83 protein-coding genes (1 of these 83 running past the window's edge) are annotated in these 115,343 nt (G+C 44.6%); 74 read left to right on the top strand and 9 right to left on the bottom strand.

Going from position 1 to position 115,343, the window contains the following annotated elements; genetic code table 11:
* The 7 genes from ACH59B_RS23065 to metK form a co-directional block, all read left to right on the top strand.
* Nucleotides 1-1,788 carry the 3' portion of an efflux RND transporter permease subunit gene (locus tag ACH59B_RS23065; protein WP_123797728.1) on the top strand. Its footprint begins 1,350 nt before the window's first position, so the window shows 1,788 of its 3,138 coding nt (coding positions 1,351-3,138); its start codon lies beyond the left edge, outside the window; it ends in the stop codon at nucleotides 1,786-1,788.
* A gap of 19 nt (nucleotides 1,789-1,807) precedes the next feature.
* Entirely contained in the window at nucleotides 1,808-3,154 is a 1,347-nt protein-coding gene (locus tag ACH59B_RS23060) for an efflux RND transporter periplasmic adaptor subunit (RefSeq protein ID WP_123797727.1), read from the top strand.
* A 538-nt stretch (nucleotides 3,155-3,692) separates the two neighbouring features.
* On the top strand, nucleotides 3,693-6,059 hold the full coding sequence (locus ACH59B_RS23055; protein WP_123797726.1) for a copper amine oxidase N-terminal domain-containing protein: 2,367 nt from the start codon (nucleotides 3,693-3,695) through the stop codon (nucleotides 6,057-6,059).
* Nucleotides 6,060-6,158: 99 nt separating this feature from the next.
* Entirely contained in the window at nucleotides 6,159-7,691 is a 1,533-nt protein-coding gene (locus ACH59B_RS23050; protein WP_404302765.1) for a stalk domain-containing protein, read from the top strand.
* A 44-nt stretch (nucleotides 7,692-7,735) separates the two neighbouring features.
* Nucleotides 7,736-8,317 carry a hypothetical protein gene (locus tag ACH59B_RS23045; protein ID WP_044786141.1) on the top strand — a complete coding sequence of 194 codons (582 nt, stop codon included), beginning with the start codon at nucleotides 7,736-7,738 and terminating at the stop codon, nucleotides 8,315-8,317.
* Nucleotides 8,318-8,453: 136 nt separating this feature from the next.
* Nucleotides 8,454-8,744, top strand: a complete 291-nt coding sequence (locus ACH59B_RS23040; RefSeq protein ID WP_016822907.1) for an alpha/beta-type small acid-soluble spore protein — start codon at nucleotides 8,454-8,456, stop codon at nucleotides 8,742-8,744.
* A 329-nt stretch (nucleotides 8,745-9,073) separates the two neighbouring features.
* Nucleotides 9,074-10,276 carry a methionine adenosyltransferase gene (metK, locus tag ACH59B_RS23035; RefSeq protein WP_013373407.1) on the top strand — a complete coding sequence of 401 codons (1,203 nt, stop codon included), beginning with the start codon at nucleotides 9,074-9,076 and terminating at the stop codon, nucleotides 10,274-10,276.
* Between the two features lie 127 nt (nucleotides 10,277-10,403).
* Here metK and ACH59B_RS23030 read toward each other — a convergent pair whose 3' ends face one another.
* Genes ACH59B_RS23030 through ACH59B_RS23020 form a run of 3 tightly spaced genes read right to left on the bottom strand, consistent with a single transcriptional unit; the run spans nucleotide 10,404 to nucleotide 15,884 of the window.
* Nucleotides 10,404-11,306 carry a TetR/AcrR family transcriptional regulator gene (locus ACH59B_RS23030; RefSeq protein WP_016822908.1) on the bottom strand — a complete coding sequence of 301 codons (903 nt, stop codon included), beginning with the start codon at nucleotides 11,304-11,306 and terminating at the stop codon, nucleotides 10,404-10,406.
* 55 nt (nucleotides 11,307-11,361) lie between these two features.
* Entirely contained in the window at nucleotides 11,362-14,478 is a 3,117-nt protein-coding gene (locus ACH59B_RS23025) for an efflux RND transporter permease subunit (protein WP_285693294.1), read from the bottom strand.
* Entirely contained in the window at nucleotides 14,475-15,884 is a 1,410-nt protein-coding gene (locus ACH59B_RS23020) for an efflux RND transporter periplasmic adaptor subunit (RefSeq protein WP_102997543.1), read from the bottom strand. The genes ACH59B_RS23025 and ACH59B_RS23020 overlap by 4 nt, the downstream gene beginning before the upstream one ends.
* Before the next feature lie 264 nt (nucleotides 15,885-16,148).
* Here ACH59B_RS23020 and ACH59B_RS23015 point away from each other — a divergent pair, with 264 nt between their 5' ends.
* The 36 genes from ACH59B_RS23015 (at nucleotide 16,149) to ACH59B_RS22840 (ending at nucleotide 52,843) form a co-directional block, all read left to right on the top strand.
* On the top strand, nucleotides 16,149-18,866 hold the full coding sequence (locus ACH59B_RS23015; RefSeq protein WP_102997553.1) for a stalk domain-containing protein: 2,718 nt from the start codon (nucleotides 16,149-16,151) through the stop codon (nucleotides 18,864-18,866).
* A 47-nt stretch (nucleotides 18,867-18,913) separates the two neighbouring features.
* Entirely contained in the window at nucleotides 18,914-20,074 is a 1,161-nt protein-coding gene (locus tag ACH59B_RS23010) for a sensor histidine kinase (protein WP_013373402.1), read from the top strand.
* Between the two features lie 4 nt (nucleotides 20,075-20,078).
* Nucleotides 20,079-20,801: a response regulator transcription factor gene (locus ACH59B_RS23005; RefSeq protein ID WP_013373401.1), complete on the top strand. Its 723-nt coding sequence runs from the start codon at nucleotides 20,079-20,081 to the stop codon at nucleotides 20,799-20,801.
* A gap of 167 nt (nucleotides 20,802-20,968) precedes the next feature.
* Complete coding sequence (locus ACH59B_RS23000; protein ID WP_017427118.1) at nucleotides 20,969-21,409, top strand: hypothetical protein; 441 nt, start codon at nucleotides 20,969-20,971, stop codon at nucleotides 21,407-21,409.
* A gap of 201 nt (nucleotides 21,410-21,610) precedes the next feature.
* Complete coding sequence (locus ACH59B_RS22995) at nucleotides 21,611-23,731, top strand: DEAD/DEAH box helicase (protein WP_404302760.1); 2,121 nt, start codon at nucleotides 21,611-21,613, stop codon at nucleotides 23,729-23,731.
* Between the two features lie 347 nt (nucleotides 23,732-24,078).
* A complete protein-coding gene (locus tag ACH59B_RS22990) occupies nucleotides 24,079-24,648 on the top strand; it encodes a ComF family protein (protein WP_090888717.1) in 570 nt (189 codons plus the stop codon).
* Between the two features lie 383 nt (nucleotides 24,649-25,031).
* The gene (locus ACH59B_RS22985; protein ID WP_263560875.1) at nucleotides 25,032-25,502 is read left to right on the top strand and encodes a LysM domain-containing protein; all 471 of its coding nucleotides are present in this window, start codon (nucleotides 25,032-25,034) and stop codon (nucleotides 25,500-25,502) included.
* A gap of 738 nt (nucleotides 25,503-26,240) precedes the next feature.
* Nucleotides 26,241-26,651 carry a TIGR03826 family flagellar region protein gene (locus ACH59B_RS22980; RefSeq protein ID WP_017427114.1) on the top strand — a complete coding sequence of 137 codons (411 nt, stop codon included), beginning with the start codon at nucleotides 26,241-26,243 and terminating at the stop codon, nucleotides 26,649-26,651.
* 195 nt (nucleotides 26,652-26,846) lie between these two features.
* Nucleotides 26,847-27,122, top strand: coding sequence for a flagellar biosynthesis anti-sigma factor FlgM (gene flgM, locus ACH59B_RS22975; protein ID WP_016822917.1), 276 nt, complete (start codon nucleotides 26,847-26,849; stop codon nucleotides 27,120-27,122).
* Nucleotides 27,123-27,132: 10 nt separating this feature from the next.
* On the top strand, nucleotides 27,133-27,633 hold the full coding sequence (locus ACH59B_RS22970) for a flagellar protein FlgN (RefSeq protein WP_017427113.1): 501 nt from the start codon (nucleotides 27,133-27,135) through the stop codon (nucleotides 27,631-27,633).
* 15 nt (nucleotides 27,634-27,648) lie between these two features.
* On the top strand, nucleotides 27,649-29,229 hold the full coding sequence (gene flgK, locus ACH59B_RS22965; protein ID WP_017427112.1) for a flagellar hook-associated protein FlgK: 1,581 nt from the start codon (nucleotides 27,649-27,651) through the stop codon (nucleotides 29,227-29,229).
* A gap of 24 nt (nucleotides 29,230-29,253) precedes the next feature.
* The gene (gene flgL / locus ACH59B_RS22960; protein ID WP_017427111.1) at nucleotides 29,254-30,162 is read left to right on the top strand and encodes a flagellar hook-associated protein FlgL; all 909 of its coding nucleotides are present in this window, start codon (nucleotides 29,254-29,256) and stop codon (nucleotides 30,160-30,162) included.
* A gap of 83 nt (nucleotides 30,163-30,245) precedes the next feature.
* Entirely contained in the window at nucleotides 30,246-30,692 is a 447-nt protein-coding gene (locus ACH59B_RS22955) for a flagellar assembly protein FliW (protein WP_017427110.1), read from the top strand.
* A complete protein-coding gene (gene csrA / locus ACH59B_RS22950; RefSeq protein ID WP_017427109.1) occupies nucleotides 30,692-30,925 on the top strand; it encodes a carbon storage regulator CsrA in 234 nt (77 codons plus the stop codon). The genes ACH59B_RS22955 and csrA overlap by 1 nt, the downstream gene beginning before the upstream one ends.
* 310 nt (nucleotides 30,926-31,235) lie before the next feature.
* Complete coding sequence (locus ACH59B_RS22945; RefSeq protein ID WP_017427108.1) at nucleotides 31,236-32,009, top strand: flagellin; 774 nt, start codon at nucleotides 31,236-31,238, stop codon at nucleotides 32,007-32,009.
* A 168-nt stretch (nucleotides 32,010-32,177) separates the two neighbouring features.
* Nucleotides 32,178-32,555, top strand: coding sequence for a flagellar protein FlaG (locus tag ACH59B_RS22940; protein WP_017427107.1), 378 nt, complete (start codon nucleotides 32,178-32,180; stop codon nucleotides 32,553-32,555).
* A 13-nt stretch (nucleotides 32,556-32,568) separates the two neighbouring features.
* Nucleotides 32,569-34,041 carry a flagellar filament capping protein FliD gene (fliD, locus tag ACH59B_RS22935; protein ID WP_318300738.1) on the top strand — a complete coding sequence of 491 codons (1,473 nt, stop codon included), beginning with the start codon at nucleotides 32,569-32,571 and terminating at the stop codon, nucleotides 34,039-34,041.
* A 14-nt stretch (nucleotides 34,042-34,055) separates the two neighbouring features.
* Entirely contained in the window at nucleotides 34,056-34,439 is a 384-nt protein-coding gene (fliS, locus tag ACH59B_RS22930; protein ID WP_017427105.1) for a flagellar export chaperone FliS, read from the top strand.
* A complete protein-coding gene (locus ACH59B_RS22925; RefSeq protein ID WP_017427104.1) occupies nucleotides 34,439-34,783 on the top strand; it encodes a hypothetical protein in 345 nt (114 codons plus the stop codon). Before fliS ends, ACH59B_RS22925 begins: the two co-directional genes overlap by 1 nt.
* A 135-nt stretch (nucleotides 34,784-34,918) precedes the next feature.
* Nucleotides 34,919-36,727 carry a motility associated factor glycosyltransferase family protein gene (locus tag ACH59B_RS22920; protein WP_052237010.1) on the top strand — a complete coding sequence of 603 codons (1,809 nt, stop codon included), beginning with the start codon at nucleotides 34,919-34,921 and terminating at the stop codon, nucleotides 36,725-36,727.
* Nucleotides 36,728-36,757: 30 nt separating this feature from the next.
* Nucleotides 36,758-37,777: a UDP-N-acetylglucosamine 4,6-dehydratase family protein gene (locus ACH59B_RS22915; protein WP_017427103.1), complete on the top strand. Its 1,020-nt coding sequence runs from the start codon at nucleotides 36,758-36,760 to the stop codon at nucleotides 37,775-37,777.
* A complete protein-coding gene (locus ACH59B_RS22910) occupies nucleotides 37,774-38,493 on the top strand; it encodes a cytidylyltransferase domain-containing protein (protein ID WP_026065432.1) in 720 nt (239 codons plus the stop codon). The genes ACH59B_RS22915 and ACH59B_RS22910 overlap by 4 nt, the downstream gene beginning before the upstream one ends.
* Before the next feature lie 16 nt (nucleotides 38,494-38,509).
* Nucleotides 38,510-39,538 carry an N-acetylneuraminate synthase gene (neuB, locus tag ACH59B_RS22905; protein WP_017427101.1) on the top strand — a complete coding sequence of 343 codons (1,029 nt, stop codon included), beginning with the start codon at nucleotides 38,510-38,512 and terminating at the stop codon, nucleotides 39,536-39,538.
* The gene (neuC, locus tag ACH59B_RS22900) at nucleotides 39,535-40,674 is read left to right on the top strand and encodes a UDP-N-acetylglucosamine 2-epimerase (protein WP_017427100.1); all 1,140 of its coding nucleotides are present in this window, start codon (nucleotides 39,535-39,537) and stop codon (nucleotides 40,672-40,674) included. The genes neuB and neuC overlap by 4 nt, the downstream gene beginning before the upstream one ends.
* Nucleotides 40,675-40,686: 12 nt before the next feature.
* Nucleotides 40,687-41,325 (top strand): acetyltransferase, encoded by a 639-nt coding sequence (locus tag ACH59B_RS22895; RefSeq protein ID WP_017427099.1) that lies wholly within the window; start codon nucleotides 40,687-40,689, stop codon nucleotides 41,323-41,325.
* Between the two features lie 6 nt (nucleotides 41,326-41,331).
* Nucleotides 41,332-42,477 carry an aminotransferase class I/II-fold pyridoxal phosphate-dependent enzyme gene (locus ACH59B_RS22890; RefSeq protein ID WP_017427098.1) on the top strand — a complete coding sequence of 382 codons (1,146 nt, stop codon included), beginning with the start codon at nucleotides 41,332-41,334 and terminating at the stop codon, nucleotides 42,475-42,477.
* Nucleotides 42,478-42,578: 101 nt separating this feature from the next.
* Nucleotides 42,579-43,424: a TylF/MycF/NovP-related O-methyltransferase gene (locus tag ACH59B_RS22885; RefSeq protein WP_017427097.1), complete on the top strand. Its 846-nt coding sequence runs from the start codon at nucleotides 42,579-42,581 to the stop codon at nucleotides 43,422-43,424.
* Nucleotides 43,425-43,457: 33 nt separating this feature from the next.
* Nucleotides 43,458-45,125, top strand: coding sequence for an HAD family hydrolase (locus tag ACH59B_RS22880; RefSeq protein WP_017427096.1), 1,668 nt, complete (start codon nucleotides 43,458-43,460; stop codon nucleotides 45,123-45,125).
* Nucleotides 45,122-45,355: an acyl carrier protein gene (locus tag ACH59B_RS22875; protein WP_017427095.1), complete on the top strand. Its 234-nt coding sequence runs from the start codon at nucleotides 45,122-45,124 to the stop codon at nucleotides 45,353-45,355. The genes ACH59B_RS22880 and ACH59B_RS22875 overlap by 4 nt, the downstream gene beginning before the upstream one ends.
* Before the next feature lie 58 nt (nucleotides 45,356-45,413).
* Complete coding sequence (locus ACH59B_RS22870) at nucleotides 45,414-46,565, top strand: GNAT family N-acetyltransferase (RefSeq protein ID WP_017427094.1); 1,152 nt, start codon at nucleotides 45,414-45,416, stop codon at nucleotides 46,563-46,565.
* Nucleotides 46,558-47,457, top strand: a complete 900-nt coding sequence (locus tag ACH59B_RS22865; protein WP_017427093.1) for a polysaccharide deacetylase family protein — start codon at nucleotides 46,558-46,560, stop codon at nucleotides 47,455-47,457. The genes ACH59B_RS22870 and ACH59B_RS22865 overlap by 8 nt, the downstream gene beginning before the upstream one ends.
* 172 nt (nucleotides 47,458-47,629) lie before the next feature.
* Nucleotides 47,630-49,180 (top strand): multimeric flavodoxin domain-containing protein, encoded by a 1,551-nt coding sequence (locus tag ACH59B_RS22860; protein WP_318300736.1) that lies wholly within the window; start codon nucleotides 47,630-47,632, stop codon nucleotides 49,178-49,180.
* A 45-nt stretch (nucleotides 49,181-49,225) separates the two neighbouring features.
* Nucleotides 49,226-50,380: a dTDP-4-amino-4,6-dideoxygalactose transaminase gene (rffA, locus tag ACH59B_RS22855; RefSeq protein ID WP_404302750.1), complete on the top strand. Its 1,155-nt coding sequence runs from the start codon at nucleotides 49,226-49,228 to the stop codon at nucleotides 50,378-50,380.
* A complete protein-coding gene (locus ACH59B_RS22850; protein WP_318300734.1) occupies nucleotides 50,374-51,099 on the top strand; it encodes a GNAT family N-acetyltransferase in 726 nt (241 codons plus the stop codon). Before rffA ends, ACH59B_RS22850 begins: the two co-directional genes overlap by 7 nt.
* Before the next feature lie 206 nt (nucleotides 51,100-51,305).
* Nucleotides 51,306-52,391, top strand: coding sequence for a hypothetical protein (locus tag ACH59B_RS22845; protein ID WP_404302748.1), 1,086 nt, complete (start codon nucleotides 51,306-51,308; stop codon nucleotides 52,389-52,391).
* A 254-nt stretch (nucleotides 52,392-52,645) separates the two neighbouring features.
* A complete protein-coding gene (locus ACH59B_RS22840; RefSeq protein WP_013373372.1) occupies nucleotides 52,646-52,843 on the top strand; it encodes a cold shock domain-containing protein in 198 nt (65 codons plus the stop codon).
* Nucleotides 52,844-53,002: 159 nt separating this feature from the next.
* On the opposite strand, the gene ACH59B_RS22835 is transcribed toward ACH59B_RS22840, so the two are convergent.
* Complete coding sequence (locus ACH59B_RS22835; protein WP_404302746.1) at nucleotides 53,003-64,078, bottom strand: adhesin; 11,076 nt, start codon at nucleotides 64,076-64,078, stop codon at nucleotides 53,003-53,005.
* Between the two features lie 436 nt (nucleotides 64,079-64,514).
* Between ACH59B_RS22835 and hpf the strand changes: the two genes are divergently transcribed.
* The 4 genes from hpf to ACH59B_RS22815 all read left to right on the top strand — a co-directional run bounded on the left by hpf (nucleotide 64,515) and on the right by ACH59B_RS22815 (nucleotide 70,489).
* Nucleotides 64,515-65,075, top strand: coding sequence for a ribosome hibernation-promoting factor, HPF/YfiA family (hpf, locus tag ACH59B_RS22830; RefSeq protein WP_016822933.1), 561 nt, complete (start codon nucleotides 64,515-64,517; stop codon nucleotides 65,073-65,075).
* Between the two features lie 412 nt (nucleotides 65,076-65,487).
* The gene (gene secA / locus ACH59B_RS22825; protein WP_016822935.1) at nucleotides 65,488-67,938 is read left to right on the top strand and encodes a preprotein translocase subunit SecA; all 2,451 of its coding nucleotides are present in this window, start codon (nucleotides 65,488-65,490) and stop codon (nucleotides 67,936-67,938) included.
* A 441-nt stretch (nucleotides 67,939-68,379) separates the two neighbouring features.
* Nucleotides 68,380-69,493, top strand: a protein-coding gene (gene prfB / locus ACH59B_RS22820) for a peptide chain release factor 2 (RefSeq protein WP_100212693.1) whose coding sequence is annotated in 2 segments (ribosomal slippage) — nucleotides 68,380-68,451 and nucleotides 68,453-69,493 — 1,113 coding nt in all. Because the reading frame shifts where the segments join, the coding sequence is not laid out codon by codon here.
* 96 nt (nucleotides 69,494-69,589) lie between these two features.
* Nucleotides 69,590-70,489 (top strand): YitT family protein, encoded by a 900-nt coding sequence (locus tag ACH59B_RS22815; RefSeq protein ID WP_277508296.1) that lies wholly within the window; start codon nucleotides 69,590-69,592, stop codon nucleotides 70,487-70,489.
* 93 nt (nucleotides 70,490-70,582) lie between these two features.
* On the opposite strand, the gene ACH59B_RS22810 is transcribed toward ACH59B_RS22815, so the two are convergent.
* Nucleotides 70,583-71,470, bottom strand: coding sequence for an SMP-30/gluconolactonase/LRE family protein (locus ACH59B_RS22810; RefSeq protein ID WP_016822937.1), 888 nt, complete (start codon nucleotides 71,468-71,470; stop codon nucleotides 70,583-70,585).
* 378 nt (nucleotides 71,471-71,848) lie between these two features.
* Between ACH59B_RS22810 and argC the strand changes: the two genes are divergently transcribed.
* The 13 genes from argC to ACH59B_RS22745 all read left to right on the top strand — a co-directional run bounded on the left by argC (nucleotide 71,849) and on the right by ACH59B_RS22745 (nucleotide 88,266).
* Nucleotides 71,849-72,898: an N-acetyl-gamma-glutamyl-phosphate reductase gene (argC, locus tag ACH59B_RS22805; protein WP_016822938.1), complete on the top strand. Its 1,050-nt coding sequence runs from the start codon at nucleotides 71,849-71,851 to the stop codon at nucleotides 72,896-72,898.
* A gap of 107 nt (nucleotides 72,899-73,005) precedes the next feature.
* Nucleotides 73,006-74,232, top strand: coding sequence for a bifunctional glutamate N-acetyltransferase/amino-acid acetyltransferase ArgJ (gene argJ, locus ACH59B_RS22800; RefSeq protein WP_016822939.1), 1,227 nt, complete (start codon nucleotides 73,006-73,008; stop codon nucleotides 74,230-74,232).
* 118 nt (nucleotides 74,233-74,350) lie between these two features.
* A complete protein-coding gene (gene argB, locus ACH59B_RS22795) occupies nucleotides 74,351-75,190 on the top strand; it encodes an acetylglutamate kinase (protein WP_016822940.1) in 840 nt (279 codons plus the stop codon).
* Nucleotides 75,191-75,242: 52 nt separating this feature from the next.
* Nucleotides 75,243-76,505, top strand: coding sequence for an acetylornithine transaminase (locus ACH59B_RS22790; protein WP_016822941.1), 1,263 nt, complete (start codon nucleotides 75,243-75,245; stop codon nucleotides 76,503-76,505).
* Nucleotides 76,506-76,553: 48 nt separating this feature from the next.
* A complete protein-coding gene (gene argF, locus ACH59B_RS22785) occupies nucleotides 76,554-77,516 on the top strand; it encodes an ornithine carbamoyltransferase (RefSeq protein WP_038978181.1) in 963 nt (320 codons plus the stop codon).
* Nucleotides 77,517-77,561: 45 nt separating this feature from the next.
* On the top strand, nucleotides 77,562-78,797 hold the full coding sequence (locus tag ACH59B_RS22780) for an argininosuccinate synthase (RefSeq protein ID WP_013373358.1): 1,236 nt from the start codon (nucleotides 77,562-77,564) through the stop codon (nucleotides 78,795-78,797).
* A gap of 86 nt (nucleotides 78,798-78,883) precedes the next feature.
* Complete coding sequence (gene argH / locus ACH59B_RS22775; protein WP_016822943.1) at nucleotides 78,884-80,296, top strand: argininosuccinate lyase; 1,413 nt, start codon at nucleotides 78,884-78,886, stop codon at nucleotides 80,294-80,296.
* A 515-nt stretch (nucleotides 80,297-80,811) separates the two neighbouring features.
* Entirely contained in the window at nucleotides 80,812-81,063 is a 252-nt protein-coding gene (locus ACH59B_RS22770; RefSeq protein ID WP_016822944.1) for a hypothetical protein, read from the top strand.
* On the top strand, nucleotides 81,056-83,515 hold the full coding sequence (locus tag ACH59B_RS22765) for a glycosyltransferase family 2 protein (protein WP_126666396.1): 2,460 nt from the start codon (nucleotides 81,056-81,058) through the stop codon (nucleotides 83,513-83,515). The genes ACH59B_RS22770 and ACH59B_RS22765 overlap by 8 nt, the downstream gene beginning before the upstream one ends.
* A gap of 23 nt (nucleotides 83,516-83,538) precedes the next feature.
* Nucleotides 83,539-84,546 (top strand): glycosyltransferase family 2 protein, encoded by a 1,008-nt coding sequence (locus ACH59B_RS22760; RefSeq protein ID WP_017427078.1) that lies wholly within the window; start codon nucleotides 83,539-83,541, stop codon nucleotides 84,544-84,546.
* Nucleotides 84,509-84,928: a GtrA family protein gene (locus ACH59B_RS22755; protein ID WP_013373353.1), complete on the top strand. Its 420-nt coding sequence runs from the start codon at nucleotides 84,509-84,511 to the stop codon at nucleotides 84,926-84,928. Before ACH59B_RS22760 ends, ACH59B_RS22755 begins: the two co-directional genes overlap by 38 nt.
* A complete protein-coding gene (locus ACH59B_RS22750; protein WP_257126357.1) occupies nucleotides 84,925-86,526 on the top strand; it encodes a glycosyltransferase family 39 protein in 1,602 nt (533 codons plus the stop codon). The genes ACH59B_RS22755 and ACH59B_RS22750 overlap by 4 nt, the downstream gene beginning before the upstream one ends.
* 105 nt (nucleotides 86,527-86,631) lie before the next feature.
* Nucleotides 86,632-88,266: a glycosyltransferase family 39 protein gene (locus tag ACH59B_RS22745; protein WP_126666394.1), complete on the top strand. Its 1,635-nt coding sequence runs from the start codon at nucleotides 86,632-86,634 to the stop codon at nucleotides 88,264-88,266.
* 87 nt (nucleotides 88,267-88,353) lie between these two features.
* Here ACH59B_RS22745 and ACH59B_RS22740 read toward each other — a convergent pair whose 3' ends face one another.
* On the bottom strand, nucleotides 88,354-89,136 hold the full coding sequence (locus ACH59B_RS22740; protein WP_126666393.1) for an alpha/beta hydrolase family protein: 783 nt from the start codon (nucleotides 89,134-89,136) through the stop codon (nucleotides 88,354-88,356).
* A 264-nt stretch (nucleotides 89,137-89,400) separates the two neighbouring features.
* Here ACH59B_RS22740 and ACH59B_RS22735 point away from each other — a divergent pair, with 264 nt between their 5' ends.
* Nucleotides 89,401-90,555, top strand: coding sequence for an S-layer homology domain-containing protein (locus tag ACH59B_RS22735; RefSeq protein ID WP_039276371.1), 1,155 nt, complete (start codon nucleotides 89,401-89,403; stop codon nucleotides 90,553-90,555).
* A gap of 73 nt (nucleotides 90,556-90,628) precedes the next feature.
* On the opposite strand, the gene ACH59B_RS22730 is transcribed toward ACH59B_RS22735, so the two are convergent.
* Entirely contained in the window at nucleotides 90,629-92,047 is a 1,419-nt protein-coding gene (locus ACH59B_RS22730; RefSeq protein WP_126666392.1) for a VanW family protein, read from the bottom strand.
* Nucleotides 92,048-92,270: 223 nt separating this feature from the next.
* On the opposite strand from ACH59B_RS22730, the gene ftsE reads away from it, so the two are divergent.
* From ftsE to ACH59B_RS22675, 11 genes are all read left to right on the top strand, one after another.
* Nucleotides 92,271-92,957, top strand: coding sequence for a cell division ATP-binding protein FtsE (gene ftsE, locus ACH59B_RS22725; RefSeq protein ID WP_007432660.1), 687 nt, complete (start codon nucleotides 92,271-92,273; stop codon nucleotides 92,955-92,957).
* Nucleotides 92,947-93,864, top strand: a complete 918-nt coding sequence (ftsX, locus tag ACH59B_RS22720; RefSeq protein WP_016822951.1) for a permease-like cell division protein FtsX — start codon at nucleotides 92,947-92,949, stop codon at nucleotides 93,862-93,864. Before ftsE ends, ftsX begins: the two co-directional genes overlap by 11 nt.
* A gap of 83 nt (nucleotides 93,865-93,947) precedes the next feature.
* On the top strand, nucleotides 93,948-95,231 hold the full coding sequence (locus ACH59B_RS22715) for a murein hydrolase activator EnvC (protein ID WP_016822952.1): 1,284 nt from the start codon (nucleotides 93,948-93,950) through the stop codon (nucleotides 95,229-95,231).
* Between the two features lie 205 nt (nucleotides 95,232-95,436).
* On the top strand, nucleotides 95,437-96,903 hold the full coding sequence (locus ACH59B_RS22710) for a S41 family peptidase (protein WP_016822953.1): 1,467 nt from the start codon (nucleotides 95,437-95,439) through the stop codon (nucleotides 96,901-96,903).
* Between the two features lie 164 nt (nucleotides 96,904-97,067).
* Nucleotides 97,068-98,384, top strand: a complete 1,317-nt coding sequence (locus tag ACH59B_RS22705) for a PDZ domain-containing protein (RefSeq protein ID WP_017427073.1) — start codon at nucleotides 97,068-97,070, stop codon at nucleotides 98,382-98,384.
* A gap of 179 nt (nucleotides 98,385-98,563) precedes the next feature.
* The gene (locus ACH59B_RS22700; protein WP_016822955.1) at nucleotides 98,564-99,121 is read left to right on the top strand and encodes a class I SAM-dependent methyltransferase; all 558 of its coding nucleotides are present in this window, start codon (nucleotides 98,564-98,566) and stop codon (nucleotides 99,119-99,121) included.
* 273 nt (nucleotides 99,122-99,394) lie between these two features.
* On the top strand, nucleotides 99,395-99,778 hold the full coding sequence (locus ACH59B_RS22695; protein WP_016822956.1) for a hypothetical protein: 384 nt from the start codon (nucleotides 99,395-99,397) through the stop codon (nucleotides 99,776-99,778).
* Nucleotides 99,779-100,160: 382 nt separating this feature from the next.
* Nucleotides 100,161-104,219 carry a glycosyl hydrolase gene (locus ACH59B_RS22690; RefSeq protein ID WP_126666391.1) on the top strand — a complete coding sequence of 1,353 codons (4,059 nt, stop codon included), beginning with the start codon at nucleotides 100,161-100,163 and terminating at the stop codon, nucleotides 104,217-104,219.
* 215 nt (nucleotides 104,220-104,434) lie between these two features.
* Entirely contained in the window at nucleotides 104,435-105,832 is a 1,398-nt protein-coding gene (locus ACH59B_RS22685; protein ID WP_016822959.1) for a helix-turn-helix transcriptional regulator, read from the top strand.
* 566 nt (nucleotides 105,833-106,398) lie between these two features.
* Nucleotides 106,399-107,808, top strand: coding sequence for a DNA-binding protein (locus tag ACH59B_RS22680; RefSeq protein ID WP_226888618.1), 1,410 nt, complete (start codon nucleotides 106,399-106,401; stop codon nucleotides 107,806-107,808).
* 205 nt (nucleotides 107,809-108,013) lie between these two features.
* Nucleotides 108,014-108,241 carry an aspartyl-phosphate phosphatase Spo0E family protein gene (locus ACH59B_RS22675; RefSeq protein ID WP_016822961.1) on the top strand — a complete coding sequence of 76 codons (228 nt, stop codon included), beginning with the start codon at nucleotides 108,014-108,016 and terminating at the stop codon, nucleotides 108,239-108,241.
* A 232-nt stretch (nucleotides 108,242-108,473) separates the two neighbouring features.
* Here ACH59B_RS22675 and ACH59B_RS22670 read toward each other — a convergent pair whose 3' ends face one another.
* Both ACH59B_RS22670 and ACH59B_RS22665 read right to left on the bottom strand, forming a co-directional pair.
* Nucleotides 108,474-109,289: a flagellar motor protein MotB gene (locus ACH59B_RS22670; protein ID WP_013373324.1), complete on the bottom strand. Its 816-nt coding sequence runs from the start codon at nucleotides 109,287-109,289 to the stop codon at nucleotides 108,474-108,476.
* The gene (locus tag ACH59B_RS22665; protein ID WP_016324776.1) at nucleotides 109,273-110,100 is read right to left on the bottom strand and encodes a flagellar motor protein; all 828 of its coding nucleotides are present in this window, start codon (nucleotides 110,098-110,100) and stop codon (nucleotides 109,273-109,275) included. Before ACH59B_RS22665 ends, ACH59B_RS22670 begins: the two co-directional genes overlap by 17 nt.
* Before the next feature lie 208 nt (nucleotides 110,101-110,308).
* On the opposite strand from ACH59B_RS22665, the gene uvrB reads away from it, so the two are divergent.
* Nucleotides 110,309-112,300, top strand: a complete 1,992-nt coding sequence (gene uvrB, locus ACH59B_RS22660) for an excinuclease ABC subunit UvrB (protein ID WP_013373322.1) — start codon at nucleotides 110,309-110,311, stop codon at nucleotides 112,298-112,300.
* 170 nt (nucleotides 112,301-112,470) lie between these two features.
* Complete coding sequence (uvrA, locus tag ACH59B_RS22655) at nucleotides 112,471-115,332, top strand: excinuclease ABC subunit UvrA (RefSeq protein WP_126666390.1); 2,862 nt, start codon at nucleotides 112,471-112,473, stop codon at nucleotides 115,330-115,332.
* Nucleotides 115,333-115,343: the final 11 nt, after the last annotated feature.

The following is a 115,343-nucleotide window of genomic DNA, read 5'->3' as shown; positions in this document are numbered from 1 at the left end:
GCAGGAGTTATGTTTAAACCGTTGGCATTAACTGTTATCTTTTCTCATATAGCAGCCTTGCTGGTATCCCTTATGATTGTGCCAATGCTCGGCTCGCGTTGGATGCCTACCGTACCGGATGAGTCCATATATTCTTCAGGTACTTATAAAGGTATTAACCCTATTGTGTGGTTTAATATCGGATTTGAGAAATTTAAGGGTGGCTATCGACGTATACTGAAATGGGGAATTAATCATAGAAAATCTGTTCTAATCATTACGTTATTAATGTTTGTGGCAGCTGGGGCTCTGATTCCTATGGTTAAGGCTGAATTTATTCCAGAATCCGATACTGGGGAATTCTCAGTTACAGTGAAACTTCCTAACGGAACAATTCTGGAGGAAACTGAAAGTGTTGTTCAAGGTATAGAAAAAGAAATTCTGAAAGTACCTGATCTGGACAAAATGACAGTGACTGTTGGTTCTGGTGGTCTTTCTGGTTATTCAGGGGCTGCTCCATCCAATTCGGCACAACTAAGTGTAACGCTGAAGGATGGGCATCAGCCAACAGATACTGTAGTTGAGGGCCTTCGTAAGAAATTCGATAGTATTCCGGATGCAGAGATTACACTGGCGTCTGCAACGGGTCTTTCGAGTGGATCGGCTGTGAACATTAATCTGAAAGGTGACGATATGGACGTCCTGAGGGAACTCTCAGACAATCTCGTTGCTGACGTAAAGAATATACCGGGAACGGTCAATGTAAAAAGTTCTTTGAATGCGGTTCGCGAAGAATATGAGATTACCGTTAATCGAGAACTTGCTAGTCAGTATGGTTTATCTGCAACCCAAATTCTATCTGCTGTGAACACTTCCTTTAATGGATCTGTTGCAACAAGCTATCGCACAGGTGATGACCAAATTGATGTGAAAATATCTTTGCCAGAGCAGGATCGCCATGACTGGTCCTATTTGAATGCATTACGTATCACCACTTCACAAGGGATTGATGTACCTTTATCTTCGGTAGCAAGTATTGATAAACGTGCTGTACCGGATAGTGTCACCCGTGAAGATCAGACGCGTCAAGTACAGATTACAGCTGACATTGATGGATCAGGGGATATTTTAACTGTCAATCAAAAAATTGATGCTCTTTTGAAGAGCACCCACTTCCCAGAAGGCTATAGTGCAGATACAGGGGGCGGGCAAAATGAACAAATGATGGAGTCCTTTATAAACTTGGCCATAGCTATTCTGCTATCTGTAGTTCTGATTTATATGGTTATGGCAGGACAGTTTGAATCGTTGCTCACACCGTTTGTTATTATGTTTTCGATTCCGCCTACGTTAATTGGTGTACTTATCGGTCTAGTTGTAACGGGAGCAAGCCTCAGTGTTTCGGCTTTTACAGGTTATATCATGCTCGTCGGTTTGGTCGTCAACAATGCTATTGTTATGATTGATTTCATTATTCAGCTTCGAAAAGAAGGCGAAGATCGAGATGAAGCTATTATTCATGGAGCATCTGAGCGGTTGCGTCCGATTTTGATGACAACACTCGCTACCGTACTTGCTTTGATTCCTATGGCATTTGCTACAGGTGATGGTAATGAGACACAAGCCCCAATGGCAGTTGTTGTTGTGTTCGGGTTGTCTTTCGCAGCATTGATTACACTGATTCTTATTCCGGTTGTTTACGTAATACTGGATAATATTATCCAGAAACGCAAAGATCGTAAACTGAAAAGACAAGCAAAGAGACAACTGAAAAAAGAAGCGAAACTACAAAAAAGTGTTCATATATAAGGTGAGGTGGAGAAACATAATGAATAAAAAAAGTGCTCTGGTTGTCACAACTTTGCTTTTATCAGTTGCATTAGCAGGCTGCGGTGGGGGGGAGGCCCCTGCTGCGCCAGCTTCAGTGCAGAAGGCAATCCCAGTCCAAGTGGCAAAAGTGACGAAAGGTAGTATTAAGGATTCAACAGGTATTATTGGAAGCTTTGCTCCCAAAGAGACGGCTCAAGTATCTCCAAAAATTAGTGGTAAGATTCAAAGTATTAACCTTACAGTGGGGCAAAAGGTAAGCAAAGGCGACACATTGTTTACTATAGATCAAAAGGATATACGGGACTCGATTAAGCAATCCCAGGAATCATATCAGGTTGCCTTGGCCAATTTAAAACAGGCTGAGTCAGGCGCAGAGCAATCTGTGCAACAGTCAGAGTCCAGTGTGGATCAAGCCAAAAGTGCGCTTGTACAGCAAGACAATTCCATTACTCAAGCTCAGACCAGCTTGGTTGATGCTCAAAATTCCGTACGTGATGCACAAAATACGCTTAATCGCAACCAACAGTTGTTTAGTGCGGGCGCTCTATCTCAATCCGAGTTAGAGCAGTCCCAAATAACGTATCGAAAGGCTCAAACTGCAGTGGAGAATGCACAGATCGCGCTGCACAATGCTCAAACATCCAAGGAAAGTGCGCAAACAACATATAATAATGCTCAGAAGTCATTACGTCTTGCTCAACAGAAAACGGGCATAGACGTAGCGCGTGCTTCTGTTAATCAAGCCAAAGCGAATTTAGACACAGCGCGTAGTCAACTGGTGGATGCTGTAGTCAAAGCCCCGATTTCCGGCACTATATCGGTAGTAACAGGAGTCCAAGGGCAAATGGTTAGTGCGCAATCTGCAGTTGTTACAATTGCGAATACCAATCCTATTATTGCTAAGGTCAACGTTTCTGAATCGGAGCTTCTGAAGATGCAGGTGGGTTCATCTGTAACTGTAGGTGTGGACTCGTTGGGTAAGCGCATTGAAGCTAGAGTATCGGCCGTCAATCCGGTAATGGATAATGATCTCAAGGCATATCCCGTCGAGATTTCGGTTCCAAATGGTTCTGGTGAATTAAAATCAGGGATGGTTGTAACTGTATATATGAAGTCAGAAGCTCCTAAAAACATTTTAGTATCGCAGGACGCCATTACAGAACAGGCAGGGAAGAAGTATGCATTTGTAGTGGAAGGAACTGCTGCAAAGCGGGTTGAAGTGCAAACAGGCCAAGAAAGTGCCAAACAGGTTGAGATAACCAAGGGGCTTACCGAGGGACAAAATGTCGTCGTTAAGGGCGTAAGTTTGCTTTCAGATGGCGCGAAGATTAATGTAGTAAAATAATTTGTTTTTTTATATTTACATTATATTCCTATCCTCCGTCATTTCTACTATTTAAAGTGTATTAGAGTATTAGATTTCTAAGGAATCATATTCTTTATGTACTTTATGTATTCTATGGATTATTCGTTAAGAATATACTCCATTAGAGACCTGATTAATGTACAGAAAATACCCTTGTACATTTAAGGTTGAGAAGGTAAAAGTTGTAGGATGACGGAGGAACAGGTTCAATAGTATAATTATGACTGTGGGAAGCGGAATACATAATCAAAAAAAATAATTTTTTTTTTTGAAACAGACGCAACTTTTTGGACCCATGCTACGTCTAATTGGGTGAGTATGAAACAAAGGGGTACAAAAGCGTAAAGACAAAATTCGCTAAAAAAAATCTTTACTGCATTGTTATCACATTGTATAATACTGGAGTACGTCATAAATGGACGCTTTCTTTCAACTAGATTCCAAGCTTCTGTGATATTGTCACAGATATCATTTTATAAGGGTTCTCATAAAGCTCGGAAAGGAGGTGTAACGACTGATGAGTGACAAGATCCGACAAAAAGACAAAAATAATATTTCTGTTTATATTCAAGGAGGAGAAAAAAAGGTTATGACAAAGTTTAACAAAAAAATGATCAACGTGCTGGCAACAGCAACATTGGTTGCTGGTGTTGCAGCTCCAATCGCAGCTTTGACTGCACCAACTGCAATTCATGCAGCTTCTAGCTTTACAACCCTGAATAATCCTAATATTGGTTCTGGTGCACAACCTAATGCTGAATTGGGTAGAGCAAAAATTAACATTAGCCAAGCTTCCATCAGACCTGGTGCATCGTTCACAGTAACATTGCCAAAAGGTTTTGAATTTTCTGGTGCTGGGAACGGTGTTAGTCGCGTAAAGACTGCTACTGACGCTACTTATGGTTTGGGCGTATATCTTGATCCAAAAGATAACGACGACGCTGAAAACCTTGAATCTACTGGTTATAAAGATGCAGATGCAGTTGTAGTTACTAAGTTGACTAACAAATCTGCAAAAGTTGAGTTGAATTTCAGTAACTCTGCTGATGCTGCTGATCTTTATCTGAACTTTGGTAAAGTTAATGTAACTGGACCAAGCAATGGACCAATCAAAGTTGCTATTGATGCTGCTTCCGCAAGCGGTTTGACTAGTGGTGAAGTAGTGATCGGTAACGTGGTTTCTTCTGGTCAAATTTCTTTGTCCGCTGCTGACACTGTTTCCAGTGAAGAAAACTTCACTGCAACTTTGAAAGTTAAAGAAGAGACAGCTGGCTCTTTGGGTAACAACAACATTAAGTTGAAATTGCCTAGTGGTTTCAAATGGGATTCTGCTCCTAAATCCGCTGCTACTATTCTGTTTGGATCTGATATCAAACCAGAAAACGTAAAATACTCTGCAGATGGCGACACATTGACTTTGTCTTTGGATAAAGTAAGTGGTCAACAAACATCTTTCCAATTGCCTGTTGGTTTCTACGTAGATGACGAAACTAACGTTAAAGAAGGCGACGTAACAGTTAGCATTTCTGGTAATGCAACAACTGACGTTAGCTCCTTGGTAGTAGGTAGCTATGGTCAAATCGGTGGTGGCGTATCCGTAGCTACTCCAACAACTATTCTTGCTGGTCATGACGAGCAAAAAATTGGCGATATCGTAATCAAAGAAACTGTTGCTAAATCTTTTGTTAATGGACGTACTGTAACATTGCGTCTGCCTGAAGGTGCTCGTTGGCAGGAAACTTTCAAGAGTAACAACCCAGGAAGCAGCTTTGCTGGTTCTATGGAAAACACTAACGGATTGGGTGGAGCAGATGTTTCCTACACTGACTCTGACAAACGTACTTTGAAACTGACTTTCAAAAACGTTAACAGCACAACTGACGCTGGTACTTTGAAACTGAAAAACGTTGAAGTTGCTACGCAACCAGGTTTCTCTGGCGATCTGAACGTTGAAGTTGCTGGTAGCCAAGGTCTGAGCGGTAATGTTAAGGTTGCAACTGTGAAACAAGCAGTTACTCTGGCTGCTGCTTCCAAACCAACCCTGACAATCGGTCTGGGCGATCAACAAGTTGGCGATATCACAATCACTGAAGCTGCTAAAGAAGCTTTCGTTAAGAAAGACGGTAGCCGTGAAGTAATCTTGGAATTGCCAACAGGCGTACGTTTTGCTTCTACTCCAGAAGTAAAAGTTACAGCTGGTGACGTTAAAGTGAAGAGCGTATCTACTGATACTTACGGCGAAAGTAACAAAGGCCGTCTGAGCTTCTACATCGACAGCGAATCTGCTACTCCAAGTACAATCACAATCTCTGCTCCTAAGCTGACTGTTGACCGTACTGTAGCTCAAGGCGACATCGTTGCTAAGCTGAAAGGTAGCGCAGTTTCTTACACTGCATACAAAGGTGCAACTGACAACACTCAAAACTGGAAAGACAACAACACTGCAGCTGCTGAAGTAGCAATCGCAACTGTTGGAACTCCAGCTCCAGGTGCTACTAAAACTAAAGCTGTCTTCACACTGGGAAGCACTTCCTACACTGTGAACGGCGAAACTAAAACAGCTGATGTAGCTGCTTATGCTGAAAACGGACGCACTTACTTGCCAGTACGTTATGCAGCTGAAGCTTTGGGTGTATCCCCACAAAACATCCTGTTTGACAAAGCAACTTCCACAGTTACCCTGATTAAAGGTGACCGCGTTGCTCAAATCAAACTGAACACTAACCTGTTGACTGTTAACGGTTCTGTGATTCGTATGGACGTTAAAGCTGTAACTAACAAAAACCGTACTGTACTGCCTATCTTCTGGGTGAGCAGAGCGCTGGATGCATCCATCAACTATGATGCAACTGCTAAAACAGTAACTGTTGAAAACAACAACTAATTTAAGAGCAACTCTTTTGAGTTAACTGAATTAGATGAGAAGAGGGTTCCTTTTGGAGCCCTTTTCTTTTATTAGTCTTATTGACAAAGGAGAGAAATTATGAAACGTTTTGGAGCGGCATTACTATCCACATTGGTTCTTACTTCTGCGTTTGCTAATCTTGCAGGAGCTCAGTCAGGTGATATAAAGGTTATTATTAACGGTGTAACTCAGCAATATACACAGTCTCCGATAGTCAGTCAAAATACAACCTTGGTGCCTCTTCGTGGTGTTTTTGAAAGCTTGGGAGCGCAAGTGGAGTGGGACAGCAAAGCCAAAAAAGTAACAGCATCTAAAAATGACGATACATTAACTTTAAATATTGGTTCTAAACTTGCTTATAAAAACAGCAATCCGGTACAGCTTGATGCAGCAACTCAAATTCAAAAGGGGCAAGTACTCGTTCCTTTACGTTTTGTGAGCCAATCATTAGGCGCCAAAGTAAATTGGGATCAGAGGACACGAACAGTTACTATTTCCAATCAAGCTAATGGTAGCACTACTGACGCCAATAGCTTGTCTAGTAAGCCACTCGCAGCTCCTGTGACCAAAGTTACTTATGATACCTACTATAATGACTCCTTGACCTATGTTGATGCAGTTAAACTGGCGATAGCCGATAGTACCTCAGTTAAAACAGCAGAAACGACTATTGACCAAACAGGTAAAATTATGAAAGAAGCTGGCAAGAATATTGACTTTGTTCCAGCTGAAGCAGGTGATGAAGGTCAAGATAAAGCTTTTAAAGGCTATGCTCAAACCAATCTAAATTATGAGGCTGCTAAGAAAAACTTAGATATGACCAAAGAGGGTATTGAATATAATGTGAAAGATCTTTATAACAAGCTCCTTCAAAAGCAAAATGCCGTCAAACTGGCAGCATTAAATATTGAAGATGCTGAGCGCAAGCTTAAAGTTGCACAAATCAAGAGAGATAATCAAATGTCGAGTGATTATGAGGTTACCCAAGCAACTAATCAGGTGACCCAAAATCAAGCTGCTTTGGATAAAGCTAAAAAAGATTTGGATAGTGCATATGTATCTTTGAATCAATTGATTGGCTACAAACCAGAGCAACGTTATGAATTGAAGGATAAGCCTGTCTATTCTGAATTTAAAGATAATGTAGAGACAAAAGTAAGCCAAGTACTCACTAGCAGTACTGCCATTTGGTTGAGTGAGCAAAAAGTGGATTTGGCTGAATTGAGCTTGAAGCTTTATAACTTTAGTACTCCTGGAAATACCCCATATGAAGCTGAACAACTTAATGTTGAAAAAGCTCAGTATGCTACAGAAGGTACAAAGAGACAGTTGGAAGAAGCTGTGAGAACAATTTATAACAATATCAAGGCATTGGAAAGCCAATACTCACAGATCCAAGCTGGTTTGGTGAGTGCAAGAAGTGCGGCTGATATGGCTAAAAAGCAATTTGATGTTGGACTGGCTACTGAGCTTCAGGTTTACGAGGCTAATTTGAAAGTGACTACTGCTGAACAACAAGCGGAAGATATTGTGTCAAGTATTGATACTTTGAAGCTGGCTTTCAATAAGCCATGGGCTATGCAAGGTTCCGCTGGAGCAAGTGCGCAATAATTTAAGCTTACCTATACTTGTTATAACTGCAGTAGGAGGTTTTCATGAAATCACGCTATAAAGTATCGTTGGCTGCTGTTTTACTTGGAGGAGGAATTGTGGCTGGCTCTTTGATGAACAATTCAGTTAATGGAGCCTCCAGTTCTGGACAACCTGGAACAGCTGATGATCCAGTCGTAACCAAAAGCTATGTTGACCAAAAAATTGCTCAGGCCATCAAAGGTGGGGGAACTGCAAGCAGCACTAGTAGTAAAACAACTAACTCGACTGCTCCAGCAACAAACACCACTGCTTCTAATACAACGTCTTCAGGAACCTCTAATGCCGCTAAAAGTTCAACGGTGGAGCAGACAGAGGCTTTGAAGGTTGTTGATGTAAAGCCTGGTCAGAAACTGATTGCCAAAGCTGGGGCAGAATTTATTTTACGTAATGGAAATGCTGTTGTGTACAGCATGGATGCCAGTGGTGCTATTGATATTACTTCTGGAACTGAAATTGTTCATAACCAGGCTGTCGAAAAAAATCATTTATTATCGTTTCCAAGAGAAGGAAGAGGTATTCAAGTAAAAGAAGGACAGAAGTTTGGCCTAGTCGTTATGGTACGAGGCGGTTATACTGTTCAATAACTGGTGTCTATCTCTGTTTAAGGTACTCTTTTTCTTAAATACTGCTTGGGATAGCAAATTGTTCTTGGCTAAGTTGACTTTAAACACTGCACACTAACTTCATGAAAAATAATTCATTGAGTGGAGGGTGCATACGATGGCGTCAAGAAGTCAAAGACGATTAATTCCCGAAAGCCGTGCGAGGTTAGATGATTTGAAGTATGAAATTGCTGCCGAGTTTGGGTTACCTGTTTATAATCCTCAATATGCACATATACATCCGAATGCTGACAGTGAATTTGCTGCAGAATTAGGGGATTTTACAAGGAATCAAAATGTAGAGTGGCGCGATTTAACTTCAAGACAAAATGGTTCCGTTGGTGGAGAAATTACTAAACGATTGATACAATCCGCTGAACGTAGCCTGTCTGAATTTGGTACATTATAAATTGTAATTATTGATATAGATTTTAAACAAATAGTAGGTATAAACTGGAGCTATTTACATGTGGATCATAATGGTTCGCATGTAAACTCACTTCATTTTCGAATTTTGTTATTTGGATGACATGAATTGACACCTTGTTTTAAATAGGATATCATGGCATTTGAGGCTTGTACGCAACCTTTTCCTACCGGAAAAGGTTCATTTTTTGTTAATCAGGTGTAAAAGATATCTTCCGTCATTTGTTGAGTTGAAGGTAACTGAATAATGCCATGCCATGTTAGGATTTATTAAAAATCCTCATGTATTTTAATTGTGGGAGGTTGAAATTCATGTCTGTAAAAGGTCGTCATTTGTTCACGTCCGAGTCTGTAACAGAAGGCCATCCGGATAAAATTTGTGATCAGATATCCGATGCTGTATTGGACGCCTTTTTGGCTAATGACCCTAATGCACGGGTAGCATGTGAAGTATCGGTAGCTACCGGTCTCGTTCTCGTCATTGGTGAAATCAGCTCCAAATCGGAATACGTGGATATTCCATCCATTGTTCGTAATACGATTAAGGAAATTGGTTATACACGTGCAAAATACGGTTTTGACTATAATACTTGCGCTGTATTGACTTCTTTGAATGAACAGTCGCCAGACATTGCTCAAGGGGTTAACGCCGCCCTGGAAAGCCGTGATCCTGCTGAAGTAGATAAGGAAACAGAAAACATTGGGGCTGGTGACCAAGGATTAATGTTCGGTTTTGCTACGAACGAAACACCTGAGCTAATGCCTCTTCCTATCGCTATGTCTCACCGTATTGCACGACGCTTGTCTGAAGTGCGTAAGGATGGAACGCTGAATTACCTTCGTCCAGATGGTAAAACTCAAGTAACGGTAGAATATGAAAATGGAAAACCTGTTCGTATTGATGCTATTGTGGTTTCTACGCAGCATGCAGAAGATACAACTTTGGAACAGATTCAAGCAGACATCAAGGAAAAGGTTATTTTGCCAGTTGTTCCTGCCGAATTGCTGGATGAGCAAACCAAGTACTACATTAATCCAACAGGGCGTTTCGTTATCGGTGGTCCTCAAGGGGATGCAGGTCTGACAGGCCGTAAAATTATTGTGGATACGTACGGTGGTTATGCACGTCATGGCGGGGGAGCATTTTCGGGTAAAGATCCAACCAAAGTGGACCGTTCTGCTGCTTATGCTGCTCGTTATGTAGCGAAAAACCTCGTGGCAGCTGGATTGGCTGACAAGGTGGAAATTCAGCTTGCTTATGCCATCGGTGTAGCTACGCCTGTTTCGATTAACGTCGATACATACGGCACAGGGAAAGTTAGTGATGAAAAACTCGTTGAACTGATCCGAAATAACTTCGATCTTCGCCCAGCAGGCATCATTCGCATGTTGGATCTGCGTCGTCCAATTTACAAGCAAACAGCTGCTTACGGCCACTTTGGACGTACAGATCTGGATGTACCGTGGGAGAGTGTAGATAAAGCGGAAATTCTGAGAGAGCAAGCGGGGTTATAATTCTCGTAAGTTATCAGAATAACGCATTAACCTAAAAAGACTGTTCATGCTATGCATGAGACAGTCTTTTTATGATATGCTCTGCTATTAATTATGAACTTGCCATAGTGTACTTAATTTCACACCACTATTCGGATATCGGTGCGAGACCCAATAAATTTCTGAGTAAATGACACACCTTTTGTACTTCCTTATATTGCTCCAAATACGCAAAAAGAGCTTTTAAGAGACCTTTTTGAGGGTTCGATTTCAGAGCCTCTTCCTTTAATTGAGCGTAAATTTGCTGACACTCCTGTTTCTCCTCTGTGCTCCACGAAGAAAGCAGTATACTGTCTTCCAGGGAGTGGAGCAGGCCGTTAATTTGACGACCTTGGTCAAAGGGATTACTTAGTGCGCTCTCGGGTAACCAGCCTTTTTTGCTCCAGAACAAATGTGGAGCGGAATCAGCACTGCTCAGGCTGGTTGCCAAGGAACTGGATAAGAAGATGATAAACTGTGTTAGATGCTCAATCGTTTCATCATTCATCCGATCGGCAAAGAAGCGAATATATTCGAACACAATGCTTTTCAGTACAAAGGTTATATCCCATGCATGATCTTCAATGCCTGGTCCAAAAATATCAATTAGGCAGTCGTGAACCCATTTGTACAATTTGTATTCGTGCTGTTCAAACGCACCATTGAGTTGTTCATTCTGAAAAATAAGCATGGAAGGCTCAGGAAGATCCATCATGAGATACACTTTGTTTTCAACGAGATTTTTCAAATAAAGTACAATAAAACCGTGCAGTTTATCGTGCTTAGAAAGATCAGGTTTACTGTAGAGAGCCCGGATGTCTTGTTCAATGTTATTCTCCAGAATGATGCACATTTCCAAAGGCAGTTCTTCTTTCCCTTGAAAGTATTTATAGAAGGATGCCTTTGCCATTCCACTTTCTTTGGCGATTTCCTCAACAGATGTTGAATAATAGCCTTTTCTGGAGAACAGCCGAATGGCCGCCTGTAAAATATCATTTTTTTTACTTTCCATACATACTTCCCTCCAGGAACCAACTCGACAGCATGCGGATTTACCACTTCATACATTACAAAGGTTGGTCACGTGTAATAACTGTGTGCTGCTGTTTTTTGAGTTGTCGGTGCATCTTGTACTTGGCCATGATCATATACAAGGACGGCACCACAAACAAAGTTAACAAGGTCGAAAATAACAAACCGAAAATAACGGTGAACGCTAGTGGCTTAAAGAGCAGGCTTCCCAATAGTGCTAAGGGAATCATACCTACAATGGCAGCCAGGGAAGTCAATAAAATCGGTCTGAAACGAGCAGCGGCCGCTTGTATTACGGCTTCCTTTAATTCCATTCCTTCATGTCTTGCATCCTCGATAAATTCAATTAAGACAATCCCATTCCTCACAACAATGCCCGCAAGTGCGATAATTCCCATGATGCTCATAAAACCGATGGGCATACCAGTCAGAAAAATACCAATTATCCCGCCGGCTGCTGCTAGGTACACGGTTGTCATAATAATAATAGGAATGGAGAGTGAATAAAACTGCATCGTGATCAAGAGTAGAATGAGTAAGACTACAACGATCGCCAGCTTCCCTAAATCCGCGAATATGGTAGACTGATCGGATGTTTCACCGCCTACCTCCCATTTATAGCCTTCAGGGAACTTCATTTGTGCCAGTTTGCCTTCCACATCTACCATGGCTTCGCTTGCAGTTCGTCCGTTCAAGTCGGCTTCGACTGTAATCGTCCGCTCCATATTGTAATGCTTGATTTGCTGAATAGCAAATGACGGCTTAATCTGTACTAGCTGGTTTAATGGAATTTGCTTTCCGGCTGCATTCACTACACTTAGTTGTTGGAAAAGCTTACTTGGCTCCTCGTTACTGTGATTCAAATACATTTTGATATCTACCAGACTGCTTCCAGTATCGAATTGACTGACTTGAGCTCCTTCTTTTAACAGAAGAAGGGTACGAGTCAAATCTGTGTAGCTTACTAAATATTGATCCATGGCTTGTTTGTTGACCTCAAGCTCGAGGGCATATCGTTCAATTCCTATGTCATCTACGATGCCCGTTGTGCCCTCTACTGTCGCGATCTGCTCCTTTGCTTTTTGGGCAAGGGTTTGCAGTTCATTTAAATCCTGACCTGAGATACGAATAGAAACGGGTTTACCTACTGGAATCCCAAGACGGGGAACATACATGGTAACCGTGACGCCAGGGTAGGATTTCTTAACATGTTGTTCCCAGGCATCAACTGTCGAATTGAGATCGAAAACATTCTCTTTTCCGACGACAGCAATCTGACCTACGGTTTCGTTATAAGTAATAGTTCCACCCATGCTATTAATGTCAGTAAACAGTTGGGGAGCAGTCCCTCCTGCGCTGTAAACGACCTTGGAAGTTTCAGGTTGCTTCTTGATCCAGCCTGCAAGATCTTTAACGACCTGGTCGGTTTCCGCAATGGAAGTGCCTACAGGCATTTTTACATTTAGTGCAACATGAGGGTCTTCCGATTCAGGGAAAAGCTCAACGGATGTAAAGGGAACTAATCCATAAGCAGCTGTTCCAAGCATGAGTCCAACCATAGCCGTCAGCAAGGGACGCTGAATGACTTTAGGCATCAGCTTTTGTGAATAAAGCTTGTTTAAAGAGTGAATCTGCTGACCGAGCAAGCCTACTGGTTTTGATTTCCCCTGAGGATGACGAGTCTGTCTGCGCTTCTCATACCATTCTCGAAAAATAGGGATGATCGTGAGGGACATGATCATAGAGGCTAACATGGTCAGAGAAACAATGGCGGGAATGGGTCTAATAAAGGCACCTACATTTCCGGGAAGAAACAACAGTGGAGCGAAAGCTGAGATGGTGGCCAATGTTGCAACCAAAATAGACAGCATGACCTCTTTGGTACCTTTTATAGCTGCAACGGAGGGTGATTCTCCTAATTCCGTAAGTCTGCGCTCAATATTATCGTTTACCACTACAGCATCATCCACGAGTATGCCGAGTACAATGATCAGACCGACAACGGAAATCTGATTTAAAGTAATGCCGAACATAGGTAGAAAGATAATGGCAATCGAAACCGAAATAGGGATTGCCAGCGCGACAAAAGCAGAGGTGAGCAAATTCAAGCCCAACATACAAACGAGAATAACAGCCGCAATTGCCAGAATCGTTTCACGCTTTAAGTCGTCAAAGATATGGTTTACCTGATCCTTTTGTGCAAAGAGAGTCTGTAAGTGAACACCTACGGGGAGTGTTTTCTCCAGCTCTTTGAGCTTGGTATTGACCTTTTCGCTCATAGAGGGGATGTCTGTGCCTGTTTCCGCTCCAATACTTAGCGTAATGGCCGGTTTACCCTCTACATAAGCGAAATATTCTGCCTCAGGATGTGCCAGCTCAGTTGTTCCAATATCTCTTAAATAAACAGGATTACCTTCCTTTGTACGTGTCAAAATGACCTGATTTAATTCGTCAGCTTTTTCGGTCTCACGAACAATGAGTTGATAGGTACGTCCGTTGTATTCAATATTACCGGTAGGAACTCGATCGATCTGAGATTGGATCGCTTGTGCCACTTGTCCCCACGACAACTGATATTGCTGGAGCTTCTGATTGTCGATATGGACACGTACTTCTTGGTCAGGAAGACCATTGAATTTGACACTGGATACGCCGGAAATCGTATTAAGTTGATCTTTCCAGGTGGTGGTCAAATCATTTAGTTTATACAGTGGTGCAGATGAGTCGGCGGTCAGAGCATAAGAGCCGATAAACGAGCTGGTCAGCTTGTCATTTACAACAGGCACCTCAGCACCTTGAGGAAGATCGGCTTGTGCATCTTGCACCTTTTTACGCATATTATCCCAAACTGTCTGAGGATCCACTCCATTTTTGGATTCGATTAGAATAGAGGAGAATCCGTTGCCAGAAGTCGAATTAATCGTTTTAACACCTTCAACCTCCTTGATGCGTTTCTCCAGCTCTTTAGTTACGGTTTGTTCTACCTTTTGTGGCGAAGCACCGGGGTAAACGGTTGTGACCATAGCATTCTGTATGGTCACGTCTGGCATTTCCTGCTGTGGTAACTGGAAAAAACCGAAAGCTCCAACTACAATCAGCATGACAAAAAACAGCAATGTTATTTTTCGCTTTTTTACGATGTACTCAATCATGGACGTCCGCCTTCCTCCGACTGAATCGCATTTCCATCAAACAGGGATTCTGCCCCTTTAATGACAATACGTTCTCCTTCACGAAGCCCGGATACAATTTGCAATTGATTATCTACAACCTGATTGCCAAGCTCCACAGGAGTTCTAACCGCTTTTCCTTGAATATCTTTGAAAATAAAAGGCTTGCTTCCCGTATTGATGACTGCTTCAGCAGGCACAAGAATACCATTCTTGTCTGTCACCTGATGCGCAGCTTTAATGACCTGGCCGGGTAACCAGTCTCGCTGTGGATTGGCAATGATAATCTCTACGTTAACCCGCCCCGTATCGGTGCTGGTTGAAGGATAGATGTTGGACACCATACCATGACGAGTCTCATCATAGAGTGCCACCTTCACCTGTTGTCCCTTTTTCCAATTCTTAATTTCACTGTCTGGTACGGGAAGGAGTACTTTAAGACGGTCGGTGGAGCCTATGCGATAGACGGCTTGGCCCGACGCGACCAAATCACCTGTATTCACGATTTTGTCTAAGATTACGCCGTTCACGGGAGAAGTTAAACGGGTGCGTGACAATGCCAGCTCCGCCTGGTCCTTGGCGACAAGGGCCTTTTCGTAGTTGGCACGTGCTTGTTTCTGGGAAGCCTCTGCTTGTTCGCTGGCTGCAAGAGCTTTAGTTTTACCTGCAATCGCATCCTGAAAGGAAGCTTGGACAGATTGATGCTCTTCGGCTGTGGCCCCTTCCAGCAAAAGAGATAAGGAAGCTTTTGCTTGCTCCAGATTTTGAAGAGCAGCAGTTGCATTCAGGCGGGCGTTCTCGTTATCCGACGCGGTAGCTGCACCTGCCTCAAACAGCTTTTGCGTCCGCTCGCTATCCGTCCTGGCCTTGTTATAGGCGCTTTGTGCCTTATCGACAGTGATCTGTGCTTGCTGTTTTTCCTGAGCGCGCGCACCCTTGCTGGCCTTGCTGACATTTGCACGAGCACTCGTAATACCTGCATCGGCGGATTGAATGGCAGAGGCAGCTGCCTGTAGGTTAGCCTGTGCGTTATCTATACCGGCTAAAGCTTCTTGGATAGAGGCCGTTGCCTGTGCAACCTGTAGCCTGTAGTCAGCATCATCTAGACGGGCAATGATTGCCCCTTTTTGGACTAGAGTGCCAGTAGTGACCTCTGCGCTGGCGACGATACCTCCATTTTGAAAGGCCAGTGTACGTTCTTCATAAGCCTGAAGGGTGCCTGACAAGTCATAGGCGGTATGGAGTCGTGTATTTTTGACGATTGTAGTGCGCACAACGGTCGGCTGTGCGGATGAACCTGAAGCAGCATCTTTTTTTCCGGTAGAACATCCGGCAATTGCGAGGCTCATTGATAAGGTGAGTATGATGATGGCCCGTTGTTTATTCATGATTATCCTTCCTTCCGATAGGGTCATAAAATCGACTTTAAACTAATTGGTTTAAAATGAACTCATTAGTTCATGTGTATTATAGTGCGCCTATATTGCATTCGTCAATTCACTGTTTTGGATTTTATGAATTAGTTGGCGGAATTTCGGAACTTTTGCCTTTATAATAAGTCTATTAACATAAGAGGATTTTTTTGTTTATTGGTAGAGTACATGCGCGGATTAATCCGTTTGAATACAAAGAAGATGGGAGCTATTATCCAAATGTTTTTAAGTAATAGAAAACAGAGCAAAGTGAAAGTAGATGGCAAAGGAATTGCTAAAAGATGGGCTGTTTTAACGCTGGCAGGAGTATTATGGGTCGGTCCGGTTGCCGGAACTGGGGTTCTAGTCCCGTTAAACAATTGGATATCTGCGCCAATCGCGAGTGCTGCCTCCGGTTCAACGGTAAAATTGGGTGAGGAGATCATTACTTCGGGCGCAACATTATTGAAATATCGTTTTAAAGGGTCCAAGGGAACAGCGCTGGCTGATATCGTTCGAATAGACCTGCAAAATCCGTACGTAAAGCTGGATGTCATGACTGGGAAGAACGGACAGTTTACGACCCGTCAGAGTACAGGCGGTATGGCAAAAGAGACCGGTGCGGTTGCTGGCGTGAACGGGGATTATTTTAATACCTCTAGCGAGGGAGCACCGATCGGTGGACAGGTGTCCAAAGGGGTGTTGATGTCTACTCCCTCTGATTTAACAGGGATGTATGCCTTTGCTGTAACGAAGGATGGCTCACCGATGGTTGAGCAATTTACTTTTGAAGGTACAGTAAAAGCTGGTGATGGGTCTTCCTTCTCTTTGGCAGGGATGAATAAGGCTTCGTACTCGCCTGAGACGAGTGGGAGCAGCTATAGTCACTCCAATGCTATGTATATTTATACATCTGCTTGGAAAGCAATTGAACGACCTAAAAACAGTTCGACAACGCCTACTGAAATATTGGTACAAAATGGCGTGGTTACGCAAGTCTCCGAAAATGCTACATTGAATATGACTGTTCCGCAGGATGGCTATATTTTGCGTACACACGGTAAAGCAGCGGATTATGCCAAAGCGCATCTGACTGTGGGACAGACTGTAGAAACGAACTATCACCTTCGCGTCAAATCGACAGGGAGTGAAGTAGATCCTTCCAACCTACAAATGATGATCGGTGGACATACCATATTAGTAAATGACGGACAGAAGACTTCGTTCTCCCGAAGTACGACAAGTATAGGCGGGACGCGTGCGCGTACGGCTTTGGGATATTCCCGTGACAAGCGATATGCCTATGTCATCGCCGTTGAGAAGAATGGGAACAGCGTTGGTGTATCCTTGAGCGAGCTGCAAACACTGATGAAAGATATTGGTGTCTGGAAGGGGATGAACCTCGATGGTGGCGGCTCTACCACCATGGTAACTCGTGATTTGGGAGATACGACAGCGGGGCTTACATTCAATACAGAATATGGTACAGAGCAACGTAGCATCGTAAATGGAGTGGGAGTATATACCACTGCTCCTAAAGGAACGCTCAAAGGCTTTACCATCAAGGGCAATAAAACGCTGCTGATTGGTCAGAGCGGAAGTTACTCCTTCAAAGGCTACGACAACTACTACAATCCATTTGATACCTCGAAAGTACAAGTGACGTGGAAGTCCAGCAACCCAGCTGTTGTGTCCGTGAGCGGCGGTGTTGTGAAGGGGGCCAAACCGGGAACTGCTACTTTAACTGCATCCAGTGGCTCAGCCAGTGCAACAACCAAGGTCACCGTGCTTGGAGCAGATGAAATTTCATCACTTACTGCAGGAAGTGGGACAGGCTCGCTTACTGCAGGAGCTAAAATCGCAGTACCGATAACGGCCAAGACGAAAGATGGACAGAGTGTCAGCATTACATCAGATGCGCTCAAATGGGAGTTCATCGGCTTTAAGGGAAACGTTAAGGATAATCAGCTTACGGTAAATACAGTGGATGCGGGTGTGAAAACAGGCTATGCCATTGGTCGCTACGATGGTTTCAGTGCGGTTGTCTTCCTGTCCGCTGGCGGGGCAAGTACAAATAACTGGGAAAACTTCGAAAATGTTTCGTATCCGGTTGATTTCACTTCAAATGTGGAAGGTGTTACCGGTACAGCGGCTGTTGTACAAGGGGATGGAGACCATGCCAATTCCAAAGTGCTGGAGCTAAGCTACGACATGACGAACGGCAGTGGCAAAATGTATGCTTACGCTCAATTAAATGGCACATCCGGGAAGACGTTGGAGCAGGCAGCTACATCCATCTCGATTGATGTCAAAGGGGATAAGAGTCTGAACTGGCTGCGTGCGGAGCTGGAGGATGCTCAAGGCAAAACGGCATACATTGATCTCGCCAAAGTGATTGACTGGAACGGCTGGAAAACGATTAACGCAGATATGAGCAGTTTAAATATTTCCTATCCGGCGAAGCTGAAACGTCTCTATGTGGTCAATGTAGCCGAGGGTCAGGATGAGCGCGCTAAGACAGGTAAGGTCGCTTTTGATAATATCTCTTTTAATACACCGGGGACGGTCGGCACAGAAGGACTTAAAAAGGGAACAGCTCAGATGACGATCGGTCAAAAATCAATGACGGTAAATGGAACGCCAACAACGATTGATGCAGCTCCGATGACTCGCAATGGTTCGACATATGTTCCAATTAAGTATGTGCTGGACGCATTTGGCGGACAAGCCAAATGGAATGCGGGCGATCAGCGGATCACCATTATGCGCGGTGGTGTGCTGATGGATTTGACTGTAGGAAAAAAAGAAGTGATTCTAAACGGAAAGCGTCAGAGCACTGAAGTTGCACCTATTGTACTGGGAGGCAGGACTTTAGTCCCATTAAGACTGGTGTCTGAACAGTTAGGAATGACTGTAAAATGGGAACAAGAAACGAAGACCATCACCCTCCAGTCATGATATGGTATGATATATACTTGAAATGCTAGGATTGGAGTAGAACATTTGTGGACTTTCAAGCCGATATCATAGACCGAGTCATTAAAAATGCCATCCAGGTGATGGAGAACAGCAAATATCAGATGTTCGAAATATTGGACACGGCCCGGACCGAACTGGTTACGTTAAATCAAGAGCTTCAGAGCGTATTGAAGGAAACGGCAGAAACGATCGAAAAAGTGGACCAGCTGGAAATGAACTATCGGCGGTCCCGAATTCGGTTGACTGAGGTCAGCCGTGATTTCGTCCGTTACTCGGAAGAGGATATCAAACAGGCTTATGAGAAGGCGACACAGCTTCAACTCGATGTGATGATTTTTCGCGAGAAGGAAATGTATCTCAAAGCCAGAAGAGATGATCTTCAAAAGCGGGCCAAAAGTGTCGAGGCTTCTGTCGAGCGGGCCGAAACTATCGGTTCGCAGATGGGGGTCGTGCTGGAATATTTATCGGGTGAGTTGGGACAAGTGACGCGGATCATTGAATCGGCCAAAAATCGGCAGTTTATTGGTCTGAAAATTATTTTGGCTCAGGAAGAGGAGCGTAAGCGCATATCCCGTGAAATTCACGATGGACCTGCGCAACTCCTTGCGCATCTAGTGCTTAGGACGGAAATTGTGGAAAGAATGATCGCCAAGCAGGAATTTAAGATGGTTCAGGACGAAATAGTAGACTTGAAGAAACAAGTTCGCTCCAGTCTTGAAGAAATGCGAAAGGTCATTTTCAACTTGCGTCCCATGGCCCTGGATGACCTGGGGCTTATTCCGACGCTCCGGAAATATGTGCAGGATTTTGAAGAAAAAACGAAGATTAGAGCGCTTTTTGAAACAAGGGGCAAGGAACACCGTCTCTCTTCCGCGATGGAAGCAGCCATTTACCGTCTGATCCAGGAAGCTTTGACTAACGCTGCCAAGCATGCTTACCCTACCTATGTGCTTGTGGAGATTACCTACCAGGCACAGCTTGTAAAAATTGTTGTGCAGGATAATGGTCTGGGCTTTAAGCCAGAGCTTTTTCAGCAAAAAAGCAAAGACCATGGGCATTTTGGTCTGATTGGTATGCGGGAAAGGGTTGAACTGCTCGAGGGGAGAATGGAGATCGAATCAGCTGAGAATCAAGGCACCAAGATAGTGATTCATATCCCAACCAACGTGGAAAAGGGAAAGGAGTAACAACATGGAAAATCAGGAAATGAGTAATGCACCCATTAAAGTTCTCTTAGCGGACGACCATCAGTTGTTTCGTGAAGGACTTAAACGTATTTTGAATATGGAGGACGACATTGAGGTCATCGGAGAATGTGGCGATGGCATTCAAGTGCTGGAATTCTGCAACGTAGAGAAACCGGATATTGTTCTGATGGACATTAATATGCCAATTGAAAATGGTGTAGAAGCAACTGAAAAACTACGGGAGATGTTCCCGGATGTCAAAGTGATCATTTTATCCATTCATGATGATGAAAGCTATGTATTCGAGACGTTGCGCAAGGGAGCCAATGGCTATCTGTTAAAAGATATGGAAGCCGAGTCCCTCATTAATGCTATTCGTTCAGTACATGAAGGATATGCATTTATTCATCCGAAGGTAACGGGCAAGCTTATTCAGCAGCTTCGTCGGATGACTTACCTGAATGAAACAGGGGCTATGGCGGAAGGTCATACTAAGGAAGCAGGCGTGAAGTTTGTTGCAGGTGAAAATAATCCGCTGACTCGTCGTGAAGCAGAAGTGTTACGTCTGATGGCCGAAGGCAAGAGCAATAAGATGATTGGTGAATATTTATTCATTAGCGAGAAAACGGTCAAAAACCATGTCAGCAGTATTCTGCAAAAAATGGAAGTGGATGACCGTACACAAGCAGTTATTAACTCCATCAAATATGGATGGGTTACGCTGTAAAGTGTAGTCTTTTCATGTATTAGACGATGCAGCTGCCTAGATATGAATGCTGTACCGCCTCTCTTTTAGAGCGAGATATCCGCTCGTATGGAAGTCCAGTACATAACCGTGACACCTCTTCCTGTTATACGGCATATATTGTCGCTATAGGAGGAGGTGGAACCCTCGTGACGGCTCACTTGGTTTGGATATTGCTTATATACGGTGTGGGAGCTGCAGTTGTGCATCTCATGTATATACGACAGGCGGTTCAGGCTTATCACAATGGCGAAGATGCACACACGACATCGCTGAATCGTCGTGCGACTCGCTACATTGTGATTACATCCAATGATGGAGATCGTGTGGAATGGGTGATGCGTTCATTGAGTATCCTTGCCTGGCTACACCGGAGGCCGCTACATGTAACGGTACTGGATGATGAATCTATAGACGATACGCTACCGATTCTGACCCGGCTGGTGCGCTATAGTCATATGGATGTTTCAGTCATCTCATGTCGTTTTTCACCGGGGAACCCGGTTTTGCCGAAGTCAGGCGGTGAAAAACAGGTTGTTATTGATCTTAGAACAGCAAACCCGTTGGCGGGCGTCCCACTTGTTCCTTAGTGACAGGGATCTGTGGACATCGTGGTTAAAATCAGATATAAATATTTATAGACAGTTGCATATGCAAGACAATAGGGATTTCGTTGAAATCTGTTTGATGTGAAGCACACTTCAGGCTAATAGCCATGGAAGTGTGCTTTTTTGCTGTTCTCTAGGGTGATAAGAACTAGGAACAATGATGAATGAGAGGAGAGAACAAAGATGAAAATTGCAGTATATGCAGTCAGATATAAAGGGAATTGGAATCTTCGATTATCTGTGGATATTCGAGTAGATATGACATGGTGGTGGTGTCAAGATAAGCACCAGGAGAATGCTGTCGAAAGGTGGGTGTTATTAGGAGACGAGCTTCCCTTGTCTTGGGGAGTAAGCCTGTGTGGAGGATTTAGGGAGTTAGCAGAGATGGAGCGGTGGGGGGATCGACAATGGTGGGCCTATACTCTTGCACAGCTAAAGAATGAGTTGGTTCTTGAATCTTCTAATGGAGAACGGATCTTATCTGGAGGAGTAGACAATATATACATTTGGGACCGGCACCAAGGATGGGTTTCACGCACTCAACATGGGAATGAGGGACAAGAAACAATAGGAACTGTACGTTCTATTCAAAACCGGAAGCTCGCCACGGGAGTAAATGGATTGGATATGGAATGTTTAACACGACAAGCGAACGAGCTGACTCATTTGTTGGCAGGACGCCAGTTGCTTGTTCCTGAAGCTGAAGCATTGCTAGCAGAGGCAGCCCCGGATTTGGAGCATACTTGGCGTTCAGCTGCGCAACTTGCATATCTGCAAGGCCGACTCAGCTTTGCTGCTGGTCTGGCTCCAGCACCACGTGCGCGCTGGTCTGCCGCGCGTAGACAGGAACTCCGCTGCAACCGTTGTGGCAGCGAAAAAGTGCACCGCACAAGCTGCGCATCGTGCGGTCGTAAGGCGTGCGCCTACTGCGAGACATGTCTGACGCTTGGACGCAGTCGTGAGTGCTCGTTGCTGCTGCGCGGTACAGCGAAACCTACCATACCGCGCACGGCAGAGGCAACCCCGGCGACGAATCTCGACCGCTGGGGGCTGAGCCCTGCGCAACGTGCCGCCGCCGAAGCAGCGCTGTGCTTTTTGGCCGCACCACCCGGAGGGGTGCGAAAATGCTCTCGCCCGGTAGGCCAATGGCAACGAGCGCGCGAATTATTCCGGCGCAGCATGCGTGCGCGCCAGGAATTAGGTGCTGCCGCTGCACATGGCAGCACTCTTGCCCTCAACGAGCAGTCATCGCCCAAATCTGGCGAGCGTGCTTGGGAGATTGCTGGCCGGCAAGTACCCGATTCTGCGGCCGAACGATTTCTGCTCTGGGCCGTGACTGGCGCGGGCAAGACGGAAATGATGTTTCCGCTTTTACAGCATGTGTTGGAGCGCGGAGGGACAGCGCTCGTAGCAACACCGCGCCGTGATGTGGTATTGGAGTTGGCACCTCGCTTGGCAGTTGCGTTTCCCCAGGTTAGCATGGTGACGCTTTATGGAGGGAGTGCAGAACGGTGGCAAAGGGGACAACTGACACTGGCAACAACACATCAGCTGTTGCGTTATCGCCAGGCTTTTGATTTGGTTGTAATTGACGAGATTGATGCATTTCCTTATCACAATGATCCAATGCTTGCCTTTGCTGCCCAAGCAGTATGTAAGCGGGAAGGAAAGTTTATTTATTTGTCTGCTACGCCACCGCGCCCCTTGCAGAAAGAGGCTGCACGTGGTCAACTGCCACATGCCAAGGTTCCCGTTCGTTTTCATCGTCATCCCCTACCTGTCCCAATTCGTTTGGGGACTCCTCCAGTGCATCAGTGGCTGCAAAAAGGTCAGCTTCCTGCTTCATTTGTTCAGCGCCTAAACGTATCCATTCAACGAGGGGCGCAGGTCTTTCTATTTGTGACACGAATCTCACATATTCAAGGCCTTGTGGAACTGCTGATTAGACAATTGCCTGATATACCTATCGCCGGCACCTCATCGCAGGATGAAGAACGAACCACTAAGGTGCGTTTATTTCGGGCTACTGAAATACGTGTGCTGGTTACAACCACTATTTTGGAGCGGGGAGTGACTGTTCCGCGGAGTGATGTGTATGTACTAGACGCGGACAGCAGTCTTTTTGATGAAGCATCCCTTGTCCAAATGGCTGGCCGCGCGGGAAGATCTAAGGATGACCCATGTGGTAGTGTTATTTTTATATCCCCTCAATGGACTAGCGGTCAAAAGAGAGCGATTAAACAGATTAAACGTATGAATGCACTGGCTCGGAAAAAAGGATATCTGAAATTGGTGAAGCACTAAATGCATTAAATAAAAAAAGTTTTTTTGGAAATGTGAAACCTGAAACAATGTCGGTACGTAAACTACCAAGAAAGGTGCATTTTGGTATGGGGATGATTCCAAGAACCCGTTTGTTTTTGAATTGGTTATTCCATCGTCAGTCGCAAACATGTGTTGCTTGCGGCACTCTCACAGGTCATTTTTCCGAATTTACTGGGCTTTGTACTCATTGTTCGACCCAAATTCCTTGGGTTTACAACATTCGTTGTGCACATTGTGGACGTCCGACGTCTTGTCCAGATTGCGTCAGGCCCGACCGATTAGTGCGTTATTATGTATGTAATCGGAGTGCAACTAGTTATACGCCGATGATGAAAGAATGGATTGGACAGTTTAAATACCGCGGCAATGAAAAGTTTGGCCCCCTGCTGGGCGAAATCATGAACCGTGCCTATCAGGCGATGAGACATGAATTTGCAGGTCATAAATGTAATCGTTTCAAGCAATCTTTGTGGGATGTAGATATAGTGACCTGTGTCCCGGTAAGTGAAAAGAGGCTGACAGAGCGTGGCTTTAATCAGGCTGAAATTTTGGCAGAAGAGATTGCAAAGCGAAATAAGCTCCCCTTTCTACCGTTACTTGTTCGCCCGCAAGATACAGGCAAGCAAAGCTTTAAATCAAAAAATGAACGCATGAATACAATGAATAATGCATTTTCTGTTCATCCCAATATGATGAATTTGATGAAATCTTTTATTTTAAAAGTTGAATCTCGACGTGCTACGGAGGAGTGCACGCACTCCGTTACAATTTTGCTTGTAGATGATATTTATACAACGGGGAGTACATTGCAGGCGTGTGCACGTGTTTTGAGAGAAAAGGCATTAGAACGAGGAGTACATTTGGCTATCTTTTGCCTGACTCTAGCGAGATCATGAGTCTGAATTTCTATTATATTCCATAATTTTATGCTTGAAACTATGAAAAAAAGGTTATAATTCTTTTGAAAGAAGGATTAAATGATAGAGTATAAGCCTTTTAATCCGTACAATCAGCAGAATTTGACAACAAGCTAGAGAGAGGTATATAATAAAAATATAGAGACGAACAAAAAGTTAGGAAGTGAGGGATGAAATCAGAATATTTCAATTTAGAGGTTGATTTTTTTGGAAAAGAGGAGTACAATTTCTATCTGTTGATAGCTAACATGATTGGTAATAAGTGATCAGCTAACGACAAAAGAGCGGACATTGGGAGTGTCTCGCTCAGTAGTAAAGCAGTTAATTAAAATTTAAAGCTAAAAAGAGGAGAGAACAAAATCATGAAAAACGTAATGAAAAAAGTAGCAGTTTCTAGCATGTTGGCAGTTAGCTTAGGTGCAGTATCTTTGTTGAGTCCACTTGCAACAGGTCAAGTAATGGCGAAATCCAGCTCCGATGACGAAGTACAGCAATTGGAAGACCAAATCATGAGAGAACAACAAGAAGCAGCGCAAAAAGCATTTGAAGCTAAGTACTTCAAAACTGAAACTACTGAAAGTGCAGCAACTACAACACCTGCTCAATCGACAACAGAGAACAACAACCAAACAACAACTACAAAACCAGCAGCAACTACAACTGAAACACCAGCAACAACTGTAAAAACAATCACAGTAAATGTTCAAGATGGCGACACACTGGCTTCTATTGCTGAAAAATACGGTGTAACTGTCGAAGAACTGGTTAAAATCAACAACCTGGTTAAAGCTGGCCAAGAACTGCAAGTGCCACAAACAAACACAAATAAATAATTAACATTATAAACTGTTTTATAAAATGTATTTATTAAACCAAGCGTTTGACTATAGTATACGGGAAGGCCTCTATTAAAACAATGCTTTTTTTGAATAATTATTTGTAAAATTGCTTGTTTTTTTGGGCTGCAAATTTCCAATGGTACATCTATCTTAATTTCAGATAGCTTATAAGTTGAAATGATGTTAGGTGTATGAGATTTATGAATACCCACACTCCATGTGCGGAGCATTCGTATGGACGCCGATCCCCCGGATTTATAGCATTTTCTTGATTGTGTTCGGGGCACAGGTGAACATGAATTCTTCTGAGGATTGTTTCGCCCGGTTTTTCCCTCATTTTATTTCTACATTTTAACCATATTCATATATAGCTGTTTAATGATAATGAAGCGCTATTCCCGAGAATAACTGGAATGGCGCTTATTTTATTTTTTCCTCTAAAGTTGGGAGTAATGTTTGACGATAAATACTCACATGTAATAGGCTGGATTATGAGGACTTATTTGCCTCTGCATTTTATGTTGTTGCATATTAATGTACATATAATGGGGGGATTTTTGTCCGTTGAATCTTCCCCTCTTATACTTTTACTATGATAACGAACAAAATGTGGAATTGTGTTAAAACTAAGAAAGAGTTTTGAAATATTTGCTAGACGAGGCTCTTCACTATAAGTTAATGTAAGGATAATAGTAATTAAAGACCGGAAATTGGAAAGGGGCGCTACAGAGGATGAACTTGGATAACTGTCCTCGCTGTGGGAAACTGTTTATTATGAATGTTAGGGGAATCTGTCAAAACTGTATTAAAGAAATTGAGGTTGAATACGAGCATTGTGTCAAACATATACGTGAAAATAAAGGTATTCATATGCACGAGCTTTCGGAAGCTACAGGTGTCTCTGTTAAACAAATTACGACATTTATACGTGAGGGACGTATTTCCATTGCTAATGCGCCCAATATGACGTATCCTTGCGAGGTATGCGGGATACCGATTCGTGATGGGCATATGTGCGATTCTTGTCGAACACGTCTGACTAAAGACCTGAATCAGGCCATACGCGAAAGTAGTAATCAGGATCAAAGTAATAATATGGGCTCAGGTACCTACAGCGCGATGGATAAACTTCGCGGAAACTAGTACAGGGGAATTAAATACGCATTCAGCTATTCAAAAAGTTTCAAATACCGCCGATAATCTTTATAGAGCTTATCGGTTTTTTTATTTTAGCAACCATGCCCAAAATAAAGAAGTAAGGCATAATACGAACCATGTTCGACGCTATGTCGTCTGATACATTCTGACCATATCAAATTACTAAGGAAGGTGGAAGTTATGAAAATTAACGAGACCAACCGCATCGGAGCTATTAATCCATATCAGCGAAATATTGAAACAGGACGCCAGGAGGAGCTTAAGAAGTCCCGCCGTAAGGACGAGGTTTCCATTTCTCCAGAAGCAATGGAAATGCTGAACCGCAGCAGTGATGCAGACCGCGTTAAGAAAATTCAGGAGCTTAAGCAGCAAGTAGCTTCTGGAACCTATCGTGTGGATGCCGATAAAATTGCAGAGAAGCTATTACCTTTCTTTAAGCAGTCTTCCGAAAGTTAGGTGAAGGAATATGCCTTTAGAGCGTTTGATGGATGTGCTGGAGCAGCTTAGAGAGGCGCACGAGCAGTTGATTGCATTAGGAACTCAGAAAAAAGAAGCACTGATATCAAATAAGGTTGAGCAACTCATACAAGTCATGAATCAGGAATCGAAGATGTCCAGACACATTGAACAGCTGGATGAACAACGCCTGCAGGCAGCGTATGAATTTTTGCAGGAACGTGGTATTAAATCCAAGTTGAATCTTAATATTACGGAGTTGTCTCGTCTTGTGTTCGATATAGAAGATAAGCAGCGCCTCCTTCAAATTCAAAAAAATCTTGCAGATACGCTTGGAGAATTGAAAAAATTAAATGAGTTGAATCAACAGCTCATAAAACAGGCGCTTTCCTATATTGATTTTTCCATTGAGAGTATGTCATATTATGCGGAATCTGAAGCGGTTTATCAGCGTCCAGCTGACAAAAGCACATCAGCTGTACGGGCGGGACTATTTGATACACGCGCCTAATTGAAGGAGGAAAATATGGTCTCAACATTTCATGGTATAGAAACAGCAAAAAGAAGCTTGAATACACAAACGGCGGCATTAAATACAACTGGACACAATATCTCAAATGCCAACACAGCGGGTTACTCCAGACAAGTGGTTAGTATGAAGGCCTCGGAATCCATGGAAGCCTATGGTTTAAACCGTTCCGTTGTACGAGGTCAAATGGGTACAGGGGTTGAATTTACTGCTATTGAACGTGTTCGTCAGACGTTTCTGGACGATCAGTATCGTAGTGAAAGTTCCTCTCAAGGTGGATGGGACATTCGTTATGACACGTTGAACAAGCTCGAGACCATTATGAATGAGCCCTCAGATACAGGTATCCGTAAGGTCATGGATAACTTTTGGGATGCATGGTCCGATCTGAGCCAAGATCCTCAGGATGTCACAAATCGCAAAATTGTAAAAGAGACTACACTTGCTCTGACAGATGCAATGAACCAGGCCAGCAAGCAACTAGATGCACTCAGTTCTGATTTGACTAATAACGTTACATTAAAAACATCCGAGATGAATTCGTTACTGCAGTCTGTAGCGGACTTGAATGGTAATATTTATAAATTAGAACAGCTTGGGGATAATCCAAATGACTTGCGTGATCAGCGGGATTATGCAGTTGATAAGCTGTCCAAGCTTGCGAATGTGCAGGTGACTCAACTGGATAACGGTTATCAGGTAACTGTGGCAGGACAGATAGCTGTAGCGGGTACAGAGGTAACTGCTATTACGGCGGCTGGTCTTGAGGCTGCATATCAAGGTGGAGCTTTAACTGGTGGCGAAGTGTACGGTATGATTTTATCCAGAGATAAATATGTAGCAGATTACAAAACCCAGATGGACCAGTTAGCTAATACATTGGCAAATGGTAACATTGAAATTACTTTACCCGCAGGTACAGTTCTACCTGAGGGAACGGTACTAAATTCAGGTGTCAACAACGCAGCAGTGACCTACTCAAATGCGAATAACAACAGAACCTTGACCACGGATTTGAAAGTAACTGTTCAAGGAATTAATGGACTTCATCAATTAGGTTACACACTCAGTGGTACGACACCACAAAAAGGTGGGGCGTTCTTTACTTCCAAAGATGGAGCTGCTATAACAGCAGGTAACATTACGCTGAATAAGGATATTCAAGATGATCCCAATAAAATTGCCAGCTCTTTGCGTGTAGATGGAACGGGGACGGCCAATGAGAAGGTAACCGTGGGTAACAATGCTTTGGCATTGTCTATGGCGAGCCTGAAAAATGTAAAGTTTGGCTTTAATACGACTCAAGCGCAAACTACCACTGTAGATGACTTTTTCAGTGCAATTGTTGGGCAATTAGGTGTCCAAACTCAGGAAGCAGAGCGTCAATCACAAAATGCACAGCTGTTAACTGAGCAAGTGGACTTAAACCGCCAATCCGTCAGCGGAGTGTCACTGGATGAAGAAATGTCAAACATGATTAAGTTCCAACATGCTTACAGTGCGGCTTCCCGGTTCATGACAACTTTTGATCAACTATTGGAAAAGCTGATTAATGGTACAGGCCGCGTAGGTCTCTAGTATAATGAGAAGGTGGAGTAAGCCATGCCAATTCGAGTGACTTCAGGGATGACTAATATGCAACTGCTCAGTAACCTGAATCGAAACAATAATAATATGGGTAAAATGGAGAATCAGATTTCGACTGGTCGAAAGTTGAATAAGCCTTCAGATGATCCAGTAGGGGTAACTTATGCGCTACGTTACAGAGCCGAGTTAGCTTCTAATGAACAATACAAGACAAACTCAGATGCAGCTGTTAGCTGGTTAGATTTCACTGATACAACCATGCAACAAGCCAGTGATGTGATGAAGCGTCTTAAAGAGCTGACAGTTCAGGCTTCAAGTGAAACACTTCCTCAATCCGGCTTGGATTCGATTAAACTGGAAGTTGATCAGTTAAAAGAACAAATGATGAATATTGGTAATAGCCAGCTTCGTGGGAAGTATGTTTTCAATGGACAAAATTATGATCAGATGCCGTATCAGCTATCTGCTACGGTAACAAGTTATGATCAGATTAATCCGGATCAAGGCGCGGTCAGCTATGCAGTTGGAGACCAAGATGCATTTCGGGTAAATACGTCCGGTAGCGATTTTTTTGGGAAATCGACAGATCCTGATAATGTTTTTAAGGTTATGGATGCTATATCTTCTGCACTAAGTAGCGGAAATAGTACGGCAATATCGAGCCAACTTTCAGGTATTGAGTCCCGCTTTACTAAAATGCAGACAAGTTTGTCTGAAGTGGGTGCACGTACGAATCGGGTTGAACTGATACAATCCCGTTTGGAAGAGCGGAATTTGAATTTGACGACACTTCAAGCTAAAACGGAAGATGCGGATGTTGCTAGTCTGATGATTCAAGCTACATCTGCCCAAACCATTTATGAAGCCGCCCTGAAATCATCAGCTAAAATCATGCAGCCATCCCTGATGGACTTTATGAGCTGATTTTTATCTTTGACCTTTATAATTTGAAGCTATGGACGAGTGGTCCGTAGCTTTTTTGTTACTATATATAGGAGGAGTTACTTATGACCCCAGAACAGAAATTAGATGAAGAGAACCAAGAGAAAAATACTAGTCTTTATGTGTTTCCAAAAGGAATACCAGGATTTGAACAACTTCGGGAATTTCAGCTACAGGAGCATAATGAATTATTTAGTCTTTTCAGTGCAGTAGAGCAGCCTGCAACTATTTTTATCACCGTAAATCCATTTGATTTCTTTAAAGATTATGAGTTTGAGCTATCTGATGATACTCTGGATGACATAGGAATTACCAGTCAAGAACAGATAGCAGTACGATGTATCTGTACATGGAGTAGTGACCAGTCCAAAACAACGGTTAACTTGCTTGCGCCTTTAATCTTTAACATTGAACAGCGTATGGGGAAGCAAATTGTTTTGCAGAATACTGACTATAAAATTAAGCATCCATTATGGAATGGAACAGAGTCCAGCAAAGGTGGTGAGTCCTGATGCTGGTATTAACGCGTAAAAAGGGCGAGTCCATTGTAATTCAGAATGATATTGTCATTACAGTTCTTTCTGTTGAAGGAGATACTGTGAAAATTGGTATTTCTGCCCCTAAGGATATTGATATTTACCGAAAAGAAGTCTTTGATGCTATTCAGCAAAATAATCAAATTGCTGTTATGGATTCGAATGCTATTCAAAATGCAATGTTGGAAATGGATAAGAGAAAGTCCTGATTAAACAATAATAGTAGTGCGCATTCATTGATAAAGGCCGACGTGAGTAAAGTGTCGGCCTTTGTTTAGCTCATAATAAGCTGTCAGGTTTGCCTTGGATAAGTCGCCATTATGTGAAAGTGTAAACCGATATAACCGAGTACGTAAACTTCTAAGAAAATATTCAAAAAAAATCTGGAATGCTATAAACAATTCTAACTTAAGGGTCGATATATAGTTTAGAGCGGTAATTCTTCAGGGCGGCCGACCTGTGAAGACGCTTATACCACAAGGACGTGGGAATCAAACCATTTCAGGGAGGAAATTTAAAATGATTATTAATCACAACTTACCTGCAGTAAATACACACCGTAACATGCAATTGAACAACACGGCAGCAAGCAAAAACATGGAAAAATTGTCTTCAGGTCTGCGCATCAACCGTGCAGCTGACGATGCTGCTGGTCTCTCCATTTCCGAAAAAATGCGCGGTCAAATCCGTGGTTTGGAACAAGCACAACGTAACGTTCAAGATGGTATCTCTTTCGCACAAACAGCTGAAGGTGCAATGAACGAAGTTTCCTCCATGCTGACTCGTATGAAAGAACTGAGTGTTCAACAATCCAATGATACTTACAGTGCTGGCGATAAATCCAACATCAAAGCAGAACTTGGTCAATTGGGTCAACAAATTGATGCAATTCTTTCCAACACTAAATTCAATGGTATCGCTATTTCTGGCGGAACAGGTGTGAAAATTCAAGCTGATGATAGCCTGTTTACCATTACTATTAAAGGTATCAGTTCCGCTGGTTTCCGTGGCCTCAAATCTGATGTAAAACTTTCTGCTACAACAGCTGCAATTGAAGCGGTTGCTAAGCAACGTGCGAACCTTGGTGCTATGCAAAACCGTCTGGAATACACTTCCAACAACTTGGGCACAACTGTAGAAAACCTGACAGCTTCCGAGTCCCGTATTCGTGATACTGACATGGCAAAAGAAATGGTTGCTCTGTCCAAAAACAACATCTTGCTGCAAGCTTCGCAATCCATGTTGTCACAAGCAAACTCCGCTCCACAAGGCGTATTGTCGTTGCTGCGTTAATTTTAAACGACAGCCGTTACAAAAGAAGATCCTGCTTTTGCAGGATCTTTTTTTGTTTTATTTTAGTTTTTTCGTAAATAATTGCACCTATTTACCGATATATAATGTATTGGCTTTCAAATATAGAGCGGTTTTATTGTGTGAAAAACTACTAATGGAGGTTATTCTATGGACTCGATGATCCCCCCTAGCACCGGGAACCTGTTGCCGGTTCAGTCATCAGCAGGAATAAAACGTGAAGCCCCTTCAGATATCAAAACAAATTACGCTGCTACACAAGATGCTGTCCTCAATAAAGGTGGTGCTGGTCAGAAACAACCGACACATGAAGAAGCAGTGTTGGAGTTACAGAAAGTAATTGATGCTATACAAGGTCCACAGAAGATGTTTGAGATCTCTGTGCATGAAAAGACACATGCAATCATGATAAAAGTGATGAATAAGGAAACCGGCGATCTGATTCGTGAGGTACCTCCCGAAAAAATTCTGGATATAGCAGCTAGAATGATGGAGATTGCAGGAATTATTATAGATAAAAAAGTATAGGGGGATATAAAATATGGTAACCAGAATAAGTGGTCTTGCCTCAGGCATGGACATTGATGCAGCAGTCAAAAAGCTGATGACTGCTGAGCGTGTACCACTCGATAAGATGAATCAACAAAAGCAGCTGATGGAATGGAAACGAGAAAATTATCGTGAGACTAGTACTAAAGTTGTTTCATTTCTACAAGATAAACTGACGATATTAAGCCGTACTGCTTCAATGAATCCGCAGAAAGTAACCGTAACGGGAAATAGTGACGCGTTGACTGCATCGGCTTCATCGTCTGCCAGTGGAGTATTGGATATCTCGGTAACCAATCTCGCTACTGCCGCAAGATCTGTCTCAGACAGCTCATGGTCTGAAAAGGCAAGTACTGAGCTTGCCTTTGCCGATGGGGTAGCTCGTACGGTTCAGGTTGGTGGGGCCACTATTGATGTAGATGCAAACGAAACGATTGAGTCGTTTGTCAAAAAAATTAATGATAACAGCAAGACAGGAGTAACTGCCCTATACGATCCCAAATCTGGTTTGTCATTAACTAGTAAGACTACGGGTTCCCAAGCATTCAATATTGATTCTCAAATTAGTAGTGAGTTTAAACTGTCTTCAACGAACGGTACCGATGCTTTGCTAAAAGTAAATGGACTTGAAGTCAAAAAGTCATCAAATAATTTTACCATTAATGGCATTGATATTACGCTGAAGGCAGCCGGTGGTGCTGCGACAAGGATCGAAGCTACCAAAGATACGGATAAGATCGTCGAAAATATTCAAAGCTTTGTCGATGCATATAATGATGTTCTCGCTACACTCAATGGCAAGGTTGGTGAGGAGAGATATAAAAAATACGCTCCGCTTACGACAGAACAAAGAGCCGCTATGAGTGATGATGAAGCCAAGCTCTGGACAACCAAGGCCAAGAGTGGCATGCTTAGAAATGATCCTATCCTGCAGGATACATTATCCGAGATGCGTAATGCCATGATCCAAGGTGTAGATATCGGCAGAGTTGATGAAAATGGTAAGAATAAGCCCTTAATGATGTCTGAGCTTGGGATCACTACGGGTACGTATGATACCAAAGGTAAGCTTATTTTGGATGCAGACAAATTGCGTGCAGCGGTTGAAAAAGATCCAGATGTTGTCTCGAATTTTTTTGGGAAACAGGACCCAGGCACCTTATTAACTAATAAATATACACAACAAGATGGTGTTCTTGCTAAACTTAAAAAGATTTCGAATGCCTCACTTCAAAGAATGGCCGATACAGCTGGTACTTCAAAAGTGAGTAAGGATCTAACATCCTCATTTCTTACTACGAGCACAATGGGAGAGCAATTATCGAGTCTGGATCGTCGAATTAGTGACATGACTAGCCGTCTAACAATGATTGAAACTAACTATTACAAAAAATTCACCGCGATGGAAACGGCAATCAGCAAGTATAATAGTACATCTTCGAATCTTACAGGCATGTCGTCATAAAGGAGGTTTAATAATTGATCAATACACCCTATCAGAAATACCGGCAGACTCAAGCGCAAACTGCTTCCAAGCCTAAACTGCTAATTATGTTGTACGATGGGGCTATTCGTTTCCTTCGTGCGGGAATTGAGGGGATAGAGAATAAGGATAATGAGAAGGCAAATAATAATTTGTGTAAGGCGCAAGCTATTGTACACGAGTTGATATCTGCGTTGAATTTTGAGTATCCAATATCCCATGATTTATTGCGATTGTATGAATATATGCTGCATGAACTGATCGAGGCGAATGTCCACAAAATAGCCGCTCCGGCACAAGAGGTGCTGGAACATTTGACTGACCTACGGGAAGCTTGGTTGGAAGCCATGAAAATGCCTGGTGTAGTTGGTAGTGTGTGATGGCAGATTCTAATATGCAAGCACTCCTTGAAGAACTGCAACATAGGACAGAAGCAGTATTGTCTAACCTTCTGAATTTAAGTGAAGAAGAATTCGAACAGTTTGCTGATCAAAGACAACGTATTGTAGAGCAGATGCAGCCCTATCAACTATCGTTAACGGAACATGATAAACAGAAAATTCGTAACATACTAAGCCACGATTCTGTAATTCTGCAGCGTATGCGAGCACTTAAGGATGAAGCAGGCCACTGGATGGAGAAACGTGGAGCCATTCGTATACAGCAGCATGCATACCAGCAAGCTTATTCCGTAGATAGTTTGTTTATCGATCATCGAAAATAAAAGGTACTTGATGGAACGTCAGTCCTGCCCCCCATTGATTTAGAATGGGGGGATTTTTTGTGAAAAGGTTCATTCCATTAAGAGTAAATCCGATATACTAATTAACAAATCTTAATGCGAAACGGTGGTATTACCTTGTCTCAACTACAAATAAACCATACAATTCTAGAGCAAAGGTTTCCTCATGTTGCAACCCATTTAAATAGTTTGCCGAATAATGATTTATCTATACCTCTGTTTACTGAGTCTTTTGAAAGGGATATCGCTTGGCTCAATGCTGTTGATGGATCTATTGGGAATGGAAAGATCATTTTTGTATATGGGTTTGAAAGGGGGCTTAGTATAGCTGATCTCCTCGAATTGTACCCCAACCACTGGTTGTTTGTATACGAGCCGGATGAGCAGCTGTTTAGGAAGGCTGTAACGGACTATGACCTCAGTCTTTTATTGGGACATCCCAATTTGTACTGGCTAGCCGTTGGTGATTCTCAGCTCGATATGATGTTTCATATGCTGAGCAGTTACATGATGGAAGATTTAGTGTTTATTGCACTGCGTAAGTATCTAACCGATGATATGAGTATGCTACGTGAAGTAAAGGGAAAATTTCAGGAGTACCGTCAGAACTTTATGATAGATAAACATACAGAGCATCGTTTTCGAGAAGAATGGACGAGGAATTTTCTATATCATCTATCTGATGTATTATACACCCCCTCCATTGAACGGCTTTTTCATGCTTTTGAGGGTGCAACGGTGATTGTTGTATCATCAGGCCCATCATTACAGGAGGATATCGAATGCCTGAAAAAATTACGTCCGCATGTACTGATTATTTCAGCAGGCTCCAGCATTCAGGCATTGATAAAGCATGGAATACAGCCTCACCTGGCTGTCATTATGGATGGACATCCAGTCAATAAAAAGATATTTGCTTCTTCTGCAACGAGGGAACAGCCCTTGCTGTTTACCTCCTCATCTTATTATGAGATTTCGGATCAGAATTCCACAGAAAAAATTCATAGTATTATGAAAAGCGATGCTGTATCCCAGTATTTCCTAGAACTCAGTAAAGAGGAGCTTTTTATATCGCCTACAGAAACAGTCGCAGGAACAACTATTCAAGTAGCAGCCTGTCTAGGGGCTAAACGGATTATACTTGCAGGCCAGGATTTGTCTTACCCTGATAACAAATTCTACGCAGATGGAATTGAACATTTTGCAGCCGAAACTACAAATAAGAAAGTGCAGGAAGCACTTAAAAAAGTGCTAAATGTAAAGGGGACATATAATACTACAGACGAAAGCTTCTCCCTGATGAAGGATGGACTCGAAAACCTCATTAAGGCCCTTCCGAAAATCGAATTCGTCAATTCAAGCTGTAATGGTGCAGTGATTGAGGGTGCTCCTTTCAAGCCTATGGAAGAGATGCATAAATTGTTAGCATCAGAATCTGTTGATCCTGATGCAATAGCCGATTTGATAAATGAGAAAAATATTGCTGCTGATATGAATAAGGTGCAGGATGTCAGAGATAAGTTGTTAGCGACACGTGAGGACCTTTCCAATGTACGTTCTGAGATTGCAGCCATTCACAAGCTTATGAATAAATTACGCGAGTTTAGCCGGACTAAACCAGCAAAGGCTCAAAACATGATGGAATCCATAGAGCAAATGTGGGGATTGATTGCCAACAGGGAATGGTTCTCACCTATATTTGAGTCCATTATGCCTATCGAAATTGCGCGTTTTGATCAGGTGCTCCCTGTGATTGTGACAGAACATCAGTTGACTCGTAAGTCTGATCTAATCTATGAGCATCTAGGTAAGCTATTACAGGATATCACAATCCAAATCCCAATACTTGAAGAAATGTTTTCCGAATCTATTCGCCGTTTAGATAAGAAAATAAATAGCGATGCAGTGATCCATAAAGATATATAAATTAATTCGTTTTACACTCCGGAGGTCATTATGTTTACCAACAAGATTGTACTGGTTACGGGCGGCACAGGTTCGATTGGAAGCGAAATTGTACGTAATATTTTATCGTATAACCCTAAAGCCCTACGGATTTTTAGCAGGGATGAGAGCAAGCAATTTGATCTGCAGCAGGAGTTAAAAGAATATACGAATATCCGTTATCTAATCGGTGATATCAGGGACAAGCAAAGACTGAGTTATGCTATGGAGGATGTGGATTATATTTTTCATGCTGCTGCTCTCAAACATGTGCCTGCATGCGAATATAACCCTATGGAGGCAGTGAAAACCAATGTTATTGGTGTACAGAATTTAATTGAGACGGCTATTGAGCATAATGTAGAAAAAGTAGTAGCCATCAGCACAGATAAAGTGGTAAACCCAACGAATACGATGGGAGCTACGAAGCTGCTATCCGAACGTTTGATTTCTGCCGCCAACTTGTACAAAGGGAGCAAACGTACCATCTTCTCCTGTGTCCGCTTTGGAAATGTTATGGGGTCCAGAGGCTCTGTAATTCCTTTATTCCGGGATCAGATTGCTAAAGGGATACCCGTGACGGTCACACATGCAGAGATGACTCGGTTTATGATGTCTATTCCTCAGGCCGCTCAATTGGTCATAGATGCAGCGCATTATTCGCAAGGTGGAGAGGTATTTGTACTGAAAATGCCGATTCTTAAAATTACGGATTTGGCCCAATGCTTGATCGATTCGTATGAAGAGGCGGTTAATAAACCCTATGGTGGAGAAATCATTGAGACCGGAATCCGGCCGGGAGAAAAGCTATATGAGGAACTCATGACGCTTGAGGAATCGGAAAGAGCGTTGGAGAATGGACAAATGTATATCATTCCTTCGTTATTTCATACCGCAGAGCAAGATTATGAAGGATTTCAAAGGGCAATTCGTCAAGAATATTCTTCGATGACTGCACCACAGATTTTCCCGAAAGCCATTCGGGAGCTTATTGAACAGAACGGATTGGGCTTCACAAAAGGTATTGTATGATGAGCAATCACAAATGTCTGGCGATTATTCCTGCGCGGGGGGGATCAAAAGGTTTACCTGATAAAAACATAAGATTGTTACATGATAAACCGCTCATTCAATATAGCATTGAAGCCGCGCTGAACAGTGGTTGTGTAGACGAAGTTATAGTTTCAACGGATAGTAAAAAGATTGCTCATGTGTCAGGTCAAGCCGGAGCGGCTGTTCCGTTTATAAGGCCCGATGAACTGGCTACCGATGAGGCTAAAAGCATTGATGTATTGAAGCATGCAGTTGAATTTTATGAGCAGACGCAAAATCAATTTTTTGATGTTATTATGCTGCTGCAGCCCACATCTCCACTGCGAAATGCTATGGACATTAAAGAAGCATATAAAATATTTTTAGATCATCAGGCTGATTCACTTCAAAGTGTCACTTTGTCTGAAGTGCAACCCTATCTACTAAGGGAAATGGATAACGGTCGGCTTACGCCCTACCTGAAAGGTGAACGGGAGCATTTGAGGAGACAAGATCTCAAAGAACTATATGCTCTAAACGGAGCCATCTATATCGTAAAAAGAGATCTGTTGATGAATAGTGACACTCTGGTTGGTCCCAATAATTGTGGTTACATTATGCCTAAAGAACGATCTGTTGACATAGATGACGAGTTTGATTTAAAAATGGCAGAGTTTTTTTGGAAAGAATCCAATCACAAAGAATCCTTGCAGTAGGAGGGAGGAATATAACATGAAAAACCTCTTATCAAATCATGAAAACTACCCCATCTATATTATCGCGGAGGTAGGAGTCAATCATAACGGATCATTGGAGCTTGCATTCGAATGTATTGATCAAGCGATTTTATGCGGTGCCGATGCAGTAAAATTCCAAACCTTTAAAAGCGAAAAGCTGGTAACCAAGTACGCCCAGAAGGCTAATTATCAGACAGAAAATACCAATTCGGCTGAAAGTCAACTAGATATGTTAAAACAGCTGGAATTGAGCTTTGAGGATTTTGTCCTTTTGAAAAAGTACTGTGAGGATAAAGGGATAGATTTCCTTTCCACACCCTTTGACGAAGAAAGTGCTGAGTTTCTGGATTCAATTCAGATTGACGCATTCAAGGTTGGATCAGGCGATATGAACAATATCCCCTTTCTCCGGAAGCTTGATAGCTATGGGCGTCCAATTATTCTATCCACCGGGATGTCCAATCTGGATGAAATTAGAGAATCGTTAGAAGTAATCAAAAAAAGTGATGTTCTATTGCTGCATTGTACTTCCGACTATCCCGCACCATTGGAAGATGTGAACCTACTGGCCATGAAGACTATTTCTACAACTTTTGAAAAGGTCACAGGATATTCGGATCATACGGCGGGTATCGAGATCGCTGTCGCGGCTTCAGCACTGGGAGCGAGAATTATTGAAAAGCATTTTACATTGGATCGAAATCTTCCAGGTCCTGACCATAAGGCTTCACTGGAGCCTGCTGACTTTTCAAAGATGGTTCTTGCGATTCGAAATGTGGAGCAGGCTTTAGGGGATGGTGTTAAAAGGTGTATGCCTTCCGAGGAAAGTACCAGAGCGGTTGCAAGAAAAAGTATTGTGATGGCAACATCCAAAAAGGCAGGCCAGCAATTAACTCAAGAAGATCTGGTCATCAAGCGCCCAGGCAGTGGAATAGAGCCTAAATATTTTGGTGACTTGGTTGGTAAGCAGCTTTTAAAGGATGTACATGAAGATAGTTTGTTATCATGGGATGATGTGCAATGAAAAAAGTATTGGTGATTACCGGAACGCGAGCAGATTATGGGATATATTACCCGGTTCTGCGGGCTATTGAGGAAGAACATACTCTGGAGCTCCACCTGTTGGTCACAGGAATGCATTTATCTCCACAGCATGGTTATACATTAGACGCTATCCAAAAGGACGGTTTTCGTGTTTCTGCTAAAGTAGATTGCCTGTTACAAGGAACCACTCATGCCAATATGTCTCGTTCTATTGGAATAGCAATCATGGGCATGACGCAAGCGATAGAAGCTTTGGAGCCAGATTTCGTCGTTGTGCTAGGAGATCGGGGAGAAATGCTTGCTGCTGCGATTGTATCCTCTCATATGAACATTCCGCTTGTTCATTTGCATGGTGGCGAGGTATCCGGCACGATAGATGAGTCTGTTCGACATGCAATTAGTAAGCTGGCTCATATTCACTTTGTGGCTACACATGGAAGTGGAGAGCGCCTGATCAGGCTTGGCGAACAACCGTGGAGAATTCATGTAGTCGGTGCTCCAAGAATTGAAACGATGATGAATACACCCCTGCCTGAGCTAGAAAAGACGAAACGTAAATACGATCTGAATATAGATAACGACTATGTGTTGTTTGCCTATCATCCTGTCACCACGGAAGAAGCGGATATGCACATCCTTGGTAAGATGATGGAAGTTCTCTTGGCTGGGGAGAATGAGGTAATTTGTGTGATGCCTAATTCGGATGCTGGAGCTGATGCGATTGTTGATGTATATCATCGGTTTGCTGCAAGAAAAGGGATGCACCTTGTAACTAGTTTTGAACAACTTGATTATCTGACGATGTTGAAAAATGCAAAAATTTTAATTGGAAATTCTTCATCGGGGATTATTGAGGCAGCCTCCTTTCATGTTCCAGTCATTAATATCGGAACTCGTCAGACAGGCAGAGAGCGTTCTGCGAATACCATAGACATCGCGGCTGACGAGGCTGAACTGATATCTGCCTTGGAATATGCAAAGTCTGAACCTTTCCAACAAATCGTTAAAGCAGCTGACAATATTTATGGCAGAGATAACACAAGTTCTCGCATCGTGGATATATTGAAACGAACCTCCAAGTCAGAGCAGCTTATCCAAAAGACTATTACCTATTAAGGGGGAGCGGCCTTGAGCTATATTGTTTTTGGAGCAGGAGGACATGCCAAGGTCATCGTGGATATTTTACGGACTAGTGGTGAAGAAATTATTGGAGTTCTGGATGATCACTGCAAAGAAGAAACATGGAACGGATTGCCGCTCTTGGGGGGATGTAATCAGATTGATCAACTAGCATCTCTGCATCCAGAGGCGCGGTTCCTTGTAGCGATCGGAGATAATACAACCAGATGGAAAATGGTAAGCCAATTTAAAGCCGCAGGAGTCAAATTTGGAACTGCTATTCACCCAAGCGCCGTAGTCTCACCTAGCTCTTTTATTGGCGAGGGTTCGGTAATTATGCCAAATTCAGTGATTAACGCTGACGCGTATGTCGGCGAGCATGTCATTGTGAATACGGCAGCTACTGTAGATCATGATTGCAGAATAGAAGACTTTGCACATATTTCCCCAGGTGTACATATGGCTGGTGGCGTCCAGATTGAGCGCGGTGCTCATATCGGAATAGGTGCAAATCTTATCCCAGGTATCCGTGTAGGGTGTAATACTCTTGTCGGTGCCGGCTCATGTGTCATCCGTCATTTGCCAGACAACGTCACAGCTGTAGGTTGTCCGGCCAAAGTAATCAAATCTGATAACGATAAGGGATGAAACGAAATGTCCAACCGAGACAGAATTTATTTATCTTCCCCACATATGGGCGGATTAGAACAACAATATATCGCAGAGGCTTTTGAGACCAACTGGATTGCTCCACTGGGCAAAAATGTAGACGCATTTGAATCAGAGATGGCAAGTTATTTGGGATGTGGAGGCGCAGTTGCCCTAAGTTCTGGGACAGCAGCTATTCACTTATCTTTGATACTGCTTGGTGTGGAGAAGGATGATATTGTTTTTTGTTCTTCGCTTACCTTTGTTGCCAGTGCTAATCCGATCTTGTATCAAGGTGCAGTTCCTGTCTTTATTGATTCAGAACCAGACAGCTGGAACATGTCCCCTGAAGCGCTTGAAAGAGCATTCAAGACTTATGCAGAAAAGGGAAAGAAGCCTAAAGCGGTAGTGATAGTCAATTTGTACGGACAGAGTGCAGATTACGATCGGTTGAGAAAAATATGTGATTATTACGAGGTGCCGATTGTAGAAGATGCTGCAGAGTCGCTGGGAGCGACTTACGGTAAGCATATGAGTGGAACACTTGGGAAATTCGGTGTCCTTTCTTTTAATGGAAATAAGATTATTACTACTTCAGGCGGGGGCATGCTGGTTTCAGATGATTTAGAGGCTTTAAGCAGAGCGAGACATTACGCAACTCAGGCGAGGGAAAAGGCGATACATTACCAGCATGAGGATGTAGGCTTCAATTATCGTCTCAGCAATGTCCTGGCTGGTATAGGAAGAGGGCAGCTTCGTGTGTTGGATGAGCGCATTCAACAGAAACGAGAAATTTTTGAAAAGTACAGCTATGAGCTATCAGGAATTAATGGAATACAATTTATGCCGGAAAAGAGTTTGGGTAAGTCTACTCGATGGTTGACAACAATGATAATAGACTCTGAGGTTATTGGTAAAAGCGTTAGTGATTTAATAGGGTATTTAGGAAAAGATAATATTGAATCTCGACCAGTATGGAAGCCGCTTCATCTTCAACCACTCTTTAAAGATGCCGTGTATTTTGCTCATGAAAGTGGCATGGATATTAGCAAAATATTATTTGAAAGAGGAGTTTGTTTACCCTCTGGAACAAATATGTCGGTGGATGAGCAGAGCTTTGTTATTAATCAAATAAAGGCTTTTTTTCGATGAATTATAATATTGAACTCAATTAACACAGCTATGTTTTGCATAAAAAGAGTACTTACTCAGACATTATCTTTATGATGCTTATTTCGGAAGAGGTGTAGAATTTGATTGGTAAAGCAAAGGTAGTTATTTTTGGTGCAGGTGACGGAGGACTTCGTGTTCATTATCTATTAAGTGATGAATTCGAGGTTATTGCATTTGCAGACAATGATGTATCTAAACAAGGCTCCAAATTTTTGTCCAAACTGGTTGTTTCTCCTAATGAAATCTGTAAGCTTGTATTCGATTATGTAATTATAGCGAATATTCATGGAGAATCAGTTTACAAGCAGCTCACTGAAGAGTTGTCGATTGAGAAGGGGAAAATTATTGACTATTTTATGAGTTTGAAATTTGATACTAGGCTGGCCCTATTACGGCAAATTGCTGATGAAATAAATGAGTGCGGAGTAAAGGGAAGTGTAGCAGAGCTAGGTGTGTTTAAGGGGGAATTTTCTAAGTATATTAACCGGGTTTTTCCTGATCGTCAATTATATTTATTTGATACCTTTAGCGGTTTTGACCAGAAGGATATTGATAACGAGAATAAAGGGGATTTTTCGAACTCGATTGCAGGAGAATTTTGCAATTCTGATGTGGACTTAGTTCTGAATAAAATGATGTATAAAGAAAATTGTATTGTGAAAAAAGGTTATTTTCCAGAGTCAGCAAGTGATGTGAATGAAACTTTTGCATTTGTGAGTCTTGATGTGGATTTATATCAGCCAATTCTGGAAGGATTGAAATTTTTCTATCCTAAGATGTCAGATGGAGGATATATTATAGTCCATGACTACAATAGCACTCGATTTCATGGTGTAAAACAAGCGGTTAGAGAGTATTGTAGAGAACATGGTGTTAAGTACACACCTATAAGTGACTTATGTGGTAGTGTCGCCATTATGAAGTAATTTGAGTATTGATTTATGGGGGATGACAATAAAATGAAAAAAAACAAACTATTAATCCTCTCTGATTTAAATCTAAATCCAATGGTTCGTTTTCTAGAGGGATCTTTTGCAGATTTCACGCTAGAGGTAACTGAGGCCCCTTACAATCAAGTAAACCAGGTTCTTATGGATTCTGATCACTCTGTATGGTCGGAAAAAAAGGATATGTTGCTTTTATGGACAAGCCCTGAGAAAGTAATTCCTTCTTTTAATAAACTAGTGGATTATAAGGAAGTTAATATCGGTGATGTCCTTAATGAAGTCGACCAATTTTGCGAGCTTATTATCGGGGCTGAGGGAAAAGCCAAACATATTTTTGTTGTGTCTTGGTCCCTCCCACCTCATTACCGTTGGATACAATCGATGACACTAAAGCACAATGTAGGATTAAGTAATGTGCTTATGCAAATGAATCTACGTCTTTCAGAGCGACTACAAAAACATGATCATGTTATTATTCTTGATTCTTCTTATTGGTATGCAGCAATTCAGCAAAAGAGCTATGATGCTAAAATGTATGCACTTGGAAAAATTCCGTTCTCACGCGACTTTTTCCTCTTTGTATCCAATGAACTAAAATCAGTCATTAGCGGACTATATGGACAAAGTAAAAAGCTGATTATCTGTGATCTTGATAATACGCTCTGGGGTGGGGTGATAGGTGACGATGGCATTGACAACATCAAACTAGGAGGGATAGATCCAGTTGGTGAGAGCTTTAAACTTTTTCAGCAAGAATTGTACAGATTAAGTAGTCGAGGTATTATTTTGGCTATTTGCAGTAAAAACAGTGAATCGGTAGCATTAGAAATGATAGAACAGCACCCAGATATGATACTGAGAAAAAAGGATTTTTCTTCAATTCGAATCAATTGGAACGACAAAGCTGCCAATGTGGTTGAAATTGTAAAGGAGCTCAACCTAGGTCTGCAATCTGTTGTATTTCTAGACGATAATCCATCTGAAAGAGATCGTATCAAGCAGGCACTTCCAGAAGTATATGTACCTGACCTACCTATTGATGTTACTCAATACCCTGTTTTTATTAGCAGGCTGGATTGTTTTGAGACTCCTGCTATAACTTTGGAGGATCGTAAACGAACAGACTGGTTCAAACAGGAGCAAAAGCGAGAGTCGATAAAGTTAAACGTAGATTCATTGGAAGAATGGCTGCATTCACTTGAAATCAAGCTGACTCCACATAAATTAGATAAATTCTTACTAACACGTGCTGTGCAGCTAATGAATAAAACGAATCAGTTTAATATGGCAACCCGCAGGTTTACGATCGAAGAGTTTTGGTCTTGGAGTGAACAGCCGAATAATCATGCATTCTTATTTGAAGTGGAAGACAAATTTGGAAATGCAGGTTATACAGGTCTGATTTCTGTTTCATGTGATGATGTAGGTCAAGCTGAAATCCATGATTTTGTTATGAGTTGTCGTGTCATGGGCAAAGGGATTGAGGAAGCAATGCTATATTTAGTTATCAAGCATGTATCTCCCCATAATATTAAGGCTACGTATATAAAAACAGAAAAGAATAAACCTTTTTATGACTTTATTTCAAAGAAGTATAAAGATGTATCCAAAAACAATGAATTAAATCTAGGAGAGATATTTCAACCACATCATATCTTACTTAAGGAGTGCTCTTTTTGAATAAATTTGAGTTGGTTCAAGTGATAATTTCTAAAATTATGAATGTGTCTGTCGAAAAAGTGACGTTGGAATCGGTAAAAAGCGACTTTGAAAGTTGGGATTCACTCAATCAATTGAATTTAGTGATGGAACTTGAAGCTAATTTTAATGTGTCTATTCCCATTGATGAAATAGCTAATATAGATTCCGTACACAATATTTTAAACATTTTGAATAATATTCATAATTAATAATTTGTTTGAAAAGTCATGTAGAGAATATAACGCATGAAAAGGAGGGAAGAAGCTATTGGAAATTGTAAAATATAAAGATTCTGATTATGAGTCGCTGGTTGCGTTTATGAGAATAAATTGGTCCCAAGAGCACGCTATCTATAATAAAGAATTGTTTGATTGGCAGTATCGGATTGACGAAAACGGTCTATCGGAAAGTTTACTACTGATCGACAAGGGTTGTATTGAGGGATTCCTTGGGGTCATTCCTGGTAAGTATAGTTCTAACGGAGAACAATATAAAGGTATCAGTTTCGCTATGTGGATTGTATCAGAAAAGTATAGAAACAGTGGCTTGGGTATTATGCTTATGAAAGAAGCTGAAAAGTACAATTCGGTGTGCTTGACCTTGGGTTGTAATTTTCAAGTGGTGCCTATGTATGAGCGTATGGGATATTCTTATTCAGATCACTTGAACCGTTATGTCATTCCACTTGATGTGAATGGTTATGTAAAATTACTAAAGGACCCGGCTGATCAAGCAAGTATTAGTCAATGGTTATCGGATGTCGAGGGAAAATTAATACATTCATACAGCCCAATACTCAATATTACGGGTGAGGAGTTAGAGCGATTATACGTTAAAAGTATTCAACATCGCTTCTCACTTTCGCAGTACCGTAGCGCCTCCTTTTGGGAATGGAGATATATAAATAGCGCGGGCTATAAGTATTTATTTTTCGGGGATTCCACTGCCGAAGGGATTGTAGTTGCACGCCTAGATAGAGTATATGCTCCAGAAGAGAGTATCCACGGCACAAAAGTGTTAAGGATTATAGAAATCATCCCAGCTAATGCTGATGTTTGGGAAGGAATAGCAGATCATCGCTTGATTGAGATGGTATCCGGGGTTTTGTCATGGGCTCGAAACCAAGGGTGTGTAGCCGCGGATTTTCAGTTAAGTTCAAATCGTTTAGAGCATGTTCTGGAATCTATCGGTTTTAGAAAACAAAATATAGACTACACACCAAAGGAATGTGGATTGGCAGGCCTGTTCCAGCCTTTTCGTTATCGTGTTAATCCTATTAATTTTGTATGGAAAATTAAGAATAATGAAGGTTATTTTCAAAATACGGAAGTGAATAACATGTACCTTGTTAAAACTGATGGAGATATGGATCGTCCTAACATCTGGCCACTTCCTAAAGGGTGGAATAATAATGGGTAATATTGCTGCGATGTATCACTATGTACGTGAGAAAAAGGGGTGGGATGGGATTGTTCCCTTGCATCCCCATGATTTTGAAGAACAAATAGATTTAATTAGCAAGACACACCGAATTATCTCGTTAGACGAGATTGATAGATTTAATTCGGAACCATGGTGTGTACTAACGTTTGATGATGGTACAAAAGACCAATATACGTTTGCCTTTGACATCTTGAAAAGAAAAGGAATTCCTGCATATTTCACAGTCATGTCTGGTCCACACCTCACGGGTAACGTTCCATTAGTTCATTTGGTACATACGGTACTCTCTTTCAAATCCGATGAAGAGTTATGGGAATTATTGAGTGGGACATATGATACCAGCGGTGTGGAAGAGGAGAGCCAAATCTATAAGTACGAAAAGAAGAAACTCCGCAGATACAATAAATTTATGCTTAATTTTAAATTATCTGTTACGGAAGCAACTATCTTTCTTGAGTCTATTTTTCAGTCCTTATTTCCCGATAAGCAAAAATTTATAAATGATTTTTATATAAGTACAGAAGAAATAGTCGAAATGAGCCAGGCAGGAATGACTATAGGTGTGCATGCTCATAATCATATTCCTTACAATGGCGATCCACAGGAATTCTATGATATTGAAATCGCTCCTTGTAAAGATTGGCTGAAGAGTGTTTTAGGTATAAACCCGATCTGGTATACGCCTGCTTTTGGTGGTGGAGTCAACCAAAAGTTAATGTTGGACAAACTAACTCCTGTTCTAGTACAGAATGGATTTGTTGGTGCTTTCAGTACAAGAGAAGGAGGGATTTCGGACAATAGAGAGTTTTGGATGGACAGAATAGACTGTATACGTCTGCCTCCTCTAGGGACATCATCGTATTTGTGATCTGTGGGATGTGAATGGGGAACGAACTACTATGTTGGTTCCTTGTGTTTTTTATTCAAAATTAGAGTTGCTTTTTGGGCATGAAAGGGGAGAAGAGGGGCTGCCTGGCTTTTTAAGCCTAAATGCGGTTTCCTTTGGTAACTCCTAATTATAAAAAGAAAAGGGGTTCCTGATGAGCTATTCCGAGGTAACGCTTGAAATAAAAAAAATAATGTCGAATGATAAATTATCAAATGTGGAAGTATACAAATTACTGGATCATGAACTAACCAAATTAATTGAAAACTTTGAAAGTATAAATTCAAATTGTCGTCAAGTGATAGTAACTGAAATCGAACAAACAATATCAGATTATAAGAATTGGGGACTATATTTAACGTCATTTTTGCTTAGCTGTACAAAGAAACAGAGTTTTTTGAATGATATTTTTGAATATATGGAAAAAGAAGAAAGGATAGATGTGCTTCATTTTGTTTACTGGCAAATTACGAGCTTTCTTTTTACTACTCCTAAATTGAAAACAGAGCAAAACACTAATAAACTGAGAAGGATATATCGAAAATATTTTGAGTATTTTAATAGTCAAATTGCAAACGAGGCGAAGTGGATTCCTTATGAAGAACGCAACAAAGATCTTGTAGTTGTTGTAGCCGGACAGGTGCTTTCTATGTTACATAGCCCAACACAAGTAGCGTTAGATCATTGTAAAGCTTTATATAATCTCAAAAAAAATGTTTTCCTTATCAATACCGCAGACATGCCCCGCTCTATAGCCACGCCTTATTTCGGAGCTGTCCTATCTAACTATGTTGAGGGGTACAATCAAACTGACAAGCTAATGTATGAAAATTTAAGTGTTCCATTCTTTCAATGTCAAAAAGAAATGCCAAATGGCAGTCAAATAATGGAGCTTATGCAAATGATATTGCATTTAAAGCCGCTCTTTGTTTTATCCATCTCAGGCTCCAATCTAAGCTCCGACCTATTCTCTAATTTTGTGCCCGTAATTACTCTGCCATTGGCTTATGATCTCCCCATCTCAGAGAGCACATTTTCAATTTTGCCCAGAAAAATAAACACAGCAGATTTGAACACATTAAAAGAATTAGATAGGTCTCAGGAATCAGTTGTTGAAAGTGTGTTTACTTATAAATATACGCCTCCGCAGACTAAAATGCATAGAGAGTTTTTTGGGTTAGGTGAGGATGATTTTGTATTGGCCATAGTAGGTAATCGCCTTGATATAGAGCTAGATGATTCTTTTTTAGTAGAGCTGGACGATCTGTTGAAAAGTAATGATCACACACGCATCATGTTTATAGGTGAACTTAAAAATTATAAAAAGGTAACGAGTCAGTATGTCACTCTTGAAAAAAAATCTGTTCATGTCGGAGTTCAAAAGGATTTAGCAGCTGTGTATGAACTATGTGACGCGTATTTAAACACAGTTCGATCTGGAGGCGGTACTTCTGCTGCCATTGCTTTACGTCAAGGGCTACCCGTTTTTACATATGCCTTCGGAGATGTTGCTCATACGGCAGGAGAGTACTATCATATTAACAGTTTTGAAGATGTGAAGATATTTATGGAAAATTGGGAAAATCCTTCATTTAGGGAACGCGAAAGATCTATAGCGATAAACAGGGCGAATGAAATTTTTGATAGTGAAAAGGTTATGAGAGAGATCATAGAGACTATGACTAAATCACCACACTTTTATTAAGTTGCAGGGGGTTCACCACATAATTTGCTGAAATGAGAGATGATAATGATAAATTTCAATGTACCGGCAATCGTAGGTAAAGAAGAAGAGTATGTCAAAGAATCATTTTCTAGTGGACATCTTTCGGGGGATGGAGAATTTACGCGTTTATGTGCAAACTGGTTTGAGAGAACTTTTGATGTGAAAAAAACATTAATAACGACTTCTTGTACACATGCTCTGGAGATGGCTGCTATTCTCTTGGATATCCAACATGGTGATGAAATTATCATGCCATCCTATACGTTTGTATCCACTGCCAATGCATTTGTTTTAAGAGGAGCTAAGATTGTATTCGTGGATATTCGACCTGATACTATGAATATTAATGAAGATCTTATAGAAGATGCGATCACAGATAAAACAAAAGCAATTGTCCCAGTGCATTATGCTGGAGTACCTTGTGATATGGATAAAATTTTAGAGTTGGGGAATAGGTACAATTTAGCAGTTGTGGAGGATGCAGCACAAGGGATTCTTAGCGAATATAAAGGAAGGAAACTTGGTACCCTTGGTCACTTAGGGTGTATCAGCTTTCACGAAACCAAAAATGTACATTGCGGGGAAGGTGGCGCTTTATTAGTTAATGATGAAACATTTATGGAAAAGGCTGAAATAATACGTGAGAAAGGAACAAACCGATCTAAATTTTTTAGAGGTCAGGTAGATAAGTATACTTGGGTTGACATAGGTTCTTCCTACCTCCCTAGTGAACTGAACACTGCATTTTTAATGGCACAACTTGAAGCCTCAGAAATGATTACAAAGAATAGATTGGTTAGCTGGAATTTATATTTTAATCTATTACAACCTTTGTGTGAATTAAATTTGATCGACTTACCATTTATACCTCTTAATGGTACACATAATGCTCATATGTTTTATATTAAAGTAAGAGATTTAGAAATAAGAACCGAACTATTAAGTTTTTTGAGAAGACATGAAATCATGGCTGTTTTTCATTATGTACCGCTTCATAGTTCCGAGGCAGGATTAAAGCATAGTTCATTCACTGGTGAGGATGTTTATACAACTAGAGAAAGCGAGCGTTTAATTAGATTACCTCTCTATTTCAATATAAAAGAGTCAGATATAAATATTATTGTAGATTGTATATACAATTTTTTTCGACAGTATAGTTGGAGGGATTTAGAATGCTGAAGCTTTTGCATTGGGATTCTATTTTTTTTGCTATGAATATGGCGGAAGTATCTACTACTTCGGAAGTTTCAAACTCATATTTTAAACATGTTATAGAAAAGAATAAATTAGATTTTATACAAGCACTTTGTGAAATTGATGATATAACGACTATTCATTTTCTCGAAAATGAAAATTTCCACATAGCAGATACGAAAGTGACATTTGAGACTACAATCGAAACTAACGTACACAGTAAAAGTTCTCTTGTATTAGCTACGGAGCATGACTTTCCTATTTTACAAAATATGATGACTGGATTATTTAAAGATAGTAGATATTTTTGTTATCCACATCTTTTTGATAAAGGAAAAGTGGATGAGTTATATAAACTCTGGGTGAAAAAGTCTATTACTGGTGCGTTTGATGACTATTGTCTTGTCATTAAATTAAATGAAGAAATTCTTGGATTCGTGACAATTAAAGAAGATTTAATAGATGGAAAGGCAAGAATAGGTTTATTAGGAATTGATTTGAAACACCAAAACAATGGAGTAGGCACGAAGTTACTGACAGAATTAAAGAGATTTCTTGAAAGTAGGCCGATTGAACAAATAGTAGTTTCCACACAAGGTCGAAATTATAGTGCATTAAATTTATATATAAAGTGTGGCTATAGAATTCAAAAAATGGAAAGTTGGTATTACTGGACAAGGGAGTTGAAAGAAAGGTACAAATGAAACTTCCTAGCTCCCCAAGATGACAGTGTTCTCTTTGTATGATGAGGGTGCTGATCAAGGCTAGTTCATAGATTCACCATAAGATCTTCTAAGACGAAAGCTTAGAATAAAGGATAATTAAGTCTTTTATAGAAATAGTACATCATTCACAGTAATTATTTTCAATCTATGAATAATTCTGAGTATTCTGAGAAGGGATGATGTTTATGAAGTGGGGAAAATATCTTTCTGGAATTTTATTAGCCATTTTAGTTTTAAGTATGTCAATAGCTCCAGCCTCAGTTGAGGCCAATTCATCAAGTTCAACGGCGAAGGATACTGCTACGTCACTTTCGCTTAATACGACTCAAGCGCTGGAACCTATCAGCACGACTGAGGCTGTATATGGTGAGACTCTTAAAGTGAACAATCATCGGGTTACATTAATGTCTAATTTCAATGTGAACGGTGATCTCATGAGTTTCACTGATTCTTTAACGACAGCTGATCCAACAGATTTTTGGTTCTTTAACGTACCTACGGATAGAAGCATTCTGGCTCAGATCAAGTCCAGTAATCCCAATTATAGATTTGACTTGTACTCGATTGATTGGAGCACGGGGACAGCAAGTTTGACGGGTTTTGGAGGAAAGGCTTCTGAATTGAAGTTTGCTACAGACTTAAAAGCAGGGGACTGGGGCCTTCGTGTTACTTCCACAGGAACGGTAGGTGAAGGCTATAGTATCCACATGAATGCGGCCTCGCCAGCGGATACACCGACTAATGGTAAGACGGCCAAGCTAACATCCTACTCTAACAATTTGTTATATACGGTAATTGAGTATTCAAACGGAGATATTAAGGTGAATGGGACCCAAATTGCCAATACAACGGTGGCAAACCCGAATTTGGAATGGTCAAGAGAATTCAACTTCTCCAGTGGTGGGAGTTATTCTTCAAGGAGTCATAATGTATCAGATATTCGGGTTAAAAGTATCACTACGCCTGTGAAGTATACGTCAAATTATGCAAGCTCGGATAATGCTGTTTTGATTGTTCTAAATGCAGATACGCTTTTTACCTATTTTGAATCTGCATATAGCTCAGGCAATCCACCGTATCACAGTTCTTCTTTTGTTGACACCAGTGGCAGAACTACGCCGAGACGTCTAGATTTTATTGATATGGCTGGAGATCCAGACATTCTTGTGTATGATCTAGATAAAAAGAAAGTAATTGATTTTGTAAGTAACTTAAATTATTACTATGCAAAAGGAATTGAGCCCCAGCCAACGGTAGTTTACTATAACTAACGTCGTAGAAAAAATTAAATTTATTTTAGTAGTTTCAAACATTCACAAAGAGTTTATTATATTCGTATAATAAACTCTTTTGCCTATTATACCACTTCAATCTATAGGAATAGAATGCTTTGTCAATGTAAAATTGGAATAACTATGAATGAAAACATTATCAATTCCAATTGACAATGGATAACTTTGGGTGGTATAGTCAAAAATGTGGGCGAGAGCTTCACTTCATTTGATGACGAAGGGAATGTTAGTGCATGCAAGGTAAAGTAAAATGGTTTAACGCAGAAAAAGGTTATGGTTTCATCGAAACGGCTGACGGCGGCGACGTATTTGTACATTTTTCCGCAATTCAAACAGAAGGCTTCAAAACACTTGAAGAAGGACAAGACGTGGAGTTCGACATCGTCGAAGGCGCACGTGGACCACAAGCCGCTAACGTAACCAAATTATAATCATCCCCGGCATAGCCGACCTACATAATTGGTAAGATGGTTAGCAATGGATAACGCGCTAGCAACTGCCCTGGAATATATTCCAGGGCTTTTTTATGTTTTCTACATACATAAAAGAGCCCCTTACACGGTGGTAAGGGGCTCAACATAACAGAACCTTTACTCTAGAGAACCGTCAAAGTCAGCCATTTCCACAAAAATGGTATTGGAGGAGGCAGATTGTTTCTCTATGCGGCCGTCTGGATAACGGAATTGATAGCGCAGGATGGCCTGAGCGATCAAGTACGCGCGGAGTGCAGATTCGATATCGAAGGAGAAGACGATGACGGCTTTATGGTCAGGATCAAGCTGGCCTAACGGGATACCTTGGAGCAGATTAGGATGCGGAATTGGCACAGAGTTCACGGTGACGGTTCTCAGTACAAGGAAATCTTCGGCTGAGAATGGTGCTGTGAGCAATAGCTCCTCCAGCGGAGTGTTGCCGATGTTTTCCACCTGGGCGGTGAAGGACAGGGTATCTTCTTGCCCGACACGCAGAGCGCTGGAGCTAAGTGTAAGCTTAGGAATGGCTGCGATGACGTCCACGCCTACAGTGTTGGTTTGAGCGATTTCCTGCAGGGTCTCTCCACCACTACGACGTGAGGTATATTCGATGGTGGCCTGGTTGCTGAATGTTCCATCTGCAGGTGCTTCACGGATTTGTGCCTGGAGCGTAAGGGTGAGCGTCTCTCCTGGTGCAATATCCGGGAGCGTAATACCAGTGCCAGGATTTGCGCCTGGCTGTGCTTTTTCTTGGATAGTCAGGCTGTTGGGTACATAAACAAGTCCATGCGGCAACGGGTCCGTGAACAACGGATACTGCGCCGAGATTCCCCCCTTATTTGTAATCTGAATAGTGAAGGTCAGTGTGTCTCCTACAGAGGCGTCATGGGTGTTCACCTGTTTCACTAATTCAAGCAGTGGGAATACCACTGGGATCGTCACGGTATTGGTAGTCAATGTGCCTGGTACGATTCTTCCTCCAGGCAATGTAAATGAGTAGGTAAAGGCAGCTTGATTTACGATGTAGCCAGATGGTGGTGTCTCGGATACGTTTACCTGATAAGTCAGGGCCAATGACTGACCAGGTTCCACAGAACCTAGACTAACTCCGACAGCAGGATCGGCTTCTGCCATCGATTGACCGTCCAGCTGGATGCTGCCAGGAATGTATAGGGTTCCGGCAGGAATAAAATTCTGCAGAATAACTTCTGAAGTAATGTTGCCAAAGTTATGGAGCAGTACTGTGTAGGTCAGGGTTTCTCCTGCAAGGGCCTCCTTATTTTCTGTGGAGATGTTTGCGGAAAGCTGCGGATCAAAAACAGCTACAGTCACGGTATTGCTGGTGACTTCGCTCGCACCGCCACTATCAGCATACTGAAGTCGCACATTATTATTTAGACGTCCTCCGACCGGCAGAGATTGAACAATTACGGTGTAGGATACGTTAATTGTCTGTCCCGCCTGTAAGCTGCCGATAAAGAGTGGTTCACCCGGCTTGCTAGAGGCAGATGGAGAACCGTTAATTTTCAAGCTGTCCGGATTTATGATGGTGCCACTTGGTACGTAATCGGCTAACACGATGTCGGTAACGACGGAACCTCCATCATTAACAAGGGTCAGCTGATAAGGCACAGCATCACCCAATGCGACAGTAGATACCGTCGTGTGCAGCACAGCTGACAAGGCTCCTTGATCGGCAGCGGCTACTTTAACCGAGACGGAAGGCGAAGTCGTTTGCTGATCTAGGCTCCGTCCATCTGGTAACTGGTAGGAGTAAGTCAGCGAAGCTTGATTCTCCAGTAAGCCCGACTCAGGGACACGAACGACAAGTGCGGAGAAGACAGTAGTCGTTTTTTCTCCTGGTGCAATAGCGCCTAGCGTAATACCTTGTTCTGGACTGGCACCATATTGAGCAATTCCATTAACCGAAACAGAGCCGGGAACAAAGGAGAGATCAGGTGGCAATAAGTCAGCCAACAAGCCGAAGGCCCCAATATTTCCGGTGTTTTCCGCGATGATGGAATAGGTGACGCTTTGACCCGGATGTGCGATCTCTGTATTGGTTAATTTCGTAAGGTTCACTACAGGCTGGAGTATAGCAACCGTCACAGGATTGGACAAAATGGCACTCGATTCTTCACCATTTGTGAGCAACAAGCGGGCCTGGTTGGTACGCGGTCCCGGCTGTTCGGTAGCTGCGATACGGACTTCAAAGGATATAAGGGTCTTGGTATTCGCTTCTAATGAAGGCAACGGTATGCCATCACTAGGATCGATTCCAGCCACGGTAGACCCGTTAATCTGAACTGAGTCTGTAATAAACTCGATATCCTCTGGCAATGTATCCAGCAAACGGGCATTTTGCACGGTGTCCGCATCCTCGTTATGAATCACGAGTTCATACGTCAGGGTATCGCCAGTAGTGGCGAAAGGTGAGCTTACGCTTTTACTTAAGGTGATATCTAGCGGTGACACGGCAACCTCAACGATGTTGGATAAATGGAATCCGCCAGCCTCTCGGCCATCTGGAGCATTAAAGCGATAGCCTACCTCAGCCTGATCTACCAGTAGTACAGCTGTAGGGATGGAGGATACCAGCACTTGGAAAGTAACGGTTGCCGATTGTCCTGGTGCTATAGCTGGAGTCGGGATGCCGGAAACTGGGCTTGCACCAGGAGCAGCGATGCCGTTAATCGTCACTGTATTTGGAAGAAATACGGAGCCGTCTGGAATATTGTCACTTACCGTAGTTGAGGCAGCAATGTTTCCGGTGTTGGATACGACAATCGTGTAGGTGATGATGTCACCTATGGTGGCATTGTTGGTGCTGCTTGTTTTGACTGCTGTCAGGATCGGCTGGAAGACTGGAATAGTCACCACATTAGATGTTGAGCTGCCGGTAAATGCCCCGCTGGTAAAGCTAACTGATGCCTGATTGGTTAATTGTGCAGGTGCGGGTAAGAAATCAACTCGAACCTGGAATGTAACGGTAGTAACGGCTCCAGGAATGAGTGTACCGATGGCAATACCGAATCCCGGATTTCCATCAGGGAAGGAGGTTCCGTTTATAGTAACACTGCCATTCACAAAGGAGCTTCCCGCCGCAATGATATCTGAAACCACTATATTATTGGCAGTACTGATTCCATTGTTGGAGACAGCCAAGGTATAGGTGATGAGATCGCCGACAATGGCGTCTGTAGCTGCTGTTCCTTTGACAATGCTCACATCTGGCGAAGATACAGAGATACTAACTGTGTTGGATACAACTGATCCTGATACGGTTCTGCCATCCGGCGGTTGGAAAGTGAATGAGCCTGATGCTTGATCGACCAGTACCTGTGGATTAGGCAGAGCATTGATAACGGTTTGGAAAGTTACGGATACCGTTCCGCCCGGCAGCACAGATCCAACCGGGACGCCCGTTTCGATGGACACACCAGGTTGTGGACTGCCAGCGATACTGACACTGTTGGCAAGGAATGATGATCCGGCAGGGATATTATCACTGATCGTAAGGGCAGCTGCAATATTACCGTTATTCACAGCTGTAATCGTATAGGTTAGTGTATCGCCGACGGAGGCGTTAACAGTGCTCGATGCTTTAGTAAGTGTAATTAACGGCTGGAACACAGGGACGATGAGTGGATCGGAAAAGGCAGTGCCGGTGAACGTTCCGCTGGTAAATGTGACGGATGCAATATCCGTGAGCAGTGGTGGTTGCGGCAAGCTTTGGACAGAAGTTTGGAAACTCACGATAAATGTATTTCCAGGTGCGACGTTTCCAATGACAATTCCAGCAATGGGCGAGGCGTTAGGGAAAGGTACCCCGTCGATAAGGACACTACCCGGAACGAATGAAGTACCTGCTGGGATTGTATCGGTTACAACGGTATCTGTGACGGAATCCACACCGCTATTCGTAATACTCAGTGTATATCTGATCGTATCTCCAACTACAGCGGCTGCCAGACTGGATGTTTTAGTCACCTGAATATTAGGTGCAGACACAGCGACATTAACTGTATTGGATGTGACAGTACCGCTCAGCACTCTACCATCCGGTGGTGAGTACGTAAAGTTCACTTGCCCTTGGTCGGTCAGTATAGGCGGAGTTGGCAGAGACGAGACGATGGTTTGGAAACTTACTGTGATACTGCCTGAAGGGGCCAGTGATCCGAGTGTTATGCCTGTAACTGGCGAAGCTCCTGGCACCAGGATGCCGTTAACGACTACGCTGTTAGGTAATAGTTCAGAACCTACAGGAATGTTATCCGACAGAACAGGTAAAACGGCGATATTTCCAGTATTGGTTAACGTCAAGGTGTAGACCAATGTCGATCCGATCTGTGTGTTGATGGTATTAGCGGTTTTGGTCAGGCCGATGATCGGCTGATAAACGGGCAAGGTCACCGGATCGGATTGCGAAGACGAGGTCAACGCGCCTGAAGTAAAGCTGACAGTCGCTTGGTTGGTTATTTGCGGCGGCTGAGGCAGACTGGCAACGGAGACCTGGAATGTAACGGCTGCTGAGCCACCTACTGCAATGGTGCCTACAGGGATACCTGAGATTGGTGACGCAGCAGGCACAGATGTGCTATTCACGGTCACACTGCCAGGGACAAAGCTGGTGCCTGGCGGCAGTGGATCAGATACGACGGCATTCACGACTGGGCTGATTCCGTTATTCGTGGCGATTACGGTATAAGTAATGGTATCTCCGACTACGGCATCTGTAGCGGAGGCTGTCTTGATAACGTCCACATCCGGCGAAGAGACGGAGACGGTCACAGCCGGAGATACTGCACTTCCGGTCAGGACACGGCCATCAGGTGGCTGATAGCTGAAAGCAGCGGTCGCCTGATTGACCAGTGTACCCGACGCGGGCAGTGAGGTGATAACTGCCTGGAAGGTCAGTGCGACGGTCGTAGCGGCGCCTATAATACCTAAGGGAATCCCGACGGTTGGATCTGAGCCAGGTGCGGCCGTGCCGTTGATCACTACACTATTAGGGATAAAGGCAGCCCCGGCTGGAATCGGATCAGTAAGGACGGTATCGGCGCCAATGTTCCCAGAGTTAGTAACAGAGAATGTGTAGGTCACAGTATCTCCAACCGTAGCTCTTCCCGTTCCTGCACTTTTTGATACAGTGACGATGGGTTGGTACACAGGGATGGTAACGGGGTTGGACACAGAAAATCCATTAAATACACCTGAAGTAAAGCTGACGGTTGCTTCATTGGTAATGGACGCTGGTGACGGCAGTGACTGTACGTTAAGCAAAAAACGAATGGTGGCTCCACCACCGGCTCCAAGCGTCCCGACAGGAATGCCATTTTGCGGGTTGGCTGTAACAACAGGAGTACCATTGATTGTAACGCTGCCCGGTACAAAGGCGGTTCCGAAAGGAATGGTGTCTGTGACGATTACGCCAGTCACTGGATCGAGTCCGTTATTGAACGCAGTTATGACGTAGGGAACAGAATCGCCCACGACAGCGACTGCCACATCAGCTGCCTTCGTAACTGTAACGTTCGGTGATGAGATCGGAATGGATACGGGCAATGCGGCACCGCTGCCGGTCAACGTACGTCCATCCGGCAGTTGGAACGTGTAGTTCACAGTGGCTTGGTTGGTTAGTATAGAGCCAGGTGGTACCGATATGACCACGGCGCTAAATGAGACGGTTACCGTCGCACCTGGGGCGACCGAGCCGATATTAATACCTGTAATCGGGTCTGCCCCGGGAATAGGCGCACCGTTGACCAACACGCTATTTTGATTCAGGCTAAGCGAGCTGGATAACAGATCAAGCACGACTGTCTCTGCGGGCGCATTGCCTGTATTCGTGACAGTGATGATAAAACCAAGCGTATTCCCTACGGTTGCACGATCTGCGCTCAGAGTATTGGTCACATTCAAAATCGGCTGAAATACAGGCAGGCTAACTTGATTCGAGACGGATTGGCCTGCGAAAGCCCCAGAATTAAAGGAGACCGTTGCCTGATCCGTTGACAAACCTGATGCTGGCAAGGAGGTTACTGTGGCCTGGAAAGTGACCGTTGCCGAGCTGGCAGAAGGGACAGTGCCCACGGACACGCCTGTGGCAATGTTGGCTCCCGGTATAGTGACACCGTTGACTTGTACGGAGTTAGGTACAAAAGTAGTACCGTCAGCAATCGGGTCGATAAAGACCGTTCCTGTCACCGGTGTAATGCCATTGTTTGCTGCGGTAATGGTGTACGTTATGGTGTCTCCAAAGGCTACAGACGTCTGATTGACTGTTTTGGTCACGGTGACATCTGGATTGGATACAGGAATAAACACCGGATTCGATTGGACGCTTCCGTTTAATGTTCGACCGTCAGGCGGCTGGAAAGTGAATGTGGCCGAACCTTGATTTAACAGGCCCAAGCCTGTAGGGACAGCATTAATGACCACTTGAAAGGTTAAAGCGACAGAGGATCCTGCTGCAATATTTCCGACCACCACACCCGTTTGGGGGTTAGCCCCGGCAACAGGTAAACCATTTACGGTGACGCTGTTGGGTATAAAGGAGGAGCCTGATGGAATGGCATCGGTAAAGGTAGCTGTTGCTGCTAAATTACCTGTATTTTGGGCGGTCAGTGTATAGACTACGGTATCGCCTACGGTTGCTTGACTCATATTAGCAGTTTTAACGAGGTTGATAATAGGTTGGTAAACGGGAACGACAACGGTGTTGGAGAGTGAGGTGAAATTCAGTGTGCCGCTGGTAAAAGAAACCGTGGCCTGGTCACTCAGTTGGGGTGGATCAGGTAGACTGTTAACAGACACGGAAAAGGTGACCGTTGCTGACGCCCCGGCTGCGATAGAACCGACTGGAATCCCGGTCACGGGGCTGGCTGACGGCAGCGTTGTTCCATTTACGATAACGGAGCCAGGAACAAAAGAGGAGCCTGTCGGAATGGTATCGGTCACGCGGACATCTGTTACGATTGCGATCCCACTATTGGTAGCTGTAATAGTATAGGTTATCGTATCACCAGGAACGGCATCAGTTGCCGAGGTGCTTTTACTGACCTGCACATTGGGCGATGAAACAGGAATTGTGACGATATTGGACGAAACATTGCCGTTAACAATCCGGCCATCGGGCGGTTGAAAGGAAAAGCTGATATTCGCCTGGTCGGTGAGTTGGGGAGGTAAAGGCACGGAAGTAATCACCACCTGAAAAGTTGTTTGAGTTGTGGCTCCTGGTGCAATGGAGCCAATAGACAGACCTGTTGCGGGACTGGCACCCGGAGCAGGAGTACCGTTAACGACCACACTGTTCGGCACCAGTGCCGAGCCTGTGGGGATATTGTCTGTTAATGTGGCAGCAGCAGCAATGTTTCCATTGTTGGTCACTGCCACAGAATACGTAACGATATCGCCAACCGTTGCCTGTAGGGGGTCAGCAATTTTACTTACAGTTAGCACTGGAGCATTGACGGCTACTGTCACCGGATTAGATACTGAAACACCTGAAAAAGCGCCGCTGGTATAGCTGACACGCGCTTGATTGGTGAGCTGCGGTGGGCTCGGCAATGGAGAGGATACCGTGACCCTGAACGTGATCGTCGCCCCTCCTCCTGGGGCAATGCTCCCAACCGGGATACCTAATGCCGGATCTCCGTTAGCCACTGCGATGCCATTCAGTGTTACGCTGCCCGCAGTGAATTGGGAGCCAGGCGGGATCGGATCGGAAACGACCACATTGTTCACTGCCTGGATACCGTTATTGAGTACTGTCAGCGTGTATAACACTGAATCGCCTGGAATGGCAGTGGAACGGTCTGCGGTCTTTGAAATGGACACATTTGGCGCAGACACAGGAATGGATAACACGTTGGATGATGAGCTATCTGTTCGCACTCGCCCATCAGGCAGCGTAAAGGAAATGGCGGCGTTGGCCTGGTCTGTCAGCACAGATGGCGTTGGAAGAGAGGTCACTACAGTTTGAAATGTCAGTGTGATCGGGCTTTGCGGTGACACGGTTCCGATAAAAATACCTGCTGCTGGACTGGCTCCCGGCTGACTAACACCATTGATTACCACGCTGTTCTCTATAAAAGTAGACCCGGAAGGAATAGCATCAGTCAGCGTGACAGAAGCATTATAGTTGCCGCTATTCGTGACCGACAAGGTATACAAAATCGTGTCGCCAATCGTAGCTGCTGTTGTACTTGCAGATTTGGCGACGCTGATACGCGGCTGATAAACGGGCACAGCAACCGTATTCGTCTGGGTGGTTCCGGTAAAGGTGCCACTGGTAAAACTGACACTGGCCGTGTTTTGCAGCGGCTGTACGGACGGGACGGAATTGACCAGCACGGCATAGGACACTAGAACAGATGCGCCTGCGCTGATGTTGCCGACAGGAATACCGCTTCTGGGGTCAGCCGTGCTCACAGGTGAACCGCCAACGGTTACGCTCCCGGGTACAAATGACAGACTACTAGGGAGCGGATCGGTAATCACGGCGTTGGTGATGGGATCAATTCCGTTATTAACGGCATTTACACTGTAGGTTAGCGTTTCGCCTACACTAACGGATGTGAATCCGGCAGACTTGGTTACTGCTACGTTGGGGAGCGATATGGATACGGAAACGATATTTGAAAGAAGTGTGCCCGACAGGGTTCTCCCGTCTTGCAATTGATAGGAATACTGGAGCTGTCCCTGATCGTTTAATCCACCTCCGGGTGGGAGAGAGTCTACTGTGGTGCGAAACGAGACTGTAATTTGTGCTCCAGGATTCACTGTGCCTACTGGAATTCCGGTATTGGGGTTGGCCCCCGGAACCGAAGATCCACCAACAATGACGCTCCCTGGAATAAAGGTGGAGCCTGCCGGTACAGTTTCCGTTAAGGTCGTATTTAACACGGCTGTACCGGTGTTGGCGATGAGAAATGAATAAGTAATCGTTCCACCGACGCTGGCACGGTTAGAGCTTGCGCTTTTAGTAATCGTTGGCGCTGCAATCACGACAGGTATAGCTACAAGATTGGACAACGATGATCCGGTAAAGGCACCGGAGGTAAAGCTGACAGTTGCGCGATTGTTGATTTGCGAGGGAGAAGGCAATGAATTAATGGCTGCTCGAAAAACAACTGTTACCGATGCGCCTGGAGCCAAAGTGCCAATTGGAATCCCGTTTACAGGCGAAGCTGTCGTAGCTGGTGTTCCGTTTACAGTGACGCTGCCGGGTACGAAGGCAACTCCGCTAGGTAGCGGATCAGTCACCACGACATTGGTCACATTTGCAATGCCGTTGTTTGTGGCGGTTATCGTAAACTGAATGGTTTCTCCAACAGCAGCAGCCGCTAAGGAAGAGGCTTTGGTCACGGTCACATTCGGCGAGGATACAGGAATGGTGAGCGTGTTGGATGTGCCGTTTCCATTCAATACACGTCCGTCAGGTGGCGTAAAGGTGTATGTGTAAGTCGCCTGATCTGTCAAGTTGCCAGAGGCAGGAACAGCATTGACGAGGGTCTGGAAGGTCACCGGTATAGTAGACCCCGTATTAATCGTTCCTACTGAAAAGCCAGCAGCAGGATTGGCAGCAGGCACGGAAGAACCGCCAATGGTCACACTGCCCGGAACAAAGGATGAGCCCGCCGGGATGCTCTCTGTAAAGTTGAGATTCGCAGCAATGCTACCCGTGTTGGATATTTGAAACGTGTACGTAATGGTGTCTCCTACTGTAGCAGCCGATGTATTGGCACTTTTAACAATCCCAATAACGGGTTGATAGATCGGTGTACTCGCAGTATTGGACGGAACGCTACCAGAGATGACAGGCCCGCCAGGCACGGTTTGAAAGGAAAAGGCTGCCGATGCCTGATTGCCCAGTTGCGTGTTGGCTGGCAATGTGGTGACTGTTGCTCGGAATGTAATGGTTACCGTGGAAGAAGGAGCTACGCTGCCCACTGTAATACCTGTTGCAGGATTGGCTGTGGGCTGGGCAGTGCCCGCGACAATAACGCTGCCGGGTACAAAGGTAGCTCCGGCTGGGATGATATCGGTAAGTACTGTGTTAGAAGCGCTGACGAGCCCCGTATTTGAAATGTTAACCGTGTAAGTAACTGTATCGCCAATAACCAATCCCGTAGAGCTAGCAGTTTTGGTTAGAGTCACCAGCGGAGCATTGATATCAATTTGAATGGCATTGGCATTGACGGTATAAATATCGCCATTAGTGGTTAGTTGAAGGACACCGCTGGTTTGGCTGTTTAGCAGTGTGGAGGAGATATCGACGTTGGTAATGTCCCAGCCTTGCCGTCCCCCCGTGACCTGCGTCCCAGGTGTCCCATTCACCGCATTAGTGGTACCAAAGGTCCCCGTCGTGACCAATGTGCCGTCATCCCCGTTAATTTGCGACGCAAAAAAATTAGTCGAAAAATTGTTGGGCCCAGACAGCGCAGTTAAGCTGGATGTGGTAGGTCCAAATAACGCACGGTCCCCGGTGATATCCACGTCACCCTCTTGGGCGCTAATTAACGCCCTGCCGCGCAAAGTCCCCTGTACAGGCGTGGCAAACCCGCTCACTACCACGTTGACCGAGCCAGTAGCGCTGCTAACCCCTTCACCGCCTACACGCAGCGATAGGTTACGGAAGGGGAGAGACGGGTTATTGTATACCACTGCCAGTGTCCATCCAGCGTGGTTGGTGTTGGTAGAATCGGGGACCGTGATGGTGCCCGTTACATTTCCGACCGTGTATGCCCCTGCGCCGCCTTGAATGACCAAATTTGTTACATTTGCGGTTCTCACATAGGTACTGAGACTGGTGACGTTGACCGATGTTGCAGATTCAGGGCTGACTGTAGTAGATAAAGCAGGCGTCTGAAATGTGATCGGATTGCTGGCGCTGGACAATACATTGGTACTGCCGTTGGCATAGCTTCCTCCCCAAATAAGCTCAGCATACAGCACTGTACTGCCCGCAGGGAGCACGAGGAATGCTGTCGATGAGTTACTGGCAAAAGCAGAAGTCGTGCCGAATGGATACGTGCCGAAGCGTGAGGCTGTATTGGTTGTGATGAAAGCGCCGATGCTGGTCGCAGTACCCGGCACCCCTACCGAAGCAGAACGTGCCAGCCCGAGTGTATTCCCTATAAAGGTAATAGCCCCGGTCTGGTTCGTTGCGTAACGCTGAATAAAAGCCATGGATTAACTTCCTACTTTCCATCTCTTCCCAATTATATACCTCAGAGATTTTTGAAGGGGAAGAGCCAGCTAGGCTGGGTGTAATGATCCTTTCGTATAAATTGCCTGCATGATAATCAGGTCTTGCATACGGCATAAGTTCCTATACCTGATTCAGCTTGATATGGCCCCCTCCTCCTTCGATAAAATAGATTAGCATGAGCTCCAAATAGTGGATCTGTCACGACACCAGCGGAGTAGCTATTTAAATATCTCTTCATTATTCACATATGTATGCGAGCTAAAATTAAACATGACCCTTTTCATAGAATGGCGTTATTGGAAGCGTTTTATCGAATCATGAGGGATTTTGTAAAAATCCGTCGAAATGTTGATAGGTTTTTTTACTTGGCGTTAACATATGTGTTATACTGAAGGGGCAAAGGAGGCGTGCCCTATGAACTTAACAGTACGAGGTCAACAGATCGAGGTTACCGACGCTTTGAAGGACTACGTTGAAAAGAAATTCAGCAGACTTGAGAAGTATTTCGATGCACCCCCGACGTCTGATGGAAGTGTAACGTTAAGCACAACCAGAGATTTGCACACTGTAGAAGTAACCATTCCTTTGCCGGGGCTTGTACTCCGTGCCGAAGACGAAAGCGATGACATGTATGCATCCATTGATGCCGTGGTAGACAAGCTAGAACGGCAAATTCGCAAGCACAAAACCAAGCTTAACCGGAAATTCCGGCAGGAAGGTAGTTTGAAAACTCTTTTTGTGGAAGATCCAGCGGGTAGCGTGGCTGTTGCCGAAGATGAGGATGCGGAAATGGATGAGCTGGAAGTCGTTCGTACCAAGCGTTTCTTGTTGAAACCTATGGATGTGGAAGAAGCTATTCTGCAAATGAACATGGTTGGACATAATTTCTTCGTATTTTCTAATATTGATAATGAGGAAGTTAACGTAGTTTACAAACGCAATGATGGTAAATACGGTCTGATCGAACGAGAATAGCCTGTGAAGCAGAAACTCATCACATTTTAAAGTGAATAGAATGTTTTCGATTGAAGCATGCTTCATGGATATTAGGAAAATGATCATAACACGAGCCTTATCCTTGCGAACCTGGCGGGATAGGGCTCTTTTATATGTTTATTGTAAACATGATTGAAAATTTCAGCTTGGACAGGTGTAACCAATTGTGTATTTCGTGCGTCAATTGTTTTGGTATCTTTAACCGGATGCAAATCTGGAGGCTGCTTGTGTTGCGGCATGTCCTACAAACTGTTACAATTTATGCAAAGAACATCGCACGATGGGCTGGTATAGCCGGGCCTGTCAAACATATCGGGAATCAATTTCATCATGGACCCTTTCTTATTGTGAAATTGATTCTATTAATTGTTTTGCGCGAAAGGGGTAAACCATGCTAGGAATTGTCAAAAAAATTTTTGGTGATACAAATGAACGTGACGTCAAACGTTTAATGAAGACGGTTGAACTGATCAATAAAATAGAGCCTGATTTTGAGAAGCTCTCGGATGAGGAACTGAAAGCCAAGACGGCGGAGTTTAGAGAGCGGATTGAACAAGGTGCTACGGCTGAAGAAGTGCTGCCGGAAGCTTTTGCAACGGTTCGTGAAGCGTCCAAGCGGGTGCTGGGCAAACGTCACTATGACGTACAGATGCTCGGCGGTATTGCGTTGCACGAAGGAAAAATCGCAGAAATGAAAACCGGTGAAGGTAAAACACTGGTGGGAACATTGCCGGTTTATTTGAATGCTCTGTTGGGCAAAGGTGTGCACGTGGTTACAGTCAATGACTATTTGGCACAACGCGACAGTGGAGAAATGGGACAAATTTACAATTTTTTGGGAATGACCGTAGGTCTGAACCTGGCCAATATGGATCATGCTGCCAAACAGGAAGCTTATGCTTGTGATATTACGTATGGTACAAACAATGAGTTCGGGTTCGATTATCTGCGCGATAATATGGTGCTTTACAAAGAACAGATGGTACAGCGTCCGTTGTACTTCTGTATCATTGATGAAGTGGATTCCATTCTCGTCGATGAAGCTCGTACACCATTGATCATTTCAGGACAAGCTCAAAAATCGACCGAGCTGTATTTTGCGGCTGATCGTTTTGTGAAGAGCCTGAATGTTGAAGAAGATTACACGTTGGATATTAAGGTGAAGTCAGTTGCTTTGACCGAAAACGGCGTATCCAAGGCTGAAAATTTCTTTGGTCTTGAAAACCTGTACGATCAGGAAAGTGTTACAATCAATCACCACATCGTACAAGCCTTGAAAGCTAACGCTATTATGCGTTTGGATGTGGACTATGTCGTGGCTGATGGTGAGGTCCTGATTGTCGATGAGTTTACAGGTCGTCTGATGGCTGGACGTCGTTACAGTGATGGTTTGCACCAAGCTATTGAAGCGAAGGAAAACATCATTGTCCAAAATGAAAGCATGACACTGGCGACAATTACATTCCAAAACTATTTCCGTATGTACCGCAAATTGGCGGGGATGACGGGTACAGCGAAAACAGAAGAAGAAGAATTCAAAAAAATCTACGGTCTGGAAGTGCTCCAAATTCCGACGAACAAGCCTAACCAGCGTGTAGATATGCCTGACGTAGTATACAAGAGCGTGAAGGGCAAATTCCATGCTGTAGTAGACGAAATTCTGGAGCGTAACAAAAAGAACCAGCCGATATTGGTAGGTACGGTTTCTATTGAAAACTCGGAGCTTCTTTCTGAAATGTTGAAACGCAAAGGCGTTCGTCATAAAGTACTTAACGCCAAATATCATGCGGAAGAAGCTGAGATTATTTCCCGTGCAGGTGAAGCTGGCGCGGTTACCATCGCTACTAACATGGCTGGACGTGGTACTGACATCGTACTGGGCGAAGGCGTTGCAGAACTCGGTGGTTTGCACATCATCGGTACAGAACGTCATGAATCCCGTCGTATTGATAATCAGCTTCGCGGACGTGCAGGACGTCAGGGTGATCCGGGCTCCACACAGTTTTACTTATCGCTGGGCGATGAGTTAATGAAGCGTTTTGGTGCAGATAACGTACTGAATATGATGGAGCGCTTGGGCTTCGAGGAAGATCAACCTATCGAGAGCCGTATGATTTCGCGTGCTATCGAATCAGCTCAAAAACGTGTCGAAGGGAATAACTTTGATCAGCGTAAAGTCGTTCTTCAATATGATGACGTGATGAATCAGCAGCGTGCTATTATTTACAAACAACGCCGTGAGGTGCTGGAATCAGAGAACATCAAGGAAATTGTGTTCGACATGATCAAGCCTGTCATTGAGCGTGTAGTGGAAGCTCACTGTGGTGATGATATCCCTGAAAACTGGGAACTGGAAGAAGTTGCAGAGTATGTGAACAACAACCTGCTTGAGGAAAACACACTTTCGCGCGACGATCTGTGGGGTAAGGAAAAAGAAGAGATGGTCGATATGATCTTCGAAAAAGTTACCAACAGATACCACAGCCGTGAAGAGATGATCGGCGAAGAAATGGTACGTGAGTTCGAGAAGGTTATCGTATTGCGTGCAGTTGACAGCAAATGGATGGACCATATTGATGCTATGGACCAATTGCGTCAAGGTATTCACTTGCGTGCTTACGGCGGTACCGATCCTCTGCGCGAGTATCAATTTGAAGGCTTCGAAATGTTCCATGCTATGATTGCTAGCATCCAAGAGGAAGTAGCGACCTACATCATGAAAGCACAAATCGAATCCAACCAAGAGCGTCAGGCTGTCATCGACGAAGACAAAATCTCGACGAGTGGCGAACCTGCGGCTCCCAAAAAGAAATCCGCTCCTTCGCGTCCGCGTAGAAAATAACGGATTGAAATTAAGGGATAGATCTTGATATACACTATCCTCTGCAATGCATATAATGGCAGGCGGCAGTTCAACCACTGACCGTCGGCCATTTTGTGCCATCAGGGGACGACACAGATATATTCAATATAGCTCTTCTGTAAGATGGTCAGGTTGAATATGGCTATGACTGTGCTCTCCTAGTTCTTTTAAAACAATTATGACAAATAAGCAAGTCTCTGCTTATTTGTCAGTCAATTCCGCAGTTGATCTGGCTCACATACCAGAGCCAGTTATGTAAAAGCAGTTTGACTTTACGGTGGTCGGGAGCGAAGCGGAGGATTTGAATCTGGAGAAGCGTCAGTGATCGTAAGATCAAATCATTCGCGCAGCGCCTCCCCACGAGCCGTAACTCATAACGCTTTACTCCCCCTAACCCTATATTAAAAGGAGAATGACATCATGATTGATCCAAGTGTAAAACATGATTTACGAGAAATAGGCAAGAAACTAACAAACCTTAGGGGGTCTCTTTGACTTAGATCTCAAACAGGAAATGATCGCGAACTTTGAGGAAAAGATGGCAGCGCCTGATTTTTGGGATGATAACGAAAAGGCCCAAGGCGTAATTGCTGAAATGAACGCTGTGAAATCTTCTGTGGACAGCTATGAACAGCTGCGTCAGGAATATGAAGATGCAGGTATGATGGTTGAGCTGGCTGAAGAGGAAGGCGATGAAGCGCTGGCTGGAGAAGTTGAAAACAGTATCAAATCCCTGCTGAGCAAGCTGGAGGAATTTGAGCTGCAATTGCTTTTAAATCAGCCCTATGACAAGCTTAATGCTATTCTGGAGCTGCACCCGGGGGCAGGCGGTACCGAGTCTCAGGACTGGGGACAAATGCTGCTGCGTATGTATACACGCTGGGGAGAAAAACGAGGCTTCAAGGTGGAGACCCTGGATTATTTGGCAGGTGATGAAGCGGGGATTAAGAGTGTAACCCTGTTGATCAAAGGCTACAATGCCTACGGTTATCTCAAGGCGGAGAAAGGTGTACATCGGCTTGTTCGTATCTCTCCATTTGACTCCTCCGGTCGTCGACATACATCGTTCGTGTCTTGTGATGTAGTACCGGAAATTGCGGATGATGTGGATATTGAGATCCGCACGGAAGATCTTAAAATTGATACGTACCGGGCTAGCGGTGCAGGTGGTCAGCATATTAATACGACCGACTCGGCTGTTCGGATTACGCATTTGCCTACCGGTATTGTCGTGACTTGTCAAAATGAACGTTCCCAGATCAAAAACCGTGAACGTGCAATGACGATGCTTCGTTCCAAGCTCTATGAACGCAAGATCGAAGAACAACAGCAGCAATTGGACGAAATCCGTGGTGAACAGTCCGACATTGCATGGGGCAGCCAAATTCGCTCCTACGTGTTCCATCCATATAGCATGGTTAAGGATCACCGTACCAGCGTGGAAACTGGCAACGTCGGGGCAGTGATGGACGGCGATCTCGATCCATTCATCGATGGTTACCTGCGCAGCCAAATTAAGCTGGACGCAGAATAATTGTCTGTATGTTTTCCTACAGAACCGCAGTCTACGTGCCTGCGGCCTGTAGGAATTTTTGTGTGACGGTATTTTTATTAAAGGAGAACGTGAATGATGTCTCAATTGAACCCTCCCACTGCCCGCCGAAGAAGGCGTAAGCCTCTGATTGCCGCCAGTGGACCAGCGCGTAACGTGACCGATGTTTTGCTAATTATACTCGGCTCCTTCATTACAGCGTTGACCTTTAACATGTTCTTGCTTCCCAACCGGATTGCATCCGGGGGTGTATCTGGCCTGTCTATCTTGGGCGAGGACCTGTTTGGCCTGGAACCGGCCTATACGCAGTGGGGAATGAATATTCCGTTATTTATAGCAGGAGTACTGCTGTTAGGAAAAAAGTATGGCTTGCGTTCCCTGCTGGGCAGCATCATGCTGCCACTATTTGTTTATGTGACGAAGGATTGGGCAGTCCCGACAACCAATCCGTTGCTGGCTTCGCTGTATGGTGGAATCGGAGTAGGATTGGGCTTGGGCACTGTGTTTCGGGGCAGAGGCTCGACGGGTGGACTGGCTATTTTAGCGCAGATTATTCAAAAGTATACCGGTTTTAGCCTTTCTCTTTGTGTCATGCTAATGGATGGCACAGTGATCACGCTAGCTGGTTTCGCCCTGTCGCCGGAGCGAGCTCTGTATGCATTGATTGGCTTGTTTGTGACCGGCAAAGTCATTGATGCTGTAGAAATGGGATTGGGTTACTCCAAAGTGGCTTACATCATATCCAATCAAAAGGAAAAGATCACGCAAACTATTTTACAGGATTTGGATCGTGGTTTGACAGAGCTTGCAGGACGGGGGGGGTACACGAACGAAGAACGTCCTGTACTTATGGTTGTAGTCGGGCAAAACGAGGTAACCCGCCTCAAAACGCTCGTTCGCTTGGTAGACCCGGAAGCTTTTGTGATTATTAGTAATACACGTGAGGTATTGGGTGAAGGGTTCAAAAGGGAAGGCTAGCATAATGTAGCCTTCTGGACGCTTGCTCTTAACTGAATCAATGTAGGAGAGCCCACTGATGTAGTGGGCTTTTCTCTTTTCAGAACAGCTTTATCAAGCCTTTTTTGGTAACAGATCAAGCCAATCTGCTGCTTGTCCTTGATTAAAATATGAGGTCGGTACTCCTTTTACTCCGGTTTTGACCATAAATAAACCGCCTGCTAGTGGTTGATCGGTATTATCGCCATCTTGAGCAGTTGTGATATACAACTCATCCAGATGTTCACCGCCAAAAGCACATGAAGTCACACAATTGACTGGAAGTGAAACCTCAGCAATTACTTCTCCCTGAGCAGGATGGATACGAGAAACACGCTTACCGCCCCAACGCGCGATCCACAACATGCCCTCTGCATCGATGGTCATGCCATCTGGATATCCTTCACTTTCATCCAATCTAGCTATCACTTGCTTATTCTTAATGGTGCCCTGTGTCACATCGTAATCGAAGGAGACCACTTCCAAGGTCGGAGTATCAATATAGTACATGGTACGATGATCTGGGCTCCAGGCTAAGCCATTAGATATGGAAGCTTTATCAACCAGTAAGGAGACGCTTCCTTTTGTGCTCAGACTATACAACGCTCCTTGCGCGCGTTCGCCATTTAAACTCATAGTTCCTGCCAAAAAACGTCCTGCAGGATCACATTTACCATCATTAAATCGATTTCCTGATCTACCTTCCTCAGGATCGTGGATCAATACTTTGGCTCCTGTTTCAATATCCAAACAGTATAGACCGCTGATCATGGCCACGATTACTTTATTTTTAAGATAAGGGACGACTGCACTAATATGTTCACCCACATCTATGGTACGATCTGTGCCTGTAGATGGATCGTAAATGTGTAATTGAAAACCCTCAATATCGACCCAAAATAAACGTTGCGACTGATGATCCCAACTGGGACCCTCGCCTAACTTGGCTTTAGCATCTATCACTAAATTCGCTGTATATGTTTTGATGTGTAGCACCCCTAACGTATAGGTTTATTTTCGTACATACTCACTCTTTATACCCTATTCAATGTCCAACGAATACATAAGTGCAGCAAATGTATAAACCGGATGAATACCAATATACAAGATAATATATAAAGGGAACGCTCCTTTTCTTATGCAAAATAGAAGACTAGATTCGCAAGGGGGTCTGTCTTTTTTGTTTTCCTTAATTGTAGCCTGTACAGCTTGGCGGCCAAAAGAATGGGCAAGAGTGCATATTTTAAATTTGGAGGAATAACATGACATGAGGTGTTGTATTTATATGAATAGAGTCGTATAATAATACATATTTCATAGGGACGGAATGGAGGAAGGTCTGTGAGCAGCAAGCTAAAGGTAGCAATTGTCGGTTCCACTGGATATGGCGGAGTGGAGCTGATTCGATTTTTGGTTCATCATCCGCAGGTGGAGATTGTATCTGTTATTTCTTCATCCAGCGCGGGTGTCCCGATTAGTGATGGGTTTCCACATCTGACGGATATTGTGGTACAGGATTTGGACGGTGTCGATATCCATGAAATTGCTGCCAAGGCTGATCTGGTTTTCACAGCTACGCCATCAGGCGTTAGCACCAAATTAGTGCCACAGCTTCTGGATGTCGGACTGAAGGTGATTGACCTTTCCGGGGACTTTAGGCTCCGAAGCGGGGAAGCGTATGAAGCATGGTACAAAAAGCCTGCGGCTTCACCCGAGTATCTCAAGCAAGCCGTTTACGGACTCAGCGAGGTGTATGCAGAAAAGCTTGCTGGTGTTTCTTTTATTTCGAATCCAGGCTGCTATCCCACGGCAACACTATTGGGAATTATTCCTGCCTTAAAGGCGGATTGGATTGACCATCGGTCACTGATTGTGGATGCTAAATCCGGGGTATCCGGCTCCGGTCGGGGAACAAGTCTTGTTTCACATTATGCGGAGATGAATGAGAATTTTAAGGCTTATAAGGTGAATAAGCACCAACATATCCCTGAGATCGAACAGGTATTGGGTGATGTTGCGGGCGAGGACGTTACAATTACGTTTACGACACAGCTGGTGCCTATGACGCGAGGAATCATGAGTACAATTTATGTCACGTTGAAAGGTGATCATACGGATCAGGACCTTATCGGGTTATACCGGGATTATTATAAAGGCCATCCTTTTGTCCGTGTACGTGGCGAAGGTATATGGCCGGCAACAAAAGAAGTATTTGGTTCGAACTACTGCGACATCGGTTTTGCAGCAGATGCCCGTACTGGGCGTCTTACGATTATTTCTGTCATTGATAATGTTGTGAAGGGTGCCGCTGGGCAGGCGATTCAGAATTTAAATTTAATGATGGGATGGGAGGAGAACCTCGGACTGGGCTTCATACCGGTATATCCGTAAGTAGCACGTAAACGCAACAGGTACAGGAGAACGACAGCGGGCAGGTTTGAGAACGCAAGCGTCCGGCTGCCATTCATTCCTTATAATGCGGGCGAGGGCACATAATTATGGGCAAATTAGGGTTTACAGTCGTACATGGGGGCAACATCGTAACTCCGCATGGCTTTACAGCCGGGGGATTGCACTGTGGATTGAAAAATACGAACCGCAACGATATCGGCGCGATTCGCTGTGAGGTAGAGGCGACAGCTGCTGCGGTGTATACCACTAATGTGTTTCAGGCTGCACCGCTGAAGGTGACTCGCGAGAGCCTGACAAACGGTCGATTGCAGGCGATAGTAGTGAACAGCGGGAACGCCAATGCCTGTACAGGACAGCAAGGGGAGCAGGACGCTTACGCTATGCGTTCGGCCGCTGCTCGTGAACTGGGTGTGGCAGAGAGCAATGTAGCTGTTGCTTCGACGGGTGTAATTGGCGAGCATCTGAAAATGGATCGTGTGCTTGGCGGTATATCGTCACTACCTAAGCGGATGAGCGAGGCAAACGATGGAGCGGAGCAATTTAGCCAAGCCATTCTGACAACGGATTTGGTTAAAAAGGAAGCATGCGTGTCAGTTGAAGTGGACGGTGTGACCGTGCACATCGCCGGGGCGGCAAAAGGATCAGGTATGATTCATCCGAATATGGCAACCATGCTCGCTTTTATAACTTGTGATGCGGTCATCGGGCAGACGGCTCTTCATCAACTATTAAAGCAGGCCACGGATACTAGCTTTAATATGATTACGGTCGATGGGGATACCAGCACGAACGATATGCTAATCGCTATGGCAAGCGGACTGGCAGGCAACAGCGAGTTGAACGCAGAGCATCCTGATTGGGGGGCTTTTGCCGAGGCATTCACTTATATTTGCCGGGAGCTGGCGAAGGCGATTGCCCGTGACGGGGAAGGTGCTACGAAGCTGGTAGAGGTGTCCGTAAGCGGAGCGGTAAGCGATGCTTCTGCCCAGGCGATAGCCAAGACCGTAATTGGGTCCAGTCTGGTGAAGTCAGCCGTTTTTGGCGCAGACGCCAACTGGGGACGGATTATTGCAGCCGTCGGACGTGCTGGAGAGCCGGTGAATCCCGATACGGTAGACATCCGCTTAGGTGACATTATCGTGCTGAACCAATCAAGTCCAGTTGCTTTTGATGAAGCCGAGGCGCTCTCCTATTTGCGTGGAGATATGGTGCAAATTATCGTTGACTTGCATCACGGGAACGGAATGGCTACAGCATGGGGCTGTGATCTAACCTACGATTATGTGCGGATTAATGCGGCTTATCGGACATAGATACCAGATTTAAATACAGATGGATTTTTAATAGTTAATAGAAGAAGCAAGCGGATATAGTTTTTCGCATCATTTGAAAATCGCACAAAATTGTGCAGAGGAGAAAAGGAGAGATGATATGCAATCGGCAGTGGGACACGCGGATCAAGCGAAACAAGCGGGACTGGCACGTCGTAATTTTGTGATGAAATGCGGAGGAAGTACGCTGGCTGCGTTGCCTGATTCCTTTTTTGACGACTTGGCCCGTCTGCAGTCGGAAGGCCTTCAACCAGTCATTGTACATGGCGGCGGACCTGCGATCTCTGACAATTTGGCGAAGCTGGGAATCGAAACGGAGTTCATTCACGGGTTGCGTAAAACGACTGAACCCGTGTTGGATGTCGTGGAAATGGTGCTGGCAGGCAGCATTAACAAGCAGATTGTTCGCAGAATAGGGATGCACGGAGGGCGAGCGTTGGGTTTGTCGGGCAGTGATGGCTATTTAATTGAAGCAAAGCCTGTGCCGAATGCTGCCGAGGTCGGTTGGGTTGGAGAGGTAACATCTGTTCAAGCATCGATTATTACGGGTGTGCTGGACATGAGCTATATGCCAGTTATTGCGCCTATTGGCATTGATCGATCCGGTCAGCGTTATAACATTAATGCCGATACAGCGGCGGGCGCGGTTGCTTCTCATCTCGGCGTCAGTCGAATGATTGTTGTGACGGATGTACCCGGTATTTTGAAAAAGAATGGTGTAGAGAAGAAGGTGCTGGAATCGATCACTATACAGGAAATTGAAGATATGATCAGCACGGGTGAAATCTACGGTGGTATGATCCCGAAAGTGAGAGCGGCTATTGCCTGCATTCACGGAAAAGTGAAGGAAGTCGTCATCGTTGACGGCAGCGAACCGCAGGTACTCAGCCGTGTGCTGAGCGGAGAATCAATTGGAACACGCATTGTGCGCATGCAGTAATTGCAATATATGCTCAACCTATATAACCAAACGATAAAGGGGCGTGAACGACATGAGTAAGGAACCGAATACGCTGGTGAGCGAGGAAATGCCAAGTACGAATGGAAGCGGAGCGCAAGCGCAAAAGGGGACGGCAAAAACGCAGGCAGATAGCTCTCTTTTTCCAAACTACGCAAGATACCCGCTTACACTGGTGAAAGGACAAGGAAGCTGGCTGTGGGATGATCAGGGCAAACGTTATCTGGATTTCATGTCAGGTATTGCTGTTACCAATCTAGGCCATGCGCCTCAAGCTGTAGCGGAGCGGTTGAAAAAGCAGATCGATGAACTGTGGCATGTATCCAATCTGTTTCATATTCCTGGGCAGGAGCGGGCCGCGGCCTTGCTGACAGCTAATAGTAGCGCAGATGCGGTGTTCTTCTGCAATAGCGGAGCTGAAGCGAACGAAGCTGCCATTAAGCTGGCGCGTCGTTACCACCAGAAGGTGAAGCAGACTGGTCGCTATGAAATCATTACGTTCACGCAATCCTTCCACGGACGGACGCTGGCAACCTTGACTGCTACGGGTCAGGACAAAGTGAAAGAAGGCTTTTTACCGCTTCCCGCCGGATTCAAAAGCGTTCCGCTTCATGATCAGGCTGCGCTCGAAGCAGCGATCAATGAGAATACAGCGGCAATTATGCTGGAAATGGTGCAGGCCGAAGGTGGCATGTATCCGGTAGACCCTGCTTTCGTAGACGTGATTACCCAGCTGTGCCAGGAACATGGATTGCTGCTGATCATTGACGAGGTGCAAACAGGTATGGGACGGACAGGTAAGCTGTTTTCCTTTGAGCATTATGGGATTGAGCCGGATATTTTTACATTGGCGAAAGGACTGGGCAGTGGCTTTTCGGTCGGTGCAATGCTAGGCAAAGAATATTTGCGTGAAGCGTTCACAGCGGGCAGTCATGGTTCTACGTTCGGGGGTACACCGCTTGCTATGGCAGCAGTTCAAGCGACCGTTGAAACGATTATTGATGACAAGCTGCCAGAACGCGCTGCCGAAATGGGAGATTATCTCTTCCAGAGTCTGCAAAAGCAGCTTGCAGATATTCCTTTTGTCCAGGATATCCGCGGAAAAGGTCTGATGGTCGGGATTGAGTGTGCGGAGCCGGTAGCAGAGCTTGTTTTGGCAGGACAGAAGAAGGGCATTCTGTTCATTACAGCAGGACCGAACGTGATTCGCCTGTTGCCTAACCTGTATGTAACGAAAGACGAAATAGATCAGGCTGTAGCATGGATTGCTGAATTGATTCGGGAGCACATAGCTTAGTGTAAAGACAGAAGCATCCGAGATTAGAGCGTAAAAGGAGAGGATCGCATGAGCCAGGGCGGCGCACTGCAACAGGTGAATTTGAAAGGACGGGACTTTCTAGAGCTGGACGATTACTCGCCAGAGGAAATCCAGTATTTAATTGATCTCGCCGTTGAAATTAAGCGTAAGCACAAAAACGGAGAAGCTTATCAGCCGCTGAAGGGGAAAACACTTGGGCTGATTTTCGAAAAATCCTCCACACGCACACGGGTATCCTTTGAAGTCGGTATGTATCAATTGGGCGGGCATGCCCTTTTCCTCAGCAAAAATGATATTCAACTGGGACGCGGAGAGCCGATTAGCGACATGGCCCAAGTGATGTCACGTTATCTGGATGGCATTATGATTCGTACCTTTGGGCACGATAATGTGGTAGAGTTGGCCCGTTATGCATCCGTTCCTGTGATTAATGGTTTGAGCGATTTGGCGCATCCGTGTCAGGTGCTGGCTGATTATCAAACCTTATATGAACAAAAGGGTAAGCTGAAAGGACTCAAACTGGCTTACATCGGAGACGGCAACAATATGGCGCATTCCCTCTTAATTGGTGGAGCAAAGCTCGGAGTGCATGTCTCCATTGCAAGTCCAGCTGGATACGAGCCTGACCCGAGTGTGGTCGCGGTTTCTCGTGAGATTGCCAAACAGACAGGGAGTGAAATTGTTATCACGCAAAGTCCGCAGGAAGCAGTAAAAGATGCCGATGCGATCTACACAGACGTGTGGGCAAGCATGGGCTTTGAGGAAGAGCAGAAGGAGCGTGAGCTTGCTTTTGCCGACTTCCAGGTGAATGAGGAGTTGGTTAAGCTCGCGAAGCCAGATTATCTATTCCTGCACTGTCTACCTGCGCATCGTGGGGAAGAGGTGAGTGCAGGAGTAATCGACGGTCCCCATTCGGTCATTTTTGATGAAGCGGAAAACCGTCTACATGCACAAAAAGCGTTGCTAGTTGCTTTAATGGGATACAGTTGATCGTAAAGAAGATAGAGGTATAAGCATTCGGGGAGGACTTCAACAATGGCAAAAGAAAAAATCGTACTCGCATATTCCGGCGGTCTGGATACGTCGGTCATTCTGAAATGGCTCAAGGAAACCTATGATGCTGAGATTATCGCATTTACCGCAGATATCGGACAAAAGGAAGAACTGGACGGTTTGGAGGAAAAAGCACTCGCTACGGGAGCTTCCAAAGTGTACATCGATGATCTGCGTGATGAATTCGCCAAGGATTTTATTTACCCAATGTTTCAGGCGGGTGCTTTATATGAAGGGCAATATTTGCTCGGAACGAGTATTGCACGTCCATTGATCGCTAAGCGGATGGTCGATATTGCGATTGCCGAGGGAGCAACAGCCATTGCCCACGGCGCAACAGGCAAAGGCAACGATCAGGTGCGCTTCGAGCTGAACGCGGCGGCGCTAACGCCGGACATCCAAGTCATTGCACCTTGGCGGCTGGAAGAGTTCCGCAACCAGTTCCCGGGCCGGGCAGAAATGATTGCCTATGCGGAAAAACACGGTATTCCGGTAACCGCTTCTGCAGCCAAGCCGTACTCCATGGACCGCAACCTGCTGCATATCAGCTATGAAAGCGGCGTGCTGGAGGACCCCTGGTTTGATCCGAGCGCTCCTGAAAATAAAGAAATGTTCTTGCTCAGCAACGCGCCTGAGGACGCCCCTGATGAAGCAGAATATTTGGAGCTGGAATTTAAAGCAGGCAACTGCGTCGCTTTGAATGGTGAACAGCTAACTCCGCTGCAAGTGATGGAAAAGCTGAATGAACTGGGCGGCAAGCATGGAATCGGACGTGTAGATATGGTGGAGAACCGTTTTGTGGGTATGAAGAGCCGCGGAGTCTATGAGACGCCAGGGGGTACAATCCTGTTCACAGCTCACCGCAAAATGGAGTCCATCACAATGGATCGCGAGGTTATGAATCTGCGTGATAGCCTGATTACCCGTTATGCTACCTTGGTGTACAATGGATTCTGGTTCGCGCCGGAACGTGTTGCTTTACAGGCACTGGTTCATGAGAGTCAGAAAAATGTCAGTGGTACGGTGCGCGTGAAGCTGTACAAGGGCAATATTATCGGTGCAGGCGTTAAAAGTCCGGTTAGCTTGTACAACCCAGACATTGCAACCATGGAAGCTGATCCGACGCAAGCCTACGACCAAGGCGATGCCACAGGCTTTATCCGCTTGAATGCTTTGCGTTTGAAGGTAAATGCGGGCGTAACACAAAATCATAAATAAGATGTAATCAAAAAAATGTACGGAATGCGGGCCGTTCTTGTCCAAACGACAAGGGCGGCTTGTTATTGCAGAGAGGGGATCATGCAATGAGTAAGCTATGGGGCGGACGGTTTACAAAGCAAACGAACAAGCTGGTAGAGGAATATACGGCTTCTATTGAGTTTGATCAGGCGTTGGCGGAAGAAGATATTCAAGGCAGTTTAGCTCATGTGGCCATGCTGGGCAAATGCGGTATTATTCCGCAGGAGGATGCGGACACGATCAAGGGAGGACTGCACACCGTTCTGGAGCGTATCCGCCGTGGGGAAATTGAATTTTCCGTTTCGGATGAGGATATTCACATGAATATTGAAAAAAACCTGATCGAGGCCATTGGTCCGGTCGGCGGTAAGCTGCACACTGGACGCAGTCGTAACGATCAGGTAGCAACGGATATGCACTTGTATTTGCGCGGACGTGTGGTATCGCTGGTAGGTATGCTGCATGATGTACAAGTTGCATTAATTGGGCAGGCCAAGGACAATCTGGACACAATAGTGCCTGGATACACACACTTGCAGCGTGCGCAGCCTATTTTGTTCGCGCATCACTTGCTAGCGTATGTGTCTATGCTAGAGCGTGATATTGACCGACTCAAGGACAGCTACAAGCGCATCAATGTGTTGCCGCTCGGGGCTGGCGCTTTGGCTGGAACCACTTTCCCGATTGATCGTCATTTTGTAGCTGAGCAGCTCGGTTTTGATGGCGTCTATGAAAATAGCCTGGACGCTGTTAGTGATCGGGACTTTATCGTAGAGTTTTTGGCCGGGGCCTCGCTGATTATGACGCATTTGTCCCGTCTGAGTGAAGAACTGGTGCTATGGAGCAGCACGGAGTTTGGTTTTGTCGAGCTGGATGATGCTTTCTGCACAGGCAGCAGCATTATGCCACAGAAGAAAAACCCGGATGTACCGGAGTTAGTACGTGGCAAAACCGGGCGTGTCTATGGAAACCTCGTCGGTCTGCTGACAGTACTGAAGTCCTTGCCACTGGCATACAACAAGGATATGCAGGAGGACAAGGAAGGGATGTTCGATACGGTTGCTACGCTGGAGGGAGCCTTGCAATTGTTCGCTCCGATGATCGCCACCATGAAGGTGAACAAGGATCGCATGCGTCAAGCGGTCAACCAGGATTTCTCCAACGCAACGGATATTGCGGACTTCCTGGTCGGCAAGGGGCTTCCGTTCCGTCAGGCCCATGAGGTTATCGGCAAAACGGTGCTGTATTGCATCCAGCAGGGCAAGTATTTGCTTGATCTGAAACTGGATGAATTCCAGCAGTTTTCGGATCTGTTCGACGAGCGTATTTATGAGGTGCTTCAACCAGAAGCGGTAGTCAATGCTCGGAATGTGTATGGTGGAACCGCCACCGGTCAGGTGCAGGCAGCCATTGGACGCAGTGAACAGCTTCTAGTGAACACGTCAACATGGTTTGAAAATCATAAGCCAAAAAATTAATCCGTAAAGAAAATTATTCTCTTGCACAGCAACGGGATGCTGTGTAAAATCAGATTTTAAGAATATTTGCCAGCTATGTTCTCAAAGGCACCGTTCGCGGTGTCTTTTGTGTTTTCCGAGAGGGTTGAAAGATTTATGCTCGGAATAACCATGAACTACATAGATGTATTGAAAGAATATCATCCACGAGGCTTAATAACTAGTTCTATATACCTATCCATACATTAGTGTGAAAGTTTCTAGAATTTACATTTTTGTATACTACGCCTACTATGATTATGGTAGAATAGCACTAAGTTTTTCATTGAATTACCAATTCAATAGAACAAGAAGCATATGCGATATTTCATTGTCAAGTTATTATTGGTTTTTTCGACCAGGAAAATTGCATAAATGTGTAAAGGAAGGGCCTGAATGAGAAAACAGGTGTGCCCTGGTTTCGAAAGAATAGCCGTTAAAAATATTTAAGTAGCGACATAGCAAAAGGCAGAGTCGGGACGATCCAGGGAGGTATTATGAGAACTAAACGAACGACGCGTCAGCTAAAGAGCGCTTGGATCGGTTATCGCGCTTCTGACGCCGATGGATTGGTATCCTCATTGCATGAGGAGCGAATCCAGGCAGAGAAGTTGCTACGTGAGGAGCGGGAGCTTTTCCACGCGGCGCTGGAGCGGAAAAAGCAGCGGGATACCGAGTTAAAGCAACTGCTTGCGGACGCGCTTGCGGAAGAGCGGCGCTGGATTGAAAGGGCGGGAATTCATGGGTGACAAGCTTAGGTGGCAGGTTGGAGGAGTTTCAATTCGCCAAACCAAGAGAAGAATAAAAGAAGAGCGTCAGCGAATCGAACAACTGCAACAACAGCTAGAGGCTCAGCGTGCAGAGCAGGCCCCGATACTGTACAAGCTTGATTTTCATATCGAAGAGTTGGAACGGCGACTTCAGGATACAGAACTTCGTATTCAGGCTTTACAGAATGCCAATGATACAGCAGCAGCTGTGGAACAATTGCTGGATGAAGGAATACAGGATGGACAGGTGCAGGAGGCGCAAGTCCAATATGCATCTGGGCAGGAACAAGCAGCGGCAGGAGCAGCTATAGGTCTTGCTTCCAGTATCCCTGGTGCAGAAGGCGGAGAGGCGGCAGCAGGAACGCAGACCGGACGAAACGGCAAGGCCCGTCTGGGAGATCAGCTGGTGGAGAACGGGATGATTACCCGGGATCAGCTGACAGATGCTATCCGCAACCAGAAGCGTTACGGTGGCAGACTGGGCGATATTCTTGTAGAGATGGGTTTCATTACAGCTGAGCAGCTACAAGAGCAAATTGATGGTGATGAGTCCAAGGAGAGACTGGGCGATATGCTGGTTCGTTCCGGCTATATTATACCGGAGCAGCTAGAGCGTGCGCTCGAGTTCCAGGCGAAGAGCGGCGGACTGCTCGGCGACATTTTGCTGTCATTGCAAATGCTGGAGCCAGCAGATTTGTACCGCGCGATTGCTACACAGAACCGAATCGGGCGTATTGGTGAGGAGTTGGCGCTGGATGCGGCGTACAAGCTACCCGAGCAAGTGGCCATGGCTTATGGCGTGGTCGTCATCCACCAATATATGAACCGCTATATTGTAGCGGTCAGTGATCCACTGCCAGAGGAGCGACGCTTGAAGCTGGAAGAAATTCTGGGTATGCCGGTAGAGCAGGTACTTGCAACGAAGGAAGAGATGGAGCAGCTCTGGGGTAAAATCTACGGTGAGGAAATGATGCAAGAGAGCACGACCGGGCTATTGGAAAAAGAACCGCATAATTCGGCGCGGACCACCTTTACCAAGGGACAGCTCTGGGTGTTTGCAGCTATGGGAATGATCACACTGCTTGGCCTCCTCTGGAACAGTTGGAAAACGGTGCTGATCATTAATATGATGATTCAGCTGTTTTATTTTGCTATGACGCTATTCAAATTTGGTATTATCTATCTCGGTTCCCGGCGTGGGGCCCAGCTTCGCTTCACGAAGGAAGAGGTAGACGCCATGGATGAAAAAAGACTGCCGATCTATACGATTCTTGTTCCGATGTATAAGGAAGCGGGCGTGCTTCCGATGTTGTTGCGGAATTTGGAACAGCTGGATTATCCAAAGTCCAAGCTGGATGTACGGCTGCTGATCGAAGAGGACGACATTGAGACGATTGAGCTGCTACGGGAAATGAAGCTGCCAGCGTATTACACGACACTGGTCGTGCCCGACGGCTTGCCGAAAACTAAGCCGAAGGCATGTAATTATGGACTTATTCGGGCCCGCGGCGAATTTGTCGTCATTTACGATGCTGAGGATCGTCCCGATGCTGACCAACTTAAAAAGGTCATTGCAGCGTTTGATTCACTGCCTGAGAATTATGCGTGTATTCAAGCGAAGCTCAATTATTTTAACAGCACACAAAATTTGCTGACCCGCTGGTTCACACAAGAATACAGTATGTGGTTCGAATTGCTGCTGCCAGGAATTATGCAGTTAGACACCCCCATTCCGTTGGGCGGTACGTCCAATCATTTCCGGGTATCTGTATTGAAAGATATCAATGCGTGGGACCCCTATAATGTAACCGAGGATGCCGATCTGGGCATTCGTCTGTATAAAGGTGGTTATAAAACGGCCATTGTCGATTCCCGCACATGGGAGGAAGCGAACAGCCGCGTGGGCAACTGGATTCGTCAGCGTTCACGTTGGATCAAGGGATATATGCAGACATGGCTGGTTCATATGCGCAATCCGGTTAAGCTGGTGCGCGAAGTGGGCTGGAAAGGATTTTTCGGTTTTCAGGTGATGATTCTGGCGACTCCGATGTTGCCATTGCTAAACCCGATTTTTTGGGGCTTGCTTATTTTATGGTTTGGCTGGGAGTTGTCCTTTATTCCCAAGCTGTTCCCGGGTTATGTGTACTACTTGGCCAGCGCGGAATTTTATATCGGTAACTTTCTGTTCGTATTCAGTAATGTGGCCGGCATGTATTGGGTCATCGGTGAGCTGGAAGAACGCGGTGAACGAACATTTTCATACGCGATGGTCAAATATGGGCTACTCTCGCCGTTATATTGGGTACTTATGAGTATAGCTGCGATAAAAGCAGCTTGGCAGCTTATAACCAAGCCGTTCTATTGGGAAAAGACGACGCATGGTCTGACCGATATGCATGACTTGGATGATACCCCGGCACAGTCCTCCTGAATATGAAGAAAGAAGGAGCAAGAATGGAGACCAAAAATCCTTTTTTATCCGTCGTCATTCCCATGTACAATGAAGGCTCACACCTTGAGCGTTCACTTAAGGTGATTGATGGGGTGCTGTCTGTTGTCACCTCACGTTATGAGCTTATTATTGTAGATGATGGTTCCAAAGACGATACGTGGCTCAAGTTGTCCGAATTGTCCCGTCGTATGCCCTCTTTGCTCGCACTCCGGCTGAGTCGGAATTTTGGTAAGGAGCTGGCGTTGTGCGCAGGTTTGGAAAATGCATCTGGCGATGCGATCATTGTCATGGACGGTGATCTGCAGCATCCTCCTGAGATGATCGGGGAAATGGTGCGTTTATGGCAGAATGAAGGTTATGATTTAGTTGAATGTGTGAAAGAATTTCGGGGAGAAGAGTCTGTAGGCAAAAAGCTCGGAGCTTCTTTGTTCTATGCAACCTTGAATCGTTTGACGGGCTTTAATCTAAAGGATGCCTCCGATTATAAGCTGCTGGATCGAAGAGTGGTGGATGCCTGGATGGCGATGCCAGAGCGTATGCCGTTTTTTCGCGGGATGACCGCCTGGCTCGGTTTTCGTAAAACCCAGATTACATTCCGGGTGGCTCCACGAGAAGAGGGTCCAAGCCGCTGGAGTCCGTTAGGCCTATTTCGATTGGCTGCGGAAGCGATCGTTTCGTTTTCGACGGTACCTTTGCGGGTAGTGAGTTTAATGGGTCTCATTTTCATGCTGATTTCGGTCGTGTTGGGGATTCAAACCTTAATGCACAAAATAACGGGTGACGCTGTGACCGGGTTTACCACTGTCATTTTACTGCTTTTGATTATCGGTAGTGTACTTATGCTGTCGATTGGAGTGGTAGGAGAATATATTGCCGCCATATATCACGAAGTCAAAGCCAGACCCCGTTATCTAATTGCAGATAAACGGGCGAATGCTGACCGACTGTGGGTGGATAGGGAGTTTAATCAACATGATCAGACGTTCGTATCTAAAGTATCCAATCATTAAATACGGTATTGTCGGACTGCTGGGTACAGGCATTCACGTCGGTGTACTTGTGCTGCTGGTGGAGCTGTTTGCAATACCTGCAGTAACGGCTACTACCATAGGCTTTATCGTTACGTTGCTCGTTTCGTATGTGCTGAATCGTAACTGGACGTTCGAGCCTACCGGCGAAGGGAGCCGCACTCAGTTTCTTAAATATTTATTGGTCTGCACCTGCGGCTTGCTCCTGAATGCCGCTCTGATGTACGTAACCATTCACTGGATTGGTTGGTCGTATCTGATCGGTGAAGTCTTAACTACCATCATCGTGCCAGTTCATAATTATATCTGGAACCGCTATTGGATCTTCTCCGTTCCGCAACAGCGTCAGAAAGAGGTTTCATGATCGTAAGGAAACATGGAAAGTTGTTGTCATTGTTTGCTTGTATTGCTGCTCTAGAATTAGCCGTGGGTGTTTATTTTGCATGGCATCTTGGCTATATGCATACCGATGCGCTCAGTCGAGTAGCAAATGCATTTTATGTACTGTATAGTCGTGACCCGCATTTGGGTGCTATTGGGTTTGTGTGGAATCCACTACCGAGTTTGATGGAACTCATTGTACTGTTGTTCTATCCATTGTTTCCCGCACTCGCTTCCCACGGGCTGGCAGCAGTGATTGTGAGCAGCCTGTTTGCTGGGGCGAGTGCAGCATTATTGTACGGGACGGGAAAAGAACTAGGGTTTCACGGTGTAACTAGTTTGCTAATTGCGCTGTTATTTTCACTGAATCCGTTTATGTTTCTGTTTGGCTTCAACGGCTTGAGTGACTCGCCCTATATCTTTTTTATCCTGTTGACAGTGAGTCGATTCTGTATGTGGCTTAAGGATCGCAAGGCGGCGAATTTGATCGTATCCGGTTTTGCGCTTGCATTGGCATTTTGGGTTCGCTACGAAGCAGTCCCACTGGGGGTTGCGCTGGCTTTGGGCGTATTACTGACGATTTTTTTTCTGCATCGGTGGCGTACAAACAGAGAGAACGTTAAAACGCAATTGTCTTTAAAAGAGCGCCTGTACAAGGTAGAAGCGACATGGCTTCTATTGTTGCTGCCGCTTGTCTTTTCCGGTTTGTTGTGGCTCTTTTTTAACTGGATTATCATGGGCGACCCGCTTTACTTTTTACGCTCGCAATATTCCAATTCCACACAATCAGCGGCTTTGCTGGAGGATCAACGCTTTGTAGAAATGTTTGCTCACCCTATGCTGATGCTAAAGTTTGTCGGGCAACGGACCTTATGGTATGCGGCTCCGTTGATTGCCGTTTTGCTTATACGCCTATTGGACAAACGTCTGTGGAGTTGGAGCACATTAACGCTGCTGGCTATTTTTTTATCAGTACCTGGGCTCCAGCTTTTACTGATGCTTAAGCATTCTTCGTTTGGCTGGTTCCGATATTTTATGTATGTATTTCCGATTACGGTTGCTTGGCTGCCGTATGAGCTTAGTCTGTTGAAGGGGAAAATGCGGGGGATCGGAATCTCACTGGTAACGGCAGGAATGTTGGCAACAGCAGGCTTGTTATCCTACGCACTGACGAATCCCGCGATTGCGGCGGATGAGCATAGCTATCTGACGCATAGTGGCAATGAAAGCTATACTCGACAAATTGTTGAACGGAAAATAGGGTCATGGCTGGATGAACATTATGGTTCATCTCTCATTTTGACAGATTCTTATACGGCCTATCCGATTATTTTGAGCAGTAAAATGCCGAAGAAGTTTATGATAACGAGTGATTATGATTTTGGGAAATCTTTAACGGATCTGCCCGCTTCCAAGGTGGATTATGTTTTGGTTACGCGCTTGGTAGAAGGGGTACCACTGGATCAGGTGAACCGAAACTATCCTGATCTGTTTGAAAAGGGGGCGCCATGGGCCACGTTGGTGCATGATTTTGACGGGGAGTGGCGATTGTACAAGATAGAGCATGAAGAACTGCAATAATTTTATTGTATTTTAGTGCATCGTAGCGGAGAAAAGGGTACAGCTGTCGGGCATAAGCTCCCTATAGCTGCACCACCGCAAGAAGTTTGAGGGGGAACGAGAGGAATGTCCTTTCGCAAATGGTCTGCAAGCAGATGGATGGCTATAGGTCTGTTTGTGTTTATACTTGCATTGGAGCTGTCTGCGGGCATCTATTTCAGCTATGTTCTGGGATATATGCACACAGACGCGCTCAGTCGGGTAGCTAACGCCTTTTATGTGTTGTACAGCCGCGACCCGCATCTGGGCGCTATCGGATTTATCTGGAATCCACTACCCAGTCTTCTGGAAATGGTGATTCTATTGCTGTATCCAATCTTTCCGGCATTAGCCTCCTATGGATTGGCTGCTGTTATTCTGAGTGCTATCTTTTCTGCTTTGACCGCTATGCTGCTATATCGGGCGGGTGTCAGAACAGGGCTTAGCTCTAGGATGAGCTTGCTGCTGGCTTTGTTGTATGCACTGAATCCGTTTATTTTACTATTTGGTGCCAACGGTCTAAGCGATTCGTTATACATATATTTCATTATGATGACGGTGATTGAATTTGCGCTGTGGCTCAAGGACCGCATGACGGCAAGTCTGATTGTTTCTGGGTTAGCACTTGCCATGGCGTTCTGGACTCGTTATGAAGCGGTGCCTCTGGGCGTGGCCATGGCTGTTGGCGTGGTCTTGGCGATTTTATTTCTTCATCGCAACTTGGGTAGACGTGAACTGGCCCTGCGGGAAAAGCTGCATAAAGTCGAGGCAACCTGGTTGCTTCTTCTGCTCCCCGTGGTCTTTTCCGGGCTGTTGTGGATTTTCTTTAACTATCTTATTATGGGGAACGCTTTTTATTTCCTGAATTCAGAGTACTCGAACACGGCCCAATCGGCAGAGCTGCTGAATGATGATAAATTTGTAGAGATTTTCTCCAATCCGCTGGTGGCTTTGAAGTTTATTGCATCCAAAACTATCTGGTATTCTGTACCGTTGTTTGCTATTTTGTTCATTCGTCTGTTGAGTGGACGCTTGTTCCGGTGGGGAACCTTGATTATTTTGTTATTATTCCTGTCTGTACCAGGCTTGCAATTTTTACTTATGATGCGGCAATCCTCGTACGGTTGGTTCCGCTACTTTATGTATGTATTCCCAATTACCGTAGCCTGGTTGCCTTATGAGTTGAGCCAGCTTCAGGGACGTTGGCGGAGGGCGGCCTTTGGTCTAGTGTCCGTCAGTCTGCTACTTACCGCTGGATTACTCTCCTATGCGTTGACTCGCCCGGATATTGCACCGGATGAGAATAGCTTTCTCACACGCACGGGGAATGTAAACTATGTGAGACAAGAATCAGATCGTAAGATTGCCGTTTGGCTGGATGAGCATCTGCCGAAGTCTACCATTATGACAGATTCGGCTTCAGCCTACACGATGATCGTCTACAGCCAATATCCCAAACGTTTTCTGATCACCAGTGATTATGCGTTCAATAAAGCATTAAGTTATCCGCAGGACAATCATGTGGACTATATCCTTGTACCTAAGATTATGTCAGGCATGCCGTTGAGTAAGATTAATATGGTATATCCGAATTTATATGAGCATGGTGCCCCATGGGTTCAGCTTGAACGTGAGTTTAACGGCGAGTGGCGTCTGTATAAAGTGTTGCCTAAGGCACTAACTAATGGATCTCCAACGACGGAGACAACGACTAATCCCTGATGATAGGCATAACAACAATCCCTGGAGCCTATTCCCTTCGCATGGTGCGAGGAGGAAGGCTGCGGGGATTTTTTTGCCTGTTTAATGTCATTTAAGCGGTAGCCATGCCAGTACATCCTGAATTTTGGTGTCCCAGTATCCCCATTCATGAGTTCCAGGACCTTCTTCGTAGGTCAGCGGAACTCCAAGAGAGGTGCATGTTTCACGAAAAGTCTGATTTCCCTTATATAAGAAATCTTCCGTACCGCAGCATTGGTAGAGTCGGGGGAGTGAGGTCCCCGCGGTGGTATGACGTTGTAGCAGCTCCAGCAAATCGTGATCTGTTCCGCGTATTTCATCTGGCCCGAAAATGTTAAGCCATTCCGCTGGACTCATGGCATTTTGCATAGGATCGGTACGGGATGCGTGTAAATCCATAACCCCCGAAAGACTGGCAGCGGCTGCAAAGCGTTCCGGGTGCTGGAGTGCCAGTTTGAAGGCACCATACCCCCCCATAGAAAGACCAGCTACAAAATTGTCTTCACGTTTGTCCGACAGAGGAAAGAATGAACGTGCCAAAGCCGGCAATTCTTCACTAATAAAGGTCCAATAAGCCGCTCCTTGCTCCATATTCGTATAGAAACTCCGATGTACCTGGGGCATGACGACGGCTAGGCCCATAGAGGCGACGTAGCGTTCAATCGAGGTTCGACGCAGCCAGGTTGAATCATCGTCCGACAGGCCATGCAGTAAATACAGTGTCGGATGTGGCCCTGTTCCTTGCTTGCCCTCCATTCCAATCTGTGAGCGGGTTGCCTGCGGAAGAATAACATTCATGGATGTGCTTAGACCAAGAACTTCCGAGTAAAACTGACATTGAATAAGTGCCATAAGAAAACCTCTTTTCCTAGGGGGTTGCAATCTCTTTGACCTGTTCCAGCCTAATGATTATTCATTCAGTATACTTTAACCTGTCCAAATATACATATCCAAGTGAGTGACTAGGCATTAAGTCCTGTTTCTTATTTATCCTACATTAGGAGGGGGCATGGTTATATGGGACGATTTTTTTAATTTAGGGGTTATTTGGGTTTGATTTCTGGTAAAGTGTTTAAAAAAGATTGATGAATCCAATCTGAGGGAGGAATTTATAGCATGGGGAAAAAGTTAAGAACCACAATTACAGGTGTACTGAGTACAGGTCTTATTCTTAGCGCATTCAGCGCAGCGGCAGCTGCTCCTCAAACTACAAGCGGCCATTGGGCGGGAGATCAGGTGCAACGCTGGTCAGCTACAGGGCAATTGGATGGGGCGGTAAAACCGGATGCGGCGATCACACGCGCAGAATTTATCGTTCTTCTGAACCGCAGCTTGGGAACGTTCACACAGGAACTTCCAGCAGTGACAGACGTAACGTATGCAGGTGGTGTGAAAATCAACGGTAATGGAAGCAGAACGTTCACAGATGTTCCGGCATCCCACTGGGCATACAACGAACTGACTAGTGCCGTAAATGCAGGCTACATAAGCGGCTATGCAGGTAACAAGCTCAAACCAAATGGTAAGGTAACACGTCAGGAAGCAGCTGCGATTATTGGCAAAGCTATTGGGCTGACTGCGGGTAACGCAGCAGATGTTACTAAATTCATTGACTCCGACAAAATTGGATCTTGGGCGAAGAAAAGTGTAGCGGCTGTTGCGGAGCAAAAAATCATCAACGGTTATCCGGATGGTAAATTCCAGCCACTGAAGCCGCTGACTCGTGCAGAGGCGGTTGCTATTCTGGATGCTGCATCCGGTTATAACCTGAGCCCTGTTGATAATCTGACGACGACTCCTGGTGGAACGGTAACGGATTCCACATACAGTAACGTGACAAATTCCACTTACGGTAATACGTCGACTACTTCTGGCAGTGAAACAGAAGATAGCAGCACAAGTACTAGCACAGATAGTACAACTACTACGGACAACTCTACAACAACAGAGACAAGCACAGAGACAACTACAAATACCGATACGACTACAGACACAGCTACTGACGCGGATGCTACCTCGAATGCACTGAAAGTCAACGATGTGTACGATGGTGAAGGTACAATTACAGGAACAGCAAAAGCGGGTTCCACAGTAACTGCCTATTCCAACGATCTGCCTATCGGCAGTGCAGTAGCCAAAGATGACGGCACATTTAGCATCAGTGTGCTTACTCAAAAAGCGACAGTTAGACTGGTGATCAAAGCTAAAGATACAGACGGCCATGAAAGTGAGCCTGTAGAAATCTCGGTTTTGAGTAAACGCAGCGAGTAATTTAGAAACAAAAAAACCCCCTTTCACTCTGTCTGGAACCAATCCAGCCAGTAGCGAAGGGGGATTTTTTCGTTTATTCGCTTATGCCATCTTCCACAATAGGTTTCTCCAGTTCGCGTGTTTGTGGCTCAGACGATGTGCTACCGCCATAACTAGCTATAATGCGCTGCTGCGCTCGGTACGTATCGCGGCTGATTCGGGTGCGCTCGACGGGTTTTCCATCTACCTTTTTTATTCGAAAAGTCTCTACCACATACCCTTCTTTCCCCTGCCGAATGACTTGATAGAAGCCTGAGGGGAGTGAGTCATTACGTATTCTCTTTACGGGTATGGGGAGTATGCGAACAGTGTGAGATTCAAGCTCATACGAAATATTGGATGGAAATGTACCAAAAATTTTGACGATAAGCGTTCGATTTTGGACCGCGGCACGTAGGAGCAAATGTTTGCCGGTATTATTTCTAAAACGAAAATTAATGGATCCTGTAGCAAAGGTCGCATCCTGGCCTTTGGGCAGATAGCTGACTGGCAGGGAATGGTTGCGGCGTTCGACAATGTCCAAGCCGACTCGCAGCGCTGCATTATAGACCGTGCTGGATACCTGACAAATCCCACCGCCAATGCCGGACTCCAGCCGTCCGTTCACGATTACTGGAGCCTCACGAAAACCATGGGTGCGCTCAGCCTTGGCAATCACCTGGCCGTAGTCAAATATGTCACCTGGTTTGAGAATTAAACCATCAACGGTGCTTGCCGCCGAATTAACGTTATACACACGTCCTTTCGAGCTACTGCCGAGACTGGTGGAAAATTGGGTAATTTTACGCTCTATACCTTCGCTGCGCAGCCTGTCGACCGTAATTTTCGGCTCCAACTGGTGGAACGGTAATTCCACTCGGATCGGCTCCTCGAAAGCCGTAAAATCCTTGGGGAGTGCCTGCTTCATTACGACGTCCAGTTTGGGCCAATCCAAGCGCCGGGCAGAGCGCCCCGGAATATAACGAACCTGATCGTTTGCATCAATCTGACGCACCGCATTGATAGGCATGCCGTATCGTTGTTCCTCCCAATCAGCTCCAAATTGGGATTTTAAGATCTTCTCTTGCTGGAAAGGTGTGATAGACCATTCCTTCTCGAAGCTAAAACGTGTCTGTACGCGAGTCCATAGATGCTTCGCGCTGAGTGCCTTTACCGCATTTCGGAATGCCTCCGCTTTATAACTGAACCCTGCTTCCCCGAGTGTTAGCTTTATATCCTGTGCACTGCTGTCACTGTCCGTGAAGAGCAGAGGGCGCTGCTTCAATGCATCCAGTTTTTTCTCCACCAGTCGAAGAGCGTCCGTTTTATCCATGCCGCCTACGTTGACTCCTCCGATCCGCACTCCCTCTGGTAGTGTTTGTCTATCGGCGTACAGATGAAGTCCTCCCCACAGCATAGCCAGCGCCAGAACACCAGACCATATCCAAATGACAGATAAATGAATTTTTTTCATAATGCAGATGTCTCCTGTCTGATAAGCTTGATAGCATTTCGTGTGCCATAATATTCATATATATGTGCCAAAAGCAGAAAACTTTCGGTACTATTTAGGTAACAAATTTGTTACAATGATAAACGGTATGATGAAATACAGAAGTTTTTAAAGGAAATGCATGGAATATGTCGAATGGATACTAGGTTATACGTAACATGATTAAGCAGCGGGAAGTGATCGAGTGATTGAAATGCAGGATGTGTGGAAGACCTATACGAACGGGACCCACGCACTTCAAGGAGTATCGGTCAGAATTGACCGTAATGAATTCGTATACGTAGTCGGCCCGTCTGGAGCGGGGAAATCGACTTTTATGAAGCTTATTTATAGAGAAGAAGTACCGACCAAGGGACAAATTTCAGTCAATGGTTTTAATATTGGGAAGCTCAAGCAGCGCAAAATTCCCTACGTTCGTCGTAACATCGGAGTCATTTTTCAGGATTTCCGGCTTTTGCCGCGTTTGACAGCCTATGAAAATGTGGCTTTTGCTATGGAAGTTATAGAGGCTCCCAAGAAGCTGATCCGCAAGCGGGTTCCAGAAGTGCTCGAATTGGTTGGCTTGAAAGAAAAAATGAATCGTGAGCCTGCCCAGCTTTCTGGTGGGGAGCAACAGCGTGTAGCAATTGCACGGGCCATCGTGAACAATCCCTCGGTCATCATTGCTGATGAACCGACGGGGAATCTGGACCCCGAAACATCGTGGGAGATCATGCAGTTGCTGGATGAAATTAATTTTCGGGGTACGACCATTGTGATGGCGACACACAATAAGGACATCGTGAACTCCATGCGTAAACGCGTCATTGCCATCGAAAATGGCAATATCGTAAGAGACCAGGTAAGAGGGGAGTACGGATATGACTTTTAATACCTTCTTGCGTCATATGCGGGAAGGTTTCAAAAACATATTCCGCAATGGCTGGATGTCCGTAGCATCCGTCACCTCAATTATTGTGTCACTGCTCATACTGGGCGTGTTTATTATGCTGGTGCTTAACGTCAACTCCTTGGCTGATCAAGCAGATAGTCAGGTGGAAGTTAACGTATTTCTGGAGCTCAATGTCGATCAGAGCATGCGTGAAACACTGCAAAAGGAAATCGCGGCAATGCCGGAGATCAGCAAAACGACCTTTGTGACGAAAGCTCAAGGTTTGGAGGAGCTTCGCAAAGATTTGGGAGACAGTGGCAAGGATCTGCTGGAGGGTTTTGACAAGGACAGCAATCCACTGCCGGACAAAATCGTGGTAGAGGTTATTGAACCAACGACGGTTCCATTTGTGGCCGAGAAGATTGAGAAGCTGAATACATTGCATCCCGAAAAACCGATCTTAAAGGTTCGTTACGGCAAAGGCACTGTAGAGACGCTCTTTACCATTACTAAGCTGATCCGCAATGTTGGTTTTATATTCGTCGCCGGACTGGCGATCATGTCTATGTTCTTGATATCGAATACCATTCGAGTAACGATATTGGCACGACGCAGAGAAATCAGCATTATGAAGCTGGTCGGTGCGACCAACTTTTTCATACGATGGCCGTTTTTTATCGAAGGCGCGCTTATTGGTCTTATTGGTTCTCTTATTACTGTAGGAATTTTATTTACAGGCTATCAGCGTTTGCTGACAGCCGTTCAGGGAGATATCGCTCTCAATATGTTGAAGCTTATGCCGCTTGAAGGCATTTGGATTCAGCTGAGTGCATTGCTGGTTATTTTGGGGATGCTGGTCGGAATTATTGGCAGTACCCTGTCCATGCGCAAGTTCTTGAAAGTCTAAGAAGCATTTGGTGGAACGTCGTAGTCATTCAATAGAACGGGGAAGCCCGGTGTTATTTTGCGATAAAGGATGGGGAGTGCAAGTTGAAAAAAATAGGATCTGTGTTGGCTGCTACGTTGGTAGCTGCATTGCTAATCCAGCCTTCTGACGGATATGCCAAAAGCGTGAGTGAGATCAATTCGCAACTGAACCAATTAGAAAAGCAAGCCAAATCTGCCAAGCAACAGCAGCAAAAGGCTGCTCAAGATAAACAGTATGCTCAACATTACAAAAATAAAACCGTACAAAACCTGAAAACGGTACTTGCTCAAATTAACAGCGTCAGTGATCAGCTGACTCGTGTAGCGGTTCAGATCGATCAAACGGAAGATAATCTGCGTGCGACTAAAAAAGATTTGGCCGAAGCAATTGATCGCATTAATTCGCGGGAAAAAATGCTGGAAACTCGTGTGCGTCTCATGTATACGGATGGAACGGTCTCCTATATGGACGTGCTTATGTCTTCGACCAGCTTTAGTGATTTTCTCAGTCGGGTAGATTCCCTGAAAACGATCGTGGAGCAGGACCAAATTCTGTTGGACGAGCATAAAAAGGACAAGGCTCTGGTCGTTAGCAAGAAAAAGCAGCTTGATACGGAATATAAAAATGCCAAGAAGCTGTATGCGCTCAAGCAGGACGCCAAAGCTCAATTGAATTCGAAGGAAAAAGAGAAGCAAAGACTGATTGCCAACTACGATCATGATATTGCTGAATCGGATGAAATTAGTGAAGAGCAAAACGATATGCTGGTAGCCCTCGCGAACAAACGTGTGGCGCTGGTGCAGGAGAAGAACAAGCTCAGAGCGGAGCAGGCTGCCAAAGCAGCACGCGCTAGAGCAGCTGCACGTGCTGCTGCAGCCAAGCGAATTGCATCTTCATCCTCAGGCGCCGCCTCGAATTCCAGCCATACGGCAGCCAGTACGTATACGGGCGGATCAGGTACTTTGGCTACGCCTGTAGCCCATTACCGACTCTCATCTACTTTTGGCATGCGGGTACATCCGATAACCGGCAAGCTTAAAGGCCATACAGGTATTGATCTGGCGGCTCCGCAGGGAACCGACATTCATGCAGCCGAGGACGGTGTTGTCATTGTTGCTGAATGGTGGAGCGGATATGGGAACACGGTTGTCATTGACCACGGAGACGGACTATGGACCCTATACGGACATATTCGCAACGGCGGTACGGTGGTTCATACGGGGCAAACCGTGAAACGCGGTCAAAAAATTGCGGAAGTGGGTTCGACGGGGAATTCCACAGGACCTCACTGTCATTTTGAAGTGCGCGAGAATAACAAACCTGTAAATCCGATGAACTATTTATAATAGATAAGGTAAGCCCTATTTGTAACCAATCCGGTTGTAGATAGGGTTTTGCTTTAATGGTTCATATCCAATGAAGAACATGTGCATTGAAACACGGAGTAGGATACAATTAACATATTCCGTACAAGCTAAACGTATACTTCGTGAATGGATGCGTTGTGAGGGAAATAGGATACAAGATAAAGAGAAGGCGGTGGACGATTAGATGTTGAAGAAAAGTACAGCGGTACTCTTGATGGTGATCGGGCTGCTTGGCGGCAGTCTGCTCACTTTTGCTTATACTGGAACAACCACAGTAGGGAATAGCGCTCTGGGCGAAGGACTGCTGGCGAGTGTAACGGGGAGTAGTTCCTCCTCCAGAAGTGATATCCGCAAAATTGAGACAGCGATGGACCTAATCCAGGGACAATATTATCAGGATGTGGATCGCACCAAGCTGGTGGATGGCGCCATCAATGGAATGATGGAGTCGCTTGGCGATCCGTATTCCTCTTATATGGGTAAAGAAACTGCACAACAGTTCGAGCAATCCATAGAAGGCTCTTTTACCGGGATTGGAGCCGAAGTAGCGGCTGAAAATGGGAAAGTAGTCGTAGTCACACCAATTAAAGGATCTCCGGCTGAAAAGGCGGGTCTACGCGCTAAGGATATTATATTGTCTGTTAACGGTGAAACACTGGACGGTTTGGATCTGAACAAGGCCGTTTCCAAAATTCGTGGACCAAAGGGCAGTCAGGCAAAAGTCAAAATTCAGCGTAACGGTTCTCCTGATCCACTCGAATACACGATTACCCGTGACAACATTGATATGGAAACTGTAACGGCTCATATGGAAAGTGATGGAGTAGGCGTCATTACGATCACCCAGTTCTCCTTAAATACGGCAGAACGTTTCAAGGAAGAGTTAGCCAAGCTGGAAAAACAAGGGCTTAAGGGACTCGTCATTGACGTGCGTAATAACCCAGGTGGGGTACTTTCTGTTGTCATTGATATTGCACAGCAATTTGTACCTTCCGGTAAAACGATTGTACAAGTGGAAGACAAAAATCAGAAGCGTGAGGAAGAGAAGTCCAAAGGTTCACGCAAAAATTATCCGGTGACTTTGCTCATGAATAAAGGTAGCGCAAGTGCGTCCGAAATTCTGGCAGGTGCTCTCCAGCAATCCGCTGGCGCAGTGTTGATCGGAGAAAACTCCTTTGGTAAAGGTACTGTACAAACCAGCTATGACAAGCAAATGGGTGACGGTAGCCTGCTCAAAATCACGATTGCCAAATGGCTAACGCCAAATGGAACATGGATTCATAAAAAAGGGATTAAGCCGGACATCGCGGTGGACCAGCCTGAATACTTTACGGCAGCACCGCTGAACAAGGAAAAGTCCTTGAAATACAATATGAATAGCAGCGATGTGAAAAATGCACAAATCATTCTGCAAGGCTTGGGATACAAACCAGGTCGCGAGGACGGCTATTTTGACAAAGTGACTGAAAGCTCTGTTATGGCTTTCCAAAAAGAGGCGAAGCTGACGGCTAACGGCATCATTGATGCGAAGACAGCATCAGCGATGGAAGCGAAGCTGATTGAAAAAATTCGTGATCCGAAAAATGATAATCAACTCAAGCAGGGGATTGAAGAGATTCGGAAGGAAATGAAGACAGGCGTAGCGAAATAATAGTGAGGCTACAACAAGGGGGCTGGAAACAGCCTCCTTTTTTATTGGGATTTATTTGCAGTCTGTCGGTTTGTCTTCCCTACATTGGCAATTTCATATAAAATAAATGGATATGAAATGTACGTGCTCCGCTATACAGCGGACCAGGGGCATAAGGAGTGTGAATGGACTTGGAATGGGCATTACAATGGGGATGGAGCGTCTTGAATGCTTGCTTGTACCTGCTTTTGCAGCCGTTTTATTATATCTCGATACTCATTGTCGCGCTTGGCTATCGTCGGCAAATGCTACTGGAGCGCAAGCTATTTCATACTAGAATGCATAGCTGGGCTGCAGAGACCTGGCGTGTCGTATGGAGTGGCTTGCTTGCCGGGATGGCACTATCCGTTCTAGGAATGTTCATCAGCGTGCATCTGAACCCGACTTCCATCGTGTGCCTGTGGATAGCCACATTACTGCTCATGCTGGTACGCGTCCGTTACCTGTGTCTTGCTTATTCGGTTGGTCTGCTAGGTGTAGTTCAATTTTTTCTGAACATAGCGAGTGGCTGGCAGCCTGGGGGAGTGCTCGGGACATCGGTAGCAGCTATCCGTGGATTGGATATTCCAGCACTCTTAGTGTTGGTTGCTGTACTGCATGTGGCTGAAGCGCTGTTGGTTCGCTGGCAAGGAGGAAAGGCAGCTACTCCGCTGTTCGTCGAGGGCAAACGGGGGAGATTGGTTGGTGGCTATCGTATGGAAGATCTCTGGCCCATTCCATTACTGTTACTGGTACCCGCTCAGGGAGGATTCATGCTTCCCTGGACACCTTTGTTCGGCGGCGATGCCGGAACAGGGTATATGCTAGCAGCTCTGCCAGTCCTGATGGGCTTTAGCAGTGTGACGCTCGGCCAGCTACCCCGACAGAAGGCAGTACTTACTTCGAACCGATTGCTCCTGTACAGTGTGGCTTTGCTTCTGCTAAGCCTGTTGGCGGCCTGGTGGAGTCCGCTAATCTTGCTGGCAGCGTTATTCTCCTTCTTGGCCCATGAAGCGCTGATTTGGTACGGAAATATAGAGGAAAGCCGTCTTAGTCCGATGTTTGTACATCCCGAGCAAGGGATGCGTGTTCTCGCTGTGCTGCCAGATAGTCCGGCGACAGCTATGGGCATACTGCCGGGTGAGGCCATATACCGTGTGAATGGCATGGTTGTGAACAGCCGTGCCGAGCTGCATCAGGCCTTGCGGATCAACTCTGCTTTTTGTAAGCTGGAGGTACGCAATCTGCAAGGGGAGAGCAAGTTTGTACAGCGAGGCATGTACGATGGCGATCATCATCAGTTAGGGGTCGTGCTTGCACCTGATGCAGACGCAGGCTGGGCTGTATCCATACAGCCGGCCTCCATCTACCGAATTGTGGCCATGCACATAGGTGCACGACGACGCAAAGCAGGACAGGCATCCAAGGCAGAGGGTACGCATTTGGACACCATGGACCAATAGATATTACAACAAGAGGGTAGTCATTATTTGATTAGAATCGAATAAGGCTACCCTCTTTTGTATATGGCGACAGCAGCCTGCTTGAAATGAATATTCTCATCGGTATACAATGAATAATGTAATGGGAAACATTGATGAACCGAATGCCTATCATGTGTGTCAAGCAGGGAGAGGAAAAGATGAACGCGATTCACTTTATTCGAGAGTACATCAGGCACCCACGCAGCGTAGGCGCTGTAATACCCAGTTCAAGACAGCTGGCCAAACAAATTGCGACACCGATTTACTTTGACAAAGCCTCGTGCATTATTGAATATGGGGCAGGGACCGGTGTGTTTACGCAGGAGCTGATTTTGAACAAACGTCCAGATACACTACTGTTAGTGATTGAGGCAAATGAATCGTTTTATAAAAAATTACAAAGCAAATATGGTCACCTGGAGAGGGTACACATCATTCATGGATCGGCCGAGCATGTAGCGCGGTATATGGAACAGTACCAAGTCTCGAAGGTGGATTATATCGTATCGGGGCTTCCTTTCACCAGCTTACCCGCCGCGTTATCCAGCCTCATTTTGGGACAAACGGCCGAGGTGTTAGGCCAAGAAGGCAAGTTTATTACGTTCCAGTATAGCAAAGTTAAGCACAATTTCTTCCGTACTTTCTTTGCAGATATCCAGATTAAAAAGGTAAATTATAATGTGCCGCCAGCCTATGTGTTTACTTGCAGCCTGTGACCCTTCAGCTATGTAGGAGATTAGAATAAATACGAATATCCATACACGGATGATTATGAGAAGATTGGGTCAGCATCATTAAGATGTTGGAACGGTCTTTTTTGTTGTCTACTTTTATGGAAATTTAAGATAAGGGTTATGTTAAATGGCAAAATTCATTTAAGGAATCATATTTTAAAATGGGGCTTAACCTATATATTACATAAGTTGGAACCTGTTAGACTTTTGTAGGATTCATAATAAATCTGAACTTTTGTTAAAGGAGATTTATATATGGTAAAACCGCTGATGTTCATGCGCTGGTGTGAGTATTATGGGTTAAGCGACCGTGAAACAGATTTTGTATCCTTTTTTATGATGAATTTTTCGGCTGCACGATCAGGCAATCAACCCAAACTTAAGGATCAATTTGTTGAGATTCAAAAAAAAGCCTTTCCAGAATACCCCTTTGATATTAGCCCGGAAGAACTGGATTATAACAAATTTGAAGAACTGATGAAACGAGTGTTGAACATTCATTTTGACACAGCCGAACTGCTGTATTCCTTCTATCTCCAAAAGCTGTGTGCACCTTTAGCAGAATACATTTTATCTACTGGAGATGCCGAGCCAGCACGGATCTACTATGAACTTATTCAAAAGGACAAAGTACGGTAGAGATAAAAAAGCCCCTTAGCTAAGGGGCTTTTTTATATTCAGGCTATAAAGTTATTTAATAAGTTAACTCTAGTCAATGTTCTGCTATATAACCATTTGGAATAATCTAAGAATATGGACATTACGTCCCATAAATGGTTCGATATGAAGATTTGATCGGTAAAACGTATAGCAAAGCTGTATTACAACATTTGAAGATCCGAGCAATTCTGAATTTCGGACGGAGAGGAGAGTGTAATCAACCAGATACTTGGAGCTTCGATGGGTGGAATTTAAGCACGAATCTATAAAAAATGAATCTATGGATTAGAGTAAGGCGATGCTGTTCCGGAGCGGTACTTGTATGGGGCTGCTCTTTTCAAATGTAAAGGAGGAAAGTGGTATGAGAGCGAAAAATAGTAGTAGTATTCTGTTCAAACGTTCCAAATGGCTGCCTGTCGTCATGGCCTGCACGATGATAGTAGGGGGGGCTTTACCTGCTCCAGCTGTGGTTCACGGTCAAACGGCAAAGACTATTACTATTAAAGTAGATACATCCAAGGATCGTAAGCCTATTAGCCCTTATATATATGGTACAAATCAGGATTTGACAGGCGATGAAAATATGGCTGCCAGACGACTTGGTGGCAATCGAATGACCGGATACAACTGGGAAAACAACATGTCCAATGCAGGAAGTGACTGGCAGCAATCTAGCGATAACTATTTATGCAGTAATGGTGGCCTGACACAAGCCGAATGTGAAAAGCCAGGAGCGGTGACGACTTCGTTTCATGACCAATCGCTGAAGCTTGGCACTTATTCTTTAGTTACGTTGCCGATGGCCGGTTATGTGGCTAAGGATGGAAACGGAAGTGTGCAGGAAAGTGAAAAGGCCCCTTCCGCTCGTTGGAATCAGGTCGTAAACGCCAAAAATGCACCATTCCAACTACAGCCTGATCTGAATGACAATCGGGTCTATGTGGATGAGTTCGTCCATTTTTTAGTGAACAAGTACGGCACTGCTTCAACAAAGGCGGGTGTGAAAGGATATGCCCTCGACAATGAACCCGCTCTCTGGTCGCATACGCATCCACGCATTCATGGTGAAAAAGTCGGAGCGAAAGAGTTGGTAGACCGGTCAGTCAGTTTATCCAAAGCTGTGAAAGCGATTGACGCAGGTGCAGAAATTTTTGGGCCGGTTCTTTACGGATTTGGCGCCTATAAAGATCTTCAAACTGCACCTGATTGGGACTCTGTAAAAGGCAATTATAGCTGGTTCGTAGACTATTATCTGGATCAAATGCGCCTTAGCTCGCAAGCCGAAGGCAAGAGATTGCTGGATGTATTCGACGTACACTGGTATCCCGAAGCGATGGGCGGAGGCATACGAATTACGAATGAGGTAGGCAATGACGAAACGAAGAAAGCCAGAATGCAGGCACCTCGCACCTTGTGGGACCCAACCTATAAGGAAGATAGTTGGATCGCTCAATGGAACAGCGAGTTTTTGCCCATACTACCTCGATTGAAGCAGTCGGTGGATAAATATTATCCGGGAACCAAGCTGGCAATAACCGAGTATAGCTATGGCGGCGAAAATGATATTTCCGGCGGGATTGCGATGACCGATGTGCTGGGTATCTTGGGCAAAAATGATGTTTATATGGCAAACTACTGGAAGCTAAAGGATGGTGTCAACAACTACGTTAGTGCCGCTTACAAGCTTTATCGCAATTATGACGGAAAAAACTCTACTTTCGGTGATACCAGTGTTAGTGCGCAAACATCAGATATTGTCAATAGCTCGGTCCATGCTTCCGTAACGAATGCATCCGACAAAGAACTGCACCTCGTTGTCATGAATAAAAGCATGGACAGCGCATTCGACGCCCAATTTGATCTTTCCGGCGCGAAGACTTACAGTTCCGGTAAAGTATGGGGGTTCGATAAAAACAGCTCGCAAATTAAAGAAGCAGCGCCAATCACGCAAATTTCAGGCAACCGTTTTACTTATACCGTACCGCCTTTGACGGCATATCACATTGTGCTGACTACTGGCAATGACACGTCTCCAGTGGAAGGTCCTGAAAGCTTTAAGCTGAAAGCTGAGGCTGGTGATGGGAAAGTCCATTTGTCCTGGGATGCTTCCAGCGGAGTTGTAGGATACAGCGTACAGCGGGCAACAGATGAAAACGGCCCTTTCACTGCTGTAGCATCCAACTTGGTCGAAACGTCTTATACGGATACTAACGTAACAAACGGTACTTCATACTATTACAAAGTAACCGCCAAAACCAATAAGGGATCGAGCGAATCCAATATTTTGAAAGCGGTTCCGAAGACGCCTGTAAACGGTCCCGCTCGCTATGAAGCCGAAGAAGGCACGCTGAAGGGAACCATTGTGGAATCCAGCGGGACCGGCTACTCCGGTACTGGTTATGTAACGAATTTCCACAATCCAGGGGATTCCCTGACGATGACGATTCAGGCTCCCACGGCAGGCTTGTACAATCTTACAATCGGCTACCGTTCTCCTCATGATGACAAACGCACCAATTTCTCATTAAACGGCAAAGCGTTTGGCGAACTGTTGCTTAAGAAAACGACTGATTTTAAAGAAACTTCCGGAGGCAAGGTGCTGTTGAATGCAGGCGCGAATATGATCAGTTTTGAAACAGGCTGGGGCTGGTACGATATCGACTACGTCAGACTAGAGCCTGCCGCTGACCGCCCACCTCATGCGGTAACCAAAACGCTTACCAATCCGAATGCGACGGTAGAAGCAAAAGCATTGATGAACTATCTGGTTGATCAATACGGGAAGAATATGCTCTCTGGTCAAGAGGAAATAAACGAAATTGATTGGCTTCATGCCAATGTAGGTAAAAAGCCGGCGATTGCAGCGCTTGACCTGATCGACTATTCGCCAAGCAGAGCGGAACACGGTCTTAGTTCCACAGAGGCAGAAAAGGCGATTGCATGGGATAAGCAAGGGGGCATCGTTACCTTTGCATGGCACTGGAACGCACCGAAAGGTCTAATCGATACGCAGGGAAAAGAATGGTGGAGAGGCTTCTATGCCGATTCGACCACATTCGATATAGAATATGCGATGAATCATCCAGAGTCCGAAGATTATAAATTACTTATTCGCGACATCGATGTGATTGCAGGGCAATTGAAGAAGCTGCAGGATGCGAAGGTTCCTGTCCTATTCCGTCCTTTGCACGAAGCGGAAGGCAAATGGTTCTGGTGGGGCGCCAAAGGTCCTGAGCCTGTTAAAAAGTTATATATTTTAATGCACGACCGTTTGACGAATGTGCACAAATTGAACAATCTGATCTGGGTATGGAATTCTGTTGCTCCAGATTGGTATCCGGGAGACGAGTATGTGGATATTTTGAGCTTTGACTCTTATCCGCAAGCCGGTGATTACAGCCCGCAAATTGCAAAATACGAAGACCTTGTTGCATTGGGCAAGGACAAAAAGCTAGTTGCCATGAGCGAAAATGGACCGATCCCGGACCCTGATTTGATGAAGGCGTATCAAGCTCATTGGAGCTGGTTCGCTACATGGTATGGAGATTTTGTGAGAGACGGCAAACAAAACAGCCTTGAGCATCTGAAAAAAGTGTATAATCATCCGAACGTCATTACGCTGGATGAGCTCCCAACGAACTTAAAAACGTATGGCATTACTGAGCAGCCGTCCGTACCGGGCAGCTTCACGCTGAACGCTGCGGGTGAAACGGCGAAAGTATCGCTAAGCTGGACAGCATCGGCGAGTGCGAAAAGCTATGAAGTGAAGCGTTCGACGACTGAAAACGGCGCGTTCGCCACCGTAGCGAGCGATGTGTACGGAAGCAGCTACGTCGACACAGCCGTAACAGCAGACACGACGTATTACTACCAGGTCGTAGCGAAGAACGATGCAGGACAGACGCTTTCGAACACGGCTAGCGCAATGCCGAAAGCGGATACTCAGCAGCCGACGACAGGACTGCTGCTCCAATATCGCACAGCAGATACTAAGGTGAACGATAATCACCTCAATCCGCAATTCCAAATTGTAAACAAAGGCACAACCTCCATACCGATCAACGAGTTGAAAATTCGCTACTACTACACAATCGACGGTGACCGTGAGCAGACTTTCAACTGCGACTATGCGACGCTGAGCTGCTCAAAGCTGAACGGTAAACTGGTTAAAATGGAGAAGGCTGCAACCGGTGCCGATTATTATTTGGAAGTCAGTTTCAATTCGGATGCAGGCGTGTTAGCACCTGGAGGAAGCACGGGCGATATCCAAACCCGTATTCATAAGACAGACTGGTCGAACTATAACGAAAGTGACGATTATTCGTATAAAGGCACGCAAACCTCATTTGCCGATCATCCTAAAGCTACCTTGTATCATAACGGCGTACTTGTTTGGGGAACCGAGCCGACAGCTAATTAAGATAAATGTTCGATCTAAAACATTGCTGAAATGAGCAGGGGAATTGTATCCTCTGCTCATTTTTTTTGTACAGAGCCTCTATAACTTTAAAATGGATAATGAAGGAAGGGATATGTTTGACTTTTATATTCAGATTAAAGAAATCACGAACTAAAATTACCTCATAATGTTAGAAAAGACGAAAAATATATTTTTCAGTTAAGAGGGGGATTGAAATGGAACATACACCTACGATCCGCTCGACGATAGAGACCGAACTCAAGCAGAGAGGCTATACATTTAGCAGCTTCAGTAAAATATCTGGAATTAACCGTGGTACATTTAGCACTATGCTGAACAGTAACCCACCTAAGCCAATTTCGGTTCGTCAGATGGACCTGATTACCAAGGCATTGGGGTATCCCGAAGGCTGGCTGTATGAGCTGTACATAGATGAATGCTTTCACGAGGGGAAAGGGCACTGGAAACGGATCAAGCCTTTTTTATTGCGTTGTGTGGAATTGGAGAGGAAGGAGTGTATTCAAAAGGTATTGTCGAGACTAACGGAGGATTTGTCGTATGTGTCGACGGTATTTGAGTTTGCAGAAGAACTGCATGAAGGTGGGAAGGAAAACGAAGCTGTCCCTTTTTACGAGTGTGTGATAGAAAACGAAAGATATTACCACTCAGAGCGGTTGGCTGTCAGCCAGTATAGGCTATTTTCTTGCTCTTTAAACAAAGATCTGGAGAATAATCGTCAACAAGCTATAAAATTTGCTCCGTTTCGAAGGAAACTCCCCGATAATTACCAATTAGATGCTTTATTAAAATTGGCTAATGCCTATTTTCAACTTGATGATTGTGGGACGGTTATCCAGTATGCTGAAGAACTAAGAGTACTAGCTACGAATATCTATCAACAGCAGGTCAGAGAAAAATTGAAGAGTCGTGAAGTTAAGCCACTAAACACAGAAAGACGTTTAGTCGTGTATTATGGTCAATCCTTTTTATTAAAAGGAAATGCCTACGAGAAACAAGGATTATATCAGAAGGCCCTGACTTTTATTCCTTATTACGCAGATTTATCTGGGTTTGAAGATCTGGACGATATAGGGAGAATAGAGGCAGAAAAATTTAAAATGTGGGCGAAAGCAAACCAGTTAAATCTGGAAATCCTAATGGGGAAAATGGAAAGCTTACCAGCCTATGTTGAGCTTCTTAGAAATAATCCGCCGGAGATATTACATGGACTATTGACTATTGTTGAGTCAGCTAATGTTTACAATTATCCAATAGATGAAATCTTAACTCTCTTTGCTGAAAAAATTGATAAATTCAAAGAATTAAATACCAATATTTCTTACTATCATACAAATTATAATCTGATTACTTATTCTCGTTTTTTTCTTGAGCTTAGTCGTTATTATTTCAATACAGGAGCTTATTTGAAAGCCATGGATGTTATGTTGAAAAGCTTCAAAGCATCTTCTCAATTGAATGATAAAGCCTACTATATCAAGTCTATTACACTATTATTTGAGAAGTATAAAGATCATTCCACGAACGGACAACGCGAGGAATATGAAAAATTGCTTGAAGAAGTACAGTATAATGCAAACCAGATGATTCCTTAAACTACCAAAAGGCTACTCTTTTCTACTTAATAAGTAGAAAAGAGTAGCCTTTTTTATTTTTCGTAGAATATATAGCTTATTGAGACATTATTAAACCTATCCCTTGCCTTTGAAATCATCGAGCTCACTTTCTAACGTAAACAGTTCTTTTAAAATGCGATAAGCTTTTATTTTAGTCCGCTTCACTCTGCTGTGAAAGAATATAAATGCATTCCCATATCCAGAGCTGAATTTTAAGTTCTTCATCAAGGATTGAAGTTAAAAAACGGGTATACGTTTGAGCCCAGTCTATCGGCTATTTTCTCCAAAATTTTAGTTTGTATATTGTTTCGCCACACTCTAACTTGCTAATATAGGAATCTGTTGAATTAGACACTTCTGCTAACAACACACTTTTTTAGGATTAGCGGATTTTTTATACACATTAAATTCCATAATATATTGAAATGGTGTAGAATAAAGGGTTGACCAACATCCAATTTATTCATATAATTTCTAGTATATTGTAATTGATTGTCGAGGAGGGTGATTTTTAAAATCATCTGAATATGCCGGGGGTGTTTTTATTGGAAAATGCAACCACGATTCGTTCGGAAATTGAGAAAGAATTAAAACTTGGTGGCTATACTTTTAATAGTTTTGGACAAGCTACGGGTCTAAACCGAGGCATTTTTAGTGCTATGCTTAACGGGAATCCGCCCAAGCCTATCTCCGTACGACAAATGGACTTGATCACTAAAGCGCTTAATTATCCCGAAGACTGGTTGTATGACCTGTATGTGGATGAATGTTTTTATGATGGAAGACCACATTGGAAAAGAGTTAAGCCGTTCCTTATTCGCTGTGTTGAAGTAGGAAACCTGCAATGCGTGGAGAAAGTGCTCTCACGCTTAATGGAAGATCTTAACCACATTCCAACAATCTTTACTTTGGCAGAGGAGCTTTATGAAGAAGGAAAGTTAAAAGAGGCAATTCCTTTTTACGAGTGTGTCATAGAAAATGAAAAATACCAACATTCAGAGAGGTTGGCAATTAGTCATTATAGAATTTTTTCAATCTCTGTTAGTGAAAGTATGGAAAAAAGATTGGAGGCTGCACTAAGATTTGTACCCTTTAGAAATCGGGTACCCTTAGAGTACCATTTAGATGGTCTGCTTAAACTGTCAAATCTTTATTTCAACTTGCATCAATGGAAAGAAACAGAGCGTTATGCAGATGAATTAAGAGCGCTTGCAACTATTGTTTGTAGGAGCAGAGAAACTAATAAAAAGAATGTTACATTGAAAACTGAGAGACATTTAGTGGTCTACTATGGTCAAGGTTACTTAATAAAGGGTAATGCTCTGGAAAAACAAGAGAAGTATGAGGAAGCAATGAAGTATATTTCTGGTTATGCCGATTTGAGTTGGTTTGAGAATTTAGGAGAGATTGGACAAAAAGAAGTACAAAAGTTCACCCTTTGGGCAAATGCTAATCAGCTTAACTTGAAAATTCTTATGGGCGATACAGGTAGTTTGCCAATATATATTCAATTTTTAAAAAATAACCCACCGGAAATTTTATTAGGGTTATTAACGATAGTAGAGTCGGCTAACAAGCATGGTTTTTTAATTGAAAATATCCTCCAACAATTTTCCCGCGAAATAAACTCATTTAATGATGAATTATCTATGGAAACCAGTTATTATGAACAATCATTTAGTTATCATACGTATGCTGATTTTTGTTATCAACTAACAATATATATGTTTAATAGCTATTCCTATGAAAATGGTATTTATTATGTTTTAAAATGCTTGAGAAAATGTCTTCAAATCAATAACAAAGAAAAGTTTATGATCTGCACAGCAATATTCGGGAAATTTAGAGCGCAGGCAACAAAAGACCAAATATCAGAATATGAAAGTATCATGGAGGAGGTCTTGATAAGTGCGAGTAAAAAACCTGAGGTTCATTCTAATAATAGGGCTTTTTAGCTTTTTAGAATACTCTCATAACATTATTGTGTTTGGCCATGGGATGGGCGGTTAATAGTTATCAAAAAACCAGTCTTGGTAAGGCTGGTTTTTTGATGTATTCCGTTAAAGGGATGAAATGGGTTTTATTATATTTTTAACCTGTGGGGAAGGTATCAGCCTGTAAACTAATGTAAATACCACACCGAACAGGAGGTTTATTGATGTGAAATGGCAACAATTGGAGGAGTGCATCGAAGAAAAGCGAAAAGAATTAAATGATTTGGCGAAAGAGGTGGGATTGAAGGATCGACGGGTGTTGACCAAGTCTATGGAGTTGGATCGGCTCCTTAATAAGTACAGTGATTGGAAATATAGCTATCGTAGACAACAGAGCGTACCCCAAAGTTCACAGATCCAAGAGAAGCAACACGAGCTTGTCCTATCTTATTAACATCAAGCATCATAACAAGATAAAACCTAACTTCACCTTGGCTTCTATACATAGTGAGATATAGCATAAACAAAATAATCTCTATTACATCTCGTACGCCGCCCTTATCCACGTTGTTCGTACAGTTTATTGTTCTGCGTCTACATCAGAGCGGAAGCCATGTAACATGAGGATACATCTCAAAAAAACCTCCCCATTCACGTTATGGCGTGACTCGGGAGGTTTTTGGGTTTTACTGCTGGAGCTGGCGCAGCACAGTGATTTCGACACGGCGGTTTTTTTGTCGCCCTGCTTCGGTGCTATTGTCACCAACCGGCCGGGTATCTGCATAACCCGCATACTGGAATCCTGAGGGGGATAGCTGCTCTCGGTCGATAAAGAATCGGAGTACAGACAGTGCCCGAGCGCCGGAAAGCTCCCAGTTGTCCTTGTAGGTCGATGAGTTAGAGGAACGCGTGAATGGAATGTTGTCCGTATGGCCCTCTATGCTAATCGGTGTTTTCAAATCTCGAAACAGACTGGCTAATTTGGATAGCGTGTTTGCAGAGCCCTGCTTGAGTGCCGCTCTGCCTTGGTCGAATAGAAAGCGGTCATTCAGCGTAATGACAATGCCACGCGGTTGATCGGATACGAAAATCTGGTTTTGTAGCTTGTTGTCTGTAATATATTCCTGAATGACACCCATTAGGTTTTGCAGCTCTTTTTCCTGCTTGCGAAATGCTTGTTCACGCTCGGTGAGCTTGGTTGATCCCGCTTCTTTTTTATTAGAGGCCGGTTGCTTCGTCGCGGGTGGATTCTTGCTGGTATAACGATCGGCAGTTCCTGTAATGCCCGAGCCTTGTTCCAAAATAGAATCTCCCTTGTGGAACGTATCCTGGAGGGATTGAACAACGACGTCGTATTTCTTAGCATCCAGACTGCTCATAGCATACATCACGACGAAAAAAATGAGCAGTAGGGTGATCAGATCGGCATAGGTAATCATCCAACGATCTCGTTGGTCTCCGCCGCCACCTTGACGCCCACGGCGCTTAGCGCGCGCTCTCATGGAAGTCCTCCTTTGGAGTAGCGCTCTCTGTACGTGAGCGACGAGGTGGTTTGCGATCTATATTTTGCTCTGAGCGGATAAAGAACTCCAACTTCTTGCGTACAAGCTTAGGGTTCTCTCCGTTTTGGATAGCCAGGATACCTTGCAGCAGCAAATCCATCGTAATAATTTCACTTTCACTGGCTGCTCTTATTTTGGACGCGATGGGCAGAAAGATCAGATTGGCGCTAGCAACGCCGTATAATGTTGCGATAAAAGCTACAGCAATCGACGGTCCGAGCGCAGTAGGCTCGGTTAGGCTGCCAAGTACATGGATCAGACCCATGACCGTACCGATAATCCCCATCGTAGGGGCATAGCCGCCTGCCGATTCAAATATTTTGGCGTACCCTTCATGTTTGTGCCCAATAGCATCTAACTCTAGTTCTAAAATTTGCTTGATCTGTTCCTGTTCAGTGCCGTCAATGACTAGTTGAAGACCTTCCCGCAAAAATGCATTCGGATGCTCTGATGATATACGTTCTAGCGCAAGCACACCGGATCGGCGGGAGGTGGCTGCCATGGAAACCAAATCTTCTATATATTGCTCCGTTGGATTGTCCTCACGACTAAAAGCCATCCGCAGAGCGGTGGGTATTGTCTTCAGCTTGGAGGCAGGGTAACTGATTACAACTGCGGCGAAAGTTCCGCCAAATACAATCAGAGCTGATGTACCTTGAAGCAGCCCTGTGAATTCTCCGCCTTCCCACAAGAAGCCACCGATTAATGCTATGATTCCGGCGATGATGCCCAATACGATGGTGATATCCAAAATTCAATTCACTCCTATTCAAGACTTATCGTTTGCATCCGCGGTAAGAAAGAGGTATAATACGGGAACAAACATTCTTATTCAACCATATTTCCCAAGTATCATTGCTCGGGAAATATCGACATAGAATTACAGGTAAAGACGTTAAAGCTCGATTGGTGTAAAAACATGATGTTTCCATTTTAGACGATAAGGGTGATGCAGGGCAATGAGTGATATCGTTGTTAGCGATAAGACTTTTGAAATTCAGTCGGAATTCCAACCTCAAGGCGATCAACCCCAGGCCATTTTTGAATTGGTAGAAGGAATTGCAGAAGGAAAGAAGCATCAAACTCTGTTGGGTGCTACGGGAACAGGTAAGACGTATACCATCGCTCAAACCATTGCCAAGCTGAATCGGCCTACACTGGTTATTGCGCATAACAAGACCTTGGCTGCTCAACTGGCAAGTGAGTTTAAAGAATTTTTCCCAAACAACTCAGTTGATTATTTTGTCAGCTACTATGATTACTACCAACCGGAAGCGTACATCCCTTCTTCCGATACGTATATTGAGAAGGATTCCAGCATCAATGAGGAGATTGATAAACTTCGCCACTCAGCCACAAGCTCTCTGTTTGAGCGTCGTGACGTTATTATTGTAGCGAGTGTCTCTTGCATTTATGGTTTGGGTTCCCCGAAAGAATATTCAAGCTTGCTGCTCTCGCTTAGAGTCGGCATGGAGAAACCCCGCAATCAGATTTTGTCCCGCTTGGTCGATATTCAATATCAGCGGAACGATATCAACTTCGTGCGGGGTACTTTCCGTGTACGGGGGGATGTTGTTGAAATATTCCCGGCTTCCCATGGAGAAAACGCGATACGGGTAGAACTGTTCGGAGATGAAATTGAACGGATTACCGAAATTAATGTGCTTACAGGTGAATTGATCGGTGAACGTGAACATATCGCCATTTTCCCGGCATCTCACTTCGTTACTCATGAGGATACGATGAGGGTAGCACTGGTCAATATCGAACGTGAGCTAGAAGAGCGGTTAGCAGAGCTGAAGGAGCAAGGGAAGCTGTTAGAGGCGCAACGTTTGGAGCAACGTACCCGCTATGATATCGAGATGATGAGAGAGGTTGGCTTTTGTTCCGGTGTCGAAAACTACTCGGGTCCACTGACATTCCGCGAGCGCGGAGCAACTCCATATACACTGTTGGATTATTTTCCAGATGATATGCTGATCGTCATCGACGAATCTCATGTTACATTGCCGCAAATTCGTGCGATGTATAACGGGGACCAGGCGCGTAAAAATGTTCTCGTTGAACATGGTTTTCGTTTGCCATCTGCCTTGGATAACCGTCCGCTGAAGTTCGAAGAGTTCGAGGACAAAGTGAATCAAATTATCTATGTATCGGCTACTCCAGGCCCGTATGAGATGGAAAAATGCGATACAATGGTGCAGCAGATTATCCGTCCTACCGGTCTCCTTGATCCTATTATTGAGGTGCGTCCGAGCAAAGGGCAGATTGACGATCTCATTAATGAAATACGGCAGCGCATAGAACGTGAAGAACGGGTACTGGTCACCACACTCACGAAGAAAATGGCTGAAGATTTGACAGACTATTTAAAAGAAGTGGGCATCAAGGTTCGGTATATGCACTCCGAGATTAAGACTTTGGAACGGATGGCCATTTTGCGGGATCTTCGTCTAGGAACCTTTGATGTGCTGATCGGGATCAACTTGTTGCGGGAAGGTCTCGATTTGCCGGAAGTATCGCTGGTTGCGATTTTGGATGCGGACAAAGAAGGCTTCCTGCGTTCTGAGCGCTCTCTGATTCAGACGATCGGACGGGCAGCGCGGAATAGTGACGGACGTGTTATTATGTATGGCGATAAGATTACCGATTCTATGGATAAAGCGATTAAGGAAACGGAACGTCGCCGTGCGATTCAAATTCAATACAATGAAGAGCATGGGATTACCCCGCAAACCATCCGTAAAAAGATACGTGATGTCATTGAAGCAACCAAGACGGCAGAGTCCAAGAATGATTACCTTCCTAATGAGACGGGTAAACTTTCCAAGAAGGAGCGTCAATCCCTCATTCAGCGCCTAGAAGCAGAAATGAAGGATGCGGCCAAGAATCTACAGTTCGAACGGGCCGCCGAGTTGCGTGATGCTTTGCTGGAATTGCGGGCTGATTAAACATTGGGAATAAGCTAGAAGCACAACATATTGATAATAGAATGTTTGATTGCTTTTAAGAAATAGCGAGGACGGCCGATGTGGTCGTTCTCTTTGCGATATATCACTTCCATCGGATAATCCAATGCGATATTAGGATGACGTGAATTACGGCTAAGGAGATGAAACATTTGGCGAATGAAAGCATCATCATCAAAGGCGCACGCGCGCATAATCTCAAAAATATTGACGTGACGATTCCGCGGGACAAGTTCGTCGTCCTGACAGGGCTTAGCGGCTCAGGTAAATCATCACTGGCTTTCGATACGATCTATGCGGAAGGACAGCGGCGGTATGTGGAATCATTATCTGCGTATGCCCGTCAATTCCTCGGGCAAATGGAGAAACCGGACGTCGATTCGATTGACGGCCTGTCACCTGCCATTTCCATTGACCAAAAAACGACAAGTCGGAATCCTCGTTCTACGGTCGGAACAGTTACAGAAATCTATGATTACTTGCGGTTGTTATTTGCCCGAGTAGGTCATCCTCATTGTCCTGAACATGGCATTGAAATCACTTCACAGACCGTCGAACAGATGGTAGACCGCATTTTGCAGTATCCTGAAAAGACACGGCTGCAAATCCTGGCTCCATTGGTATCCGGCCGCAAAGGTGAGCATAAGACACTGTTCACTGATATAGCTAAGCAGGGCTTTGTACGGGTACGTGTGAATGGCGAACTGCGTGAATTGTCCGAGAAGATTGAACTGGAGAAGAACAAGAAGCACTCGATTGAAGTGGTCGTAGACCGGATCGTAGTCAAGGAAGATATACGTGCCCGTCTGTCCGACTCTATCGAGACGGCACTGAATCTTTCAGGCGGACAGTTGCTTGTAGATATTATAGGTCAAGAGGAGTTGCGATTTAGCTCCAACTTTGCGTGCCCGATTTGCGGTTTTAGCATAGATGAGCTGTCTCCACGGATGTTCTCCTTTAATAGTCCGTTTGGTGCTTGTCCAGATTGTGATGGGCTAGGAGTTAAAATGGTGGTTGACCCTGATCTGCTCATACCCGATCCAGAAAAAAGTGTAGAAGATGGGGCGTTCCAGGCATGGAGTGGAGGAACTTCCACTTATTATCCTCAATTTTTACAGTCTGTATGCGAACACTACGGTATTCCGCAGGACGTTCCTGTAAGCCAATTGACGTCAGAACAAATGAATCTTATTTTGCACGGAACAGGTGACCAGAAGATCCGTTTCCGCTATGAAAATGATTTTGGTCAACGTAAGGAAGCCTATGTGACCTTTGAGGGCATTATCCCGAACCTGGAGCGTCGCTACCGTGATACGGCTTCTGAGGGAATACGTGAATTTATTGAAGGCTTTATGAGTGCAAAGCCATGTAACACCTGTAAGGGGCACCGACTGAAAAAAGAAAGCCTGTCAGTAACGATTCAAGAGCGTAATATCGCTTATGTGACAGCTTTGTCTGTCGGGGAGGCTTCTCAATTTTTCCATACACTGAAGCTGAGTGAGAAAGAGCAGTCGATCGCCAACCTCATTTTAAAGGAAATTAACAGCCGACTGGGATTCCTCGTTAACGTTGGTCTGGAATACCTGACTTTAAGCCGTGCAGCAGGTACGTTGTCCGGCGGGGAGGCACAGCGTATCCGATTGGCGACACAGATCGGTTCCAGTCTGATGGGTGTGCTTTATATTTTGGACGAGCCAAGTATCGGGTTGCATCAGCGAGATAATGACCGCCTGATTAGTGCATTGGAACATATGCGGAATCTAGGCAATACGTTGATCGTGGTGGAGCATGACGAAGATACGATGATGGCGGCCGACTATATCATTGACATTGGGCCAGGAGCCGGAATCCATGGCGGGATGATCATGTCACAGGGGACCCCACAGGAAGTTATGGAAGATCCGAATTCCCTGACCGGTCAATATTTGAGCGGGCGTAAGTTTATTCCGGTCAATACCGAGCGGCGTAAGCCGGCAGATAAGTGGCTGGAGATTCGCGGAGCCAAGGAGAACAATCTCAAAAATGTGAATGTCAAAATTCCATTGGGTGTTTTCACGGCTGTCACTGGCGTATCCGGGTCTGGGAAATCGACGCTGGTCAACGAAATTTTGTACAAAACGCTGGCGCGTGATCTGAACCGTGCGAGAGTACGTCCAGGTCAACATAAAGAAATTCGCGGGCTAGAGCATATCGAAAAGGTGGTTGAGATCGATCAATCGCCAATCGGCCGTACACCGCGTTCCAATCCTGCGACTTATACCGGTGTGTTCGATGATATCCGTGATTTATTCTCGCAGACGAACGAGGCTAAGGTTCGAGGCTACAAGAAAGGCCGGTTTAGCTTTAACGTTAAGGGAGGCCGATGTGAATCTTGCAGAGGCGACGGCATCATCAAGATTGAGATGCACTTTCTGCCCGATGTGTACGTACCCTGCGAAGTGTGCAAAGGCAAACGCTATAATCGGGAGACCCTTGAGGTTAAGTATAAAGGGAAGAGTATTGCTGATGTGCTGGAGATGACGGTAGAAGATGCAACAGCATTTTTTGAAAATATCCCGAAGATTCATCGCAAGATTCAGACGCTGATGGATGTAGGTTTGGGGTATATCAAGTTGGGTCAACCAGCGACTACTTTGTCTGGTGGTGAGGCACAGCGTGTGAAGCTAGCTTCCGAACTGTATCGTCGCAGCACAGGTAAAACCATTTATATTTTGGATGAGCCGACAACGGGTCTACATGTTCACGATATTGACCGTTTATTGACGGTGCTGCATCGTTTGGTTGATTCGGGAGAGACGGTACTGGTTATTGAGCATAATCTAGATGTAATTAAAACAGCCGATTTCCTGATTGATCTGGGGCCTGAAGGCGGAAGCGGCGGTGGAACGATCTTGGCTACCGGGACACCAGAACAACTCGTAAAAGTTGAAGAATCCTATACAGGCCGATACTTAAAGCCGATCCTTGAACGGGATACACAGCGCAGCCAAGCGCTTCAGACCGTCGATCTATAGATACTGTTTAG

It is taken from the genome of Paenibacillus sp. DP01, from assembly GCF_044784315.1.
GTDB classification, from domain to species: Bacteria; Bacillota; Bacilli; order Paenibacillales; family Paenibacillaceae; genus Paenibacillus; species Paenibacillus polymyxa.
Note: the sequence above shows the minus strand (reverse complement) of the source record. Positions and strands in the feature narration are given on the sequence as shown.

Bases quoted from the DNA above. Each gene is read 5' to 3' on its own strand.
- ACH59B_RS22760 (WP_017427078.1), top strand. From the start codon at position 83,539: ATGGAGACCAAAAATCCTTTTTTATCCGTCGTCATTCCCATGTACAAT.
- ACH59B_RS22890 (WP_017427098.1), top strand. From the start codon at position 41,332: ATGTCCAACCGAGACAGAATTTATTTATCTTCCCCACATATGGGCGGA.
- neuC (WP_017427100.1), top strand. From the start codon at position 39,535: ATGAAAAAAGTATTGGTGATTACCGGAACGCGAGCAGATTATGGGATA.
- ACH59B_RS22815 (WP_277508296.1), top strand. From the start codon at position 69,590: ATGTCTCAATTGAACCCTCCCACTGCCCGCCGAAGAAGGCGTAAGCCT.
- ACH59B_RS22705 (WP_017427073.1), top strand. From the start codon at position 97,068: ATGGACTTGGAATGGGCATTACAATGGGGATGGAGCGTCTTGAATGCT.
- ACH59B_RS22850 (WP_318300734.1), top strand. From the start codon at position 50,374: ATGCTGAAGCTTTTGCATTGGGATTCTATTTTTTTTGCTATGAATATG.
- ACH59B_RS22695 (WP_016822956.1), top strand. From the start codon at position 99,395: ATGGTAAAACCGCTGATGTTCATGCGCTGGTGTGAGTATTATGGGTTA.
- ACH59B_RS22990 (WP_090888717.1), top strand. From the start codon at position 24,079: ATGATGAAAGAATGGATTGGACAGTTTAAATACCGCGGCAATGAAAAG.
- ACH59B_RS22770 (WP_016822944.1), top strand. From the start codon at position 80,812: ATGAGAACTAAACGAACGACGCGTCAGCTAAAGAGCGCTTGGATCGGT.
- argJ (WP_016822939.1), top strand. From the start codon at position 73,006: ATGGGCAAATTAGGGTTTACAGTCGTACATGGGGGCAACATCGTAACT.
- ACH59B_RS22690 (WP_126666391.1), top strand. From the start codon at position 100,161: ATGAGAGCGAAAAATAGTAGTAGTATTCTGTTCAAACGTTCCAAATGG.
- hpf (WP_016822933.1), top strand. From the start codon at position 64,515: ATGAACTTAACAGTACGAGGTCAACAGATCGAGGTTACCGACGCTTTG.
- flgM (WP_016822917.1), top strand. From the start codon at position 26,847: ATGAAAATTAACGAGACCAACCGCATCGGAGCTATTAATCCATATCAG.
- flgL (WP_017427111.1), top strand. From the start codon at position 29,254: ATGCCAATTCGAGTGACTTCAGGGATGACTAATATGCAACTGCTCAGT.
- ACH59B_RS23050 (WP_404302765.1), top strand. From the start codon at position 6,159: ATGAAACGTTTTGGAGCGGCATTACTATCCACATTGGTTCTTACTTCT.
- ACH59B_RS22670 (WP_013373324.1), bottom strand. From the start codon at position 109,289: ATGAGAGCGCGCGCTAAGCGCCGTGGGCGTCAAGGTGGCGGCGGAGAC.
- neuB (WP_017427101.1), top strand. From the start codon at position 38,510: ATGAAAAACCTCTTATCAAATCATGAAAACTACCCCATCTATATTATC.
- fliD (WP_318300738.1), top strand. From the start codon at position 32,569: ATGGTAACCAGAATAAGTGGTCTTGCCTCAGGCATGGACATTGATGCA.
- rffA (WP_404302750.1), top strand. From the start codon at position 49,226: ATGATAAATTTCAATGTACCGGCAATCGTAGGTAAAGAAGAAGAGTAT.
- ACH59B_RS23055 (WP_123797726.1), top strand. From the start codon at position 3,693: ATGAGTGACAAGATCCGACAAAAAGACAAAAATAATATTTCTGTTTAT.
- metK (WP_013373407.1), top strand. From the start codon at position 9,074: ATGTCTGTAAAAGGTCGTCATTTGTTCACGTCCGAGTCTGTAACAGAA.
- ACH59B_RS22865 (WP_017427093.1), top strand. From the start codon at position 46,558: ATGGGTAATATTGCTGCGATGTATCACTATGTACGTGAGAAAAAGGGG.
- ACH59B_RS22780 (WP_013373358.1), top strand. From the start codon at position 77,562: ATGGCAAAAGAAAAAATCGTACTCGCATATTCCGGCGGTCTGGATACG.
- ACH59B_RS23015 (WP_102997553.1), top strand. From the start codon at position 16,149: ATGTTTTTAAGTAATAGAAAACAGAGCAAAGTGAAAGTAGATGGCAAA.
- ACH59B_RS22765 (WP_126666396.1), top strand. From the start codon at position 81,056: ATGGGTGACAAGCTTAGGTGGCAGGTTGGAGGAGTTTCAATTCGCCAA.
- ACH59B_RS22835 (WP_404302746.1), bottom strand. From the start codon at position 64,078: ATGGCTTTTATTCAGCGTTACGCAACGAACCAGACCGGGGCTATTACC.
- csrA (WP_017427109.1), top strand. From the start codon at position 30,692: ATGCTGGTATTAACGCGTAAAAAGGGCGAGTCCATTGTAATTCAGAAT.
- ACH59B_RS22840 (WP_013373372.1), top strand. From the start codon at position 52,646: ATGCAAGGTAAAGTAAAATGGTTTAACGCAGAAAAAGGTTATGGTTTC.
- ACH59B_RS22940 (WP_017427107.1), top strand. From the start codon at position 32,178: ATGGACTCGATGATCCCCCCTAGCACCGGGAACCTGTTGCCGGTTCAG.
- argH (WP_016822943.1), top strand. From the start codon at position 78,884: ATGAGTAAGCTATGGGGCGGACGGTTTACAAAGCAAACGAACAAGCTG.
- ACH59B_RS22860 (WP_318300736.1), top strand. From the start codon at position 47,630: ATGAGCTATTCCGAGGTAACGCTTGAAATAAAAAAAATAATGTCGAAT.
- ACH59B_RS23020 (WP_102997543.1), bottom strand. From the start codon at position 15,884: ATGAATAAACAACGGGCCATCATCATACTCACCTTATCAATGAGCCTC.
- flgK (WP_017427112.1), top strand. From the start codon at position 27,649: ATGGTCTCAACATTTCATGGTATAGAAACAGCAAAAAGAAGCTTGAAT.
- ACH59B_RS22755 (WP_013373353.1), top strand. From the start codon at position 84,509: ATGATCAGACGTTCGTATCTAAAGTATCCAATCATTAAATACGGTATT.
- ACH59B_RS22730 (WP_126666392.1), bottom strand. From the start codon at position 92,047: ATGAAAAAAATTCATTTATCTGTCATTTGGATATGGTCTGGTGTTCTG.
- ACH59B_RS23025 (WP_285693294.1), bottom strand. From the start codon at position 14,478: ATGATTGAGTACATCGTAAAAAAGCGAAAAATAACATTGCTGTTTTTT.
- secA (WP_016822935.1), top strand. From the start codon at position 65,488: ATGCTAGGAATTGTCAAAAAAATTTTTGGTGATACAAATGAACGTGAC.
- ACH59B_RS22970 (WP_017427113.1), top strand. From the start codon at position 27,133: ATGCCTTTAGAGCGTTTGATGGATGTGCTGGAGCAGCTTAGAGAGGCG.
- argF (WP_038978181.1), top strand. From the start codon at position 76,554: ATGAGCCAGGGCGGCGCACTGCAACAGGTGAATTTGAAAGGACGGGAC.
- ACH59B_RS22985 (WP_263560875.1), top strand. From the start codon at position 25,032: ATGAAAAACGTAATGAAAAAAGTAGCAGTTTCTAGCATGTTGGCAGTT.
- ACH59B_RS22740 (WP_126666393.1), bottom strand. From the start codon at position 89,136: ATGGCACTTATTCAATGTCAGTTTTACTCGGAAGTTCTTGGTCTAAGC.
- ftsX (WP_016822951.1), top strand. From the start codon at position 92,947: ATGACTTTTAATACCTTCTTGCGTCATATGCGGGAAGGTTTCAAAAAC.
- ACH59B_RS22995 (WP_404302760.1), top strand. From the start codon at position 21,611: ATGAAAATTGCAGTATATGCAGTCAGATATAAAGGGAATTGGAATCTT.
- ACH59B_RS22750 (WP_257126357.1), top strand. From the start codon at position 84,925: ATGATCGTAAGGAAACATGGAAAGTTGTTGTCATTGTTTGCTTGTATT.
- ACH59B_RS22925 (WP_017427104.1), top strand. From the start codon at position 34,439: ATGGCAGATTCTAATATGCAAGCACTCCTTGAAGAACTGCAACATAGG.
- ACH59B_RS23060 (WP_123797727.1), top strand. From the start codon at position 1,808: ATGAATAAAAAAAGTGCTCTGGTTGTCACAACTTTGCTTTTATCAGTT.
- ACH59B_RS23030 (WP_016822908.1), bottom strand. From the start codon at position 11,306: ATGGAAAGTAAAAAAAATGATATTTTACAGGCGGCCATTCGGCTGTTC.
- ACH59B_RS22980 (WP_017427114.1), top strand. From the start codon at position 26,241: ATGAACTTGGATAACTGTCCTCGCTGTGGGAAACTGTTTATTATGAAT.
- ACH59B_RS23045 (WP_044786141.1), top strand. From the start codon at position 7,736: ATGAAATCACGCTATAAAGTATCGTTGGCTGCTGTTTTACTTGGAGGA.
- ACH59B_RS22745 (WP_126666394.1), top strand. From the start codon at position 86,632: ATGTCCTTTCGCAAATGGTCTGCAAGCAGATGGATGGCTATAGGTCTG.
- ACH59B_RS22880 (WP_017427096.1), top strand. From the start codon at position 43,458: ATGAAAAAAAACAAACTATTAATCCTCTCTGATTTAAATCTAAATCCA.
- ACH59B_RS22685 (WP_016822959.1), top strand. From the start codon at position 104,435: ATGGAACATACACCTACGATCCGCTCGACGATAGAGACCGAACTCAAG.
- uvrB (WP_013373322.1), top strand. From the start codon at position 110,309: ATGAGTGATATCGTTGTTAGCGATAAGACTTTTGAAATTCAGTCGGAA.
- ACH59B_RS23005 (WP_013373401.1), top strand. From the start codon at position 20,079: ATGGAAAATCAGGAAATGAGTAATGCACCCATTAAAGTTCTCTTAGCG.
- ACH59B_RS22945 (WP_017427108.1), top strand. From the start codon at position 31,236: ATGATTATTAATCACAACTTACCTGCAGTAAATACACACCGTAACATG.
- ACH59B_RS22910 (WP_026065432.1), top strand. From the start codon at position 37,774: ATGATGAGCAATCACAAATGTCTGGCGATTATTCCTGCGCGGGGGGGA.
- ACH59B_RS22955 (WP_017427110.1), top strand. From the start codon at position 30,246: ATGACCCCAGAACAGAAATTAGATGAAGAGAACCAAGAGAAAAATACT.
- ACH59B_RS22915 (WP_017427103.1), top strand. From the start codon at position 36,758: ATGTTTACCAACAAGATTGTACTGGTTACGGGCGGCACAGGTTCGATT.
- ACH59B_RS22845 (WP_404302748.1), top strand. From the start codon at position 51,306: ATGAAGTGGGGAAAATATCTTTCTGGAATTTTATTAGCCATTTTAGTT.
- ACH59B_RS22790 (WP_016822941.1), top strand. From the start codon at position 75,243: ATGAGTAAGGAACCGAATACGCTGGTGAGCGAGGAAATGCCAAGTACG.
- ACH59B_RS22700 (WP_016822955.1), top strand. From the start codon at position 98,564: ATGAACGCGATTCACTTTATTCGAGAGTACATCAGGCACCCACGCAGC.
- ACH59B_RS23040 (WP_016822907.1), top strand. From the start codon at position 8,454: ATGGCGTCAAGAAGTCAAAGACGATTAATTCCCGAAAGCCGTGCGAGG.
- argB (WP_016822940.1), top strand. From the start codon at position 74,351: ATGCAATCGGCAGTGGGACACGCGGATCAAGCGAAACAAGCGGGACTG.
- ACH59B_RS22710 (WP_016822953.1), top strand. From the start codon at position 95,437: ATGTTGAAGAAAAGTACAGCGGTACTCTTGATGGTGATCGGGCTGCTT.
- ACH59B_RS22735 (WP_039276371.1), top strand. From the start codon at position 89,401: ATGGGGAAAAAGTTAAGAACCACAATTACAGGTGTACTGAGTACAGGT.